This window comes from Paenibacillus aurantiacus (genome assembly GCF_042431225.1).
Taxonomy (GTDB): domain Bacteria; phylum Bacillota; class Bacilli; order Paenibacillales; family Paenibacillaceae; genus Paenibacillus_Z; species Paenibacillus_Z aurantiacus.
The window spans coordinates 1-104,173 of sequence record NZ_JBHMDO010000002.1; the positions used below are offsets into that span (position 1 = coordinate 1).

Sequence of the window (104,173 nt, forward strand, 5' to 3'; positions counted from 1 at the left end):
CGTTCGTCCTGAGCCAGGATCAAACTCTCCATAAAAGACAAATTGGTTTGCCGTAACCGGGGGTTACGAGCAGCATTTTGTCGAGAAGTGCTTGTTTAGCTCATTACTTCACTAGCTTTGACATATCGCTCATTGTTCAGTTTTCAAGGAACAAGTTGTTTCTTTTGCTTGTCCGTCGCTCTCGCGGCCGGAATTAGAATATAACACATTGTCGTATTCCGTTGCAAGCTTTTTTTTTAAATCTTTTTGTTTCTCGTTCTCGCGTTTGTTTCGTTCGCTGAGGACTTTTACATCTTACACGCCCATACGACAAAATGCAAGTCTGTTTTTAAAGTTTTTTTAAAGGGCACTATCTAGGAGAAATATCCAAGGAAAAAGCCGCTCCCACGAACGTGAGAACAGCCTTCCTTTAACGCGTGATGTTTTTGCCGTAGAAAATCTCGTCCATCTCGTGGCGGAGCTGCTCGGTGATGACCTTCTGTTCTGCAGGCGAGAGCTTCTCCTTGGTGTATCCAAACAGATAGTTGTTCAGATCGAATTCGCGCAGCTTGCACTTCGTATGGAAGATGTTCTCCTGATACACGTTGACGTCGATCATGTCGTATTGGTCGATAATCTCGTCGGGAATGTAGTTTTGGATGGAGCTGATGTCGTGATCGATGAATAACTTGTGTCCCGTGATGTCCCGCGTAAATCCGCGCACCCGATAATCGATCGTCATAATGTCGGTGTCGAAAGAATGGATGAGATAGTTGAGCGCCTTCAGAGGCGATATTTCACCACACGTAGAAACGTCGATATCCGCGCGGAAGGTGCTGATTCCCTCGTCCGGATGATACTCGGGATACGTATGTACGGTAATGTGGCTTTTGTCGAGCGCGGCGACGACCGTATCCGGAAGCGGACCAGGCGATTCTTCGAACGACTCGGTCGGCGCGGTCTCCACCGGTCCTTCCGAAACCAGGATCGTGACGCTGGCCCCTTGCGGCTCGTAATCCTGACGGGCGATATTAAGCACATGGGCGCCGATGATGTCGGTAACGTGCTTGAGGATTTTGGTCAGCCGCTCGGAATTGTACTGTTCGTCGATATAGGCAAGATAAGCTTCCCGCTCCTCTTTGGTCTTCGTATAGCAAATGTCGTACATATTGAACGCGAGCGATTTGGTCAGATTGTTGAAGCCGTGCAGCGTGATGCGTTGTTCGGGCGTCAGTGACATGAAGGAATCCCCCGTTTCGTTAAAAGTTCCCGTCTAATGTTCCCTCGATCGGAGTCCCCTATTCCGGCCGCTTCCATGGTTCGGGGCAACAGCTTTTATTACCCGCTTGTCCGGAGTTCTATCAACGCCATGAAATGACGAGCTTCATCGCACCTTAAGCGAAGAGCGCTGTTCCAAGCGAAACTTGACGGACGCCTCTGCCAAATAGGAGGACTCTTCCCGCGAGCACGAGGTTTGAGCGCCGGCGTATGACCGTGAGCGAGCACCGACATACCGGAAGGCTGGCGGTTCAGAAAAGGCGGTCGCCCCGCCGGCGGCCTTCATACGCTCACCGCAATGTTTAATGACGGCATCACGCCAACCGCGTAGGACGCTTGCAGTTCGAGAGATGTTGGTACCGGCGAGTCACTACGCGCTGAAAAGCCTCGCCATGGTTGGCGAGGCTTGGTTGGCAGCTAGCGCGGCCGTTATTTTTTCTCCACGTGCAGCAAAGTGACCGTCTTGGATTGAAAAGTGCCTTGCAGGTGCTCGTCCTTAAGGACGCCCAGCTTGAGCAGACTGGCGATTTTGGAGGTGTGGGGCCTCGCCAGCAACCGCCATAACTGGGGATCGGGGAGTGCTGCATAGAGCTTCTCCTCGTCGTATTCCTTTCGCTCCTGCAGCACTAATTTGGCGCGGTAGCCGCCCGCTTCGAGTCCTGCCTCCCCCTGCTCCGCACAGTAGCCGGTAATCTCCGCGCGCAGCTCGGCGAGCTCCTGCTCGATTTCCTTATGCTTGTTCTTGAGTTGGTAATACCGCTTCAACTGTTGATCCACGTCCCCATCACGCTCCTTGATTCATCTGTATGCGGGAGGGACGGTTTTTAGGCTGGCTGGTTAACGGGTGGTGAGGCGCGGTGCGACTGGATAGAGACTAGAAATGTAGGTTGTGATGGCTGGGCTGTACTAGCTCACGCCGTTCGTATGCCGTCAGTTGATCGTTGCTGTAGGTAAAATGGTGCTCGGCGGGAGTCTGATGCTCCAGCATGTAAGGCAGAAAATGCGGTGCGTTGCTCACGACGCCGTAGTTGCGCGGGTGACACAGCCACTCGGGGCTTTTCCAATCGAGGATGCCTTCCCGCGTGCCTACTGGTCCTTCGAAGACATCCGCGTCCAAGGGCAATTCCGCGACAAATGCATACATGCCACCGCTCCCCTCCTCGCTCGTCCAGGTGACGATACCGGCGAATCGAAGCTGGCTCGCCTCTATGCTCAGTCCCGTCTCCTCCTCGATCTCCCGCACAATGTTCACAAGCGGCGTCTCCCCCTGCTCGAGCTTGCCGCCGACGCCGTTCCACAGTCCCATATTGGGCGCCGCGTTCCGGTTCAGCATCAGCACATCGTTCCCCCGCCGGATAAACGCGATCGTATATCGAAACATTTGGCCTCGCTCCCCCTTGCCTGCTAATTTAAAAAGTAGGTATGAAAAAAGACGGATGACTCCGTCTTGAGATTCGAGTGATTACGCCTCTGTTTACGGCTGTGCGCCTTCGAAGGCAAGAATCCGCTCGCGCGCGGCGTCGGAAATCGGCGTGCTCTTCCCCGTCTTCGTATCGATGAGCACGATCGCGCCGCGTCCGCCGGCCTTCAACTGATCGTTCACCACTAGCGCGTATTCAATGTCGATGGATGAGCGCCCGACATGTGCGGCTCTTATGTATAGCTTAATGGGGTCTTTCAGGTATAGCTGCGCCAGGTACTGGCACTCGAGATCGGCGACGACGGACACTTTCTCATCGGAGAACAGCTCGCCGGTCAGCTCCAAATTCTCGAAATATTCGATGCGCCCCTGCTCGAAATACATAAAATAGCTGACGTTATTCACGTGGCCGAGCAGATCCGTCTCGCAATACCGTACTTTGATCGGCGTGTAAAAACGAAATTTGTCCAGCCAGGCGTTGGGATCGGGCTGGATAAAGGATTCTTTTCTCATGACGAAGCTCCCTTCGAGTTGCACGATACAACATTCATTGTAGCAGGCCGCGGGCGCGAACCACAATATGGCTGTCGGACCGAGGCGCTTCGTTGAATGCGCGGCGTGGCGGACCTCAGCGGCTGGTCTTCGATAGGGGTTCGATTCCCCGTTCGATTTGAATACTGACGTCGGGATTAGTTGAGTTCATGTTCAATTGCTGATGCTTGATGGTTAATGATCGTGATCTAATGTTCATTAGCAAATGGTCGAGGGCTAGTCTTCGATGGCTAATTTTGAGAGTTAATCTTTGAGAGTTAATTTCGAGAGCTAATCTTCGAGAGCTAATCTTCGATAACGACTTTCGTGCCGGACGGGATCGCGTCGTACAGCCATTCTACGTCTTTCTGGAGCATGCGGATACAGCCGGCGCTCACGTATTGGCCGATCGACGACGGTACGTTGGTGCCGTGGATGCCGTATTTGGTGCCGTTCGTGTTCGGGACGTCAAGTCCCATCCAGCGGGTGCCGAGGGGATTCGCGGGATCGCCGCCGGGGATATTTTTGCCCGAGTAATACGGGTTCTTGATCTTCGTAATGATGGCGAACGTACCGGTCGGTGTCAGCCCCTTCTTCTTGCCGCTGGCGATCGCGAACGTCTTCGTCACCTTCGTGCCGGATAGGACGAACAGCTGGTTCGCGGATAAGTCGATCCGGATGCTGAGCGTCTGCTTGGACGGAGAAGGCTTCGCGGTCTGCGCGGTCGCGGAGTCTGGCTGAGTCAGTTGGGCCGGTTGGGTCGGGTGCGGCTTAGTCGCTGTTGTCTGTTGTGTCGTCGCAGTTCCGATTGCGGACGGGGTCTCGGTCTGTCCAGCGGATGAAGCTGGCGGCTTCGACTGCCCGGATACGGACCGACTTGGGGATGGGTCGGCGGCGGAAGCAGACTGCGTCGCATTGGATGTTGCGCCGGACTGGATGCTCGAGTATGCGTAGTACGGGTTGGGCACGGCGAGCTTTTGACCAGTCAGGAGCTTAGATGCTGCCGGATCGAGTCCGTTGAAGGTCGCCAGAAATTGCAAATACGCGGCAGGCTTGAAGTATCTCACGGATAGACTGTAAAGCGTATCGCCCAGCTGCACGGTATGTTTCACGTTCCCCGTCGGCTGCGGGATGACGAGATCGGCATTGGCCTCGAGTCCTCGGGCCGGGTCCAAAATGCCATTGTACTGCATGATGCTCCGGATGTAACCGTTACGCGTGAACAGACGGCCGGCGATCGCGTAAAGCGTGTCGCCCCGCTGAACCTCGTACGTGCCTACAATAATCGGATTCGGGAGGATGAGGGTGGCTCCCGCCTTAAGTTCCGCCGCGTTCGCGAGACCGTTGTACGCTGCGATCCGCGCGTAGCCGTCGCCGCTCAAATAGAATTGGCGCGCCACGCCAAATAGCGTATCGCCCGGTTGTACCGTGTACGCTACGCTGATGTACCTTCCCGCGGACGAATCGCCTTCCGCCCCTGCCGCCGTCCACATGAATTGTCCGACCGTCATGAGCATGACGATGATGCTCGCGGTCCATTTTACCCACTGTCTCACTGTTGATCACACCTTAGATGAATTCGCTTCGGCGCTGAGGTTTCGTCAAGATTCTTGTATTTTCCTGCTTGTTCGTGAGATGACGAGCGAAAACGAATCTTTGGTCCGGGGCGGCACAGTGTGACGGATTGTGGCAATGGGTCTTGGGGCGGTGAGGATGGCGGGACTTAGGTAGAGCGTGGTGGGATGATGCGTGTGGGATTTTGGGCGGGGACGAGGGGGTGGCCCGGGGTTGGGGATCAGCGAGAAGTGTGCGTGATCGAGTTGGTGCGGAGGATGACCGAGACGTGCTCGGTGAACATGCTGACGCGGGGGAAGTCGAGACGTGCACGGTGATCACGCTGGCACGAGAGAAGGCGAGACGTGCACGGTGAACATGCTGACGCGGGGGAAGTCGAGACGCGCACGGTGAACATGCTGATGCTGGGGAAGTCGAGACGTGCTCGGTGAACATGCTGACGCGGGGGAAGTCGAGACGTGCACGGTGATCACGCTGGTGCGAGAGAAGGCGAGACGTGCACGGTGGACATGCTGATGCGGGGGAAGCCGAGACGTGCACGGTGATCACGCTGGCGCGGGGGAAGTCGAGACGTGCACGGTGATCACGCTGGCGCGGGGGGAAGTCGAGACGTGCACGGTGATCACGCTGGCGCGGGGTGCACGGTGAATGTGATGGCGGGATGTCCTTCCCCTATCGCTGCTCGCTTAAGCGGTAGCGGTGTAGTAAGATGAGTGGATAAGAACGTGAGGACATGAGGTGCTGAGATGGGCATTAGTTTTACCCGCTCCTTGATCGATCGGCTGACGCGCGAGATCGCGGAGCTTGAGACGACAATCCGGGGACATCAACAGAAGCGCAAGAAGACGCTGGGTAAGATCAACCAGCTGCAGCGCGATCAGAAGCTGAGCCAGTCGGCGAGCGACTTGAGCAGCAAGATTACGCGGGAGAATAAGCAGCGCAAAGAGATCGAGCAGCTCGATATGGAACTTGCGCAGATGGCGAAAGCGCTGAAGGAGAAGCAGGCACTGCTTGCGGCGCAGCGAGGAAAGAACAGCGAGGAATAGGAACGAGACGATGAAACCGGGACGCTTAGGCGCCCGGTTTTGTTGTTTGGTGTAGATGGGCACTTATCGGGCAAGTGGGCGAAGGTGACGGTTGTTCAACCGGAAACACAGCGTCCCGATAAAGAAGTACGTTTCCTACGTAGCCAGCAGCGGCAATTGGGGCAAGATGTTCTTCGGTTTGAAGACTTGTAGTCCTCTTGCGTCAAAACGATCAAGCCGCAAGCAACGACCACCATATTCGATTCGTCCCCGGGAGCTAATGCTGTAGCTGAGGTCTCTCTTAATTGTGGTGCTAATACAGCGTTAGGCACTGGACTGGCAACGTGCATCTGGTGGACCTATACGCCTAGTAAAAACGGAGGTCGCCGCTGCTTGCCGACGCCCTCCGTCAATCGTTTAGTTCATAATAATTCGCTGCTGGTCGTCCATCTGGACCGTTCCGCGTTCCAGCGCGCATTCGATTCCCGTTCTCACGGCCTTATCCAAGGCGGCTCCACTGCGCGCATAGCCCAGTGCTTTCACCACCTGCTTGATCAGCTCTTCTTGCGGCAAACTGATCTGGGAGGCAAGCACGTATTCCACCGCTGCGGCAATCTCCTCCGGGGGGAGTTCGTCGGCGGCACGACGCAGCGACTCTTCCTCCGCGACTCGAAAATGCGCGTAGTGGTGCGGATCGACGCCCTCCGGCCAGAAGTATATCGCGTCCTCACGCTCGGTTCGCGTGCCGCTCAACTGTTCCAGCAGTTCCGTTAACCGCTGATCGAGCTTAGCGCCTAGTCGCGAAATGCCCCATGCCTGCAGGATGCGCTTAGCTAGGAGCCCACGGCTGATCGGCCCCTCCTCTTGGATGACCTGCCGGATTTGCTTCAGAATGAAGTCAGAGTTGGACGAGGCGTAGAACGAATCTGTCCCCCAATCGACTTTCTCCAGCGCGGCAGGGCGATAGACTTGCTTGCTCTCGGTCGACTGCGCCGATTGCGCGACAGCGGCGGGGTCCGACGAGGCGGTTGCCGCTGCTGTCGGTGGCGTTGATGTTGATTGCGTTGATGTCGGTAGCGTTGATGTCGGCGGTGTGAATGTTGGCGTCTCTGATACTGGCGGCGCTGCTGTTGCTGCAGATGGCCAATTCAGAACAGCCGCCTTCGGCGATTCGAGCGGGCCTTTCGTCGCTTCTTCTCGTTCTGTGGCCGATTGCTGTATCGCCGCCACGATCCCCTCCACGACTTTATCCGCATTCTCCCACCAATCCGGCGTCCACAGCCGATAGAGCTTCCATCCGAGTTGGCGCAGCACCTGCTCGCGCAAAATATCTCGATCGCGCGCCGTATCGGCATTCCGGTACATCGGTCCATCCATTAGAAGGCCAAGTGCGTATTGCCCGCTCTGCTCGGGGTGACGCACGCCGATGTCGATCCGGTAGCCGGACGTGCCGACGTAGAGATCCGTCTCGTAGCCGCGCTGCCGCAGTTTGTCCGCGACGGCGCGATGGACGTGGGAGACAAGCGGAATCTGCTTTGCCAGTTCCCCGGCCGGCAGCGCGTGTTTGCCTTTCTCCGCATACTCTAAGAACGATCTCAGCCCGAGCACCCCTTGCGCGCTAATCCGGCTGGCCTGCAAATGATGAGCGCGAAGCGTGGAGAAGACAAGCATCTCTTCTCGAGCACGGGAGACCGCGACGTTCAATCGGCGCCACCCGCCTTCGCGATTAAGCGGCCCGAAATTGAGGTTCACTTTGCCGCTCGCATCGGGTCCATAGCCGACGGAGAACAAAATGACGTCCCGCTCGTCCCCTTGGACGTTCTCCAGATTCTTGATGAAAATCGGCTCCGGCAGCTCGGCCGCCAACCGCTCCAGCTCCGGTTCGCGCGCGAACGCCGCGTCTAGCATATCTTCGATTAACGTCTGCTGAATCGAGCTGAAGGTGACAACGCCGAGGCTTTGGCGCTTCTCGGGATGCTTCAGCCGGCGCGCGATCTCCGCGATGACCGCTTCGCCTTCCGCGCGGTTCTGCTTCGTGCGTCCGCGATCATAGAACCCTTCGATCGGGAACCACGTGACGCTGGATACCGGCTCGTCGGGAGAAGGGAAGGTCATCAGCTTGTTGTCGTAATAATGGGCGTTGCTGAACGCGATCAAGCTTTCGTGACGGCTGCGGTAATGCCACGTCAAGTGCCGCTGCGGCATGCCGAGCGACAGGCAATCCTCGAGAATGCTCTCCATATCCTGCAGCACTTCTTCCTCGTCCTCCGCGTCGCCGCTGGATTTGGAGAAGAAACTCGTCGGCGGCAGCTGCTTCGGATCGCCCACGATGACCGCTTGAGCACCCCGCGCCAACGCTCCGACTGCCTGAGCGGTAGGTACCTGGGAAGCTTCGTCGAAAATGACCAAGTCGAACTTCGCATGCTTCGGATCTAAATACTGTGCGACCGAAATGGGACTCATCAGCATGCAGGGCGTCAATCGGGACAGCAAATTCGGAATGCCTTCGAACAGCTTCCGAATCGACATCGAACGGCCGCCGCTGCGGATGGCCCGCTGCAAAATACCCGCTTCCGAGCTTTGCGCCGCTTCCTTCGTGATTTGCGGGACACGGGCAGATAGCCGCGAGGCGATTTCTTGACGGGTCAATTCCGCGAATCGCTGATCCGCTTCCTTGAACCGTTTGATCGCCTCCTCGAACAGTTGGCCCGAGAAGGCGCCCAGCTGCTCGTTGCGCGCAATGATGAAGTTGGCGCAGGCGCGGTACAAACCGCGATCGAACGCGCCTTCGATCTCGCCCGTCGTGATTCGGCCTTCCTCGTAGCTGGCGATGAGCGGCTGCAATCCAGCCTCCATCGCTTGTTCGCGAATGCGGCGCCAAGCGCTCCAATCGCGAAGCTGATCCAAATGGGAGGACCATTGTTGTGCCTTGCCTTGCATGAAGCGGTACCAGTGTTCGTTCGCGGCAGCTGTTGTTAGTGCAGACCAGTCCGCTTGGAGCAATCGTCCGATTGCTTCTTCCGCTGCGGCGATCTCCTGCCCGGCGCGTACCGCGCGAAGGAGCTGGTCCTGATGCGCCGGCATGCCGCTTCGGCCACTCGCGAGAAGTTCTGCTAGGCGGGTCTTCGTCTGGGTAGCGCCGACGACGCCGAAAGCTTCAAGCAGCGTCCGATCCAACTCCAGCAGCCATGCGCAAGCCGCATCGGCCGCATCCCAGTCGCCTTGTTCTTCGCTGCGGATCGATTGTCCCATCAGCGGGAGGATCGCAGTCCCTCTCTCGCGGAACGTCCGCTCCTCCTCCTGCAGGGAGATGATCGAAGACAGATGGCCCTTCACCTCGGCCTTCGCGATCGTCACGCCAGACGCCGCCATGCCTTGGAGCAGCTTCACGATCCGGTTCTGGCCTACCCATCTTGGCAGCAGCCATTTCAGCTCGGTCTTCGTCCACTCTGAATTCGTCAGTTGTGCGTCGAACTTTAATGCCTCCGGCATGAACGCCGCCAACACTTGCGCCTTCAATCGATCCCGCTGGCGTCCTTGTGCCGTCGCCGCTTGTACCAGCGCCACCGTCTCCGCGACATTAGGCGCTTGCAAGAAGGCTGGCTTAATATCCGGAGTGCGGCTGAGCAGCTCGCACAGTCGGGCAAAAAGGACCGTCTGCTGCCGTGACATCGCCGCGACAGAGGAGATGCCGAGTAGATCAGCGGCTTGGGCATAAGCGGCTTCTCCTTCGGATAGATGCGCTGCGTACCGATGTAGCAGATTCTCCGCTTCCGCTTTCACCGGCTGCGTGTAATTCTTCAGTTGCACATCCGCGAGCGGATGACCGTGCGGATTGCCGCATTGGCTGCCTGCGGTGACCATCTGGGATACGAGGTCGCGCCAAGTCGTCCACCGCTCCGGCTGCAGCGCCTCGATCGAAGCCGCGTCGAATTGAACGCAGTCCGGTCCTTGCCCTGCCTGCTCATAACCGGAAATGGCTTCGAACAGCGAGATCCCGAAATGCTGCTTGCGATGCAGCGCTTCGACATAACCGTTCAGTTCGTCGCGAAGCCCGGCCAGACGATCGGACTGCGCATTCCACCCCTCCGGCGGCAGAATGCGGGCGGTCTCCAGCACCGCGTTCAGCTGATCGAGCACTGCTTTCTTCGTGCTCTTATTCGAGTGCAGCTCCAGGCAAAACGGACCTAGCCCGATCTGCTCCAATCGGCGCTGCACGACGGATAAGGCCGCCATTTTCTCCGCGACGAACAGCACTTTCTTGCCGCTTGCCAGTGCGCTTGCGATCATGTTCGTAATCGTCTGGGACTTGCCGGTGCCCGGCGGGCCATGCAGAACGAAGCTCTCTCCGCTTCCCGCCGCCTGGATTGCAGCCAACTGGGAAGAGTCCGCGCTGATGGGGACGGCCAGACTGGAAGGTGATGTGTTGTCTAGTGCCACCGCGTCGTCCGCCGCTCCTTGCCACTGCAGCTTGCCAGCCATGAGACTGGCCACGATGCGGTTCTCCGCCAGCTCCTCCGACCGCGAACGGATGTCGTTCCACATGACGAACTGGCCGAACGAGAACAACCCCAAGCACGCGCTCTCCTCCACGTCCCAGCGGGGGACTTGAATGAGGGCATGACGGAAGACGTTGAACACCTGCTTGAGCGCGATGCCTTTCTCGTCCCGCGGGAGCGGATCCAAGCCGCCGATGCCGATGCCGAAGTCCTGCTTGATCATCTCCAGCAGCGTTACGTTAATCTGCGGCTCTTCGTCGCGCGCCCGGATGACGTAGCCTTGGCGGGAAGATCGGCGAATGATGTCGACGGGCAGCAGCACGATCGGCGCGTAACGCGGCGCTTCGCTGACGGGGGATTCGTACCATTTCAACAAGCCGAGCGCCAGGAAGAGCGTATTCGCCCCATTTTCTTCAAGTGAGGTTCGGGCAGAGCGATAGAGATGGATGAGCCGCCGGTCTAACTCCGAAGATTGAAGGTCGGCGCGCAGACGCTTGCGATTGAACTCCTCCCGCAGCAGCAGCGCCAGCGGATGATTGCTGTTCACATTCTGGTACAAGCCCGCGCTGCGCGCGTTGTCCTGCCAGTCGCTCGGCTTGGCCAGCAGCTGGAACTCCTCCCGCTCCGCCAGCGCATCCTCCAGATCGCTCAATTGCGCGGTGATGATCGGCACGCTGGATTTGGTCAGACGGAAATTGAGCAGTCCGTTGCGCAGCGTCATATCGAGCAGGCGGCGTTCCCACTGCTTCTGCTTCGTGCCCGGTTGGAGGGTATCGACCTCGATCGGCTTGCCGAGCTCCTCCAGCTGCTCGGGTGCAGCGGATGGGCTTGCGCTCGAAGATGCCGGTGTGGATTCAATGACCCAACCGTTCCCGCTGGCCGTCCGGATCGGAAGCGGTCGTATCGCCGCCGCGCGCGCTCTGCGGATGTCCACGAGGCAATCGAATTGATCCGGATTGTGCAAATGCGCGATCGCTAGATTAACCGCTTCGTCGAAGCTGGCGGCCGATCCTTCCACGAAAGCGGTCGCTTCCATGACGCACATCTCGTTCACGCCCGGCGCAAGCCGCTTGGTCAGCAGCGAAATATCGTCCTGCACGCTCTCGGCGAACGTTTCCTCCACCAGCCATACGCCTGTGAACGCATGACCGGTCGTGAACACGAGGAGCGGATGCAAGCCGACGGCCTCTAAGCACGCGGCATAGAGAAGGGAGAGATCTAAGCAATTGCCCATGCGATGCGCGACAATCGTCTCCGGTAGCCGGACACGCTGTCCGATCTGCTCGAAGCTCGGCGGCGCGACGCAGTATGCGATTTTACGGTTATGGAGGGCAGCGTAAATCGCGGCGGCTTGGATGCGCGCTTGATTCGCGCTTTTGCTCTGGTAGGCGGTGAATGATGGGCTCCCCGTCCACTTGGCCAGGATATCCGCCGCTTCGCGCACGATGCTCGCGATATGCTGGTGATTCGGCGTGACGAAGGCGGCCGTCATTTCGGGTAGGACCGCGAGTCCGCTCCACTCGTCAAAGGCGAGGATCGTGATGGTGCCGCGCTCCTCGTGGACGAGTTGATTGTCGGATCGGACGGTGATGGTGAGCGTCCCCGTGATGCGTTCCGTCAGCTCCGCGAGGAATTGCGCCGACATTTGGAGATTCACGATGCCCAGATCGATCGCCTGCCCCGCTGGCAGTACGTCGACAGACTTACTCCATTCGTAGGCGAATGCGGGCTCCGCCGTGATGGTGACCGTTAGATTACGAAGGTCCGCCTCTGTTCGATTGGCGAGCACGATCTGCCGCACGACGGGGACGTGATTTTGCTGCATGGCGTAGTTGACGGTCTCGCTATAGTGCCATTGAACTTGTAAGGCGTGTTCCAACCGTAAAGCCTCCTTCCTGTGTAGAATAGATGCTTCTATCATAGCACTATCCTATGTTGGCGCGCGCGGGGATAGGAGGAATATTGGGAATTTTGTAGGATTTTGAGGGGTGGTGGTTGGGATGGGAATGAGGGGATCGATGGAATGCAGAAAAAGCGATGGCGCTTCAAGGTGCCACCGCTTTATCCTTTATTTTCTTACGTAGTAGCTCTCCCAGTCGCGTAGGGCTTCGGCTAGTTCTCGTTCTCGGTGAGTATTTCTTTCTGCGAAAGTTGAGTAACTATAAAAAAAGCCAAAGGGGCACATCCGTCCCTCTTTGATCTACCACTTATACATGTTTGTTGACCAGATATAAAAAATAGTTATCAAGATCTGATAGCGTACCTATCTCATCCACGATCAAGTCTAATCCTTGCTCAATATACCTTACTAAATAGTCATCAAAGCCATTTGCATCTAATGGCTCCCCAATCTTTTCCATCATAATATGCTTGTAGAGGATATAATCTTCGCCCTTAGCAACGACCCCGTTGCCCACAACGTGTTCAGCTCTTTTTCCTTCACGTTTTTCTGGAATTATATCGGAGGTAAGTCCTTTTGCAAATGCAAGTTTTAATGCCTCGGGGCGCTTTTCCGTCCAGTTCAGCTCGCTCATAAATTTAAAGAGCTTCTCTTCCCCTTCAACCGTTAATGAAAATCGTCCATGTGCCATTGCGAGCGCCCCTATTCAAAAAAATAACCTTCAACGATCTCTGTTGACTTGATTTCATCGTTATACTCCAACAAGTACGACTTTTGCACAAACGGTGTTATTTCTTCAAAGAAATCTTTAGTAATCTCCGTATCCGTGGACAGTATAATAACCTGGTCGCTAAGGTTCGTGAAGAATCGATTAACGAGATTCGATTTATGATCACTATCCAGCCGTGCAAGCGGGGTGTCTATAACGAACGGAAAATTAGTACCCGCTACTTTGGTGAGCGCCCAAATCATCGCCAAGGCAATTAATTGCTTTTCTCCTTCAGAGCGAGAGGATAGATTAATTTCAACGTCCGCGTCATCGTAAATACGAAGCACAAATTCTTCAGGGCTAAACTCGACGCGATGTAAATCTTTTTTCCGGAACAGTTGAATTATGATGTTCTCAATTTCCACCTTAAGACGTTCTGCTTTTAGCACCGTAACACGATTAATAAATTCCCTAGTTGCCCCAATGAGTTTAGTCATAAGGTTAATTTTATCTTCCACAGGTCCGAGATTTTGTCTTTTTTGCCGGCTCTCCGTGAGTACGCGTGACAATCGGACATGTTGATCTTGCAGCTTACGCAGCGTTTCATTTCGTGACTTTCGTGTAGTATAAAGGGCACCTAGCTCTTCAGAAATTTTTGCAATCTGTTCATCTTCTTCATGAGTATCAATAACTTCTGGAGCATCATTAATTTGTTCATGCAGTGTCTTCAGTTCTGCTTCCACACGAGCACGTTTAGTGATCAGGTCCGCAATATTGAAGTTATTGTTGGGGCTCCAATTCAATATTCCTTGTAATTCATTATGTGACAAATCGTTAACGTGAAGCACATTCATCGGTTCTACTTTGATCTCTTGTACTTTGTTTATTCGTGACCAGGTCTCACGCCCAGATTCCGTTAGCTGATTTTTTTGTTCAAGGCTTAAAGGTGGATTCACCTGTTTGCTAAGCATATCCGTGATAAATTTATCAAATGGAGCGAACAACGCCTGGCTGCGATTAAGATTAGAAAGATAAGTCTGCTCCTTCCTAATCGCTTTCTGAAGCTCCATAACCAACGGCTTTAAGATGAGCTTCGGGAGTGCTTTGTCGAAGCTTTCAATTGCTTTATTGAGTTTATCTAGTTCGTTTTCCAATTCACCAACACGACGATGAATTTGCCCCTTTGTGACAGAAGAATTCGCAAGTTTTCTGCGCCTCTCCTGATTAAGTCTATTTTTCTCTTCGTTTAAATACTCAATTTTGAGATCATCAGGTCTCTCTTTGGCTTTTAGCGACTCCAATTCATTTGCACACGCCTCAAGTTCGGCAATAAGTTTTTCCAAATCCTTATCTTTAACCGATTTAGACAAGTTTAGTTCAGTTGTGTACTTGATTTGCGATAGATCGCTATGTAACTGATTATACAATTCGAGTGAAACGATTTTTTGGATGGCTTCAACCGTTTTTGACGAATCATGTTCACCTACAAGATCCTTGATTTTCTCCGCGTCGAAAATAAAAAATGGAGCGACGTCTATCGGTATTCGTTGGTCAATAAAAGCATTAAATTCTTCATCCGATGTCGTTGCTTCACGTAGGAGATCTCCAGCCACAACAAAAATACGCCGAATTTCCTGCACTTCGCCTTTGTCATTTTCTCTAAAAGTTATCTCTATGACGTATTGCCCAGTCCTGTCAGAAAACGAAAGCTCGATACTGCTTTCACGACCGCCCTCTCGATAAAAATTGCGGTTGATTGCGTCACTTTTGAACTGATCATACTCCTCTTTAGAGAACATCCTTCGACCATATAAACAAATGAATACGGCATTAATAAGCGATGTTTTTCCGTGACCATTCTTACCGCCAACAAGAGTAATATTAGCCTTAAATGGACCGGGAGATTGTTTTTCAGTGTTAAAATTAATCTCCTGGGTTCCATAATAAGGGCGGTAGTTTTTAAACTGGATGTAGTTAAAAATCATAGAACGTTGATCCCCGCTTCCTCTTCTTCCACCCAGGTTTCAATACACTCCGTAATGCGTTCGTAGATGCCTCTTCTTCTTGCCATATTTTTATCCGCATATTCCTTTTCAATCATAAAAAGCTCTCTGAGGTACTGCGGATCTACGCCATGTTTATTGCAGATTTCAACTAAGAGATCATCTTCATCTTGAATAATAGTCGTCACGCTATCGTCACCTTCACTTTTCTTCTCGAGTAACTAGATGTCTGTCGGAAGCTTTAGACATAGTGTATAATCTACATTATAGTAATTTAGTACCTTTTTTACTAGGAGGAAATACTTTGGAGATTCTTTGCTCTCCCCACACAGAAGATATCGAAAGCTACTTGAGAACAAAGGACATCATACACCAACGTTATCTCCACTTGACCCCCACTTTAATCTTGTTCCGGCGTCGTGTTCAGTTTTACCTGGAAACAAAGGAACTCAAGCACGCCATAAAAAACAACCCCGCAATCAATCAAGACATGAAGTCTGAAGATAAAGTCCACCAATACGTACATGTTTTTGAAATCAATCATTTTGTTAAAACACTGCTCAAAAAAGTAACTGAGCGCGTCTTAAACAAAGCTGAAGCAACCGTAGTGCTTGAGCGCATCATCACCACGCATCCTGCCACCAACAATCCAAGTTGGTTTTCCGTAACTTTTGACCTATACGATCTTTTTTCGGAGTTCAGCCAGAGTGGCCTATCGACCTCAACTCTTCGCGGACTTGATCAGAGCGCTAAGTGGCAACTTGTTCTAACCATCTATGAGACATACTTGGCAGAACTTGAGGCGCTTAATGTTTCGGATAGATCGCTTACTTGCAGGCGACAATTGGAATCTCTCGATATATCTGACTATGCTGAACTTGTTTTAGACGGCGCTTTTTTGCCGATAACGCCGGTTCTGCAAGTCATCATTGATAAATTTCACGCCCAGGGTAAGCCCATTATTACACTACTTCCATTTGACTTGGACCAACCAGAGCACCCGGCACTTAAAGCTATCACTAGGGTGTACGAAAACTTTAAATCCAAAACAGACTGGATCTCTATTCAGTCAAAGCACGCGGAGTCTCCTTACATCAGACGATTACCAAAACTTGTATTCCAAAACGGAAATTCCACAAATTTAGATACTTCTCTTCAGATTCTACGTTTTCAAACCGGTGAAGAAGAGCTGCACTACATCATGCAATCAATCTATGTACTACTAAAACATAAGGGAGTTCTACCTAAACAAGTCGTACTCGTTACACCCGGTGTCATGGAAATTCGCCCTTTAATCCGAGAAATTTCTGAACAGTATAATCTCCGTGTACACTTGCCCAAACGACCGTTACTTCATTTAAACCAAGGACGTGCCATCAAGCATCTCTTTGATATTCGTGTGGATATGCGAAAAGAGAAAAACACCTACATGACTACTAAGATCATAAAGGTGTTTTTGAATGACTCTATTTTAAAAAACAGTCCAAAGCTGCTTGATGCTTTTGAAAAAGTTGAAGGCTTCTTCGAAGATTGCATCTCTATAGAGGATTTTACGACCAAATTAAATGACCTTGTGCAGGCGAAGGGACTTTTGGAAGAGAGACATGAGCAACATCCACTCAATAGCGTTACATTTGATCAACTCAATGAGCTGAATATGATTGTTCAGTTCCTGGGCGAGGTAAGTCTGTCCTTGGTTTCAGCACCAATCGCACGTGTAAGTGAACATGTCCAACAGCTCATTACACGTCTTCAAACGGACGAACATTTTCGAGAACTCGATCCCGACATTTGGGATCGCATTGAATCCATTAGTACATCTGCAAGTGGGCAACGAAACCTGCCTATTACAGGTATTGAATTCGGAACAAGAGTGTCTGCACTCTTTAACGAAAGCGAAGAATTTGAACCAGGTGAACAGCCAATCGAGGACGAGACAGATATTGATTTAAAACGCGAGATCCTAGTTACTGGTCCTAACAACGTTGAATTCCAGCGTTACGATTACGTGTTCCTTTGCCGCTTTACACAAGACATTTATCCAGAGCCAAAAAGATACACGTGGTTAAAAACAAAACAAGTCGAACAGCTCCTGCTCCAGTATACGACCGCTTTTAAGCTTCCTGATACGAAGTCGTTGGATTTGTTCTACTTAGATCGGTCAATATATCACATTTATCTTGCCCTGTCTGCGCCGCGGATACAACTTACGATCTCTTACGCTAAAATGGACAATGGTCAACCTTTAACGCCAGCGCATTACTTGCACGATATTGCCCGAACGTTTCGCATTGAGGAAGGCAACCGACTAATTAATAAGAAAGAAAAAACGCTTGAACAACTTTTGGAGGAAAACCGCATACTAAAATCACCATCTAAATATTCTCCGGCTAAAATGTTAAGTGAAGGAAAACCTATCCCTTGGAACCTGATAGGACGTTCCTTCACAGCTGAGGATGTAGCGGTATTTCATTATTGTCCAAGGCGCTTTTATTATCAAAGCCAATATACGCAGGAACATGTCTACAATCAAATGTTTCATCTTCAATCTTACGCAACGTCGTGTCTTTACGAAAAGACCGTTGAACTATTTGTTCAAAAAGAGTCATTTCCTATCACAGAATCGATTGATACAAAAAAACAACTAACCAGACTGAATGCTGTCATTCTCGAGCGACGTGCTGAAGCCGAGCAAATGGTACGTCCATTGTTTCCACTTAGCAACCGCCTTTGGCACAATATACGTGTTCAAACGGACTTTTTTTTAAGATCGCTTTTACATTCTATATTTGATGGTAATTTCATTCGCGAACTTCATCAGCGCGGGAACTCCATCATTAAAGTTCAAATGACCATTGCCAATCAAGATGACATCATTCAGGTTGACGATTTTAGCTTCTCGTCAATTCGAGAGCTTGAGGTTCAGTATCTTGGATTGGAAACACATCGATATTCCATATCTAATCGAAAAGATATCCTCTCGTTCTCCTCATCTGATCATGATGAGAAAGAAACAATGGAAGAGATGAAGCGCTGGTATACCGCATTTAAGCGTGAATTCAAGAAGCGAACTCCGAGTGTTATAAAAGCACTTGAGCAAGTGGTAAATGGAATCACTACAGGTTCTTTCCCTAAACAAACGGGCGGACACTGTATGTACTGTTCGTTTAACAAAATTTGTCGTGAGCGAGAGGTTGATTCATGCTAACCACTGAACAACAAGCAGCCGTGAACTCCACTCAGAAATTCATTTTGGTGAAAGCTGGAGCAGGAACTGGTAAAACGGAAGTTCTTAGCCAAAGGATTCTGCGTCTGCTTCAAGAACATAACGAGCTTAGCATTTCCGATATGGCAGTTATTACCTTTACGAACAAAGCAACTGAGAACCTGCTTGCTCGTTTGAAGTTATATCTATATCATCATTGGAAAGAGACAACTAACCCCGATACCAAAATGCGTTTTCGATATGAACTCGAAAACTTGAATGCAGTTCAAATCTCGACCATCCATAAGTTCTGCAAGTCAATCTTAGATCAGGCTGGACCTCTCCATTATCCGGACTTTAATTATGCACCGAATTATTCGGTAACAGAGGCGTCAACGCGCCAAGCAATGGATCGGGCATTTGAAGAATGGTATCTTGAAAAAAATAAGCGAAATGAAAAAATTCAGCATGAGAATGTCATGCCGTATCATCGCTTTCGAAACGTATTTGAAAAACTATACCACATGCTAAGATCACAAGGAATTTCGATTACCGATGCTCTAAAGAAAACCAAAGCAGAACTTTCGCTTGATACAGGAGCTATTCGCGCTTATAAAAAGGAACTTGTGGAGCTGCTGGAGCTTGTCGTTGATTATCATCAACAGCTTCGATATCAAACACTCGATCCTGATAACTTACTTGAATATTGTTATAAGCTTTTGAGTAGGGACGCTGATTCAGTGAGCCATGTAAAGTCTGCATACAAGTACATTTTTGTAGACGAGTTCCAAGATACTTCCCTATACCAAACGGGTATTATTAAGAAGATTTGCGATGGGACCCCTGAGAGTCCTTCGCTCTTTGTTGTTGGTGATAGCAAACAGTCCATCTATCAATTCCGCGGCGCGGACTTGTCCTCATATCAACAAGTGGAGAAATGGATTAAACGTTCAGGAGAAATACTTTCTCTTTCTACCAATTTCCGATCCACTACAGAACTAGTTTACCTTGTTAACACACTATTTGAGCGCATTAAAGGAGCCAATCCACAATATTCATTCCAACCGGAACCGTTGAAACCCAAGGAAGTGCCAACGTTACCTGTCAATACTGCAGAAGCATATGAGTGGATTATGTCTAATGAGAAAGAAGGGAGAACACAACCTGAACTTGTTGCCCATTATATACAAGAGCAGCTTGAAGCAGGTAAATCTCCAGGCGAGTTTGCCATTTTGTTTCGAAAAAATTATCAGATGATGGATTTCTTTAATGCCCTGTCGGCATTAAAGATCCCTTGTCAGCTAATTGGTGCTGGGAATTTTTATAATCAACGCGAAATAGTCGATACCTACAAAATCCTAAATTACATCCTCTCCCCAACGAATACCGTCTACGCGGAAGAGGCACTTGAAACAATTTATATCCAAAATGATAAGGAGCAATTAAAACTAATTACTGAGCATGTTGTCCCAATTACTCAAAAACGGACACCTGCTCAGCTGCTTGATCGCCTATATCAAGTGACAAACGTACGCGAACGGCTTGTAACCGATTTGCCGAAAGCTGTGGCAAATCTAAATAAACTAAAAGAATTGACCCGACAACTAAGCATCGGTGAAAACATACAGCTTCAAGAATATACGAACTGGCTACATTTAATGATTGCCTCCCATAAAGAAGAGCAGGAATCGGATACTGCTGACGGAGAGAATGTTGATGCAGTAACCTTAATTACAATCCATAAAGCTAAAGGGCTTGAATATCCAATTGTCATACTGCCTCGACTTGAAGAGGCAGTAAGTCAAACGGTTCTTGCCCCACCTATAATTTATTCACACACAACAGGGCTTGAGTTTAGCTATGCACCGTATTTTGGCGACCGGAGTGTACGAATTAATAGTAATGGCTACAATACACTGATCCAACCATACCAAGACGAGCTTCACTCTGAAGAACTACGTGTTTTTTACGTTGCTCTAACCCGCGCAGAAAAAAAAATAGTGTTCGTCGGAGACGAACACTGTCCAAAAAAATCAATTTGTTTTCAAAATTGGCTCAAACTACTCTAAACATGAACTGGTAAACCAAACACGTCCAGAAGCCTCTCTAAGCAACTCGCTAAGAGAGGCTTCTTTCTTTTCATCCATTCCTGTAGGTTTCAGATCCATTACAAATGTATAAGTATGCCGGTCAGGCGTTAAGTAATCATTCAGTGCGCCGATTCGAACGCCATTAACCCCCATATCGGCAAGGATGTGCTCTACATCAAACAAAATCGAATTTCTCTTAAGATGACGATTTTCTTGTACAAAAATGGAAATAGATGCATCCGACACACCTTTGGCACGCAAGTGACGAATTTCTGTCGCAATAAACAAAACTTCATCAACCACACTTGCAAACGTCAAGATATTCGATTGGAACGTTCGAAACCACGCTTTACGAATCTCCTCATATTCAGGCACACTTAGGCTAGGATGAAGAAACTGCACCAGTTCATTTGTTAGTCCGGTAGAAACCTCATTTATCTTAAACTTAGACGCCAGGATTCCATAAAGCACGTCTTCAATTACATGGGGCTGTTCGAATCGATCCTTGGTTAACAAGAGCTTATCCGGGATGACTTTTGAAATTCCCATCACTCCAATATCATGCTCTGTGATGTTTACTAACCAACATGCGCACATTATAGGAAACATAACCTTCCCTTGATAAATGCCTTCTCTAACGCAAAACCCGTTACGCTTTTCAAGCTGTTTAGCGAGCTTGTGCTTGTAGTGCCGTACTTGTTCATATGGGGACAGTATCGACTTTGTCTGCCCTTCAACTGAAAGCTCCCAATAGTTTGGAGAGAGCCTTTTTATTGTTTGTGTTGCGTAATCCTTTACCTCGATAATTAATGCTCCTGCATATGGTGAGAATACTACGATGTCCGGTGTTACATCGTCGACATGTGGCTCATAAAACAAATGCCAAGCGTTCGAAAGGGAGTTTTTTAAGAAGGTAAAAACCTGCTTCTCCCCACGAGTTTGGAAGGTCGGGGAAGCAGGATAAGTTATTGCCACTTCCATAATCTCCTTATCATATTAAGTTTAGCAAGCGACTACTTTTACTCCGCCGCAATCACATTTAAACATTGGGTCCGCCTTCATTAATTATTATTTTGCTGTCAGGAAAGCGCAAAAGGAATCAATTTCTTCAATCGTATTCATATGTGACAATGAAATTCTTACAGAAGAACGTATTTCGTTTAGAGTTAGTCCTATGCTGTGGAGAACATGGGAAGGCTTACTCGAACTACATGCTGATCCAGTAGATAAGGCGTACCTATCTGACAACTTTTTGATCAAAAGTTCGTTGTTAGTCCCACGAAATTGAACATTTACGATCCCCGGTATTTTATTCGTCACATCGCCATTAAACCGAACGATATCTGGGAACAACTCTACAAGTTTATGCCTAAGATGTTCCTCCAGCTCTTGAAGTCTAATTGTGATTTCTTCTTGCCTGAGTAGGGCAAGTTCTGCAGCTTTCCCAAAGCCAACAATATTATGAACACTAAGTGTACCACTTCGATAATTATATTCTTGTCCACCGCCATGAATAAGCGGGGCAAGTTTAGTTTTTATACCAAGCTCATCCTTTCTGATAATAGCAGCTCCGATGCCTTTCGGACCATGTAGCTTATGAGCCGAAAGTGAAAGAAACCGAACTGAACGTTCCAGCGGCGATGTCTCGAGTTTTCCGACCACTTGCGTCGCGTCTGTATGAAAGAGAATACCTCGCTCTTCACAACGCTTTGCCATACTACGTATATCGTTTAAGACTCCCGTCTCATTGTTACCCCACTGCACGCTTACTAATACCGGTTCAATATCTAAGGTAGCTGCCAAAGCAGTTTCATCCACACGCCCGTATGAATCAACGTTTATATACATGACTTCCATTCCACGCTGTTCCATGTAGCCTGCGACTTCAAGGATGGAAGAATGCTCAACTTTGCTCACTGCAAGAGAATGCTTCTTCCCTCCGTAAGTTTCCATGACCCCTTTTAATATCAAATTGTTACTTTCCGTAGCACCGGAAGTGAATATAACTTCATCAGAATCGCAACCAAATAATTTAGCCACCTGAGCGCGAGAAGCTTCGACAGCGTCTTTTGCATGCATTGCCAGCGAATAATATTTGCTTGAGGGGTTTCCGTACTCTTCATACAGATAGGGAAGCATCGCATCAACCACACGAGGATCTATCTTGGTTGTTGCACTATTGTCAAAATAGATCATTCAACCCACTCCCGGTAATTTGGTCAGTAAATTAACAATCATCTTTTCTTGATTGCCGGCGTAGTCATACTCGTTTTCGAGCATTGTAATGCCACGCTCTAGATGAGCATTAAATAGATCCGGAAAATACTCTTCGTCGGTGATTTGCCTTTCAAGGCGCTGAGCGATCAACGCCTTAAAAACAAAGTCATATGTTCCTGTGAGGGTATTTCTATTGAACTCTAGTCCAGATGTATCTTTAACAAAATTGACGACCGGTTCCGGGTTTCTAAGCGAAAGAATGACGGCGTATCGGCAAAGAATATTTGGTGTCAGTCTAATTTTATCTTGGAGCTCTTTTAGTTTGTCGCCTGTTTTTTTTGATGTCCTAAGTCTGAAGTTCATGCGACAGCTCCTCCTGTTTCATTGACATATGAAAATAATCGGTATTCCATTTGACTGTTGATCTCTCAGTATCATAGTCAATTGTATAAGTTTTAGCTAGAATCGGTTCAATTAATGAGAAGTTCTCTTCATTTATCTCTGAGTCGGTGGAGAGAATAATTACTTGTTCACCGCACCGAGGAATAAATGCTTCGATGATACTCTTTTTATGTGTTTGATCCAGTCTTCCAAGTAGTGTATCAAACACAAATGGCAGCCGGCGATTCGAGCACATCGCCATTGCCCAAACCGTCGAAAGAAGCAATATTTGCTTTTCACCTGCGGACAGACTTTCAATATTGATCTCATCTTGAGCATTGTTGAAGATCCGAAGTTGAAATGTCTCAGGATGTATCTTCACACGCGTAACAAAGAGCTCTTTCCGAAAAATCATCTGCAGCATGTGTGCAGCTTGTTGTTCCACTTGTTGTAATTTTTTGCGAATTTGTTTAGTCCGAAAACTTCTGCTGACGTCCAATACACGAGTGGTGATTTCAAAAATGTTGCCAGCTTTTTTTGTGTCAATTACTTTTTCTTTTTGAGTCTCATATGCTTTCGATTTATCTTCCAGTTGTGCTTGAACGAGGATAACAACTTCTTGAAGTTGTTTTTTCTTCATTGCGAGCATCTTAACTTCGTTTTCAGTATCCCGAATGTTTTCGATTAATTCTTTTAATTCACTCGAAGAATCATTTTTATCAATTTGCTTTTTTAGTTTTTGGACCTTCTTTAGCAGTTCTGAATTGACTTTAAAATCATTAAGCATTTCATCTGGGTTAAATGAAGCTAGCTGATTAAAAAACGCTTCAATTTCCGCACGTTGGAGACTTGAAGCATTATGAATAACTCGATCGTCTTCATTGGAAATGAGATTTAACAAGCCCATCAAGATTTTATTCGATGTGTCCACTGACACATCATTCAAGCCCATATTAGCCCTCAATACAGCTTGCATATCAGAGCTTTTCACTATGGACATCACATTGTTTTTCACTTCGTTTTTAGACTCTCGTTGCATCTGTTCCAAAGTTGCGGCGACAAGATCTTTAACTAGAACGAATGGGAGAAGTGACTGCACCATTTCTCGGTTTTTTTCCATTTTAAGATATCGTTGATTTTCAATGGTGTTTATTTCGTTAATAAGGGTATCTCTACGTTCTTTAACCAGTCCACCATGAACGTTAAAAAGCCTATTATGATCTTCTAGTTGAGCATTTGTATCTTCGATTTTTATTTCAATTTCATTTATTTCCCGTAGATGTTGCTCATACTGACTCTCAATATTATTTCTTTCATTTTCAAGATCCAATAGCTTTTTCTCTTCATCCGATAAGGTTCCCATTATATCATCTTGCTTTAAATAGCTATTTAAATCCGATTCCAGACTCTCAAAAAGATCCAAATTAAACATTACTTTTGCAGTTTGTTGAAGGTAATCCGATAAGGTTTCTTTTGAAACCACCTGTGAAATCTTTTCACCATCGAACAAACAAAACTCCAGAAGCTGAGGTGGCGTTTCTTCCCGTAGCCTGGAAAAGAACAAATCGATCTCTGATTCGTCATCTATTATGAAACCATCTCGATATAATTTTAAATCTTCTTTTAATGATGTCTTAGTCCGTGACCACGCACGGGATATTGTATACTCGTATTTTTTCCAGTCCTCTACTATTTCCACATCAATGTTAATAGAATAATGTCGCAGATTCGATTTCAGGGCATGTGTGTTGAGGCGAGCTTCGATCTTTTCAAAATAAGCAGGTGATTCATTTTTTAGTCCAAACGCAAAAGTGCCATAGAGGGCAAGTCGGATAGCCTCCAAAATTGTGGTTTTACCCGAACCATTTTTGCCGCCAAATAAAACAACATTTTTTGATTTACCAGGTGTTCTAAGGTCAAAGTTATATCCCCTGCCCCAGAAAGCTCCAATATTCTCTAGTTGTAGTCGATTAATCTTCATTCCTTGTAACCTTCAACCTTTCCGTAATGTAACCAGTCCTGTTTGAGGATCTTATCAAACTCTTGGAATAAACCCCGCCGAACACGATAGCCGCTGTAGTTTTTCTCGACGTTAACAAGCTTTTTCATAAGTTGCATGCTGACCCCATGCTCATTGCACAGAAATTCGAGTTCGGTAATTTGGTCATCTTCAAAAAGAGGACGCTCATTATATTCCCAATCTAAATCTGTACCTACTATTTCTTGATATATTTTTGGTAAACTGTCGTTCCAATCGCCTTCTTCAATCCAGAGCTTCCTGATATGTTTTAACTCTTCAACTGTAATAAGTTCATAGGACGGATCGTAGGGGTTCTGTACTTTTATCTGGGTCTTTAACAACTCACGTAAAATAGTTTTGCGTGCTTCGAGTGTAAATGGTCCCAAACCAAGCTCACGTTCTTCTCCACGTCCCACAAAATAAATACTACCGTTCATTCTTCTTTTTTCGCGCATATCACGGTCTTCCCGAATTTCGGATAACCACTTACGATATTTAGCAAGCGGCCTCAGCCATTCTTCACCGGATTCAATAAATCCGTTCAGCGCTTTATCCTCAGCAACCACAGTACATGTCCAGCAGCCAAAACGGCTATTGCCACATGATCCCGCAGATTCTTTAATGTCTTTATCTACAATTAGCGGACACTCACCACCACTTGAATTCTGATAAAGCGCATGAAGTTCATGATTGTCATTGCCCCAAGGCGACTCTTCAGTCAACAGATAGTTCCAAACATCATCTAATTCGAAATGGCGTATTGGCGCATAGACATAGGCGTTAGAAAGCGTTGAATGGCGCATAAGCACCTTACCTTCAATTGTATGATTCTCCATTACCTGCGCACGCGTAGCGCTCTCCGAGTCACGTACTCCAAGAACCATAATAACCTCACCGAATTGATCTACTTTATCCTTAATAAATTTGTTCGCAGGATCAATTTTCATACGGTCAGTACACCAACGAAACTTTTGCCGAGGCGAAGGATAGCCTTTTCCAATAATTGAAGACCAGAAGCTTTTTTCAATCTCTGGACGAACTTTATGTGTTTCAATGGGTAGGTCTAATTCAAGCGCTTTTGTTTGAATGCGCATAAGCGTTTTGTTTATTGAAGCAATAATCAATGGCGTTTCCACTAATGTATCAGAGGAAATGATGTAAACTTTTTTGTGTCTCTTTTCTTCCGGAAGCTTCTGAATAGCTTGAAAAACAAGTTGCACAAGAACTGTCGAGTCTTTTCCGCCACTGTATCCTACAACCCACGGCAATGAGTCCATAAGATATACCTTTTGAATGTTTTGAATCGTTTCGTCTGTTTTGTCAAATACTAAAAACATAGTCACGCTTCACCCGCTTTCAATTTGTTCTCCACTTGCTGCTCGTGCTTGGTTAGCGGCAACCCGAGTTTATGCTTTATAAGGTTAGCTGTAAGCTGGATCGCATCTCCGCTTTTGCTAATTCTCCCAGTATGTCCATACGCACGTCCAAGCCACTCTGAGTTTGTTCTGCTCCAATCCAGTTCCCCTAAGCGTTCAATGTAACTTTCCCAATCGTCCGGATGATTCGTCATCAAATGATTTCCCACCAAACCGACGGCTTCAAGGAACGTACCATGCGCATTGATATAATTAGCCCGGAATTCAGTCGGACTCAACTTTTTCTCTAAAACTAAGTTCCATTCATTAATGGCTTGGCAAAGCTTGTCCCAAAATTGAAATAAAAAGGCGCTTTCCTGATTTGTAATCAGTTCGCCTTTTCGTTTATTTATCAATTTGCTGTTTGTATTATAAATGTTACTAAGCACAAAGAGTTTCGGTGTGAATTTCGAAAGAGACTGCCTCTCTTTGTCCGTGTATCTCTCCAATACTTTGACTTGCCCTACAATTTCTTTCGTAATATTTGCTAGCTGATCTCGATGTTCATACAGTATTCCAAGTGATGACGTTGTATTTACGGCATGTCGGTTTAAATCTGCAAATATTTGCTGACTTTTCCGTAATCCATCATCCTTAAAGAATACAACCGAAATATTCTCTTGTCCTAATTCAGGCGTAATTTTGAGTGCTTCTTCAATAGCTGCGCGTCGATGTTGACCATCGTTAATAAGAAAACGTGCATCAAGTGAAATAAAGAGTCGACCTAAATTCTGAAAATCCGGGTCGTCAGTGTATGGTTTAAACTTCATTTGTCCATCTACCGAAGCAGTCAAAGAACTGAATACATAGTCTGTTGGGTTGTCCAATATATAACTCGATATTTCAGGTATACGCGACCTGTTTATTGTCCTCTGCGCTCGGAACTCAGGCGGTATCTCTTCTTCATCAAATAGAAAGATTTTTGGAATCAACTTCAACGGACACATTACAACATAAAATTCGCCAGCTGCCTGTATCCCACGAAGCGCTGGAAAACTGTAGCTAAACGTTGCGTCCATCTGTAAAACCACCTTATTACGTACGTATAGTTTGACTTCTATGTTACCGAAAGTGATTAATATGGTCAACAGTTTACAGGAATTCGTAACATTTTAAAGCTATAAGGCAGGATTTTATCAAGGTTATCGAAGAATACTGAGGATTTAACAGACTATCTACGATTTCAATATGCTTCTACATTGGGGCCATTAAAAAAGGTGAATCTATTCAAAGCAGTCTCTGGGCAAGTAGGCAATAAAGAATATTCGGATAAAAAGATAATCTATCAACAATCAGGTTTGTAATATCCTGCATATGTCGCCAGTAATACAAAAATCTGGGGCTTCGGATCAATTAGCGCTAGACAAAGTGCTATGGCAATGGATGCATTACGCGTCTGGCAATATAACTAAGATACTGCGGTTCCATATAAGTTGAGAAAGTAAACTGCTCATTCGCTGATCAGTAGGAAGTTGGAAGGGCACTGTTTGTATACGGGAACATCACTCAAACTCCCCTTCGGTTTCGTATATAAAACTACCAAAAGCCGCTAGCCGATAGGTGATTTTCATACCTTAAACGTTTTTGCATATTTCTGGAACAAGGGAGGCTACCGTACTTCTAAAACGGTGATAACGGCGACCAGCCAATATTGGAGGTACTGAAATGGATAAACCAAATCTGGATAAACCCATGACCGTCTCAGAATTCCTGCGTCAAAATGCCGAATTTCGCAGACAATCATCAAAAGCGCTCCATGATCGAGCATCAATGTTAGAAGGCGCTAGAGCGGAAGGTAAATTGGAAATCGCGCAAAAGATGTTGAATCGAGGCATGAGCAAAGCTGAGATTCTGGATCTCACGGGACTCTCGGAGAAAGACTTGGCACATTTAAATACCCATGCAAATAAGGCTGAGTAGGAGTGATATCTCCTGCACAGCCTTGTTTTGGTGCAACTAACCATACTGCCCCCGATAAGACCAAGCTGGCCCGGGGCGGACAGCGGGGACCTTTGCGAACGACGATCGTCTCTTTTCGTCATGGGTCAAAAAAGCCTCCCCTTTGCTGAATGACTCGCTGTACCTCCATTCTTACAAGGAAAAGCTTCTTTTTGTTTGTCATCAGGGCTTATCCCTAAGCCCCCTGACCACTCTTAAACTTAATCAACGGCGCAATTTCATAGAATTGCGTGTACCGCTCGTCTCGCTTCATAATCGCCATCTGCCCTTTGAGCAGGTTCAGCTTTCGCTCGCCAAGGACCTGCTGCGCGAGCAGACAGCGCTGCCCCCACTTCCTTCGCTTGATCGCGTAAAGCCATTCGGGCCCGTTGAATAGGATGACCCACCCCGGAGGCAATTGGGCGATGTGCGATTCGGTGTCGGCCGCAAGGTGCGGATCGACGAGGAGCACCGCTTCCGTTGCTTGATTGGGCCTCATCTGCTCCACAGCGTTGAACAGCGACCCGATAATTTTCGTTTTCTTCGCGTTCAAGCGGAGATAGACCGCAAGATTAAAGCCGAACACGACGGTTAAGCCGACGATCCATAATATACTCACCCTTCTTGTCCCCCAACCCCGACCAATTGCGTCGATTTGATGTTCTCCAACAGAAAAGCCGCGTTCACGATGACCAGGATGGAGAGGGTCAAGGATGACCCGGACGCGGAGGCGTGCGGAAGCAGGAGATGAATGAACATCAGCGCGACGATCACCGCATTACGCTGCACCGGGAACCGGCTTAACGGATGGTTAGCCCCGAAGCAGCTGCATGTGTTGCTCTTGAGCCCGTTCTTCATGACCGTGGCCCCCGTTAGAACCACGATGAACGCGATCCCTGCGCCATGTTTCCAACCGGTGAAGCCATCCTCCCATAAGAAGAGTCCGGCCAGCACCATTTCGAAGAGCAGAACCAACCAAGCCAAGACGAACGTCCACCGGTAGGGGATTCGATAAACGCTAAGCTCCATGCGGAAATCCAGGACATTCATCAGCTTCGAAAGGGACGAGGAAAAAAATACAAAGGCAATCACGGTTCCAAGCCATACGGCCATCTAAGATCCCCCTAGCGGTCTAGCCCGCTTTCACATGAATCGGGTACCAGTTTTTCTTCTCTTGGTTGATGTAGCATTCAAGGAAGATATTCCCTTCGTCTTCGACCAATACTTTTAGGTCAAAGTTCTGGTCGACGCCGGGCACGGCCTGCGCGTCTCGGTAATTGCGATGGACGAAGGTGCCCGGCGAACCCAGCACGCGCCCTTCGGCGTCCACCACGCGGAATTCGGTCAGAATGTCCTCCCCCTCGGGGATCTCGTAGATTTTCAGCAGCAAGGAAAATTGGATCATATAGGGAAACACCGGCACGCTCACCGAATTGATGACTTTCCCCAAAATATGACGTTTCTGTTCGACCCGTATCTGATCGCAAATCAGGATCTGACAATGCATGGACAAGCCCTCCTATGGTTGGTTATGACGTTAAAGCGAGCGGCGTCCGCTCTTCCTCGTACCACTCTTTTTGCGTGTTCCACATTTCGTAATAGGCCTGCTTACGCTGAAGCAGCTCCTCGTGCGTCCCGAACTCGACGATTTCGCCCTGCTGCATGACGCAGATTTTATCGGCCTTCCTTCCGATGCCGACGCGATGGGAGATGACGATGGTCGTGGTATCGCGGCAGTAATCCAGCACTTCGTGAATGACCTTCAATTCGGCCAAGGGATCCAAGGCGGACGTCGGTTCGTCGAAAATGACCAGCTCCGGCTTCTCTTTCATGAACACGCGCGATAAGGCGAGCTTCTGCCACTGTCCGCCCGATAGGTTGATCGAAGCCAGATCGATAAACCCAAGCGGCGTTTCGAGCCCTTGAGGCAAAGCTTTATCGAAATTCACTTTCCTCAAGAGGCCCTCTAACTTCGCATCATCCTGGACGGACGCAAGGTCTCCGATCGCCACGTTCTCCCGGATATTCGTTTGATACTTGATGAAGTCTTGAAATACGGCGCTCGTGCTCGCATGCAGGCTATGGTCATCAAACTGATTGATCGGCATCTCGTCGAACGTAATGGCCCGATGATCCTCGACTTTATAGAGTCCGAGCAGCAATTTCACCAAGGTCGTCTTCCCCGATCCATTCTCGCCCAGCAGCGCGATCGTCTCGCCTTTATGGATGGTCATAGTGATATTCTTCAAGGTGGCGGTCTGGCTATTGGGGTACTTAAAATAGAGATTAGAAACCGTTATTTTCTGGTCCAACCGGAAGGGAACGGTCGCCCCGGATGGTTTCGAAACGCTTTTATTCGCAATGCTGGTTCGCATGTCATTTGCTTTGTCCACGTACTTCAAATTCTCGAATAGTCCGCTGTAATCTTGAATAATCACCGAGATGACGTTGACGATCATGGCGACGGCCATCGTCACCGCAATGTAGTGCCCTACCGATAACTGCTGGTTCGCGATCAAGATGACGAGCAGCATGATAACAAATACCGAACCGACGATGGTCAACAATTCTTTGTACAAAAAGTTGCGTTTGTCCATTTTATCGAGCGCGATCTTCTTCGCGTCGATCCGATCCCGTTCGGCGATCCATTTTTGTTTGAAATAAGAGGTGGCGCCATATAAGGTCAGTTCTTTTTGACTGTCCACGCCCGTGAGCAAGTTGTAGTAGTACATCGGTCTAATTAAACTGGATTCGATCTCCGTATTCAGGGACACTCTCTTCTTGACGGTCACGAGGTCGACCACCCCTTTGAGGATGCCAACCGCCACGGCCAGCAGGCTGAACACGTAATACGTGCCGGTCAGAAACTGAAGGATGGAGGCGAACACGATCAACTGCGCCATTAACTGAAGCACCTTCAGATAGTTTTCGTAAATTTTGTTGTCCGCGAATTTCAAGTAGGAGAAATCCCCTTGGAAGGAAGGCGATTCTTTGGCGAGCAGCTCCAGCTTGGCGTTGTGCTCGATCAAGGCCTCATCGCTCTTGCCGGAGAAAGCGATGCTTAACTTGACGGTCTGCATGGAGGATATGGCTTCCAAAATCAATTTCAACAATTGAAAGCCGGTCAGCAGACTTAGACTCCATAGAATGGCGGACTGCTTCATGTCGACGATCGAATCAAGCAGCACCTTCGATAGATACACGCTGGCATAAGAATAGCAGGCGCTTACGATCGTAACGAACACCATGAGCGATACGGTGAACGGACGGAGTTGATAGATGGCGATAAAGGAGTCCGCCGCCATGCGCATTACGCGGCCGAAACTTTTCATTGTTTGATTTTCCCTGCCGCTCGAATGAGGGGCATCATCAAGTCTTCAATCATGGGTAACGTATTGATAATTCCGGCAGCGATCACCTGTCCGACTTGGTTCAGCACCAGCTGATAAGGCAGCATGTTCAAGTTCATGTTCTTGACGAGCAAGTCAATCTGAAACGAATGGTGCGCAACATGACGGCTTTCCAGGAAAGCCGATGGAATCGGATTGCGGGAACCTTCATAGAAGACGATATACGAAAATTCGGGATAAGTCTGAATCGCCTCTCGTACGGCCTCCGCATTGCAGGCTTCGCAAGAGGAACTAATGAAGAACAGAACGCTCCCATTCCCGGTTTTCGCGACGGAGGTCAGATCAATCGGGTCCTCGTTCTGACGCAGCGTGACGCGCTCGGGAAGGAACGTCCCCAGTTCGTATTCCGTCGTCGACGATTTCAGGAACCTCCGATGCAGCATTTCTTTCTCGGCCATGGTTTTCTCCCCCCAAACAAAATTGAAAAAATAATTCGGCTATGTTAAACTCAAGCAAGAAAAGTAAGATTAAGGATGGAGAAGAGCCCTCACTCTTCCCCATCGATGGATATACACGTAAACGCCTAATACCGATCTTACGCGCAGCAGCCTGCGTCCACCGTGCATGTGGATGTCGAGCTGCTTCCGTTCTTCGTGCAGGTTTTGTTCTTCGTTGCCTTCAAAATTTTGGAGTAGTTGTTACTCCCCCACGTGCAGCCTCCGTATACGCAAGCGGTCGACAAATCGGAAAGCGTCATATCGTACGTCGAATCCGGGCAAGAGCAAGCCATGTTTCATGTCTCCTTTAAGGTTCGTTTTTTTTTGGATTGGTTTGGCGCGTCGAGCTTACGCGCAGCAGCCTGCGTCCACCGTGCATGTGGATGTCGAGCTGGATCCGTTCTTCGTGCAGGTTTTGTTCTTCGTTGCCTTCAAAATCTTGGAGTAGTTGTTACTCCCCCACGTGCAGCCTCCGTATACACAAGCGGTCGACAAATCGGAAAGCGTCATATCGTACGTCGAATCCGGGCAAGAGCAAGCCATGTTTCATGTCTCCTTTAAGGTTCGTTTTTTTGGATTGGTTTGGCGCGTCGAGCTTACGAGCAGCATCCTGCATCCACCGTGCATGTGGATGTCGAGCTGCTTCCGTTTTTCGTGCAGGTTTTATTCTTTGTCGCCTTCAAAATCTTGGAGTAGTTGTTACTCCCCCACGTGCAACCTCCGTATACGCAAGCGGTCGACAAATCGGAAAGCGTCATATCGTACGTCGAATCCAGGCAACTGCAAGCCATGTTTCTCACCTCCTCTCCTGTCATTCTCTCGGTGCTACGGTAACACTTTATGGGTAAGCTTGAAGAAGTCGTCCTTGTTGTACACCACGCCGGTCAGCTGGACGACGCCGTCCCGAAGCAGCACCATCGCCGGCAGCATGGTGATGCCAAATTGGTTCTCCATCTCTTCTTGGCTCGCGCTAATGACCGAGAAGTCCCAATCGAAGTAGCCCGCCATCTCCTGGTTATCCTCTCGCTCGCCCGTCGAGAATACCGTGAAGCCCGCATCCGGAACCGCACGCGCGATTTCCGAGATTTCCGGCGTCAAGTCGATGCAGTGCATGCAATGCAAGGAGATAAAGAACAGGATTCGCACCCCCTCATCCGGTATGTTGACGATGTCGGACTTGTGATCCGTGTACGCCTGCATCTTCACCATGCTGCCCGCCGCCAGCCCTTGCTGCGTTATGGAAGCCGTGCTCATTGTCGTTCCTCCTCCGTTTCGTTCGTCCCCTCGGTTGCCGCGCTCGATCGTTCCGCTTGATAGATCAGTTGGCCTCGCGCTTCGATTTCTTTCAGACTCGCTTCCGCGCTCTTGTTATTCGCGGCAGCCTCCGTAAGAACGGTATCCATCATCCCATCGAATTGATCGACGAAAGCGGATGACACATGTCGCCCAAGATAGGGTCTGTCGTCGATGGTTTGCTGCCAGAATGCCGAGAGATCCACGGAACCATACTGTTGATTCATACGGTTCATCAGGGTGGAGACCGCCCCCGTATTGCTGTTGCGCTGCAAATAGGCAACGGCGTCATCGCTCATGATATATTGCAGGATTTCCCAAGCGATTTCCTTGTTCACGGCTTCCTTCGGAATGCCGATAATATCGTTGAAGAAAATGTCGTTGATGTAATCTCTCGCGTTACCGTCCACCGGCGTCGTGACAACCCCCCAATTGAACGCTTGCTGCTCAAGCTTGGGAATCATGTGCAGCATGCCAACATACATGGCTGATTTCCCCTGCAGGAAGAGTTCTTCCGAGCCTTTCTGAACCTGATCCGGTTTCAGCTCGAGAACCGTGCGCAGCGCCGCAGTCCAATCCGTTTGGTTAAATTGCAAGGTATCATTTTGCTTGTCGATAATGGTTAAGCCTTTCGCTTTCACGATGTCCCTTAAGACGCCGGTCGGACTACGTCCCATCAAACCCGTCGCGCCTGAGCCCGAGAACCGCTTCGCAAGCTGCAGGATTTCTTCCCAGGACATGCGATCGGAGGGATAGGCGATATGCTTGGCGTCAAAGAGGCTTTTGTTGTAAAAGACCCCGTACACATTGACCAAAGGCGACAGGCCGATTAATTGGTTATCTTCGTTTTTGAGCCCGCGAATCATCTCCGGATAGTAATCCTCTTCCTTCAAGGTGCCCGACTTCATGAAAGGCGTCAGATCGGAGAGCATTCCCTGCTTCGATAGTTCTTGAAAATTCGATTTCCACGTCATAACGAGATCTGGCTTGTAGGTCATCACATCTTTGGCTGCTTCTTCCGGCGTTGCGGCCTGCGACTGAATCAGGTTAAAGCTAACGTTGGGAAACTGCTGCAGAATCAAATTCCCGTAATATCTGTAAAAGACCTGGTCCTCGAACTGGGAGTATACGGTCAGCACGGTTTCGGGCATATCGACGTTCTCCACAGCGGAATCGGTTTCCGCGCTAATACATCCTGCCAGAGGCATGATGCATAGCATGAATAGCATCCCGACGGTCCATAACTTAGCGTGTTTGTTGCAGCGTCGTTTGAATCGCATTCGTCACGTCCTCCTGAAGTTTCCGGCGAATCTCTTTGACCGAGATTTGACCGCTTATCGCTTGATTGAGAATTTGATTGATGGCATTATGGGCGGCAACTTCCACGGGTCTCGGAATCGCCGTGGCATACTGCGGAAATACGGGTTTTAAGGTAGAAAAGGCTTTGACATTCCGGTTATCCGGATCGGCCATTAACGCGTCTCTCACCGGTACGATAAACAACGTCGTCGGCGCATTGTTTTTGATTTTGGCCGCGCTCGCGCTGTTGATATACGACCATACGTCCAGACTTTCTTCCATCTCGCCCGATGCGGCGTTGATCCCATTCAGATACTGGAACGACATCGTCTTTCTGCTGAGTTGATCATTCGGATTCACCGGTTCGGTGACGATTCCCCAGTTCGACTTCTGCGAACTGCCGTTCAATTCTTTCATGAACGCGTAGGTATTAAGCGTCATCGCGATTTTGCCATCCCGAAAAGCTTGGCTCAGGTCGCCGCTGAACGTTTGCTTCGCATTGCTGCCATAGAGACCGACGACTTTCTCGATAATGGCTTCCCACGCGGGACTCTCGAATAGGGCCTGTCGATGAACCGCGTCGTACCACTTCAAATCCTCCGTCTTCCCGATGGAAAGCAGGAGATCGGCCGCGTCATAGTAGGGCAGGTACAAGCCTGTTACGCCCTCCCGCGAAGGAAAACGGCTGGCCAAATCCAACAGGTTCTCCCAAGACATATAGTCGGTCGGTTCCGTAACGCCCAGTTGTTTAAAGACGTCCTTGTTATAAAACAGCGCCTGCGAGGTGATTCCGTCCGACATCGCGTACAAGCCGCCGTCGCCCATCGCTTTGATCGATTGGACAATATCCGGATTAATGCCGCTAAGACGTTCTTGATCCGCATAAGGCGACAGATCCACCAGCATATTCTCGTTCAGAAGGCTTGTATAAATGGCCGAAGGGAAAAATAGAATATCCGGCTTCGTTTTTTTAACGAGCTCCATATAACGTTCGGCGTCCCAATCCTTATCTGCCGAGTTGACAAAACTCATGGCATTCCAGATCCCGTTGCCGATCTCCGGCGCAAATTCAATGACGTTGATATTTTTGTACTTGTCTAGCACAAATCCATAGTCTTTCTGGAAGTCCGCCATCGAACTATAGAGTACGGTAACCGGCTTCTCTTCTGCCGACGAATCGTTGGATTGACAGCCTGACAAGATGAACGCGAAGCTGCATAGCAGCAGAATTAATTTTTTCATGTTTACACTCCCGATTGCTTGAGAACGCTACGAAATCAAGCTTCTTAGTTTTCGTAATGCTCTGAAATGAAGCATTTTGACGGAACCTTCGGACCTATTCAATAAGGCCGCCGTATCTTTAATGCTAAAATCATACTTAAACCGGTACAGGATCACTTTTTTCTCATTGCATTTCAGATCGTCCATCAACCTGGAAACTTCTAATTTATCCATGCAATGATCGACGAAATCGGCTGTTCGATTATCGAATGCATCCCAACCCCGATCCCGTCTGGCCTTACGGCGGCAATCCACGTACACATTTCTGGCGATCCGTTTGAACAATGGAATAATCCAATTATGTTGCAGCGTATTCTCTTGAAGTTCCAGGAATACGAATCCTTTCAAAAACGTTTCTTGCAGAATATCTTCCGCATCACACCGGTTACCTGACAGCCTCAGAATATAAGCCAGCAACTCTCCGCTATGCTGCTCCCAAAGTTGCGGCCAATCAAACTTCGCGGTACAAATCGTCTCTCTCCCCTTCCGCATCAGGTGCGTCTCTTTAGGGGGAAATCACTATTGTAAACAGGTCCCTTGGATTCCATATGTATACAATAATTCTTTTCCCACTATCTTGGCATAGGGCAGGTGCCCTACTACAACAATCCTTTTAATTTCAAATGCAACGACGACTTCGAGTTCACGCCAAGCTTGGGATACATATTCTCGATATGCCTTCTTACGGTATTGACCGAAATATCGAGCACACGGCTTATTTGCTTATAGTCGTAGTCCAGCAGCCAGTAGTTCGCCACTTCCTTCTCTCTTGGGGTAAGCGGGAGCTCCTCCAACGCCAGTTGAAGCTGCTCTTCTTCGTCGGCCGCCTCATGCACGAGGTCCCCTATACTGGCAAGCTCGCGCTCGATAACGGCTCGGACGGCTTGAACGAGCGGAGCCATGGCCGCGATGCCCACGTCCGCGGAACAGGTTAAGCACATCCAGCCTTCCGGCTCTCCGCCCTGAACGCCCAAAGGAACCGCGCACGATGCGCTCTCATGAAAGACGGTCTTGTAATGCTCCGTCCCGTTCAAGTAGACCGGCCGCCTCAAGTCCAGCGCGGCTGTCAGCGCGTGCGTGCCTATGGTATCCAGGCGAAGACAAGAGCCGTCGCGAATACCGCGCTCATGAAGACACGACAGCAAATCCGCGCTTCCCCGCATATGGAGCAGGCATCCGTCCTGATCCGTCAGCCATACGAAATGACGGTAAGGAAATGAACCTGCCCACAAGCCGTCTTGACGGGCTGCGATTTGAATCAGACGCTGCTTCCGGTCTAATCGCTCGGCGGTTTCGGACTCGGATAACCGGGCTTGCACGTGAAGATCGTCATCCGACAGCCCCGCGCAGCCGGAGTTGCGGTGGAACTGTTGAATTTGGTTTCTGGTTAGAAGAAAGGGATGAAAAGGCTCATCGTTGCCGGACCATGCTGTCATGAAATTCACTCTATTCACTACATTCACGCTCATTCACCTCATTTCATTCGGAATTTTGGCATCTTGCCAATCTCTGTTTCCATTGTAATCCATATTTAACCATATCCGCACCGAATATGGTTTTGCGGGTTCCCGCATTTTTATTGCGTCGAATTTCGTCGTTGACGCAAAAGAGGAGCAGTCCCCGCAAGTCATCATGAAGATGACGTTGGGATGCCCCTTTTTCTACCAATATTCTGGGTTGCCATACCCGCTGCGCGGTCGCATGCAGGCAGATGAAGCCGGCCTCAATCCTTATAAGGGTCAAACTCATCCGCCCCCGCCATACATACCCCGATCGGCTTCAGCACATGCATCACCTCGATCGTCTCCGCATGCGCGCCCAGCACCTCCTGCAAGCGCCGGTACACGAACGGACTCTCATCCGTCCCCGCTCCTCTCAGCTCCACCCCGAACGCCTGAACCGCATCTTGCATCTGCCGCAAACTAATCTGCCCGCCGCTGCGCGTTCGCGTCTTCCAGTTCATCTTGCCCGCGGCTTGGGTGCGGCTCATGATGCGGCCGGCGCCGTGGACGGTGCTGTAGCAGGCTGCGCGATTCTCGTCGGTGTCCTTGCCGCGAACGATGACCGAGATATCCCCCATACTGCCCCCGATGAAGCCGACTTGGCCCGGTGCAGACGGCGTGGCGCCCTTGCGGACGACAATCGTCTCCTTGCCGTCATGGGTCTCCTTCCACGCGTAGTTGTGGTGGTTGTGCACCTCGAAGTCCTCCTCTGTGCCGAGGATCGCGAGCACCTGGTCCATGACGTAGTCGCGGCCCGCATACGCGTAGCGGCCGGCTAGCTTCATGGCGCGATAATACATGTCGCCGAGCTCGCTCGATAGGTCGAACAGCACGGGGGCCTGGTCCATCGACTCGCCCGGGGCCTTGCCGAGGAATTCGCGCCCCGCCGCGAGGTTCAGGAAGCCGCTCGCCGTCTTATGCCCGAACCCCCGGCTGCCGAAATGGTTCCCGATCCACACCCGCCCCGTCTCCTGCTCGACGAAGATATCGACGAAGTGATTCCCGCTGCCGACGGTGCCGAGCTGCTCGCGGGCGAGCGCCTTCAGCTTGTCGTGCTCCTGCTTGCCGACCGCCTTGTACACGTCCCAATCCGGATCGTCGAACAGGTCGTGGTCGACCCGCTCGTCGTTGACGCGCCCGACGCCGAAGGAAATTCGGCGCGCGATCTCATTCATAATGCGCCCGATCCGCGGCTTCACGTCATTCACATGCAGCAGCGTCCGCACCGCTTTGTTCCCGCAGCCGATGTCATAGCCGACGCCGGAAGGCGAGATCTGCCCGTCGTACGCGACGACGCCGCCGATCGGCTGGCTGTAGCCTTTGTGATGATCTGCCATAAGCAGCGTCCGCACGACGTTGCCGGTCGCGGCGCACGTCTTCGCTTGCGAGACGGCGCTCTCGTCGGGTTGGCCCCAGACGAGGACGCCGTCGATATTTTGATAAGCCATGTCTATCCTCTCCGTTCCATCAGCGTTGCCTTGCTATTATATCCCTTTGACTTCTCTTAATTTACCGATTGCATCTTGCAGCATGACATCGGGCTCCAATCCCGATAATTGTGTCAGCACCCTCGAGATCTCCGGGCCCCACGATCTCAAATCCCACTCTTCCAAAACGCGGATGGCCATGCTGCGGTTGCGAACCACCGGACTCATGAGAGCAGCCGCCAACAGTTTCAATCCCACACCTTCAAAAGCACCCAAACTCTGCACGATCATATCCAGGCACATGTGCGGCTTGACGCCGGGCCCGAAACCCATCTCATTTGCCGGACCCGCCGCGATCTCCCGCAGCGGCAGATGCGCCTCGGCAAAATCCACGACGCGCCGTACCCGATCGCCATCATCCGTACGCATGAGGTCGTAGTAGAGCGACGAGTCCAGCGGCTCGGCTGCCAGCTGGCCGAAGAGCTGCTCCCAGACGTCGAGCCCCAGCTTACGTGCACAGGCCACGCCGTAGAAATGCTCGACGCGCGCGCTTCCTTTACGCGAATCCGACTGGTCAACTGAACCCGAACCCGGCGGACTGACCGCCTCCATCACGACACGGGTCCATTTCGGCTCGGCGAGCAGCGCCTCACACGCCTGTATACACGCCGCTCTCCCCGCTTCCGTCCAACCGCTCGCCAAACGCGCCTCCCATTTCTCATCCGCCGGATCGAGAAATGTCCGAATGTCCAGCACGACGGACAGCTGCATCGCCGACGCGCACATCGTGCCTGCGTGTCTCAGGTAGTCCGTGATCACCTGTGGCGCATGGTCGTAGCCTTCAATATCCTCGGCGGGACCGCCGCTGAGCAGCGCCTGCACGATCACGCTTGCCCCTTCGAAAAGCTCGCCGTCCACCGTACCCGCCGCAAGCGCCAGATGCAGCTCGCCCTTCACGGCGCATACATGCGCCAAGTATTCGTTCATGATGCTGTTCGCGCACCCTTCGCGCAGCAGCCAATCCCGCATCTTCGGCGTGCTCGGCGCAAGCCGCTCGACGAGGTGGATTTTGCCCCAGCCGTTCACGCGCCTCGCCAGCTGGAACAACGCCTCGTTGCCATCGTCCGCCCCGTTCTGGAGCGCAACCGCGGCATACAAGGTGAACTCGTCGTGACTGCCCAGCGTCAGCAGCAGGTCGCGCACGTTCTCGTTCCGGTACAAGCCGAGCAGCGCGATGCCGAATTTCACGACGTTCCGGTCTGCCGCGTGCTCCGCGAACCATTGCGCTTCCTCGAACAACGGTCCCGCGAGGATGCCCGGATGCTTCACCACTTCTTCCAGCACATCGTCCATGACGCCGCCGAGGTTTGTCTCAAGCAGCTTCCGGTAGGTTGTTCGGCGCATGGCAGCGGTCGGCCGCCGTGTCTGCTTGGCGAGCAGTCCCACCAGCTCGCGCATCTCATCCGTCAGCTCGCCCGGCGCCGCATGATGCCCCATCGCGCCATCCAGCCCGCCCGCGACCCAGCGGAGCTGGCCTTCGCCCCAGAATTGTTCGTCGTCCGGCAGCGCGCCGTCGATCGGCATCCCCTGCTCCGCGATTTGGCGCTGAATATGCGCGTAGATCGGCTTTCGCCCCACCCACGGCGCACGGCGCGCTTGATCGAAAAATAGTACCATTCCTCATCACCTGTTCTCTCTCGTACCCTCGGTCATCCCGTGTGACCATATTTTCTGCTTCTATCATCGCCGATCCGGCGGCGGGCGAACATGGCGAAAGTATTACGAAGCTGGCAGCGTTCGCCGATTTTCACCAGCGCCGTGCCGGGGGTATACTAGAAATAACAAGGAACGACATATTCTAACGGTAAGCAGTTCCTTGTGCGGGGAGGCGAATCCTATGGAGACCAGCATCACGATCAATCGCACGGTCCTCACCGTGGTCCGGGGCGATATTACGACGATTGCCGCAGACGTCATCGTCAACGCGGCCAATACGAGCTTGCTCGGGGGCGGCGGCGTGGACGGCGCCATTCACCGAGCCGGCGGACCGGAGATCCTCGACGCTTGCAGGCGCATCCGCGCCAAACAAGGCGGATGTCCGGTCGGGGAAGCGGTCATCACGACGGCCGGGAAGCTGCCCGCGAGCTATGTCGTGCATACGGTCGGCCCCGTCTGGAACGGCGGCGATCAGGACGAAGAGGAGCTGCTCCGCGACTGTTACCGCAGCTCGCTGGCGCTTGCGATCCAGCACGGCGCCAATAGCATTGCATTCCCGAACATCAGCACCGGCATCTACCAGTTCCCGAAAGCGCTCGCGGCCGAGATCGCGCTGGAGGCGGTAGCCGAATATTTGTGCGAGCTGCCGGACGAGACCCACGCGCCGAAGCGAATCCTGTTCGTCTGCCACGACGCGGAGAACGAGCAAATTTACCGGGAGCGGCTGGGGGATTGCTTGTAGATGACCATACGGCGATACACCATTGCATGGCTGTTAGCGACTGGGCGATTGCCTGTAGGCGACAGTCGGCGGCGCTCCGGCCATCGCTGTTCTTAGACGGGCCGCCGGCGATTCGCCGGACATTTGCTCGGCGGCTCGGGGATTGCTCTTAATCGACCATTTGGCGTCACACCGGGCATTACTGTTCTTAAGCGTCCAGCCGACGACTCGCCAGACATTTGCTCCTAGACCGTTATTAGCGGGCAGGGCGCCAAAATGCCATTGTCGCCGAAGGCAACCGCTCCATTAGCCCCCCCGTACTGGTCTATGCTCGAACTCCTGCGCTACATCCAATGGCTGTCTTCCGCCGGATCTCTCGCTAACGGAGCTATGCCATACCAGGCTCAACCGTCCATTTTCTCCATCTATCATGTCAAAAGCCAGGCCGCCCTCCAAGGCGACCTGGCTTTCTTGCTCCCGTACTATTGCCCCTTTTGTACTCCCCGAATAGCGCCAATCCGCATTTCTCTCTCTACAAAACATCTATACCGCGTAACCCAGTGTATGCAGCAGCCGCATAAAGACCGCCACCACTTGATTCGTCGTCATGCCTGCCTGCGGCGCGAGGTTCGAATCAGAGACGCCAGGGAGCACCGTGCCCCAAGGCGAGGTCAACTCAGCCCCTCACAGGCGAAGACAGTCCCGTTCAATATTCCTCTAGGTTCTGGCGCAGCGCTTCCATCATGTCTCCGATCTCTTCCATCCTCTGCTCGTGAGAAAGCTCTCGCCGCTGAATAAAGCTGGAGCGAAGCCCGTTCGCGCGAACGGCATCCATCCACTGCAATACATCTTGGCGGGCATAGCCTTTCTCGATCAACGCATAGAAGACGAACGCGAATTCATTGTTGATATTCGTATTGAATACGATCGGATCGTCCGTGTTAATCGATACCATAACGCCAGTCTCGCAATCGCCATCGCGGAAGACGAAACGCTGGTTCAACTGCTGGATATAATGCTCGAAGATGTGCTCCACTTCCGTGATCGCCGTGTTGGAGGACGGATTCGTCTCAACGACGATGCCCCGGTTGCTGATTTTTCGGACGACAATCTGCTGCAGCTCCTCCAGCAATGCCACTTGCTCTTGCTTGACCGCTACCTGGATCGGCTCCAGCATCCGGTCTAGATAACATTTGCAATGCTGCGCGTGCATCAACTTGTCTTCGTTCCATACTTCGCCGTCCAGCGGGTGAACGAATTTGCAGAACAATCGGTTCTCCCGACCCGCTTCCGCCGCCGTCCGCTGATGCCGTCCGAATGATGCGCGCTCCATGATCCGCTTGAATTTGCTCTCATAAGCAAGCCAGAGCTGGTACACGGTTATTCCGTCCATGACGACGTAGATATCCTTGGCCAAATCCAAGATCTCCTGCTCCAGATGGGAATAATCCAAGCTGATCCGGGCGTTAGAGCCGCTCTTGTACAAGCCCCAAATCCACAGCAAGTTCTCCAGATGCTCGATTCGCGGCAGGATCACGACCTGGTTGCGCACGCGCCACTGCGACGGCTTGATGCCGAGGACGGCGCCATGGCCGATGCGGTCGCCGGAGCGGAACCGGAACCGTTCCACCACTTCGTCCACATGGCGAAGCCCGGTGAGAAAATGGCGGAAGTCTTCGCCGACATGGTACGTGTAGCCGAGATGCTGTGTACGCCGCTCCCGCTCCCCCTGGAGATAGAGCATGCGATGATCGGCGCTGTCCCTGGCGACGGCGAAGAGCGGGGCAAACACCCAAGGCTCGGTATTCTTCTCCACGCTGGCTGCATCGATGCCGACAATATAGTAGGAGAGCGCCGGAATCTTCTCGCGCAGGTCCCGAATGGCCTCCATCTGCATGAAGTACCGGTTCTGCAGCCGCTTGAAATACAAGCTCGCATCTTCGCCGAATTCGCTGTAAGCCAACCAGCATTTGTCGCTGCCCTGTTCGTCTTTACGCTTGAGAAAATGATAGACGATGCCAATGTCAGCCACCGGTTCGCCGCGAGCGTGAAGCTCCTCCGCTATATCCCGGTATGCGGCGAAAAAGTCGAGGAGCCCGGAGGTCAACCCTTTCGTCAACTCCTCCGAAGAGCCGGCATCCAGCGGCGGTGCTACGCGAACCTCGAGTTTGCGCAAATAACGATTGTCCAACTGCGCTTGCAGCACGTATTTGATCTCGTGGTACGCGCTGCCGGCCAAGCGCAATTTGGTCGCCCGCTTATAGAACGGTTGAAAATAATCGAGTCCGCGGATGTAGTTACCCTGCACCTGCAGCCGGAACACCGCATTTTTCACCCGGATATACTGCCAGAATACCGCGGAGAAAAGTCTGTCTTCCGGGTACTGCTTCATGTAGCCAAGACATCGGAAGAGCAGAAGGTCTTCGATGCTGTGTGACTCCGGGAGCAGCCGGGACAGCGGATCGCGCCTGACTTGCGCCGCCAGCTCCTCTCCATCTTCGACGCGAGGACCCAGCCCGAACCGATTCAACAGATCCTTGAAGAACGTATACCCCTTCTGCGCCTCGTGGGTCGACTGCCCGTCCGCCAGCTGATGGAGAAAGCGCCGGCAGCGGTCTTGCTCTTTGTTCCCCGATTGATAGAAGGCATCGATATCCGACATCCGCCGCTCACCCGCGCCATGCACCAAATAATAGCCCAGCAGCAGACGAGCCGACGCCATCGACAATACGAATTTGCCCTCTACGCGCTGAGCGAGAATTGGATTCGACAGTTCCGCCAGATTGGCCGACGACGGATTCATGAGCGCCTGCCAGTTCATCGCGAAGCTGCGGGCGGCGTTCAAGTGCATATGCGTCTCCGCCACGCCTTCTGCCAGCACCTGATCCAGCTGCGCATCCTCCATATGGATGATGGAATGGAAGCCGCGCAGATAGCGCTCATCTTCCATCCCGTTATCTAACAGATGCATGTACGCGAGCAAGTCCGTCGTAAACACCCGATTGAGCGAATGCCACAGCGCAGCCTTGTTGATGCCCTTGTAAGGCCCCAGCAGCTTGGCGTCATAGCCGTTCTCCCAGTACTTGAACGTAATCTTGCCGTCCCGGTGGGTGATGAACATGCGGCTCAACTGGCTCAAATACGCCAAGTAGAGCCCGGACACATCGTCGTAACGCTTCATCGCTTCCCGCGGAAAATAACTGCCGATGAGCAGCTCGATCTCATCCAGCTGATGGATCTGGTGTACCTTGTTCAAAGCGGGGAACAGCACATGACGCTTGAAGCTGTCGAAAGCCGCTGCGTACCGCTCCGGGTCGTGCGCCGCTTGCAGCAGCTCCCGGAACGCATCCTTCCCGTACAACGCCATGTCGTTGAACGGGAAGACAAGGAGCAGCACCCGCAGGTCCATTGGTTCTCTAAACATTCAGCTCACCGGACGCCGCTTTGATTTTGCGGCCCAGATAGACGGTGAAGGAGTCTTTGGCAAAACGGTTCTGTTGGTAGTAAGCGTTGAAGCGGTCCGTATACTCCCGCATTTGGCGGCGGACCGGGTCAGCGTCTGCCGATAACATTTCAATGAGCATGCGCAGGTTGATGTATTCGGGAATGATGGCCAATAAGACAGCTTGAGCAGCCTGGCTGAACAACTGCTCTTCCTGATAAGAACGCGAACGTTCAGCCTCCTCTGTCCGAATGAACAAGGCGGACAGGAACTGCTGCGCCTGATTTTTCCGCTCCTGGTCCATCCCCGCACTAGCCTCTAAGACATGCCGCAGCTTATTAATTCGGCGTCTAAAGAAGCGGACAGGCGAATTATTGCTTTGAAGCAATTGTTCAATAAGCGCAACCGCCTCCAGCTCCAGCTCGTGCTCCATAAGCGCTTCTAGACGATGAATCTCAAACGCGGAAAGCTTCACCCGAGCTTCATCATATTGGACGCGTTCAAGCTGTTCGTCGATGAGGTTGTCATACACGTGCAGCATTTGACGGTACCATGGCAGGAGGAATAACTGCTTGCCTTTAAACAACTGCACGTAATGGTAATCCAGTATGCGCGATGTCTGATCTTGGACTTCCTGAATGTAATACTCCTCCAGCAGCAAGATCGCAGTGCCAATCGATCGTTTGGCGTAGCCCTCGCCCATATCCAGCTGTTGAATCACGGTAAGAACTTGTTCCAGACCACTGCCTCGCAGCAGACTCGGCGCTTCCTTCAGCATATTTTTGTTGATTTCGTTCCACCATTTCTCTGCTTCGGCGAGCTGCGTCTGCGTCCGCCACAGCTCGATTTTGGATTCCTCCAACTGCTTCAAGCGCGCCTCCAAGTCGAGTGGAAGAAGTTGTTTCAACAACGCGATCTCTTCCAATACTTGATGGTAATTCGATATTAAGTTGAAGGCGCTCTGATCCAAGTCGTTGGCAAAGAAATAAGTCGTGCTTTTGACGATCATTCTTCCCACTTTAGGTGCATACTGTCTTATTATCGGATTAGGGTTGAAGTCAATCTCGTAGCGACTTCCCGTATAGGTCTCGACTCGACCCTTCATCAGTTCATCCCACTCCGACTTACGCGTGTCGATGTACGATTGAAGCTGCCCCATCCGGGCAAGCATCTCCTTTCGCCGCTTGATCGTTTCCGCGCGGCTATCTTCCGTCCCCTCGATCTCTTTCTCGATAAAGTCAATGGACTGTTCCAGCCGCTGGGCGCTATTCTCCAGTTCGCGTTGACGCTCGAGCTCCGCTTCCCGCTCTCGAAGCTGCATGACGAACGCGACCAACCGATCCGCGTTCTGACTGCGCTTTTGCATATGCTGCCCATTAATGGATCGCGCGGACACTTGTATGGCCTGCCCGATTCTCTTATTCACCTCGCTTTCGAGTTGTTTCTTGGCATCTGTATAATCATTCGTCACCAAGCCTTTACTAAGACACTTGTTTAACGACTCGCTCACATCCATATAGAGCGGAACCGAATTCATTCCCGTCATCTTGTCGGTTCTAAAATTCTCTGTGACTCTCCGGAAAATTTCAGGAACGCTCTCGCTATTCTTAAAAATCAGGTCCAGGTGCTGCATCACCCATTGCGCATCATCCGTGAATATCGATTTCAACATATCGCTCAGCTCATCTAATTCCTGGTCGCTGTAGAGCGCAATCAAGGCGTCGTAGTATATTTGTTCGTCCGGCCCAATGCTGCCGTTCTCGAACAGTGTGCTCATTCGCTTAATACCGAGACGTCTCGACAACTCTTCATACACGTCCAATAAGTAGTATTTCTCTTCATTCACGAGCGGGAACAACAGCTGATTGGGGTTCAACCGATTCAAATATCGGAGCAACTGGATCTTGACAGGCTTCTCGATTTCCCATTCCAAGGCAAGCTCGAAGATCGATGAGAACAAGTCGGCCAGGATCATGATCTTCAAATAATCCTGCCAAATCTTCGGATAGTGCTCGTTATATGCAGGGCTGCCTTCTCCGTATGCTTCTACAATTGCGGCAACTCTTGTTGATATCTCATTCTCGATCACATCATAGCGGATATGCGATGCGTCCATATTTAACGCCCTCTCTCCACCAGAGAGCGCATAAATACGAAATGCCTCTTGTATCAAACTCTCATGCGGACGCAATTCCCGGGATGACTTCACGATAACATCCAGAAACTGCTTGACGTCATCGCAAAGCCATTCCCGCTCCTGACGGCTCTCCAGAAATTTGTATACATTAATGCAGCCGCGCGGCGTCGTGTCCAATAGTTCCGCATAAATGTAATCCTCCCGCTCGGACTGCATCAGCGGCCGATGTCCGCCTGCGATCTGTATAGCGCCCAGCAGTCGGCCTAATGTTTTCCCTTCCTGGTTGTAGCCTTTGAAAACCCATCTCTCCGTCGGATTCAACCTCGCCATCGTATGGCGGTAAGCCGGCGGAACGCCTTCTTCAGAAACTCCTCGCTTCTCTCCTGTCGCAGGCGGAGGGTCGTATTCTCCGATGGTGTGCCTAAATGCGCCGGCAGAATCGTTTCGTGCAAGTAGGCCGGATCGCCCACCTTCTCCTTCTGCAGCAAGTGCAGCGTCATCGCTTCGGCGAATACTTTGTAGTAACCGGTAATGAACGTTACGATATTCGGATGCGTCAGGAAATTAATGATCGTCTCCAGCACTTCCCCCGCCCGTTCGGCGCTGATATCTACGTCGTCGAAGAAGATGAATACGAGCGGCGTGTCACTATCTTTCTGAAGTTTATCCCCGTAAAGCTTGCTCTTAGCCTCAACCAGTGCGTCGATCAGGTCATGAAAGCTGTCGATCAGTTCCAGATCGGCGTTGATGATTTTCTCGTTGTCCGTGACATAGCTGGCTGCGCCTTCATCTCGTCTGGCGACGAAACGGGCGAACTGCTCGGTACGCAAATGATACTGTCGCACAGCCTTCTTGTAGGCCACTCGCAAGGGTGTCTCTTCGTCGCTTCGTATGCAAGCGTCCATCGCCCTGCTATCCCTGTCCCATCCCCGTCGGTCACGATTATCCTGCGAACGCCGAAGCCATTCGTAATAATCTTGGTTAATGCTCTCGACCTCTGTGCGCAGCGAGCTCAGAATCCAGCCCAGAATCGTGCTTGCGGGACTCATCTGCTCCGGTACGATGAACGGCGTCAGCGTGTCGTACGGCTGAATGCCTTCGATCTCGTTCTTTTTCAAGCTGTGCAGCACCGTCGTTTTGCCTGTCCCCCGGTCTCCAAGCACCGCAATCGTATTGTTAAACTCCGGCCTTTCCCGACGATGCGGCGTCTCCTCCCGATGATAGTCTGACGCTCTTCTCTGCTCCTGGTATGCCGCTGCAACCTCTCGAAACGAGTCGATCTGACCGACCAGCTGGTCAATGGAGGGAAGCATAAGTTTAACTACTTCTTTGGGCAGCCATCTGGCGCCAATGCCGCGCTCGATCCGCTCCGATTGTTCTTCATGCTTGGATCTTCGTTCATCTTTCATTCGTCTATCTCTCCTCTGCGGCCGCGCCTGGTGTGACAGCGGCTGGTTCTGGGCTGGTAAAATGCGTATGTAAAACCATCAGGGACTCGCTCCCGATGAGACGATGATAGTCTCGGAATGCACTATAGCTAATTCGCAAGCCTACTATAGAAACCGCTATAAGCACGGCAAAGGTCACCCAGTGCATCTTGACCGGGACATAGTACGAACATCCCATTTGCATAAGCTGGAACACCGCCGAACCTACAATCAGCAGCAGGAATACGGCCGTTAGAGAACGGTACATATTGCAGCGGTATACATAATGCTCCAGCATCGGCTTCCAGCCCCGAAATGACGACAGATGGGACGCCCAGCGATAATACGGTCTCCAGCCCATTCGCGGTTTGATTTGATGCACGTCTACCTTCAACTGGCTTCTCATCAGCCGATGGACTTCATCGAGCAGGTCGTCGTGTTCGGGAAAGTACAAGTGAAGCTTCCGCTTGAACGGCCATTTGCCCATAAGCCAGTGGGACAGACCGGACAAGAAGAGACCCGTTAAATAACAAAGAACGATGGCGAAAACAAGGCCGGCCCATAGCAGTGATTTATTGAAAATCCCGTTATCTCCAGCCCTATCGAAAAGCTGCTGAATGACGCTCTCATCGCCTTGCGCGAAGGACGCCATCTTCTGATGCGCCTTCCAGCTGATAAGCAGGGAATAGCTGCCGATCAGCGAACCCCACAGCACGAGGCCGGGGAAGAACATGCCAATCAGATCGAATAAATAGGACTCTAATTTCTGCATGACGATACTCCCGGATTTTGAATTGGAATTATGAAACCTAAGTTCCATCCATTATTTTACTCCATGCGACTTTTGTCGTAAATAAGCGAAAAAAGACGATTGATAGGATCGATCTTCTCGAACGCCATGTGGGCGCTGTAGCCTGGTCGAAATCCGTAATTGGAGGTCACCGAGACATAAAAAAAAAACGGCCTTCGTCCGATCGAATCTGGACCAAGGCCGCTTTTGCCATTTTTTTATCCCGGCTCGCTTATTACGCGACGCCGTTCATCTTGCCGAATTATTTCGTAACCGTAACGTAATCGAAATCAGGCAGCAGCGATCCCGCGACGTCATTCAATTGCGCGCTGTCATCGCCGTTTGTCTTCACATACTTGATTTGGATCGATGCGCCTGCTTCTACGGCCTGTTTGAAATGAGCCGAATAGGTGTCGTTCAAATCAATGAGCAGCTTATTCGAGTAACCGTTATTCTCATAATACGGCCGTGCAATGAAGCCGCGAAGCGCGTACTCCACGCCGTCTACCTGAAGGACCAAGCCAGCGGCGCTGCTGCTGTAGTTAAATTGGAACCCCGGCGCGAACGAGAGCGTGATCTGACCATTTGCGTAAGCAGCCGTCGGCGTGCCCGGCAGCGGGAATGCCGCGACATTAGCGAAACTGAGTTCATCCGGATAGAGATCGAGCGCCCAGTTCTTGATTCCGGCCGTGCGCATCGTTACGCTTGCTTTGCCCGCAGGAAGCGGTTCGGCGAACTTCAACGTATAGCTGAGCTCCGTTGGGCTGTAACTATAGGCAGCCGAGACTGGCGTATATTCGCCGCCGCCTTCGATGGTCACTTTAAAGAGCGTTGGATCATAGCTTTTGACCGCGCGGTTATCTTTCTCGAACCAGCCTGGCGTAATGTCGAGAATCATCGATTTGCGGTCCCCGCTGATCGTCGCGCGTTCGATTTTCTCTTGTGCCTCGTATACTTTACGCTCAACGAACGTTGCCGCTTTGTTATGAGCATCCGTCTGATCTTGCACCGCATTGCCGCTGTAGGACAAGCGCAGATCGGCTTTATCTCCGGCTTGTATACCGCTTACCGACAGCTTCGCATAGGACAGATACATGCCATACTGATCTTCATAATTGTACAGCTCCACCCTGTCGACCTGTCCATGATTCAGACGGTAATCGGTCGCCTGAGGCAGACTGTTCGTATCCAGATGTTCGCTGTAATACAAGTAGATTGTCGATGAAGCATCATTAATGAATGCGCTGTATGTGGTCGGCGGATATTCATCCAGCGCGCCCACGACATCTTTGTCAAACAGAATGGTCGTCACTTGGCTCGACGTATAATTCTTGCTGGTATCGCGAATGACGAATTCCAACCGCGCATCCGTATTATGCAGCGTGGCCTGTGTATCGAATTCCTTGACGACGCCGACATCTTCCGCTCCGATTTTAAAATACGGCCAATTGTCAGCCCAAACGATAAACCCTTCTCCTGCATGACCTTCCAAAACGGCTTTGACGTCAGACTCGATATGGCCGTTAATCGCGTTGACCACCATATACAGCTCCGCCGGCGCATTCAGTTTATACCGCACGTGAATCGTGCCGTCTTTCACGAATGCTTGCGGATAACCTGGCGCGAAGTAGGAATCAATGTAGTCGCCTTGTTCGACTTGGTCCGTGCCGTTGGCGCGCACAATAAGCTCGAAATTCTTGGAGCCCGTCATCGTACCGCCAAGAGTTGCCGTCAGCTTAACGATGCGATCGTTCTTCTCGTCTCTCGTCACCGTGCCGTTATTCGCAATCGCGGCCGTGTTGTCCGATTGCCAAGCGATCGTAACGCCCGGGAATGCGCTCAGCGTCGTCATCAGGCTCAGATTCGAGACGACATTCGAGCTGTCGGCGTTCTGACCCAAATATGCGCTCTCGATCGCGGCAAACACGGCGTCAGCCGTCGCTTCGCCTTGGGCCGCGACCGTGACTATAATCTCGGCCGTCTTGCCGCCGTCTTTGGAGACAGCCTTGACGGTCTTCGTGCCTGCGCTCACCGCGGTCAGAAGTCCACTCTGGCTTACGGTCACCACGTCGGCGCTGTTGTCGACCACTTCCCAGGTGACTTCCTTGTTGGTTGCATTCTCAGGCTGGAAGGCAACCGTCAGCTGCTTCGTGCCGCCTGCGGCAAGGGTGACGTCCTTCTCGTTGATCGAGATGCCCGTTACCGCGACCGTAGCCGTTCCGCCGCCGCTGGACGAACCGCCGCCATTGGACGATCCACCGCCGCTGGACGACCCGCCACCGCTGGAAGTACCGCCGCTATTGGACGCCCCTCCGCTCGTCGAGCCAGCGCCAGTCGAGGATTGAACCGGCTTATCATTGACGGAGGCGCTTACGCCTTCATCCGATTTCACGGTGTCGACCACGACATCGCCTTTGATTTTCGTATCCACGGCCGCTACCAGCTCTTTAATCTTGCCGTTCGCCGTCAGCACGGCCGAATCCGACTGATTCGTCACTTTATTGAAATTGCCGTCCAGCACAATCTCTTGTCCTGCCGCGACTTCTGCCGTAATTTCGATGCTTTCGAATCCGCCGCCGGTCAGTTCTTTGGTCACGACCAAGGCGCCGCTCTCCAGCTTGGTGACCGAGACGGACGTGCTGCCTGTCGCAAGAATGCGGATTTTACCGTTGTTCTTGTTGACGACGAGCGCGCCCTTCACGTCCACGCTATTGAAAATAATCGAGTGCTCGCCGCCGCCACGCACGACAACGGAGCCGCCGATTTGTACGTTATTCAGCGTCACTTCGCCTTCGCCGACGCCTTGGGTGATATAGAGGTTCCCGGCAATCTTCATGTCCTTCAGCACAACGCCCGGTGTGTTCACGACCAGGTTACCTTGTACATCTTGAGCATATTCTCCAGGCTTCGCGATAAGCTCCTGCATGAAATTGTTCAGGAACGTAACTGCCTCTGCCCGGGTCAGTTCCGCTTGCGGCTTGAAGCCGCCATCCGGCGTGCCGCTTACGATATGATGAGCCGCCAGCGCTTGCACGGCATCTTTCGCCCAGCCGGCAATATCCGCCTCATCCTTAAATGCGACCGAAGCTGCCCCGCTGCTAATACTGAACGCTTGTGCCAGCATGACCGCTGCTTCTTGGCGCGTAATTTCGCGCTCGGGCATCGCTTTGCCTTCCGTGCCGTTCATGACACCAGCCTTGCTCAGCTTCAGCATGGCCGGCGTATACCATTTTGCCGAAGGCAGATCCGCGAAAGCATTGTCCCCCGCTTCGACGTAACGGATCACATTGTCCAGCATGATCGCGAATTCCGCCCGTGTCACCGCGTCATTCGGACGGAATGCGCCTTCATAGCCGGTGACGATGCCCCTCTCGCTCCACTTGTCGATCGCGCTCTTCGCCCAATGTGCTTGCACATCCTTGAAGGCGGCAGCCGATGCCAGCTTAGCCGCCGATTCCGGCGCGGCCCCCGCTACGGACGCCGTCGCCGAGGTCAACAGGAGTAATGCCCCCATCGTTATCGAAGACCATTTCTTGAATGAATGCCGCATGCTTGTCTGACTCCCTCTCTGTCTGAAAATAAAAGATTGCACTCGACAGCTTTTTACAACAGCTTTCATTATATGACAATACTCCTAGAATTCAATCCAATTACTGGTAGGAAAGCATCTTTAAGAAAACTTTAACTAGACTTAAGTCCGAAATCAGGCAGAAAGACGCAGATCCAATCGCCTATCTCTTCGGTTCGGCGCCTGTACGATCCATCTCATAATCCAACGCAAAAACACCTGTCTCCGAAATCAGAAACAGGTGTTTCGTTATGCCGTTAATGAATTACTTCGAACCGAGCGAACTCCATACGCCCTGCAGCCACGCGTCGAACTCGTCGCCTTTGTCGCCTTCGTACGTATCATAGATGTCCTCGCGCATCCGCTTCAGCTTGTCCTTGAATTCCTCATACGAATGGCCGGCAGGCAGGCTCTTCTTGACGCGAAGAAGGACTTTGTTCACGCCCTTGAACAGCTCGCCCTTGCGGCGCGCCGGCTTCTGCGGCGATTCGCCAAGCAGCTGCAGCTGGCGGTAAGCCGCCTCCTGCACCGCGTAGACGAGGTCGTTGTTCATCCGGTGGTTCAAAATATCCATGATCTTCGCGTGTTCCCACTTGCCCAGCTCTTCCACCGCCGACAGGCGCTCGCGCCAGTTGGACGACCGGTTCGAGGACGTCTTCAGCTGCTCGTAGTTCTCCGGCAGCCCGATTGTAATGTCTACTTGGCTCATTGTTTTCTTCCCATCCTATCTATCGATTAAAATAAAGGTTATCCGTCGTTCCGGTCTCGCGTGGACATCGGCTTAGCCGCCGCACCGCGCGCTTCCAGCGATCTGCGATTGCTGCCATGCGCGGGTGATGACGCTTCCGCCGCTGGCTTCTCTTTCTTCACGCCTGCCGTCTTCACCGCTCCGGCTGATCTCTTCACGCCTGCGCCTGGCGCCGTCTTCTTGGCGCCCCCGGCTGCCGCTGCTCCCGCCGAATCGGCGCTTCCCGGCTTCGTGCCTTTGCTCTTGTAGGGCTTGGGCGCATTCGCTGCCTTGTTCGCGCTCTTCTGCCAACGGTTCCAGCCTTTCTTGCCGGTTCCTTGTCCCGTGCCTTTTGCTTTGCTCAACTCATCACTCCGTTATGAACTTCCTTATTACACGCCGCTTAGGGCCATTCCCTACTTTACCACAGGAATCCGCTCTCGCAAGCCCGGTTGGCCGCATTATTCTCCATTATAACACGACGAGCGGGATTTTAACGGCGATCGACGGACAATCGGATTTAGACGCCCACCGCAAGGCTGGCCGGTACCGCGTAACTGGGGACAATGATCGGAATGCTGTCTGGTTAAGAGGGGGCATTCGGATGAAAAATCCTCGGTTCTGCGGTTGGTGTGGGCGACCGTTGGCGCTGTTCCATCTCCACGCCAACGCTCCGACCGCTCTTCCCCCTCCGTCCCGACGCGCTTAACCTGACAGCATTGACCGTGATCGGCACCCGCAAGCGGCGCCAACGACGAGAAGCCCCCGCTCTCCCGGCAGGGGCTTCCGAACGCTCGCGGGTCGCAAGCGCTAGTTATTCAAATCATCGTACATCGAGCCGACCACGTTGACCTTGATCTCGTCGAGCGGCTTAATGCCGACCAGCTTACCCAAGCCCTTGTAAGCATGCGGCTGCTGGGATAACTCGACGTCGCCAATCCACGCCTTGACGTAATACTCGCCGTCCGGCATGCTCACGTTCGTGTACACCCGCAGGTTCTGCGGATTGATCGCGATCGTGACGGTGGTCTTCTCCGTGATTTTGTACATGTGCTGGCCGTTCTTCACGAACTCCTGGTACTTGAAGTACTTGTCGCTGCCAGAGGTCTCGGATTCGCCATACCCTTCGAGAATGTTCTTCCAGAACGGATGCGTGTCGCCTTGGCTTGTCTCGGCATGCTGCAGCTCGACGACTTCCTTCGTGTAGCGGGAGGCATCCGTGCCGCGATCGCGAACGGTCAGCAGCGTCATCGCATCGACGCCCTTCGGCGCGGCAGCCGTCAGCGTCGCCACCTGTCTGCCGAGCTTCTGGCCTCGAACCGGCAGCGCCTCGTTCGCGAGGTTTACGGCCTGCTTCTTGCTGTTGACGAACATGAGGTCCGTCTCGTAGCGGAAGGAGTCGATGACCGCGTCCACGAGATCTTTATGATCCCGCGTGTCGTCCCGTGTCGTCTTGTACGTGACGGTCTCGACCGTGAACGTATACTCGCCGCCCGGGTTGAAGTAGTACCCCGCCTTGACCGGGTACGCGTGCCTCTGCAGCTCGCGATCCGTCGCGAAGACGGCCCGATCGTACTGCGCCTTCACGTTCTGCTTCTTCGCGGCTGCCGCGCGCGACGCTTCGTACGCCTTCGCCTGCGGCACCGTCTTCGTCCACTTGATGTCCCCGGTCGCCTGCTGCGTGAACGTCCGCTGGAATTGTCCCGGCACGGCCGTCCAGTTCGTGAGCGAGCCGTCCGTCTTCTGATGCGCCATCCAGCGGATGACGTCGAATTTGTACGGCTCGCTCGTCCACCACAGCTTGCGGGTCAGCGACGTGATGGCGTTCGTGTCGATCTGGTCCTTATAGTCCTTGGCCGGCACCGTCGTGCGGCCGTTGTAGACGTAGACGTTGATCTTCCGCTCGTCTTCGCCCGGCGTGAACGGCGCGTCCGTCGAGCCGTGCTCCTGCTTCGTTTCGCAGGTACGGTGAGACACGCCATCCGAGTCCGTCGTGGACGAGCATTCTTCGTACTCGTGAATATAGTTCCGGCTGACGGTGCCGCTGAACGACACCGTGCCGCTCTTCGAACGCGGAGCGGTCGGCGACGAATTGTTCAACCACCCGTGCTGCAGGGGGTTATCGCCGAAATCGACCCTTCGCAAGGTAGAGCTAATAATCGGATTGCGGGTAATCGTCGCACTGGCTTCGTTCACCGCCGCATTATTGCCTACCTGAAAATTGCGGAACAGGCTTGGCGCCTGGCTCGAGACGTCTAACGAGCCTGTTGCGTTCCCATCCCAATAGGAGCTCGGCGGGAGGGTCAACTGTGCTACGATGTCGGCCCCGTTCGCTAGCGGGTACTGCACATCCCGGCTGAGCACGTTATAATCTAGGTCGAACTCGCCGACCGTCTTCGGCATCGCCGTCACCAGCCGAACCGCTGACGTGCCGGAGTCGACCTTGTTATTGTCGTAATACGCTTCCTTCGGCGAATCATTATTCGCGTTCACCGCGAACTTGATGGCGACGTTGCTTGGAGGCATGGAGAAGGTCACGTAGAAAATTTTCTGACCGCCGGCCGACAACGTGACCTCCCCGCTCTTCGCGGAACCGCCATTGCCGTCGAACACGGCCGCCATCTCGCGCCCGTCCGCTCTCGTGATGCTCCAGGCGAAATCGGTCGTCTGCGGCTCGTCGAAGGTTGATTTGACCTTGACGGCGACGCGCACCTCTTGCCCTTCGATAGCCCCCGACGGCAGCGATTCGAAATGCGCCGACAGGTCGTTCACGCGTTCCTGCAGCACGAATGGCGCGATCGGAATACCGAGATACGTGATGGGGTCGGGGGTATTGTCGATATAGATTCGTCCTATTCCCCACGAATAAAAGGTCGGCGGCTGAAGCACCTGCACGTAATCGTACCAGTTACCGCCATTCTTCGGCTTCTGATCCTTGTCATAGACGAACCAGGTGAGCATGTCTTCGTTTTTCGGCCTTTTCCCCTCATACATGAACTCGGCGTATCTTCTGCCGGCATAGCTCTCATTCAATCCGGTCAGGATCGATTTCTCGAAGGTGCCGTTTGAATTCGCTAGAAAAGGGTTGCTCGGGTCTTGGTAGCGGTCAAAGGCGCCTTTCATGATTTTGTACTTGCTTTTGACCCTCGAATCGTTCCAAGGCGCTTTGATCATGTCGAAGTTTTGAATTTTCGTCCCGCTCCAGCCCGCATGCCATGGGAAGCCCTCTGTCGATACGGACACGCCGTTCAGCGTATAACCGGAATACTCGTGCATCCACTGGTTATTGTGACGTATATAGTCGCCATGGTCGCCGCCATAAACCACTTCGAAATTCTGATCGGCTAGATGCTTGCTAAGCAGGTCCGTACGCAACGAACCGTCTGTAGATGACTTTGGAAAATGCTCCTTACTCATACCGTAAAGCTCGTTCATGTCCTTATTGATACGGGCAAGCGCCTCGTCCACCGTCTTCGGAACGCTCTCCGTCGCCTCTTCGGCATGACCGATGGGCGGCGCGGATAGTCCGGATACGCCCGTTAGCGCGACGGCAAGCAGTAGAGATAGTACTTTCTTCATGCTGCCCACCTATTTGTTCGCGATCGAAATGCCGATGTCCGCGTACGCTTGGGAGCCCACGTACACCGTATATTTCGCATCGCTAAATGTCGTGAAGTTGAGTTCCTGCTCCCGCTTGCTCTTCGTCCGAACAAACGCCATGATCTTCTCGACCGTCTTGCTCTCCAGCTTCTGCAGCAGGATTGCCTCCGCCTCGTCCATTGCTTCCGCCGGATCGGCATCTTCGTGCGTAAAGCTAATGGCGAGGTCCATGAAAATCTGGTCTTTCTCGCCCGTATTCTCATACTTCGAAATGCGCAGCTGGGCATTCGTTACATAGGTCGGATCGATGCTTTTGCCCATCTCCTGGTAATTAAACGTCGCCCCATGCACCGTCGCTTCCTTCGTATTCCCATCGCTCGGCGCCTCCTTCACCGGCGTCTTGCCGTCCGTGTTGATGTACACGGTGCGCGCGTCGGCATCCCATTGCACGACGGCCCCGAGGCCTTCGCTGACGAAACGCAGCGGCACGAACGTCCGCTGGTTGCGCGTTAGCGCGACGGTGTCCATCTGCTTGGCCGCGCCGTTCAGCGTGTAGCTGCGCTTGCCGATCGTAATAACCAGCGACGTCGTCTTCAGGCTGATCGCCGCCTTCTTGGTCGTGCCGTTCCATGCGACCTTGGCGCCGAGCGCCTCGCTGACGAAACGGATCGGGATTTGCACCCGCTGGTTCGCGTCGGCGAACGGCTGCGCATCCGGGAACTGGATCTTCGCGCCGTTCACGACGACGCGAAGCGGAAGCGGAGATGCGGCCTGCGCGGCCGGCATGCCCACGATGGTGAACATCATTGCAGCGATGATAAGTGCGAAAGAAAAGCGTTTCATTGTGTCGTATTCCTCCTAGTCTCCTCGGTTAACGAAGGGCCGCGCGCGACAGGCTGACGAGCTTGGCCTCCATTGTCCGGTATTTATCGAGCGTAAATTTCAAACCTTTGGCGTAATGCGCCATCGATTCGGCGACCCGCCGCTTCTCCGTCCGCACCGCGTCGCATAGGCTTTGCACCTGGCGAATCTGATTTTGGACGTAATATTCGTTGTAGCTTCTACCCACGCCGGACGATACGCCCGACGCGATGGACAGCGCCCGCTCGGCGAGCTCCTCGAGCCGTTCTTCCTTGCGCTGCAGCGTCCGGTGCAGGCTCTCGAGCTGATCGAGATTGGCGAGAATCCGTGCGCCTCGGGCGACACCGGCTGCCGCCGCGGCGATCTTGCCAATGGTCTTCGTGAGGCCCGATTTGGCCTTGCCGATCAGCTTGTTCTTGAACGACTTGACGCCCGCGATGAACTCGTCCTTATCCTGCTTGATCTTCGCCTTCACTTTGCCGAACACATCGCCGATCTTCCGAACGGCGGCGTCCTTCGCCCGGACGAGCGCATCCCACTTGGCTTTGACCGCGGTAATCGTATCATTGATGAACTTGGTCAGGCCGTCCTTCAGCTTGGTCATGAACCCGGTGACCGCATCCTTCACCTTCTTGGCGAAATCGACGATCTGATCGCCGATGAGATTGGCCATCTCGACCACCCTCTGCACCGTCTCCGTAATGAAATCGACCGCTTCGTTGAAGAATGTGACAGCCAGCTCCTTCAGCCGCTCGAGTCCCTTCTGGAGCATCGGGATTACGGTGTTCAGCACGAAGCCGATGACGACGAGCGCCACCACGGCGCGAACGACGCCCAGCAGCGCGGTCACGACGACTGCCGGACCGCCGGCGACAAGGCCGATGAGGGCGAGTCCGCCGATGATGAAATGCTGAATCTCGAAGCGACCGTCCCACATTTTGAACGCCTCCTGCAGCAGCAGCTCCTTCACGCGCGCCGGCACGACCTCCAGCCCTACGGTTAAGTTCTGAATGAAGCGGGGGACGAAGGCGCCGCTCTGCTTATCGGACCGCTTGAACGTCTCGCCGTCTCCGTTCATCATCAGGGAGAACATGGAGTGATGCGCGAACCCTACCCCCGTGGCCAGCGTGTCGATGTAGATGCCCGCCGACGGGTTACTGAACAAGGCCGGCACGATGTCATGGCGATTGCGGAACTCTCGGATCTGGCCGTTCTCGTTCATCTCCGCGATCTGGGAAGCATACTTATCCAGCACGCCGCGGTTGAAGCCCGGCGCGTTGAAGGTCGTGGCCGTAATAAGATGCTTGCGCAGGTCGTCCGGCAAAATAAAGGAGGAGTAGAGCGCCAAATTCCCGCCCAGGGAATGGCCGGTCAAATACAGGTCGCCGTTATAGTTGTTGAACCGCGACATGTACGCTTCCGCATCCTTCTGCTGCACGGATTCGTCGATATACGCCGTCGTGCCGTTGTTCTTCCAGTCGTTGCGATACAGTGGATCGTCAATCGGCTCGCTGCCCCGGAAGACGGCGACCTTCTCGCTCTTCGTCGTGGTGACGGTGAAGGCAACGAAGCCCGATTCCTCCTGCTTGTTCTTGGAGACAACGTCGGATATGACCCAGTTCGCGGATTCGGTGCGGTCCATCTTGTTCAGCATCTCGAGCCAGTGCTCGTACTCGTTCTTGCCGTTCAAATCGCTCGCGAACCGCTCCTTCAGCTTATCGATGCCCTGCGTCGTGTTCGCAAACTCGCCCGTGCCGGTGTAGAAATCGATCAACTGGCCGACGGTAATCTGCTTGTTCGCCGCGTATTTCCACTGAATGTCCAAAATTTCGCCATTGTGCGTGCCCTTGACGTCCAGATACACCAGCTGGGCGAGCTGCCGCAGCTCGTTCTCGCTCAGCCCGCCGCTCATTCGGACGCTCCCGTCCGCTGCGCGCCCTGCTGCCTCTCCCCTTGCCAGCGGTCGAAATCCGCTTGGAATTGCGCCTTCGTCGCATCCACCCGGCCATCCTCATAAATTTTGAACCCGGAGATTGTCAGCACGTTCAGCGTGCCGTCATTCTCCTGCTCGTCGCTCAGCAGCAGACCGACGGCCTTCGTTTCCTTAGCCAGCTCATCGAATTTCGCATACGCTTCCGGCGTTAGATAGCTAATGTAGACGCTGCTGCGGAAATAGCCCTTCTCCTTCAGCTCCTCGGCGAATTGTCCATAGCGGGCGATCTCTTCCTCCGCGTTCAGGTCGCCCTTCCCGTCGATGTACGCGCTGCCGTCGAGGTACACGCTGACGATCTGCCAGTTGTTCGGATACCGCTTAATGAAGTCCGCGTAGGACATCGACGTATCCGCCTCCTCGGGGTAGGTCAAGCCCGTGTCGTTCGCCACCTCGATGCGGCTGTCGCCCCAGATTCCCTTGGCCAATTCGCCAATCGGCTCCCGCGCCGCTCGCGCGAGCTTCTCGTTCACATACTTGTCGTACACCTGTTTCAAATCTTTCGTAATCTCCACCGATACCTTGAGGGATGGATCGCCAGCCGGATGGACAACCGCCTTAAGCGTGTTGCTATTCATCGTGCCGAAGCCGCCGCCCAAGCCTTCGACCTCGAACGCTTCGCCGTATTTGGCCTGCAGCGCCTCTTCGATTTTCTTCACGGCCTTCTCGTCCTTCGAATCGCCGCAGCCGATCAAGCCCAGCATCGATACGAGCAGCATGCCGATCACCGCCTTTTTATAGAATTGTTTCATGATAACGCCTCCTTCTGATGAACCATCTTCGCGGGTAAGCCGTACCGCCGTACGGCCGCCGATTAGCGCAGCGCCGCGAGCGACATGGATGCAAGCTTCGCCTCCATCGTCCGGTATTTGTCCAGCGTAAACTTCAAGCCCTTGGCGTAATGCGCCAGCGATTCGGATACCCGCCGCTGCTCGGTCCGTACCGCGTCGCACAGGCTTTGCACCTGCCGAAGCTGAGTCTGCACGTAATATTCGCTATAGCTTCCGCCTACGCCCGACGTGACGCCGGATGCGACGGACAGCGCGCGCCCGGCCAGCTCTGCGAGCCGTTCCTCCTTGCGCTGCAGCGTCCGGTGCAAGTCCTCCAATTGGTCGAGATGGGCCAAAATCGTCGCGCCCCGCGCCACGCCCGAGGCCGCCGCGGCGATCGTGCCGACCGTCTTCGCAAGACCCGCCTTCGCTCGGCCGACGATGCGGTCCTTGAACGACTTCACGCCCGCGACGAACGCGTCCTTCTCCTGCTTGATCGTCGCCTTCACGCTTCGGAACACGTCGCCGATCTTCCGTACCGCGTTGTCCTTGGCTTGGATGATGGCATCCCATTTGGCTTGGACGGCCGTAATCGCGTCGTCGACGAACTTGTCGAAGCTGTCCTTGAGCCTGCTCATAAAGCCGGTTACGGCCTCCTTCACCTGCTTGGCGAGCGATTCGATCTGGTTCTTGATCAGGCCTGCCGCTTCCATGACTTCCGTCGTAATGGCCTTAATCGTCTCGACGCTCTCCTTCCAGAAGGTCGCCATGATTGCCTTGACGTCCGCGATCTTGCCTTCGAGCCACGGAATGATGCCTTCGATCATAGCCCGCAGCGCCGACAACAACTCGAGCACCCGGGTAATCTGGGAGACTACGGCCACCACGGCGCCCGGACCCGGGATCATGGACAGCAGCTTGAGCACATGGCTCTCGTGGAAGCGCCCGTCCATCAGCTTGAAGATTTCTCCGCAGACATACTGCCGCACCACTTCGGGGAGATCCTCGAACTTCGCCGTCAGGTTATGGATCGCCTTTGGTACCGCCGTGCCGCTTTGCACGTCCGACTCGACGAACTCGCCCGTTGCCTCATCGAACGCCAGGTTGAACATTGAATGATGCTCAAACCCGTGCCCTGTCCCCTTCGTCTTGATGTAGACCCCTTCCGAAGGGTTATAGAACAAGGCCGGCACGATGTCCTGCACGTTGCGGATCTCGGTAATCCGGCCAGTCCGGTTCAGCTCGGCGATCCGGTCTGCGTATTCCGTCAGCACGCCGCGGTTGAAGCCCGGGGCGTTGAAGGTCGTGGCCGTAACCAACTGATCCTTCTGCCCTTCCGGCAGGATAAAGGAAGCATACAACGCTAAGTTTCCGCCCAAAGAATGACCCGTCATATAGAGCTTGCCATCGTATTCCGCAAAGTTCTCCAAATAAGCTTCCGCTTCCGCCTGTTGAATGGATTCGTCCGCATAGGAGGTGGAGAGGTTATTCTTCCAGTCGTTCCAATAGAGCGGATTCTCGATCGGCTCGCTGCCCCGGAAGACGGCGACCTTCGGGCCCGGGTCCTTGGTCGTTCCGGTTGTGACAGTCATCGCCACGAAACCGGACTCATCCACTTCGTTATGGGAGACGACGTTGGATATCTGCCACTCCCTATGCGTATCGGTATTCAGATCCTCCAGCGTATCCCTATAGCGCTTAGCCTCTTCCTCGCCAAACCGCTCCTCGAGCCGGTCGATTCCTTGTTGGTCCTTCGTATAATAATCGATAAGGTACCCCAAGCTGAGTTGTTCGTTCTTACCGAAGTACTCGCCTTGTATCTTTAATGCCGTGCCGCTCCCGGTCTCTCCCTTAATGTCCAAGTAGGCGATCTGAGAGAGCTGTCGCAGCTCGTTCTCGGTTAACGTGATCTTATCCGAGTTCTTCGTGTCCGCCGCAATCGTCATGGTCGCGCTCCTCTCGCTTTGGCGCTATTTAATCGCCTCGCGAACGTTCTTCCAAAGCTCGAACTGTTCGTCAAAAGCCGCTTTGTCTTTTGAAGGTCCGCCGTTATCGGCCAGATCGTAGGTAATGCCGGTTACCAAACTAACTTTGCCATCCTTCTCTTTTAAATCGTCGTAATAATTCAACACGCTCGTCTTAGAACGCTCCGCTTCTTCAAACAGACTATAGGCTTCCGGAGTCAAATAATACACGCCAATACTGCTTCGGAGATACTTGCTGGCCGATAATTGTCGAGCCAACCGATCGAACTTCTGAATTTCCGCTTCCTGATTCATTCGACCTTGAGCATCCATATAATCGGCGCTGTTCAGGAACACATAGACCAACTGCCAATTCTCCGGATGAAGCTTTACGAATTCCTCATAGGACATGCTCGTGTCCTTATCATCCGCATCGTTTAACCCCGCATCATTGGTAATCGAGACTTTGCCGTCCGGCCATAGCGCTTTCACGATGTGTTCAATTGGCCCTTTCGCGGCTTGAGCAACCTTGATGTTTACATAGTCGTCATAGACCTGCTTCAAATCCTTCGTAATCTGTACGTTCACTCTCGTATTCGGCGCGTTCTTCGGATAGACGACCGCCTTCAACCTGTTGTTGCTCATCGTGCTGTAGCCGCCGCCCAGCCCCTCTACCACGAACTCCTCGCCGTATTTCGCCTGCAGCGCTTCTTCGATTTTCTCGGCCGCCCGCTTGTCTGTCGACCCACCGCAGCCGAACAGGCCGAGCACGGTTAATAACATTATGATCGTTAACACCGCCTTTCTAGAATGATGGTTCATGGGCTTAATCACGCTCCGGGCTCAAAATGATATTCCTCTCGCTCGCGAGAATCGGAAATGACCGGTTCAATTCGTCTCCCGCACGTCTTTCCAGCGCGCGAATTGTTTGTCAAAAGCTTCCGTGTCCTTAGACATCGCGCCGTTTTCGTCCAGATCGAAAGATATGCCGGTCACAAAATTGACTTTGTCATCCTTCTCTTCCTCATCGTGATAAAAGTTCAGCACGCTGAGTTCCGATCTCTCGGCTTCTTCGAAGCGATTATAGGCATCCGGAGACAAGTAGAAGAAGCCAACATGGCTTCGCAGGTACTTGCTTGCCTTCAAGCGCTCCGCCAATTGGCGAAATTTGCGGATTTCCGCTTCTTGGTTCATGCCGCCTTGCTCATCCACGTAACTCACTGCAGACAAGAAGACTTGCACCAGTTGCCAATTCTCCGGATGCAGCTTCAGAAATTCCTCGTAGGACATGCTCGTGTCCGTCTCGTTCTCGTCGTTCCAGCCCGCGTCATTGCTGACCGTAATCTTAGCGTCTGGCCATATCTCTTTCACCATGGCTTCGATCGGCGGTTTGGCGGCCTCGGCGACCTTGAAATTCACGTAATCGTCGACGACCTGCTTCAAATCCTTGGTAATCTCGGCACTGATCCGCGTATTGGGGGCGCTTTTCAAATAAGCGGTTGCTTTCAGCGTACTATCGTCCGCCGTGCCGAAGCCGCCGCCCAGCCCATCTACCACGAACGCCTCGCCGTACTTCGCCTGCAGCGTGTCTTCGATCTTCTTGACCGCGCGCGCGTCTTTCGACAACCCGCAGCCCGTCAGCCCCAGCAGCGATACCATCAGAACGACGAGCAGCACCGCCTTGTTTGAACTTCGTCCCATGGACTACCCCTCTTCAAGCTCCAGATGAAAATCGAACTCCGGCGTGCGCAGATCATCGATCGCCGGCACGCTCACGTAAGCCTCCAGCTGCGCGCCCATCTCTTCTTCCAACCGATCCATGCGTTCCTCCAGCCACTCGGCGAAATGCTCCAGCGACAGCTGCAAATGGTCGACGAGATTCGTATCGTCTCCATTCGCGAGAATAAGCGCGCTAAAGACGGCCTCCACCCTGGCGTAGACCTGCTCCGTCAGCTGGGCGATCTCGTTCGCGCACGATGCGCTCGCGGCTTCGAGCCGCGCGTCCAGCTCCTCCGGCGGAACCGAACGGAACAGCGCGCCCGCTTCTTCCTTCCACACATGCACCGTACGGTAGACGAGCCGCTCGAACTGCTGCTTGACGGTCTCCAGCCCCAGCGTCGCGCTCACCATCGTGAGCCGCTCCATCATCGTTAGCAGCACGAAGCTCGGCTGATCCTCGGCTTCGCGCTCGATCCCCGCCGCTTCCGCGAAGGCGTCAATCACCAGCTCGGACGCCGGCGTGGATGCTTCGGCTTCGGTTAGCGGATGGAGCCGGCTGAGCAGCGTATAGATCGCGCTAGGCTCGCCCGTCAGAATCTGGCCGTCCGGCCCGAAGCGGAACGGCTCCCCATCTCGCGCTAGCGCTGCATTCGAACCTGATTCGTCGCCCAGGGCTGCCGCGAAACGCACCTCCCCGGCGTGCGCGCCGATCGCTGCCAGCCAGCTGTCTTGCGAGACGTAATGGACGAGCCCGCCGTTCTCGCGATGCTCATCGGTAAGCTTACTCGCAATGCCCGGCGCATCGAAAATAACGCCTTGAACCGCGACGGACGCCGCCGAACCGTTCGCCCTATTCCATTCGGCTTCCGCCGCAGAAGCCGCCGTCATGGCTTGCGCCTCCGAGGAAACCACCGTGTCCGCCGTGGTCAACGCTTGCACCGGCACGTCCGCACCCGCCTGTTCGACCGACTCGGCCGTCATCGCCGCATAAGCCGCCAGCGCCCCGCCGATTCCGCGTCCGGTGACGCGGTAGCTTCCCATGCCCCGGTTCCGACGCAAGAATGCGCTCGCCTCCGCGAGCAGCTTGCTCTCCGCGCCGTACAGCGGCGCCAGCGCTTCCGCTTCGCTGGCCGTCTTATATGTAAAGATAAAGATTCTATCCTCGTATTCATCGTGAAAGGCGTAGGCTTCCGCCGCGCCGAAGGTCATCCGGTCTGCCAAGACAAGCCGGTTCAAGCAGTCATCTGCCAGCAGCGCTTCCGCGTCCCGGTGCGCGGAACCGACATTCGTCGTCTCCGTGGGACCACCCGTCAGCCGCGCCATTATTTCCCTTATACTGCTACCATTCGCGAGACACGCCCGAAATGCGTCCGCCGCGGCGGCCAGCAGCCAATATTGTTTATCCGTCAACGCCAACATGGGTTCCCTCCACCGTTCGTTTAGATGACGATCCTATCCTGGAGTAAATCACAAGGCAGGACGAATAGCCGCCTGCCTTGTGGATGATGCTTATCGGGAGCGCAGTTTCGCTGCCATTTCCTGCTCCGCCTGCTGCTTGATGTTCGCGATTTGAGTCAGGTTCTTGCTGATGTTCTCCACGCATTGAATGAGTTCCTTGAAGCTTGGCATCAGGCCGTCGAATTGCTCGACGAACGCCGTCTGCGATTCGCCCTGCCACCAGCCGCTAACCGCATGAATTTCCTTCTGCAGTTGGTTCACCAGCGTCTGCGCGTTGTTCGCTTTGCTCGAGATGGACTTGGCTACGCCAAGCGCCTGATCCGGATTAAACGTCAAATTGTTGCCCGCCATGGATGTTCACCTCCCTTCATGGAATATGGCTTGCGCTCTCGGCTCCGCACGCAAGCGCAATGCTGTCAGGTAAAGAAGGGCTGCGCCCCTTTGACCCCACTTTTAATGCGACCTCCCCCTTCCCCCTCCGCTGAGGGGAACCAGAGGACTTTGCCCTCTGGACTCCCTATTTCGTGCTGGCACATTGTTCGCGGTCGGCGGGTTGGCAAGAGCTGGGCACGCTATTGTCCTGTCGGACAAGGCTTCAGTGGGTTTTGAATTCATTCCTAAGACATCAGCGGGCGTCTGCATGACTACTTAGGCAACGGGTGGCTTCATCGCGGACGTTTCCCCTTAACCTGACAGTATTGCCCGCAAGCGGACCGCCGCTTACCGCCGCTGCTGTTGCTGCTTCTGCTTCAGCGCTTCTTGGGCCGCGCGCTCCGCGGCGCGCTTCTTCTCGGCCCGCTCCTGCTCGGCGCGCTGCACCTCGCTCGCGACGCGCTCTACGCCGCCGGCGAGCGCCTCGATCTTGCGCGCCAGCGCCGTCAGCTCCTGATTCAGCGACTGCTGCTCGGCGCGGAACGTCTTGGCGGCCGTCCCGGTCCAGAAGCGCTCCGATTGACCGAACGCCGAGCGGATCTGATCCGCTTCCTGCCTGACCTCGGCGGCCAGGCGATCGATGGCTTGCGCGTTTCTCCGTATGTCGGAAGGACTTGCAGACATGGGATCATCCCGCCTTTCGTCGCTATATTGTCGCGCATTTCAGCCCGGTGTACCGGTTCTTGACGACCAGATAGCCGGTGCCGAAATCCGTATGCTTCTCCTGCACGCCGTACGGCACATTCACGGAGAAGAGATTCTGCTCCTTCAAGCGCCCGAGCAGCACGCCGGTCTGTTCCTCGCGGATCGCCTTGCCGAGCGAATCCCAATTCGACGCCAGATCCGACGTGTTGTCCGCCGCGATCACCGCGATCTTCATGCCGCGCTCCTGCTTGACGATGCGCTCGAGCAGCTCGTGCAAGGCGTACATGTCGTTGCCGGTCAGCTCGCTAAGCCGGTCGATGACGAATACAATCTGCTTCCAGCCGGCGACGACGTCCTCGCGGCTGCCGCCGCTCTGCTTGCAGGCAAGCAGCTCGCCGCGCCGCGTATCCAGCAGCTCCTTGATCTCGCCGGTGAAGTCGTACATATCTTCCACGGCGGTCAGGTCGCGTACGCCTGGTTGGCCGAGCAGCTCGTAGATGCCCATCGAACCGGAATCGAGCGCGTACACCGTCAGGTCCGGCTGCTGCTCCCGGAGCGTCTTGATCCAGGAGACGAGCAGCGTGCTCTTGCCGCTCATCGCGTCACCGGCCACCATGACGACCGGCGTCGCCTGCAGATCGAGCACGACCGGCTGCAGGTCGTGACTGCCGAGCGCGATCGCCAGCTCCGTGCGGCCTTGGTTCAGCTCGCGAATGTCGATGCGCGCCGGCATCATCGGAATCGGCGTCGCCCGCCGCGCGCCCGCACCCTCGAACTTGGCGATCAGTGCTTCCGTGCCCCGCTCGCCGAGCTCCGGCAGCGCGGCCTGGAATTCGAGCGGCGGCTTGCCGCGCATGAGACCGCGTCCTGGCATCTTCGCCGGTTCGAGCCCCTCGGTCCGGCCGACGATGCCGTCGTATTCGCTCTTCTCCGTCAGCTGGAACGTCAGCGCCATTTTGAAATTGACGGACAGCTTATACCGGATGAGCGTGGCGTTGGTCGCCGTGGCTACGAGATAGATGCCGTACTTCGCGCCTTCGCGGGCGAGCACGACCAGCTCCGCGTCCATGTCCTCGTACGTCTCGGACAAGGCGAAGTAGTTGTCGATGAGCAGCACGATCGCCGGCAGCTGCCGGCCGCCTTGCCGGTAATCCGCGAAGCCGTCCGCGCCCGCGTCCTCGAACAGCTGCTTGCGCTCCTCCATCGTGCGGCCCATGTAGAGCATGAACTGCGCCATCTTCTCTTCCTGCTCGAGCGTCATGACGCCGCCGACATGCGGCAGCCGCTCCAGCGACTTGAGCGCGTTGCCTCCGAAATCCATGATGTACACGTACGCGTCCTCCGGGGAATACCGGTGGGCCAGCGATAAGCAGAGCGTGCGCAGGAAGACGGTCTTGCCCGTGCCCGGACTGCCGTACACGAACAGATTCCCCTCTTGGACGAAGTCGATCTCCAGCAGCTCCTGCCGCTGTCCGCGCGGATCGTCCAGCAGGCCGACCGGCACGCTCAGCAGCTTCGGCTGCGCCGGCCATCGTCCGTCGGCATAGCCGCCGTCCGCAAGCGGCGCCAGATCGAGCGTCTCCGGCAGCGGCGGCAGCCACGGACCGGCGAGCGGTTCGATGCCCAGCTCTTCCGCCGTCTCGCGAATGTGCCGCACCATCGTATCCAGCTGGGAGGGCAGCTCGTGCTTGACGATCTTCTCCTCCGCCAGCGGGTAGATCTGCTCTTGGCGGCCGTTCCAAGCGACCTTATAGATGCGCTTGGCCCGGTTCTCGCTCTTGCGCAGCGCGCCGTCCGGATCGTAATCCGCGCCGGAGTAGGCGGACTGGAACAGCTCGAACACCTCGTCGTTGCCGACCTGCAGGTAAGCGCACCCCGGCTCCTTGATCATGGCCGCGTCGGGCCGCTTGATGACGTCCCGGCTGTCCTGCTCGTCCTGCACCTTCAAGCTAATTTTGAACTTCGAGTTACTCCAAATTTGGTCGTCGACGACGCCCGCAGGCTTCTGCGTCGCGAGCACGAGATGGACGCCGAGGCTTCGGCCTACGCGCGCGGCGCTGACGAGCTCCTTCATGAACTCCGGCTGGTCCTGCTTCAGCTCCGCGAACTCGTCGGCGATCATGATCAGGTGCGGAATCGGCACCATCGCCCGCCCGTCCTGCCGGCTGTAATACAGCTTCTGGTACTTGTCGATGTTATTCACGCCGAACTCGGAGAAGATCCGCTGGCGGCGCAGCAGCTCGCTCTTGATCGAGAGCAGCGCCCGCGTCGTCTGGTTGCCGCCCAAGTTCGTAATCGTACCCGCCAGATGCGGCAGCCCCTTGAAGGCGTCGGCCATGCCGCCGCCCTTGTAGTCGATCAGCACGAAGCTCACGTCATGCGGGTGAAAATGAACCGCTTGCGAGACGATGATGCTCTGCAGCAGCTCGCTCTTGCCCGAGCCCGTCGTTCCCGCGACCAAGCCATGCGGACCGTGGCCGGTCTCGTGCATGTCGAGGTAGACCGGCTCCCCGCCGGCTCTCGCGCCAATCGGCACGCGCATGCCCATGTATGTCTTGTTCCTGTGCCAGTTGTGCACGAGATGAACCTGCTTCGCCTCGCGCGCCTCCAGCATCTCCAGCAGCGTGACCGAGCGCGGAATCGCGAACGCGGCGGACGTGTTCTTCAGCCGCAGCGGCGCAAGCACGCGGCCCGCCTGATCCAGCTCGAGCGATTCGGCGCTATCCGGGGTGAAGACGATTTTCTCGCCCGTCGCCCGGTTCGCCAGCTCCCCGCTTCTGCCCTGCAGATGAATGACCGTCTTGCAGTTCATCGGCAGGTAAGCCGTATGAAGCGCGGTGAAAATCGTCGAGACGCCGAGCTTCGCGCAGCCATTGTATAAGTAGCGGCCGATCTGCTCGTTCTCCAGCAGCGACGGATCTTCGACGACGAACACGTAATGCGGCAGCACGCTTCCGCCGACGCTCTTCGTCTCCCGCTCCTTCAGAACCGCGTGAAGCTCGCCCAGCGTCTGGCGGGCCGTCGCCTGATTCGCGAGCAGGAAGCGAACATTATAGCCGTCATCCCACACATGCGGAATGAATTTCAGCCACTCCCACTTGCCGACCTTGTCGCCGCTGGTCAAAATAATGAGGCGAACGTCGTCGTAACCGTGGTGAGTGATCGCCTGCAGCAGCATCAGCCGCAGCAGCTCGCTCGTCTTCTCCTCTTCGCCGGCGATGCCGCAAATCTCCGCCTTCATCAGATCGACCGCGATCGGCACGTTCGGGACGCGCTCGAATTCGCGGGCGAGCCGCTGCGGCTCCATGATGAGCGGGTCCGATTCGAGTATGATCGCCTGCTTCGTATAGTTGATCCGCAGCTCCATCGGCGCGCTGCCGACCCCGACCCGCAGCGAGAGGAAGTCGCCGGCGGACGGCGTCTTCTCCCACAGCTTGCTGCTCGTTCCCGCGATGCGACGCACGCATTCGCCGGGTTCGGGATGCATCTCGTTCATCGCCTTGGCCTGCTGCTCCCGGGCGACGCTCAGCTCGCTTCGCGTATCGGTGATGAACTGGAGATACTTCTCCTCCCGCTCCTTCTTCTTGCGCTTGTATTTGCGAATCTGCGAAGCCGCCCCGGCTAGCGAGCCGATGAGGGTCATCACCGTCGTCGCGATCGAGATGAGCATGAAAATCGATTGCGAGGTCATCGCGATCAGCAGCGTAATGACCAGCATGACAGCTGGCGGCACGAGCAGACCGAACCAGGAAATCTCCGGCTTCTCGCTCATCGTCGGCGGGTTCGGCACCTCGACCTCGCCTCTCGGCAGCTCCGGCAGGAACCGGGGCTGCCGGCTAAATTCTGTTTTCATCGCTATACCTGCCTTACAACGTGATTGGCGCCGGTTCTCCGCCGTCCAAGGACAGCTTGCGCCAAGCGCCGCCGTGCATGTAGTAGATGTCGCGGTCCATGATGTGCACATAGTCCGCGCGCTCCCCGCTCATGCGGAAGCTGCTGCCCAGCACCGGATCGTACCGGTAAATATGATTGCCGCTGAGCGCGTTGACGCAGTACAGATAGCGCCCGTCCGTATTGAGGCTCGTCACCGCGATCGTGCGCTCCGCATGGGCTTCGCCATTGCTCCGATCGAGCAGCGCCAGCCTGCTGCCGTTATCCGTATCCCCGTAAGCGAGATAGTCGCCGACCGGCAGCAGGAAGGCGGCCGCCGCCTGCGCAATCAGCTCCGAGCCGGAGCCGTCCCTTGCGCACCGCTTGATGCCTTTCGGCGTCGCATACCAGATCGCGTCTTCCTCTAGGAAGAAGCTTTGCACCTGCTCCCGGATAAGCGGCTCCGCATCGCGCCCTTCGCGGTCGCAGCGGTACAGCCCTTGATCTTCTTCGTCGACGTAATAGATGCCGTCGTCCGCCAGCAGCGGCATGTAGGACGGTCGGTCCAGCAGCAGCTGCTCCCGCCGCTGCGCCAGGTCCATCCGGTACAGCCGGTTGCCGCGATGCTGATCGCTGTAGAGCAGCCGCCCCGCGTCGGCCTGCATGAACCAGAACACGCCCTCGCGCAGCTGCCGCGGCGCATCGCCGAACCGCTCGACGATATACGTGCCGCTGTAGCGTCCCGCGTCGCCGACAATTAACGCATCGCCGACGCTTGCGATTAACCCTCCGTTACTCCGATTGCCGTACATGTCCTCGCTCCTTCTCACACCACCGTTAGCAGCGCGCCGCAGGCGACGCCCTCCTGCTCCAGCGTCCGCTTGTTGTCCAGCACCCGGCCGAGCGGCTCCGCCTGCAGCTTGGCGCTCCCGTCCAGCGGCAGATCCAGCGCCTCGCCCAGCATGCCGAGCAGCTCGCCCAGCGGGACGAATGCCGGCAGCTTCAGCTCGACGCTCGCCCGGCGGCCCGGCGCCAGCGTTACCAGGATGTAATCCTCCATCCGCGCGTCCCTCCTAGTTCTTCACGGAGACCACGAAGCTCCGCTCCGCGATCAGCTTGAACCCGGCGTCCTTGTTCGCGTCCTCCGCCAATTTGAGATACTTCGTCTTGAATTTGTAATCCGACTCGACGGTGACGTCCACCTCGGTCACGGTCTGCCCGCTCGCAAGGTCCTCCTTCGCGTCGAACGCGAGCGCGACCCGAAAATCGTTATACTTGCCGTCGTCCGACCGGAAGATCATCGCGTCCCCGTCCGAGCCCGTCCGGGTCATGTTCATCGCATCCTCGAACGCGATCTCGAAATACGCCTTGAAGCGGCTCTCGTCGATCTTGGCATCCAGCCCGCGCAGCAGCTCGTATTCGAGACTTCGGTCCTTCGCCGCGCGGACCGCGTTGTTCACGGCCGTGCTGACGGTAAGCCGCTCCCGGAACACGTTCGCCAGCTCCGCCAACGGCTCGATGAGGATCGAAGCCAGTATGACCAGCAAGATGCCGATCGCCATATTTCTCACGGTGCGTTCATCCTTATTCGGTGTCGTAGTAATACTCCAAATCCTTATAGTGCTTCAGCCCCGTCGCCGTCAGCGAGAAGGTGACCGGCAGCTCGCGCTCCAGCTTCCTTCCCCACAGCGTGATCGTGAACGGATAGACCGCCTTCACCTCGACCTCTAACGTCTTGCCACGCTGCCGGTACGGCTTGTCGATCTCCGCAGCGTTCTCATAGTACGTCTCGTCGTCGCTGCCGATCGCGTCGTAGCCATCCTCGTTCTTGACGGTAATCTCGATATCCGACGCCTTATCCCGGAAGATCGGCCGCTCTTCCAGCCGCGCCATCGCGTCCTCGTAATGCGATTGCTTGAGGTAGTTGTCGCCCGCGACGACCTGGGTCACGCCGTACGTCTCGGTAATCAGCGTCAAGTACCAGGGGAAGAAGAACGCCATATTCGTCAGGAACACGATGCACACGGAGGTCAGGATCGTAATCAGCACCGCTTTAGCGATTCCCCGCATGAAGCTTCACCTGCCGCCGCTTATTTAATCGTGCTGTCGATGAGCGACATGAATTTGTCCCACACCTGATCGATCCAATCGGCCAGCAAGCCGCCTTTCAATGTCGTGACGACAAACCCGATTAGTACGATTACGGCGACGGTTACCGCGATTTGTTTGACGTTCATGCTTCATTTCCCCCTGGTAGATAATAGATGAGACTCGGATTATTGGAACATTTTCATGGAGTCTAAGATTGTAAATAAGTAGTAGATCACAATGTATACCGCGAGCACGCCGATCAACGTCAGCTGAATGCGTCCGTTGCTGCGCTGCCGCCGCTCCAGCTCCTCCTCGAGCGCCCGGATGCGGAAGCCGTCGATCTCGTTCTTCAAATACTGCATCTGCGACACGTTATCGTAGCCCTTGAGCCGCGTCTCCATAATGTCGCAGAACTTGATGATATAGTGCATCGGCACCCGCTTCTTCAGCTGCTTGAGCGCGAATGCTTCGCCGTAATCCATGTTGTCCAGCATGACGCCCAGCTCCTCCGCGATATCCGGATTGGCGTTCGGGATGTAGTCCTTGATGACGTCCGCCAGATGGATGTTGACCGACTTGGAGTATTGGTAATACACCATGCTGTAGAAGGACGGAAAATCGAGCGAAATGTTCTTGTTCTTCCGGTCGATCGACTTCTCCAGCTCATCCACCGGATACAGCCAGCCGAGCAGGATGAGCAATGCCGAGCCGCAACCGAGGATCAGGTTCACCTTCAGCATGAACAGCGTCAGCAGCAGCGCCCCGCCCGCGTACAGGAACTGCTCCGCGCGAATCTCCTCCGGCTTCTTCGCCAGATCGAGCCGCTCGACGATCTTCGTCAAGCGCATCCGCTCGGCCGGGCTGAGCAGATGCGTCACGTACCTCCGCGCGAATTCGCGCTTGATGCGTCCCCACCGCTCCCGGGCGGCCGCCTGCTTGCGTTCCTTCATATAGAGACGCGAGCGCTTCTTCTGGCTTCGGCTGACCGATTTGAAGTGCGGGTACAGGAAGACTTTCACGAGATAAATAATGGCGGCCATCGCGGCCAGCTTCGATAACGCGATCATCGTTCACCGCTCCCCAAGTTGCCCTGCAGCACCTGCGTGCGGGCGAAGCTCAGACAGACAATGCTGATCAGCACCGTGTTGACGAGCTTGCCCAAGTCGCTCTCCAGCATGAATGCCCGGAAATCCTCGACCGACAGGCCGTACAGGAAGAACAGCACGATAATGCCGGTCTTCATCATGAAGTCGCGGTTCATTTTGCGGAAAATGCGATCCTTCTTGCCGTTGATCTCCCGCAGCACGGCGTTCTCGTCGACGATGTCGAGGAAAATGTCCGCCATCCCCTTGCGCTCGTTGTACTCGAAGACGATCGCCTTCTTCGCGAAATTATCGAACTTAGGGCCGAGCTGCCGGTTCAGCAGTTGGATTGCCTGCTTGAAGGAGTAGCCGTTGTTGTCGCAGTTGTCGATGAACTGCTGGAAGTACGGCCGCAAATTCGCGTGGATGTATTCGTCGCTCTCCATCACCTTCTTGATCGCCACCAGCACGCCTTCGCGGGCGAGCGGACAGATGATGTCCTCCGCGTCCATGATTTGCTCGAGCCGTTCGGCCTTAATGAACCGGGACTGCATGACGAAGAAGGTAAGCAGGCCGACGAAGATCGAGATCGTAATGACGACCGACATCGTCACGCTCTGCATGAAGAACACGATGACGAGCGCGATGAGCACGAAGCCGATGCATAGCATCGACGTGAAGCTCTCCAGCGTGAAAGGCATGTTAAAGTCGAGGATGAGCCCCTCCACCATCCGGTTGTAGCGCGCGTAGATGTTCTCCTTCTGCTTGACGATGCGCTCCTTCTTCACCCGGTCGATGTAACGCTTCGTATTGTAGCGCCCCAGATGCTCGGCCAGCGTATCCAGCAGCTCGAGCGAGGCGCGACCGAGTCCTTGGAAGAAACGGACCTCGAACACCGTGTTGAAGACGAGGAAAGCGGCTAGGCCAAGCAGCAGGCTGAGCAGTACTTCAGTATCCATCGATCGCGTACACCTCTTCTTCGTCCTCGGCCGGGTCCTGAGTGAACAGCTCGAAGCGGCTCTTCTTGATGCCCGCCTTCAGCATGAGCTGCTGAATTTGCGGGGACAGCTTGCCGACGCGCTTGTGCTTGCCGACGATGCGCGCGACCTTGTGGGAGCCGCCCTCCTCTTCGATGACGTCTTCGACCTCGAAGGCATAGATCCGATTAATGATCGGGCTCAGCCCCTCCGAGCCGATGACTTCGGAGATCGACGTCACCTTCCGCGTGCCGTCGGCCAGCTTCTCCTGGAAAATAACGAACTTCACCGCGCTGCAAATGTTGCGAAGCGCCAGCTCCGCCGGCTCGTTCGACACCATCAGGTAGGCGGTCAGGAAGCGGAAGATCGCCTCCTTGTCTCCTTCGGCGTGAAGCGTCGAGAAGAAGTAATGCCCCGTCTGCGCGGCGCGCAGCGCGGTGGCGAATTCGCCCGGCGTCCGCAGCTCGCCCGGACCGATCCAATGCGGCGACTGCCGCATCGCGTTGATGAGCAGGTTCTCCATCGTCGCCGGCGAGGAGTCGTCCTCCTCGGACACCGACTCGTACTGCAGCACGTCGTTGCGAATGCGCCCGTGCTCGCTGCCGTCTTCCCGCTGCTGCAGCCGCATCTCGGATGGATTCTCGATCGTGATGATGCGCGAGAGCGGGTTGATCTCCTTCACCAGAATTTCGTTGAGCGTCGTCTTGCCGCTGCCGGTCGCGCCGACGGTGATCCACGACAGATCGGCCTTCGGGATGAGCGAGAGCAGCTTATACATATTGGCCGTGAACGACTCGTTCTCGACGAACATGCGCGGAGTGATCTGCTTCTTGTTGAATTTGCGGATGACGAAGGCCGGCATGCCGTACGGCGAAATCTCGGCATGGGTCGCGTTCACCCGGTAGCCTTCGATCGTGCGCGCGTTGACCATCGGAATCTTCGGCGTCAAGCGCACTTTCGATACTCCGATCAGCTTGGCGATAATGCGCTCCATATGCTCGCGGTCCGTGAAGTGCTGGTCCCACGCGAGCGACCGCCCGCCGGTCTCGACGAAGATCTGATCCGGCCCGTTCGCCCGGATCTCGTCGATCGCCGGGTCCTCCATCGCCCGCGTGATCGGCCCGTAGTGCGTAATCTCGTCGATGAGCGCGCTCTTCAACCGCATCAGGTCGAAGTACCCGTCGACCGACGGCTTCTGGGAATCGACGAATTCGTTGATGTACGCCTTGGTCATCTCGCGTTTGCGGGCCGGATCGTTCTCGCGCCGGAATGCGTGGGTGGTGACCTTCGTGATGTATTTCTGACACAGCTCGAGCGCTTCCTCGAAGCTGATGGTCGTGTATTTGCTCGTGAGGTCGTCCATATTTTCTTTGTTGATCGTGTGGTGCAGCACCTTCTGCTGCATGTCGCTAATCTTGCTGCGCGTCAGCATGACAGGTTTCAGCCCCCTAGGATTGGCCCGCGAGTTGGCCCGCCAGCCGTGATAGTTCTTTCATGAAATGCTTGTTCAGCAGCGGATTGTCTTTGACGTAGAGCTTGCCTTCGTGCGCCCGCGCGGTCGCATCCTTAACCAGCGGCAGCGCGGCGACGATATTGAAGCCCGTCTCCCGCATGACCTTGTAGTCGAACTCGATGTCCATCAGATTCATCAGGATGACGCTCATGAACTTCGCCGTGCTGATGCCGACGGAGCTGGCGTAATCGAGCAGCTTCACCATATGGTGCGTCGCTTCGATCCGCTCGGCCGCCGTGAAGAACCCGATGTGGCAGAACTTCATCGCGCCGAGGCAGAATTCCAGCGGCGGATTGTTCGGAATATCCAGCAGCACGACGTCGAACATCCCCTTCAGCGTCTGAATGACGCGCTCCAAGTGCTCGAAGTCGAAGTCGTAATACTCCTCCATCAGATCCTGCGGGCTCGGCGAGAGCAGGTACAGCTTATCGTATTTGGTCGCCTGGATCTCTTCGCGGAAGTCGACCTTGTCGCTCTTGAGCACCTTGATCAGGCCGTCGGCCTTCTTCACCGGCTTCACGTCGAGGTATTGATACAGATTCGGATAAAACACCTTCAGATCGACGATGCACGTGTTGAGGCCTTTCTGCGCCAACAGGTAGCCGAGGTTGCTGATCAGCATCGCGTTGTCGACGAAGTCGCACGCCGGCACGAACCCGACCACGCTGTAGATGAGCTCGCCGCCCTGCATCTCCGCGCCGATCCGCTCTTTGGAGGAGATTTTGCGGAAAATGTGGCCGAAGCCTACCGGTTCTCTTCTTCGATCCACGACTCCACCTCTTTCTCCAGCGTCGGCAGTTGATCCAGGATGACGTCGCTGTTCTTGCGGCTTAGGATCGTGATCAGGAAGGACTTGCCCTCCAGCCCTTTGTACCTGGCGTAATTGTTGATCTGCGCGCTCGTCCCCTCCAGCACCAGCGCCCGTGGCTGAATGTTGGCGAGGAAATCCTTGCTCTTCATCACTTCCTGCTTCTTGTCCTCGCTGAGCTTCTGCACTTCCTTGTACACTTCATAGATCGAGTGGCTGTTCGCGTTCAGCATGTCCTTGACGACGATGCTGTCGAAGAGAATCTCGGTTTTCGTTACCGTGGATGACGTGGAAAAGCTGAGGTTGGGGTTGCCGCCGCCCGCCGCTTCCTTCTCGTAGGAAACGCGGATCCGCACGCGGTCGCCCGGGACGAGGATGTCGCCGCCGACTTCAAGGAAGTTATATGGCAGCGTGAGCACTTCGTTCTTCTCGTTCACCTGGTAAAGCCATTCGTTCTTCAGCGGCTTCTCGTCGGCCAGCTGGTCTCGGTAGAGCACGCTGTTCTTGCGCAAGTAGTACTTGGTCAGCTTGCCTTTCACGTCCTCGATGTCCTCCGCGAGCACCATGTCTTCCGTGTACTCGGACTTGATCAAGTTATATCGCTCGATGCTGCCGTCCGTCAGCGGCGCATAGGCCGGCACGCCGCCGCTCGGCTTCACCCGCAGCACCGCTACGACGTCTCTGGCTTCCTTGCTCGCGTTCGTCATAACCATGTACGATACAATGATTACCGCCAAGCTGAATATGACCGCGGCGATTCTCTTGAACAGATGCCGGTTGGGCGTTGCGTTCTTCAAGCTGCTTAAATCCATGGACTTACGTGGCCCCTTCCAGTAATCGCAAAAGTATGGTGCCGTAGGCATGCTCGAAATCCCGGTTCGTATGGACCAGCGGGAGATCGGACTCGATCTGCGCGTCGAACTCCGAGAGATACGGCACATGGCCCGCGACCTTCATCTCGTACGCGAACGAATCCAGCAGGCCCGACGTCATCACGCGGGACACCTGCTCCGGCGCGAAAATTTCGCCGTGGAACCGCGAACGGTCGTTGTATTTCGTAACGACGACCTTGGACTTGGCGTTCAAGTAGCCCCGAGCCTCCGCGTCAAGCGCGACCTCCGCGTTCTTGAGCGTGCTGAGCACGGCGTGGAGATTGTTCGGCACGCACAGCGCGAAGCCGTCGACGTGAATCATCGCCTCTTGGAATCCGCCGAGGATGTCGAGCGGCAGGTCGAGCAGCACGAGATTGAACCGGTGCCGCAGCAGCGACAGCATCCCGATTAGCTTGGCGCCGGTGTAGAACTGATCGACCCGGCGGCGATCCGAGAATTCATACCCGAGGCCGGTCAGCCATAGACCCTCGCGCAGGCTGAACGCCGTCGTCATATAATCCTGCGGCTTCGCCAGCGTCCGGATGAGCGAGGCGTTCATATCCTCGTCCTTGCGCGTTCGCTCGTGGAAGCTGTTGAAATACATGTTCATGCCGCGATAATCCGCGTCCATGTCGACGATCATGACGCTTAGGCCGCGCTTGCTCGCCTCGCTGGCGACATTGACGACCGTGCTCGTCACGCCGCTTCCCCGGTGGCCGGTGACCGCGATGACCCGGCTGATGCCGCGGCTCACGTTGTCCAGCTCGCGGGTGAGCGCGTCGGTCGCCGACCGCTGCACGCCTGCCGCCGGCTGCTTGGGCTTCGACCGCAGCCGATCCAGGAAGGACGGCTTCTTCTCGGGGGCTGGCCCGTTGGATGGGGCAGACTGCGAAGGCAGCTTGGCATCCGGCTGAGCCTCGCGGCTTCTCGCGCCGAAGCCGAGGAATGATGCTGCCGGTTTGCCGCCCAACAGACGTTCGTACCCTTCCCGGTAGACGCGCTCGGGAATCCGGACGAAGCTGGTCTTCAGCACGAGCAGCTCGCTTCCGCGATCGCGCAGCCGCTCGATCGCCGCCATGCGCGCCGGGTCTCTGGTGATGACCAATACCGGGACCGGGCGGCGCTGGCGCGCGGATAACTCGTCCATGAAGCGCGCCAGCGCCTCACCCGATTCCTGGTGGCCGGGCTCGGCGAACGCTTCGTCGGTGATCAACGCCGCGTCGACGACTGCTTGGGTAGTCGTTATGTAAGATAGCGCTTCGGCAAGCCTTAGCGGATCGTCGTTGACGATGTCGGCCGGCTTGGGTTTGCACGCCCATATAAGCCGATGAAGAGCGCCGGAGACTAACAACACCTTCACATGCGTTCATCTCGCAATCTGTATAGAATCATTATGTTTTACATAAATTTACATATTTCGCCATTGGGTATGGCGTTCGAACATCCAGCATCGCATCAGTAAAGGGAAATATCCCCATCTAATTGCGTGACGGTTCCTAGTTTACAACAGCTTCCGCCGCGGGAGTCCTAAAAATCAGCTAAAGAAAGTGTGAGCTTCGGCGTGGGCTATTGTACATGCTGATTATGAAGACTCATGCAGTCATTTCATATTCATCCCAGTTATGTAACATTTTCGTAGGTGATTATATCTAGCGAGTCTCATACTTTCAACAACCATTTTCTTACATACCATGGAAGAAAAGAACGTCAACTACTGCTATTAACCCCGATTCGACATCCTGAAACAGGGGGCGGACGCAAAAAATCCCAGGCGAGATGTTCTCTGGACAATGGAACGAGCGGACATGGCTCTTTCATACGAGGGAATAATTCGGAAAGATTCGGGATCCCAGACCTATTTCACTTCGGCGCGCACTGATCCTTCACACCCTTTTGGGACATGACCATTTTACTCCGTCGAGTAATCGACCCGCCCCAAGCCTCGTTCCCCATGCCTGTTTCTCGCTCTGTTATTCACTGCCTTGCGTACCTCCCGCGGCTCATTCTCCTGCCCTATTGCCGAATGACAAGGGAAGCATTCCCGGCCAACTCAGATTCTACCATCTGTCACATCCAAAACCATAGACATGGAGAATGAAGTGTTCGACAATATTCGATATGCAAAAAGACCCATTTGTTCATTGAATCGCCTTACAAAAATAAAACTTTTGACTTACGCGAAAGAAACCGGGCCCTAGGGCCCGGCTTTCCTAATTCTCCACTCTTCATGTTCATTGCTGTAAGACATGCGCTGCTCAATAAGCCCGTAAGCGTTGCCGCCTCGCGTCCAGCCAGACAGCCCAGACGACCTATCCACCTCGTCCAACGACTGATCGAATCTCGTGCAAGTTACGTTCAATCGCTACAGCGTCATCTGCCCCCCATACCGTGCAAGGAACGCTTCCTTCACCTTGTAATCCGGCATGATGCTTCCGACCAGCCGCCAGAAGGATCGGTCGTGGTTCATATGGAACAGATGGCACAGCTCATGGACGACGACGTAATCGATCACGTCCACGGGCGCCATCGCCAGCCGGTAATTAAAAGCGAGCTTCCTGTCCGAACTGCAGCTGCCCCACTTCGTGACGGACTCCACGATGTCGAAGGACTTCGGCTTGGCCTTCATCCGTGCTTGATAGATCTTGAGCCGCTCGGCGATGACTTGTTTGCAGCTGGCGAAATAGAATTTCTTGAGCTGCAGCCGCAGCTCCTCCTCGGATCGGCCTTCTGTCTCGATCAGCTCGTGTAGCGCGTAATATTTGCCGAGATGAAGGAATTTACCCTCTTCCTCATACTCTCTGATTCTATGATCTTCCTTGGACTTCTCGATGGCCGTCAGCTGTTTGACGATCTGCTCCCCGTGCTGACGCACCGCGCTTACAATCGTCTCGTCGCTCGTACCGTTCGGCGCCTTCACAGTCAGATGGCCGCTGGCCTCGAGCTGCATCGTCAGCTTCTTTCTCGTGCCGTATTGGACATGGATCTCGATCTCATGGTCTTTCAATTGGACTCTCATGGCTAACCTTCCTATATTCATGAATTTCCGAGTATAGAGGACGCAGCAGCATGCTCCCCTCCAGCCAATTGGAATGAAAAAAGGAACTGCCGCGACCATCATCTTCGATGACGTTCAGGACAGCTCCCCGTTCCTTCTCGCTACTCTACTTCCTCCATCATACTCTGAAACGCCCTTACATGCAGCATCCTTGTTGCTAGTTGCTCTTGTGCGCCAATAACTTCAATTTGCAGCGCCAGCTTCATTTCGCGCAAATTATCGCTTAGCACCTCGAAGGCATAGCCCGACGCGTAAAAAGCCGCCCCGATCATGATAAGCATCATCGTCCTGGCGACCGGCATATGCCGCTGCTGGTAAGACAAGAACGCGACGTATACCATTGCGCCCGCCGCGAGTAGTCTGCTCCCGCGGAAGCCGGGTAGCATCCGCTGATCTCGGGGCAAAAAGAAAGACAGCCGAACCATGCGGCTGTCCCTGAATTCCCCTGTTTAGGTATGCGATTTCGGCTAGTCCCTAACCAACACGGCCACGCTCTCCACGTGCACCGTCCACGGGAACATGTCCACCGGCTGCACCTCGGTCGTCCGGTAGCCGCCGTCCTCGAGGACGCGCAGGTCGCGCGCCAGCGTCGATGGATTGCAGGAGACGTAGACGACGCGCCGCGGCTTCATCGCGAGGATCGTCTCCAGCAGCGCCGGGTCGCAGCCCTTGCGCGGCGGGTCGACGCAGATGACGTCCGGCACGATGCCTTCCTTGCGCCAGCGCGGGATGACGACCTCGGCCGCGCCCGCCTCGAAGTCGGCGTTCGCGATGCCGTTCAGCGCCGCGTTGCGCTTCGCGTCCTCGATCGCCTCCGGCACGATCTCGACGCCGTACACATGGCCAGCCTGGCGCGCCAGGAACAGCGAGATCGTCCCGATGCCGCAGTAGGCGTCGATGACGTTCTCCGTCCCCGTCAGCCCCGCGTACTCCACCGCCTTGCGGTACAGCGCGATCGTCTGCAGCGGATTGACCTGGTAGAACGAACGCGCCGAGATCGCGAAGCGGATGCCGTCCAGCTCGTCATAGATAACGTCGCTGCCCCACAGCGTCTTCGTCTCGTCGCCGAAAATAACGTTCGTCGTCCGCATGTTAATGTTCTGCACGATGCTCGTTACCTTCGGCAGCGCTTCGCGGATGCGGTCGATCCAGCGGTCCAGCTGCGGAATCCGGTAACCGTTCGTGACCAGCACGACCATGACCTCTCCGGTCACGAAGCCGACGCGCGTCATGACATGGCGCAGCAGGCCGCGTCCGGTCTCCTCGTTATATACGGTGATGCCAAGCTCGCGGCCGATCCGCTTCACCTGCGCGACGACCTCGTCATTGCGTTCATGCTGGATGAGGCATGCGTCCATGTCGATGATGCGGTGGCTGCCGCTCGCGTAGAAGCCGCCGATCAGCTGGGACGCCCCCGCCGCGCCGATCGTCTCGGCCGCGACCGGCCCCATGCCCATCGGCACCGACGCTTTGTTGCGGTAGCGCCAAGGCTCGTCCATGCCGACGGTCGGATGGACGACGATGCCTTCGCCTGTGCCCGCGCGCGCCGCGCGCTCGTCACCTTCCGTCCTCTTCGCGCTCGACGCCTCCGCGAAGCTGTCGCCGCCCGCGTCACTTGCCGCTCCTTGAGCCGGTTCACTAGTCGCGCCGCCATCCTTCGCGCCCGCTTTCGGCGCCGCCTCGCCCGCCACGGCCAGCTTCCCGATGCGCACCAGGTTGTCGACGACATGCTGCCGCTTCCAGCGCAGCTGGGCCGCGTAGTCCATATGCTGCAGCTGGCAGCCGCCGCACTGCTTGAAGATCGGGCACGGCGCGTCGACGCGATCCGGGCTTGCGATCTCATGTTCGAGCAGCTTGGCGTAGCCGTACTGCTTCTTCACCTTCAGCACCTTGGCGCGCACGCGCTCGCCGGGCAGCGCTCCTCGTATAAAAAGGGTAAAGCCTTGTTCGCGCCCTACCCCTTCGCCTTCATGCGTCAGACCGACGATATCGACCGTGACGACGTCATTCTTGTTTACCGGTATGCTCATGCCAATCTCCAGTCTCGTATTCGTTAGTCCACTCGCGCCGTACGCCAAGGCCACGCCTGGCGCTAGCCAGCTCGTTACCGCAGCTTATACGTCGATTCTCCCGCCTCGTCCACGAAAATATTCAGATGCCGCGGCAAATTCGTGAATGTACACGGCAGCGTGCCGCCGTATTCGCCATCGAGGTTCAGCTGCACGTAGTCCGGCGTCGTCACCGACAGCTCGCGCGTCTGGAAGTGAATGACGTGCGGATCGTTGAAATGCTCGCCGCGCAGCGCCATCGACGCGATCCGGATAAATTCAGGCAGATTGCACTTGCGCAGCACGACCACGTCGAACAAGCCGTCGTCGAGAATCGCTTCCTGCGCGAGCTTCTCGAAGCCGCCCACGGAGTTGCTGTTGCAGATGAGGAACATCATGAATTCTTCGTGCAGCTCGCCGATCTCCTCGGCCTTCAAAATCAGCTCGGTCGGCCGCAGACGCGTCATCTTCTCCAGCCCCTTCATATAATAGGCGAGCTGGCCGATCATTGTTTTCAGCTTGCTGGGCACCTCGTACGTCAGCTCGGTCAGCGAGCCGCCTCCCGCGATGTTGATGAAATACCGCGAGTTGGCCTGCCCGACGTCGATCGGCCGCGTGTACTGCTGCGTGATCAAGTCGCAGGCGTATTCCCAATGCTTCGGTATGCCGAGCGCCCGCGCGAAATCGTTCGTCGTTCCCAGCGGCAGAATGCCGAGCGGCGGACGGTTCTCCTTCTGCGCCAAGCCGTTGATGACCTCGTACAGCGTGCCGTCGCCGCCGGCGGCGATGATCATGTCGAAGCCGCGGTCCGCCGCTTCGGCCGCCGCGATCGTCGCGTCGCCCTCGCTCTCCGTCGCATGGCAGCTCGTCTCGATCCCGCCGCGCTCGAGCTTCTGCAGGATATCCGGCAGCCGCCGCTTCATCTCTTCCCGTCCCGAGGTCGGGTTATAAATCAATCTTGCCCGTTTAATCTCCATCCTTGGCACCTCCGGCACCCTTACCTTACAAGATAACATCCAATGTTCTCTATATTACGCTTATTCCGCGGCAGTCTCAAGCGAGGTACGTCCGCCCTCGTTATTACCCGCTTCTCTTATAAAATATGTTCGCTCGCCCCGTTCAGATACGGCTCGATCTGCGATTCCATCCAGCGCAAAATACCGGGATTCGGCAGCATCGGCCGACCGTTGTAACGGTACGACAACCCCTGCAGCCGCTCCGGAACCAACTTCCGCGTAAAGTACCCGTCGCTCAAGAAGAGCGGCACGACGATAACGGCCAGCTCCGGCCGCTCCTGCTGCATCGCCGCAAGCCTCTCCGCCGCCTGATCCGGAAGCAGCATCGCATAGGCAGCCTCGGCGAAGCCGCCGAGCGTCTTCATCTGCTCCGCCAATTGCAACAATCCGCTGCGCCAGCGGTCGTGGAAGATCGCCTCCTTGGCGCCGTGCGCCACGAGCAGCAGCGCTTCCCGCTCCGGCGTCTCGGACAGCTCGCGGATATTCGCCAGCAGCAGACCCGCGATCTCCGCCTGGCCGTCGATCGGCGTGCCGAAGCGCACGCGCGTAGAGGGATTTAAGCGGAAGCGTCCCAGCTCCCCTTCGCGCCCGGGCGAGACGGGCGGCACGCCGAAGCCTTGGGCGATATCGTCCACATGCGTGCTTCCGGACGACACAAAGAGCGGAAGGACGTAGAGTTCCGTTACGCCTTCCGCTTCTAGTCGGTCTATGCCGTCTTGGATGAGACGGCCTTCTACGATCTCCAAGAACGCCGATACGATCGGCGTCCGCTCTTGCCCCCGCTCTTCGGGAGCGGCGGCGTTCCGGTCTTCGGCGCGCGCCGCCTTATCCAGCAACGCAAGCGACAACGCGGAAGCCACGCCGGCCACCGCTTCGTCGATGAGCCTGACCCAGCTTTCGTCGCGCGAACCATGGCTAATGACGAGAATGCCCCGGTCTCCCATGATTAACGCCCCGCGCGCTCCAGCGCCATTTTGTACCCGTCGTTGCCGTAGTTCAGGCAGCGCTTCACGCGCGAGATCGTCGCCGTGCTCGCACCCGTCTCGGCTTCGATCTGGTTGTACGTGCAGCCTTTGCCCAGCATGCGCGCCACCTCGAGCCGTTGGGAGAGGGATTGAATCTCGTTCACCGTGCAAAGATCATCAAAGAAAATATAGCATTCTTCCACCGATTTGAGCGTTAAGACCGCTTCGAATAATTGGTCGATCGTTTTATCGTTCAGCTTCTTCAGCTGCATGAATGGTCACATCCCTATAAGAACTATGCAATTAATTGTATTCTCTTTCCCCACACTTTTCAAGCATTACAGTATTCACGCTTTACAGAACAGCAGAACTACAGCGCCCATTGTTTCGCGCTGCGGGCGCGTTGCATTCGCTTGCATCGGCACGCTTCAGCCTATAAGGGTATAGGCTATGCTTATGAAGATATGCCGCTCCTGCTGCGCTCGCACAAGGCAAACGCGGAAATTTCTCCGCCGCACCCGGGCATTCGTCCAGACCGGATAGACCTTTATCCCATAGACTAACAGCAAAACGTGAAAAAGGTTGTGATCCGCGTGAAATACCGTAACGACCCTTCCGTCAGCGGCTTCCAGCAACCGTTCGGCGGCCAAAGTCCCTATCCGGGCATTAGCGATCCGTTCCTTCAGGCGCCCGGACTCGGAGGTCCGCCGACGCCGTTCAGCCCGTCGCTCGAGACCAATATTCCGCCAATCGCGGTTAAGCCGGCCGATGCTGCCATTCCGGCCGAAGCCGTATCCGAAGCGCTTGAATCTGCCACGCCGGCCGCTACCAAAGCGAGCGGCTTCTCGCTCGCCAGCCTCGGCGGCAACATCAAGGATCTTCAAGGACTTGTCGACCGCATGGGCGGTCTCGACGGGATTCTGAGCACGGTACAGAAGGTGCAGAAGGTCGTCTCCAGCGTGCAGCAGATGGCGCCGCTCATTAAAGTGCTCGCCGGCTCGATCGGCAAGAAAGGCGCCGCGGCGACGACCGCCACGCTCGACGAGGAAGCCTTCGAAACTGCCACGCCGAAACGCAAGAAGTCCCGCAAGCGCGCCCGCGGCAAAAGCAAACCGCTCGCTGGCGGCGGTCCGCGCCCGCGTCCGCGCCGGTAATAGCGCCGCTTGCCGAAGGGCGCAAGCTCGCCGCGGCCCGGCGCGCCCTTCCGCTGCCGGCAGCCCCCGGACCGCACACAACGAAGACCGGAGCAGCGCCCTGCCTAGGGCGGCTCCGGTCTCTCTTTGACTCTCCCTATCATCCGCTATCTGCCAACAAAATGCAAGACGTCTCCCGATCGATTCTGTGACAATTCCGCCGCAGCCCGCCTCCCCGGCGCTTGGCGTCAAGCCCGCTGTCTACCTGGCGCGCCACCGGCGGCTGAGCGGCAGCCTCGTCTTCATCTCGATAGCCCTGGTGGCGGTATATTCCTGCTCCACCCGTCTGAAGATGCGTTCCTGCCAGCCCTGATACATATAGATCACGATCGACGTGCCGAACATGAGGGCCAATACTTGGACGTTGTTCAGCGCCACCGTGTACCGCCGCCCTAAATGAAACAGCCGCATGCATGCGATTGGCGCAACAAAAAAACGGACCGCCTGCGCGGTCCGCTCTGATCTTACATAAAGAGAGCCATGATTCTGTATATGAGCGCCGCCAAGATCGCCGTGATCGGGATCGTAATGACCCACGCGATGACGATTTTGCCTGCGAGCCCCCACTTCACAGCCGAGAAGCGCTTCGCGCTGCCCACGCCGAGAATGGCGGACGTAATGACGTGCGTCGTGCTGACCGGCAGATGCGTCAGCGTTGCCGTCATGATGACGGATGCGGACGTAATGTCGGCCGCGAAGCCGTTGATCGGCTCGATCTTGAATATCTTCGTGCCCATCGTCTTGATGATCTTCCAGCCGCCGACCGAGGTACCGAGCGCCATCGCCGTCGCCGCGGACAATTTGACCCAGAACGGAACGTCCAGGTTGTCCTGCAGGCCGGCCGCCACGAGCGCGAACGTGATAATGCCCATCGCCTTCTGCGCGTCGTTCGTGCCGTGCGTGAATGATTGGAATGCCGCCGTCAAAATCTGTCCGGTGCGGAAACCTTTGTTGATCTGATGCGGACTGGATTTGGCGAAGATCAGCTTCAATATCCACATGACGACGAAACCGATCGTAAAGGCGATAAGCGGCGACGCGATAAGTGCGATAACGATGTCTTTGAAGCCGCTGGCGTTAATGCCCCCGAACCCTTCCGCACTGACGACCGCGCCCGCCAGGGAGCCGATCAACGCATGCGAGGAAGACGACGGGATGCCGAACCACCAGGTCAGCAGATTCCACGCTATCGCGGCGATGAGCGTCGCGATGACGATTTGCACGCCGTTATTCAGCGTGGCCGGGTCGGCGACGGAGCCGCCGATCTTCTTCGCGACGCCGGTGAAGAGCATCGCCCCCGTAAAGTTCATCACAGACGCGATGATGATTGCCAGGCGCGGAGACAGCGCCCGCGTCGATACGCTGGTGGCGATCGCGTTGGCCGTATCGTGGAAGCCGTTGATGAAGTCGAACGCCAACGCCAAAAAGATAACAATGCCTACTAAAATATAAATACTATCCATGGCCGTGGTCCACCTGCTCCTTAGCTGTTACGCATAATGATTGTTTCGAGTGTGTTGGCCACGTCTTCACAGTAGTCGGTCGTTTGCTCTAGACGCTCGTAGATCTCTTTGCGCTTGATCAGCTCGATCGGATCCGTCACTTTCGCAAAGAGGCTCTTGATGGAGACGCGCAGAATGTCATCCGCTTGATTCTCCAGCTCGTTAATCGCGATCGAAGGTTCGCGGATCGCCAGCAGCTTCTTCTCGGTCAGCAGGTAGATCGCTTTCTTGATCTGCTGCGCGCTGCGGAGCAGATTATCTGCGAACAACGTGATGTACTCGTCGTGCTCGGTAATATGGTACATCTCGAAGCGCGACGCGCAAGCCTCGATGCCGTCGAGCACATCGTCGAGCGACGTCGTCAGCGCCATGATATCTTCGCGTTCGATCGGCGTGATGAATGTCTTGTTGAGCTCCGTCAAAATCGTATGTACATGACGATCGCATGCACTTTCGTATTCTTTCATCGTTTTCGCGAAATTGGTGACGTCCTTGATGTTCGAGACGTTCTTGGCGAAATATTCGACGGCTTCGAGCAGTACGTCTGCCATCGCTTCAAGCGTGATGAAAAACACGTCTTTTTTCTTAAACATGATTATCCCCTTCGCATCGTGCAGTTTACGTTGCCTGTTCTATTGCAGACCATAAGACCGACAATATCTTAACATAGTTTACTACCCATTTGTTAAGGCATTGTAAAGGAATTATGACATTTTTTAATTTCTTTCATTTTTTAAGTAACTCTTCAGCTTCACGCATCCGCTGCCGGCCGCTCCCCTATTGTTTTCCTCCCGCGCTGATTTTAACCGCGACGCGACGAAGATCGCGGCCAAACGCGGTCGGGTCCGCATAAGGAAAAGCCGATCCGCGGGACGCGGACCGGCTTGAGGCGCGCGGTTCCTCAGCTAATCGTGAAGTGCGAAGCGAAATCCGGCGAATTCGGAACGACGTGGTAGAACGTGCGGCCCGGAACAAGCGGCAGCTCGCTGCCGTCCTTCATGATCCGGATGACGCCGTCGACCCCTCGCTCCCACTGGGCATCCACGGCAAGCCCTTTCTGAATCAGCTTGGCCGGTCCGCCGGATTCCATATCCACTTCCAGACGTCCGACGTCGTCGAGTACCTTGTGGGCAGTCCCCATTAGCACGAGGTTCGTCGCCTTGAGCTGTTCCTTGGTCGTTAAATCCGTATGCGGCTTGCCATTGATCGAACGGGCATACAAGCCGGTTGCCGCGTCGTACGCGTAGGAGACCCGGTAGGATTTCAGCATGAAGGAGATGTCTACCTTCGTCGCCGCGCTTCCGCCCGTCGTGCCGCCTGCCTCCGAGAACGGATGAATCGGCGCCAGCACGTCGGTCGCATACGCCTTCTTCAGCGCGCCCGCGCGGATTTTCTCCAAATTGGAGTACAGATTATGCGGCGCCTTGCGGAAGGATTCCCGCCAGAAGTAGCTGCCCGCGTTCGTGATCTCGTCCAGATGCTCCTTATGCTGTCTCTGCAAAATCGCGTATGCGTCGGGTGAACCGCCCGCATGGACGAGCACCCCGCCGTACGATTCGCCAAGCTCGATCAAATACGGGCGGATGCTGCGAATCGGGCCAATCGGGTCCTTGAACTCGTCGCTTTGGAAGATCGCGACCAGCCGTGTTATGCCGCCTTCGGCCAGCACTTCCCAGATGACGTCGGCATGGGGCAGTCCGGACTGCGGACGGGCTTTGCCCATGTTATTGATCATAACCGCGATCGGACGCGCGGTTACCTCGCGGTCGGCAGGCAATCCGGTTAAAGGCGCGATGTAACCAGACGTCTCGGCTTCCGCCTCCGGAATCGTCGTGTCTGGCTGCGACTCGTTCCCGGCAATGTCCGACTGCGACTGCTGCTGCGGCAGCGAGTCCAATCCCTTCTCTTCGGAACAGCCGGCGATGAGGGCAAGCGCGAACGCGCCGATCGTCATCCAGCGCAGCGGATGGCGCCGCGCGCCGATTGTAAACATGTTGGACAGAAGAGATCCTCCTTCTTCGGCCTTGTTCGCCTGGCAAGATATAGAATACCCCTATTAAACCATAGGCAGACCAGGTTGTCTTCTTTTGCGGCGGATTTCTAAGAGGCAGCGGCTTTTCGCATCTCATTCGCCCCGTTAATTGTTACCGCGATTAATCGCTGCCGCCCTATACGCATACTGAACGTAACTCTCGCTTGCGAAGAAGAAAGGACGTGAACGTATGGCCGCACTCGTGGATTTCGTGACCGCGCACTGGCTTTCGGTCTCGCTGGTCGTTCTCGCCGGCCTGGCCATCGCCTTCATTGCGGTGAATCGTAAGGCGCTGTTCTATAAAGAATAGCCATCGCAGCGGAAAAACGCATCTTCCCGTGCCATGGCAGCATGCCGTATTACGCAACGCCAGAAATTGCGGATCGCCCCTAGTCGATATCCGTCATCAAGCCTGGAGCCAAGGCTAGCCCTTCGTTAGAACGCGTCCATCCTTTCTTCGGCCGGGCGCGCTTCCATGAGCGGCATCCGGAGCGTGACCGTCGTCCCCTCGCCGGGGGCGCTGGCCAGCTCGAGCACGCCGCCGTGCAGTTCGATGATCTCGTTGCAGATCGCAAGACCAAGTCCGCTGCCCGCGCGCTGGCTTTCACCTTTGTAGAACTTCTCCGTGACATGCGGCAGATCATCCGCCGAGATGCCCACCCCCGAATCTACGATCCGAATGACGGCCTGCTGCTTCTCGCGCACCACCGTTATCGAGACGGTACCCCCTTTGGAGGTGAACTTCAGCGCATTATCCAGCACGTTGATCATCACCTGCTTCAGCCGATTAGCATCCGCCAGGACCAGCAAGGGGCCGTCCGACCCGTAATCCGCCGACAGCTGAACGCTCTCCCGCTGCGCCCTCGCCACGAATTGGCGCACCGTCTCGCGCACAGGGGCCAGCATATCGAGCGGCTCGGGATGCAGCACGATGCTTTTGGCGTACAGCTTCGAGAAGTCGAGCAAATCTTCCACGAGCCCGGACAACCGCTCCGTCTCCCGGTCGATGATCGCAAGCCCCATCCGCACTTCCTCCACATCGGTCGGATCGCCGGATACGAGCGTTTCGCTCCAGCCTTTGATCGACGTGAGCGGCGTGCGCAGTTCGTGCGAGATGGATGAGATGAAATCGTTCTTCAGCTTCTCTCTTCTCGTAATCTCGGCCGCCATCGTATTGAGCGTATCGGCGAGCCGCCCGATCTCGTCCCGGTTCTGGATTTTGGCCCGCTTCGTCCAGTCTCCCTCGGCCATTTGCTCCGCGACTTTGGTCAAATTGCGAATCGGTCTTGCGATTAGATTGGCCATCAGAACGCTCATCCCGAAGAACAGCAGCACCACGACGAGCGCTCCGATAATCGTGACGAGAATCATGTTGCGGACGATGTCGTCAATCCCCTTCAGCGAAGAGGTATAGCGAAATAGCGCGACCACCCGCTGATCCCGCATGAGCGGCATCGAAACGGCGGCGACGCGTTCATTCGTCACCGGATCGCGCCCGCGCCAGACGCCGCGCTCTCCGCTAAGCGCCTGCTCGACGTCGGGGGTCGCCAGCATTTGCCCTTCACCCGGCATCCCGTCGCTGTCCACCACCAGCGCGCCTACATTGTCGAGCAGCTGCAAGCGGGACTTGCCCTCGGTCATGTTCTGCAGCATATAGCGCGCGACGACGTTCATTGGGGCCATCGCGAGATTGCGGTTATGGAGCGCCGCTTCCGTCTCCGCCCGCTGCGTGAGGGAGGACGTCGCGCTGCCGTAGTAATAGTTCCATACCAGCGCCGCGAACAAGGAGCCAAGCGTTACGACGACAAGCATGATCAGGATGCCGAAGCTCCACACCATACGCGTCCGGATGCTGTTCATGCGCCGCCCCGGTTAAAGCGGTAGCCGAAGCCCCATAGCGTCTCGATATACACCGGGTGCGACGGATTGTCCTCGATCTTCTGGCGGATGCGGCGAATGTTCACGTCTACGATCTTCAGGTCGCCGATAAAATGCCGGCCCCACACGGCGCTTAAAATATCGTCCCGGCTGAGGCCTTCCCCCTCCCGCTCCATTAGCAGCTTCATGAGCGTCCACTCGGTCGGCGTTAGCACCACTTCCTCGCCGTGCTTCCATAAGCGGCGCTGCGCGGCCGAAAGCCGGAACGGTCCGGCCATCAGCTCATGTCGTCCGTTAGCGGCGGCAGGCGCCGAATGGCTGCCGCTTGCAGCAGGCGGCGCGGCAGGTGCAGCTGAATCACTCAGCCCGGTGCCGGCACGCGAATGCCCGAATTCGGCCGCGCTCAGCCCCGCTGACGGCTCGCGCGGTATGGCGGCGGAATTCGGATCGGCTGCCCAGGCTGCGGATGCGTTGAGCGGCGAATCGCTCGCACCGCTACCTTGGCTGGCGGGGTCCATTCGCAGTCCTGGCGCCTCGCCCGTCGTACCGTATGGGGTGGGACCGCCCGCTTCCCGGATCCCGGGCTGCCCGCTCGCGCCGAACGGTGCAGACGGCTCACTTGCCGGGCCGTTCATCGTTTCGCTAGCTGCCGCCGATTCGCCGGCATCCGTCCCGCCGCTCGCCGCGCCTGTTGGACCCGGCTGCTCCGTCCACGACAAGCCGCCCGGCATCATACGGCGATGCAGCGCGCCCAGCCGCGCGATGAGCTCGCCCGGACTGAACGGCTTCTGCACATAGTCATCCGCGCCCAATTCGAGCCCCCGGATTTTATCCTCTTCCTGCGATTTGGCTGTTAGCATAATGATGCCCATCCGCGGGAACCGGCGCCGCAGCCGCTCGCACACTTCGAACCCGCTGATCGTCGGCAGCATGACGTCCAAGAGCGCCGCGTCGAACGGCGGATCCGCCGCTTCGGCCAGCGCCAGCGCCGTCTCTCCGTCTTCTGCTTCGGTCACTTCCATGCCGTTGCGTTTCAAGTTGATGCGGACGAACCCGCGAATCGCTTCCTCGTCTTCCAACAGCAATATCCGCATTGCGTCGTACCCTCCTGCTTCTGCTTTGCTTGCACGCGTCAGCCGTTTAATGATCGGGAATCAAATCGAACTGCTTCGCCAGCTCTTCCGCGCTCAGTTGCATCGCTTCGAACCGTTCCCGTGTTTCGTCCTCCCATGCTTTCGGCGCTTCCCGCTGCAAGACGGCATACACCATTCCCGCCGATTTCGTCAGCACCTCGATAGCCCCGCCCTCCGTCTTCCACTGCTGTTCCAGGGCGTCCCATTGCTTGAGCGGTACCGCGTAAAGCCAGAACATTGGCGCTCTGCGCTTCGTCTTGGCCTCGTAATATTCGAAGGCCGTTCCATCGATAACGCCGCCCGTCTCGAGCTTTTGTTCCAAGCGGCTGACCGTCACTTGACCATACCAGCTCTCCGGAAAACGCAGCGCATACCCTTGGGCATAATCCGCATACCGCCGCTGAACCACGTCAAACGTCCGGTCGCCGTCCCACTGGCGACGCTCTTCCACCCACAGCGTCTCGGCATAGGATCGGTCATCCGGCTGCCCCGGCGCTTCCACCAGCGTCTCGATGTCCAAAATGCCGTCGCCGTTCCCGTCGCCGCTGAACGTCGAAGAAGCGTTCCACTGCTCCTCCTCCCGTCCGGTCACCGGCGGATACACGCGCATCAGCCGTCCATTCGTCCATGCCAACACGTTCGTCAGCGAGGAATGGGCGCCAATGCCGCCGTCCATGATGACGCCATAGCGCCCCGCGGCGATTTGACCGACGGCCAGGTTGTAATACCCGTCGACCGTCCCGTCGATTGGCGCCGCCAGCTCGTCCTTCACTTTCCCCTCGGACACCCGGTACAGATGCAGCGATGCCGTCATCTGCTCGCGCTCATGCTGGATGACCACGAGCTCGGCCGTTCCATTACCGTCCATATCGCCCAGCTTCGCCTGCTCGTACGTCAGCTCCGCCAGCGGCACTGGCGGCGACTGCAGGAGATCCGCGTCCGCGTCAATGGTATAGATGAAGAGCCGGTGCTGCGGCTCGTCGTATTCGTTCCAGCCGACGACCATCTCGGGGCGGCCGTCGTCGTCCAGGTCGTCCACCGCAAGCCAATCGACGCCGTACCCGGTCGACTCCGCCAGCGTGAACCATTTGTGCCAGCCCTGCCTTCCGCCGCTCGTCCCCGAACGCATGACCATGACCTGCTCGACATCCAGGTCGGTCACGTACGTGACGATCGCTTCTTTGTGCCCGTCGCCGTCGACATCCGCTTTGCGTACGGCGGCCAAGCTGGTCTGATCCGGAAGCGTCAGCTTCGCCCTTGGCGGCAGCGCCACCCGGATCGCCTGAGCCAACTCGGCATTCCCGTTCTCCGTCTGCGGAACCGCCAGCAAATCCGAGGGGGCCATCGTATATTGGCAGCCCGCTGTCGTCAGCAGCGCCGACGCGGCGAGCAGTGTCAGCAATGGGCGGCGTATTTGCATAGGCGGCATATGTGGCCTCCTTTCTCCTCCTTTGATGAGGGAAAATCGCTCCCCCCACCCCCTCCGCTCAATGCTGTCAGGTTAAGAAGGGCTCCGCCCCTTTGACCCCGCTTTTGTTGCCCCTCGCCCCTTCCCCCTCCGCCGAGGGGAACCAGAGGACTTCGCCCTCTGGACTCCCTTCTTCGTGCAGCCACTATGGCTCGCGGTCGGCGGTTTGACTTGAGCAGGGCACGCTTTTGTCCTGTCGGACAAAGCTTCAGCGGGTCTTGAAGGCCATCCTAAGACATTATGGCTTCACCGGTCGTTTTTTCCTTAACCTAACAGCATTGCCCCTCCGCTGAGGGGGCTCCGAGGGCTCTACCCTCTGGACACCCGGTTTCGTGCTGGCTCGTTTGTTCGCGGTCGGCGGGTTGCTTCGAGTTGGCACGCTTTTGTCCTGGCGGACAAAGCTCATAATCGGCGTCTTTACGAGACGTTGGTTGGCGGTTATTCCTGTGCTTGATGTTCTATTAGTGGTTGGACTCGCGTTGCGACTGGGCCGCAAGGCTTACGCCTCCCTAACCTCTCAAACCGAACTTTCCAGCCCCCGCAGTTTACTTCGTCACTTCCTACTTTAACCCATTTTCTTCGAGTGCGCTTGCGCGGCTTTTTTATTTTGCGCCTTGGCGGCGAGCAACTCGTCGACCGTGACGAAGGTGTAGCCTTTCGCGCGCAAGTCTTCAATAATGAGCGGGAGCAGCTTGACCGTGTTGCGCAAATGTTTGCTGCCGAACGAATGCATCAGCACGATGCCGCCAGGGCGGGCGTTCTTGTTCACGTTGCTGCGCATGGCCGTCACGGTGGCGCCGTCCCAATCCTTCGTGTCTACCGTCCAGCCGACGAGCTCGCGCCGGTTGTCGCTCACGATCGATTTGAGCAGATCAGACACCGATCCGTACGGCGCGCGCACGAGATGCGGCACGAATCCGACCGCATGCTGGAACAAGGCATCCGTTGTTTTAATTTCCTGTATAATCTCATTCTCGTTCAGTTTGGCCAAATTGGCATGATGATACGTATGATTGCCGATACCATGCCCGTCCGCGACGATTTGTTTCACCATGTCCGGGTATTTCTTCACCTGCGTGCCAACCATGAAGAACGTCGCCTTGACGTCGCTCTCCTTCAAAACCTCCAATAGGTCAGGCGTATAGCGATGATCCGGACCATCGTCGAACGTGAGCGCGATGAGTTTATCCCCTTGCTTGGCTGCAAAATGCGCCGTGCCATCCGTCGGATTCTCCAGCTTCACGGGTGGGGTTGCCGCTGCTGCGTCGCCTGACGCCCCGCCAGAGTGCGGGGCATTCGTTGCACCGTTAGGCTCGAACGCCGCCAAGTTCGCGTCCTCCGGCCGCGCTTTGTCAGTGCTCGCGATTCCTTGCGCTGCCCCCGGCTGCCCCCCCTTTGCCGCATCGCCCAGAAGCTCTTCGCTTCTTCCTCCCGCACTGCTGCTGGCCGTTGTCGAATCTCCTTTATTTAGTAGTACCTCGAGCCCCGTCTGCGCGCTGCACCCAGCCGTCATCGCGACCGCAAGCGCCAGCGCCGCCCCTTTTGTCCATCTGCCTTTCCCGCGCCCTGCCATGCCAATCTCCCCATCTCCCACAATAGTTACTCCTATCGTAACGTAGATAGAGAAGAAAGTTGTTACAATCTAGTAACATGGCTCGAAAACCGTCGCCACCCGCAGCGCCGACAATCCCTTACAACCCTTTCCATTCAAATGTGTCGATTCTCCCCTTATTCCCCCATCCTCATCTGCTGCATAGCGCAAAAAAGCGGCCCCTTCCGGAGCCGCCGAACGACCTTACACGTATCGCAAAACTTTGCCGAGATTCCGAACAACACATTCCGAACAAGCACAAGCATTCGAGCGCGCGATCCTAGCGGTAACGCCCCCTACGCAACAGCATCGTTACCACGACCACTGCCGTCAAACCCGCTCCACGCGCATGTACATGCCATCTATGACGCCAGCCTGCTGCAGCGTCAGCTCTGGGTTGACGTCGCTCCAACTATGACCGTATTCGCTGATGGACAGACGCAAGGCCAAATCTGCCTCCACCGGCACATCGTCCCCAAGGCTCGCGACTATAGCAGGACTCAACTGATGAAGCGGCAAATCGGAGGGCAGCTCCAGATCGATCTCCCTGCCCGATGGCATTGCGATGACGGTCACAACCGTATAGTTCATGCCCAATCCCCTCCGATGTTCGAGTTCATGCCGACGTCCGGCTTTCACCATTAAACAACACCCTGCGCAATGGCGTAGTCACTTCTCTTCTACGCGTTCCTACCGTTGATCTACTGCATCGCGGCCAGGCTCACCAGGCACCCCGCATCGGCGCTATCTTATTTAACTTCTATCCCGTCGCATCAGCACAGCGTGCTATCCGAGAATGCGGCCTCGTAACTTTCATAGAACGGATTCCGAGCTGTCGTCCGCACGTCTCCAGGCAGCGCCCATGCGCCGGTCTGGTAGCGCGGCCAGCGGCTTCTTCTCCCCATCCAGCTCCACCTGCCCGATTAGCACGTCCCCCGGTCGATCGCCGGCCAGGGAGTTCGAATACACCGTCTCCTTCGCCCGTTCCATGCTCCGATGCTGCCTATAAGGCGCCATCGTCCTGGCGAAACGCTCCGCCTCCGTCAGCGTGACCTGATCGGGCGTAAAGCGTCCTGCAGGCGCGGTTATCTCCCGCTCGGACGACGACGCCGGCTTGCCGTTCATCATACGCCTTGCGACCGCGCCTCGTTCCGGCCACAAATCGATGACGAGCTTGCACGCCGAAGGCAGCAAATCTCTGCTCGGGGCCGTCATGATCACGCAGATCCCCTCTGGCGCGGAATCGGAGAGCAGCAGCTTGCCGACCTCCGGATGGGCGCTCAAGTCGCATATATTCGGGACGAGACAGACGAATGACGGCAGCGGAACGCCCCCTCTCGCACGATCGCCGCCGGCCGCTCCCCTCCGAAGGCGAAGCTCCGCCAAAAACCGATCCATCGTCTCCTGCCGATACCCTTGCGTCTGAAACAAATACCGGTACTCGCGCTCATCGTCCCAGCTATGCGGCAGCCATCTGAGCCAGCTCCAGGAATCGCTTCGCCGATCATCGAACAATGCCGCCACCTTCACTTCATCCGGCGCATGATGCGTGGCCAGCTGAACAACAAGCGCCCGCAATAAGGCCGCAGCTGCCTGTTCATCTCCGGTAATGCCGATAACCCGAAATTTCGCCACGTCCACCGCGACCGGCATATCCGTCAGTTCGCGATGCTCGGCCGCAAGAGCAGCTGCGGATGCATAGACAACGTCGCCCGCGCGTCCTTCCCGCTTGGGCAAGATGATGTTCAACCGGCTCGGTACCGAGCCAATGCCGGCTCGCAGATGAAGGAAATCCGGGTCGCCCGGTACCCGCTCCCATACGGAGGAGATCCGAATGGCCGCCCGCTCCAAGCATAAAGAAGGCTCCGGATGCGTCTCCTCCAACGCTTCCCGCTCTTCCTGCCGCATAGTCGACATCCGCTCGCGCTCGGATGCCCAGTGCGCTGCAATCTCAGCCGAGCGAACGTTCACCTCCCGCTCATAGGCCTCCAATCGGGTCCGCTGCCGGCGCCCCCCATATCCTGCGATAACGGCAATGATGACAAACGCCGCAAGCCCTACTGCCAAATAGCTGCTCGCGCGATGAGGGATCGGCCCATATAAGCAGGCTGCCAGCGCGGCCGAAGCGAAGCAGACTACCGGCAAATGTACCGTATAGTACTGCAATCTTGGCGGAGCCGACACCCCTGGCGGGCGACGCAGCTCGAAGCACGGTTCGAACGTATCCTTGCGTATTCGCGGCGTTCGCCGATAATAGAAGTAAGACAATTCCTTATTCACCAACTTAACCCAAAAATATAATACTTGTATAATAATGGCTTTTTGTTATTGTTATACTACCATACGCCCGTAGCCCGGAAAACGGACTAACTGCCCGCATTCGCTAAAGATTTATTAAGGATTTTTGGCCTCTGGCGGGATCGAGATCAGCGTGAAGAGGCATCATGTTCATCCGTCCGACGCTAAGGCGAGATCGGCGAGAAGAGAGCATCTTTGCCCTTCGACGCGAAAAAGGCGAGAACGGCCTCAGCCGATCTCGCCTTTCTATTCTTGCAGCTAAAATTGACAACCTGTTAACGCAGCGCTTTGGCCGCAATATCCGTCCGAGCGTGCATCCCTTCGAAATGAACCGCCGACACCGCTTCGTATGCGCGGGCTCTCGCTTCCGCGATATCGCGGCCGAGGCCGACGATGCCGAGCACGCGTCCGCCGCTGGTGACGATCTCGCCGTCCGTCTTCGCTGTGCCCGCATGGAACACGAGCGCGCCTTGCGCTTTCGCCGCATCCAGTCCGGTGATGACCCGGCCTTTCGGATACGACGCCGGATACCCTTCCGATGCCGCGATGACGCATACCGCCGCCTCGTCGCTCCATTCGATCTCCAGCTGATCCAGCCGTCCATTGAGGGAAGCGAGCACGATATCGAGCAGATCCGTCTTGAGGCGAGGCAGTACGACCTGCGTCTCTGGATCGCCCATACGCGCGTTGAATTCGATCGTCTTCACGCCGCTTGACGTCATCATAAGACCCGCGAACAGCACGCCGCGGAATGGACGTCCTTCGCTGACCATCGCTTTGGCCGTCGGCTTGATGATGTTCTCGATCGCGTCCTCCACGAGCGCCGGATCGATGTGCGGCAGCGGCGAGTACGTACCCATCCCGCCGGTATTTGGGCCTTTGTCGCCATCGAACACGGGCTTGTGGTCCTGGGCTGGCACCATTGCGCGCACCGTCTCCCCGTCCACGAACGCCAAGATGGACATTTCCTGACCTTGCAGGAATTCCTCGATGACGACACGGCCGCCGGATTGACCGAATACTTTGTCCACCATCATGTCTTGCAGCGCCTTCTCCGCTTCCTCGATCGAATACGCGACGGTGACGCCTTTGCCGGCCGCGAGGCCGTCGGCCTTCACGACGATTGGCGCGCTTTGCCGACGCAAATACGCCAGCGCCGTTTCGTAATCCGTGAACGTCTCGTATTTTGCCGTCGGAATGTTGTATTTGCGGAGCAGATCTTTCATGAAGATTTTGCTGCCTTCAATCTCTGCGGCGTTCTTGCGCGGTCCGTAGATCGGAATGTTATGCGCCTCGAACGCGTCGACAATGCCGTCCGCGAGCGGATCGTCCGGGCCGACGAACACAAGGTCGATCGCATTGTCCTTCGTATACGTGATCAAATCGTCGAACCGGTTCACCGGAATCGGCGCGCATTCCGCCAACTCGGCGATCCCCGCATTGCCCGGCGCACAGAAAATTCGCTTCACTTTCTCGCTCTTGCTCAGCGCCCACACGATCGCATGCTCGCGGCCGCCGCCGCCGATTACTAATACCCGCATCCGAAACCCTCCCCATTTGTGAAAAAGGAGAAGGAAGCCCGGCGCAGTACCCTCTCGTTCTGCGCCCCATGCTGCCTTCTCGAATTTGTTCGTGTCGCGTGACGGGCCGGTTGCACCCGAGTGGATGATCGGACCCGCCCACGCTTGATTGGCTTGCGCTTATCGCACCTTAACATCCATTGCCCAGCCCACTTTGACTCACCCGGCAGCATCGCCTCCGTTGAACGTATGCGAAGGCGGGAAAGACGCCGGTTGGCCCGCTTTGGTGCTAGAATGCGCTGGGCAGCCGCCTCGGTCTGGAATGGCCGCGTACGAAGCCCGTCGAACGCTCTCGCCAGGTGCTAGTGCTTGAAGTGGCGCACGCCCGTGAATACCATCGCGATGTTCGCCGCGTTCGCCGCGTCGATCGACTCTTGGTCTTTCACCGAGCCGCCCGGCTGGATGATCGCCGTGATGCCGTGTTTCGCCGCGAGCTCCACCGTGTCGCCCATCGGGAAGAACGCGTCGGAAGCAAGGATCGCGCCATTTGCTTTCTCGCCCGCTTGCTCGATGGCGATACGCGCCGCGCCGACGCGGTTCATTTGACCGGCGCCGACGCCGACCGTCATGTTGTCCGCTGCCAGCAGGATCGCGTTCGACTTGACGTGCTTCACGACTTTCCAGCCGAACAGCAGCTGCTTCAGCTCCTCTTCCGTCGGCTTGCGGTTCGTAACCACCTGCAGGTCGGCATCGGTCAAGCTGTGTACATCGGATTCTTGGACGACCATGCCGCCTTCGACGCTCGTCACGACCCAGTCCTGCTTGCGCTCGCCGGCCGCTTGGAACTCGCCGAGCTTCAGGAGACGAATGTTTTTCTTCTTCGTCAGAATCTCCAGCGCTTCCGGCGTGTAGGCCGGCGCGATGATGATCTCGAGGAAAATCTCGCTCAGCAGCTGCGCCGTATCGGCGTCGATCTCGCGGTTCGCCGCTACGATGCCGCCGAAGATCGAGGTCGGATCGGCTGCGTATGCCTTCTGGTATGCTTCGTGGATCGTTGCGCCGATGCCCACGCCGCATGGGTTCATATGCTTCACGGCCACGACCGCCGGCTCGTTGAATTCCTTCACGATCGCCAGCGCCGCGTTCGCGTCGTTGATGTTATTGTAGGAGAGCTCTTTGCCGTGCAGCTGCTCGGCTGTCGTGATGTTGCCCGCTTCGGCGATCGGCTTGCGGTAGAACGCCGCGCGCTGATGCGGATTCTCGCCATAGCGCAGATCCTGCACTTTCTCATACGTCACGGTATAGCGCTCCGGCAGCGGCTCGCCTTGGAGTTTGGAGAGGTAGTCGCCGATCAGCGCGTCGTAAGCGCCCGTGTGACGGAATACTTTGGCCGCTAGGCGTTTGCGCGTCTCGAGCGTCGTGTCGCCATCGGCTTTCACTTCGTCCAGCACTTGCTCGTAGTCCGCCGCGTCAACGACGACGGTGACGAACGCGTGGTTCTTCGCCGCGGAGCGGAGCATCGTCGGACCGCCGATATCGATGTTCTCGATCGCGTCCTCGTACGTCACGTCCGGCTTGGCGATCGTCGCCGCGAACGGATACAGGTTGACGACGACCAGGTCGATGTAGTCGAGACCGAGGTCCTTCATCGCCTGCTGATGCTCTTCGCTGTCGCGCACCGCGAGCAGCCCGCTATGGACCGCCGGATGCAGCGTCTTCACGCGGCCGTCGAGAATTTCCGGGAAGCCTGTCACGTCCGAGATGCCGATGACCGGCACGCCTTCCTTCTCAAGCAGGCTCGAAGTGCCGCCCGTCGAAATAATTTGAACGCCCAGACCGGAAAGCGCCCGCGCAAACTCCACGATGCCCGTCTTGTCCGACACACTGATCAATGCTCTACGAATTGCCAAAAGAATACCCTCCCAAAAGTTCGGTTCTTATACTCGTTCGTTCCCCCGTTGCGACGCAACTTGCACGACCTCAGGCCGGTTCCTGTGCCAATAGTGCGCTTCAACTCGCTATTGGGCCACCTTCGACCGCTCCATGCGCCAATAGTGCGTTACAACTCACTATTGGGCCACTTTCGAACGCTCAAGCGCCAATAGTGCGTTACAGCTCACTATTGAGCTACTTTTCGAACGCTCAAGCGCCAATAGTGCGTTACAGCTCACTATTGAGCTACTTTCGAACGCTCAAGCGCCAAAAGTGCGTTACAGCTCACTATTGAGCTACTTTTCGAACGCTCAAGCGCCAATAGTGCGTTACAGCTCACTATTGAGCTACTTTTCGAACGCTCAAGCGCCAATTGTGCGTTACAGCTCACTATTGAGCCACTTTCGAACGCTCAAGCGCCAATTGTGGCCTACAACTCACTATTGGGCCACTTTTCGAACGCTCAAGCGCCAATAGTGCGCTACAGCTCACTATTGAGCCACTTTCGAACGCTCAAGCGCCAATTGTGCGCTACAGCTCACTATTGAGCCACTTTTCGAACGCTCAAGCGCCAATAGTGGCCTACAGCTCACTATTGAGCCACTTTTCGAACGCTCAAGCGCCAATAGTGCGCTACAGCTCACTATTGCGCCACATTCGACCGTCCGCTCGCCAATAGTGCGCTTCAACTCACTATCGCGCCACCATCGGCCACCCGCCTTCCAACCTACAACGTCGTCACCGTCACGTGCCGGCCGTCCAGCGTCACCGCGCCTGCGGCGATTCGGCCGACCGTCCACGGGAGCACTTCCTGCTCCGCCGCATGGATGCGGACCGCGAGCGTCTCCTCGGTGTCCCCATCCAGCACTTCGACGACGCGCTGGGCGATGACCGGACCGCTGTCCAGGCCGCCATCGACGTAGTGGACCGTCACGCCGGTCACCTTGACGCCATAGTCGATCGCCTGCTTGATGCCGTTCATGCCCGGGAAAGCCGGCAGCAGCGAAGGATGGATGTTGATCATCCGCCCCGTGTATGGCTCGACCAGCACCGGCGTCAAGATACGCATGTACCCGGCCAGCACGATCAGTTCAATCCCCCCACGCTGCAGTTCGGCCAGAATCTCCCGTTCATACGCTTCCTTCGATTCGTAATCCTTGGCGCGGAACACGAACGTCTCCACGCCTGCCTTGCGCGCGCGCTCCACGACGGGCGCTTGTGGCTTATCACAAACAAGAAGCTCGAGGCTTGCGCCCTCGAGCCGGTCTTGTTGCGCCGCATCGGCGAGTGCTTGAAAATTCGTCCCCTGCCCGGAGGCAAACACGGCGATGCGAAGCTTGCTCATTACACGTCCGCTCCCGTGAAGGTAACGATGCGGCTGCCTTCCGTTACGGTACCGATACGGTAGGCATCTTCGCCGAGTTCCTTCGCGACGCGAACCGCTTCTTCCGCTTGATCCGCCGGCACGACGACGACCATGCCGACGCCCATGTTGAATGTGGTGAACATGTCGCGGTTCGTGATGCTGCCTTTCTCCTGCATGAGCTTGAAGATCGGCTGGATCGGCCACGAGCCGTATTCGATGTCGACGTTGACGCCATCCGGCAGCACGCGCGGGATGTTCTCGATGAAGCCGCCGCCCGTAATGTGCGCCATGCCCTTCACTTGCACGCGATTGATCAGCTCCAGACACGATTTCACGTAAATGCGCGTCGGCTCGATCACGACGTCGCCAAGCTTCTTGCCGTCCAGCTCAGGCAGCGCCTGATCAAGGCTGTAGCCGCTTTGCTCGAGGAGCAGGCGACGCACGAGCGAGTAGCCGTTCGAGTGAATGCCGCTTGACGCGAGACCGATGACCGCATCGCCAGGGGCAATCGTCTTGCCGTCGATGATTTTCTTCTTGTCTACGATGCCGACCGTGAAGCCGGCGATGTCGTACTCGTCCGCATCGTACATGCCCGGCATCTCCGCCGTCTCGCCGCCGATGAGCGCGCAGCCCGACTGCACGCAGCCTTCGGCGATGCCCGCGACGATCGCTTCGATTTTCTCCGGCACCACTTTGCCACAAGCGAGATAGTCGAGGAAGAACAGCGGCTCCGCGCCCTGCACGACGATATCGTTCACGCACATCGCCACCGCGTCGATGCCGATCGTGTCATGCTTGTCCATGGCGAACGCGACTTTCAGCTTCGTGCCGACGCCGTCGGTGCCCGAGACGAGCACCGGCTCCTCGTACTTGTCCTTGTTCAGCCCGAACAATCCGCCGAAACCGCCGAGATCGGTCAGCACTTCGGGACGGAACGTCTTCTTGACGTGCTTCTTCATCCGTTCGACCGCTTCGTTGCCTGCCGCGATATCGACGCCGGCTTGTTTATACGCTTCTGCCACTAACGTTCAACTCCTTAAAAAGTTCGCTTGGTTAACGATTAAAAGGGCTTCCCTTTGTTCCTCCCCCTTCCCCCTCCGCCGCAATGCTGTCAGGTTAAGGAAGTGAGTGGGGTAATAAGTAGTAAAACAGTAAAGTAGGG

84 protein-coding genes and 2 pseudogenes are annotated in these 104,173 nt (G+C 55.1%); 6 read left to right on the top strand and 80 right to left on the bottom strand.

What is annotated here, in order from left to right; all coding sequences use genetic code 11:
- Positions 1 to 409: 409 nt before the first annotated feature.
- The 5 genes from speD to ACFFSY_RS00370 all read right to left on the bottom strand — a co-directional run bounded on the left by speD (position 410) and on the right by ACFFSY_RS00370 (position 3,954).
- On the bottom strand, positions 410 to 1,219 hold the full coding sequence (gene speD / locus ACFFSY_RS00350; protein WP_377488208.1) for an adenosylmethionine decarboxylase: 810 nt from the start codon (positions 1,217 to 1,219) through the stop codon (positions 410 to 412).
- 467 nt (positions 1,220 to 1,686) lie between these two features.
- A complete protein-coding gene (locus ACFFSY_RS00355; protein WP_377488211.1) occupies positions 1,687 to 2,034 on the bottom strand; it encodes a hypothetical protein in 348 nt (115 codons plus the stop codon).
- A 97-nt stretch (positions 2,035 to 2,131) separates the two neighbouring features.
- Positions 2,132 to 2,638 (bottom strand): NUDIX hydrolase, encoded by a 507-nt coding sequence (locus tag ACFFSY_RS00360; RefSeq protein ID WP_377488214.1) that lies wholly within the window; start codon positions 2,636 to 2,638, stop codon positions 2,132 to 2,134.
- A gap of 93 nt (positions 2,639 to 2,731) precedes the next feature.
- Entirely contained in the window at positions 2,732 to 3,190 is a 459-nt protein-coding gene (locus ACFFSY_RS00365; protein ID WP_377488216.1) for an acyl-CoA thioesterase, read from the bottom strand.
- A 323-nt stretch (positions 3,191 to 3,513) separates the two neighbouring features.
- Positions 3,514 to 3,954: a L,D-transpeptidase gene (locus ACFFSY_RS00370; RefSeq protein WP_377488445.1), complete on the bottom strand. Its 441-nt coding sequence runs from the start codon at positions 3,952 to 3,954 to the stop codon at positions 3,514 to 3,516.
- A gap of 1,575 nt (positions 3,955 to 5,529) precedes the next feature.
- On the opposite strand from ACFFSY_RS00370, the gene ACFFSY_RS00380 reads away from it, so the two are divergent.
- Positions 5,530 to 5,829 carry a hypothetical protein gene (locus ACFFSY_RS00380; protein ID WP_377488219.1) on the top strand — a complete coding sequence of 100 codons (300 nt, stop codon included), beginning with the start codon at positions 5,530 to 5,532 and terminating at the stop codon, positions 5,827 to 5,829.
- A gap of 396 nt (positions 5,830 to 6,225) precedes the next feature.
- Here ACFFSY_RS00380 and proA read toward each other — a convergent pair whose 3' ends face one another.
- From proA to ACFFSY_RS00400, 4 genes are all read right to left on the bottom strand, one after another.
- Entirely contained in the window at positions 6,226 to 12,186 is a 5,961-nt protein-coding gene (gene proA, locus ACFFSY_RS00385; RefSeq protein ID WP_377488221.1) for an anti-phage protein ProA, read from the bottom strand.
- A 328-nt stretch (positions 12,187 to 12,514) separates the two neighbouring features.
- A complete protein-coding gene (locus ACFFSY_RS00390) occupies positions 12,515 to 12,898 on the bottom strand; it encodes a hypothetical protein (RefSeq protein WP_377488224.1) in 384 nt (127 codons plus the stop codon).
- A gap of 11 nt (positions 12,899 to 12,909) precedes the next feature.
- On the bottom strand, positions 12,910 to 14,901 hold the full coding sequence (dndD, locus tag ACFFSY_RS00395) for a DNA sulfur modification protein DndD (protein WP_377488227.1): 1,992 nt from the start codon (positions 14,899 to 14,901) through the stop codon (positions 12,910 to 12,912).
- Positions 14,898 to 15,107, bottom strand: coding sequence for a DNA modification system-associated small protein (locus tag ACFFSY_RS00400; RefSeq protein ID WP_377488230.1), 210 nt, complete (start codon positions 15,105 to 15,107; stop codon positions 14,898 to 14,900). Before ACFFSY_RS00400 ends, dndD (ACFFSY_RS00395) begins: the two co-directional genes overlap by 4 nt.
- Positions 15,108 to 15,223: 116 nt before the next feature.
- On the opposite strand from ACFFSY_RS00400, the gene ACFFSY_RS00405 reads away from it, so the two are divergent.
- On the top strand, positions 15,224 to 18,127 hold the full coding sequence (locus ACFFSY_RS00405) for a PD-(D/E)XK nuclease family protein (RefSeq protein ID WP_377488233.1): 2,904 nt from the start codon (positions 15,224 to 15,226) through the stop codon (positions 18,125 to 18,127).
- Positions 18,121 to 20,193 (top strand): UvrD-helicase domain-containing protein, encoded by a 2,073-nt coding sequence (locus ACFFSY_RS00410; protein ID WP_377488236.1) that lies wholly within the window; start codon positions 18,121 to 18,123, stop codon positions 20,191 to 20,193. Before ACFFSY_RS00405 ends, ACFFSY_RS00410 begins: the two co-directional genes overlap by 7 nt.
- Here the strand turns inward: ACFFSY_RS00410 and ACFFSY_RS00415 are convergent.
- From ACFFSY_RS00415 to dndB, 6 genes are all read right to left on the bottom strand, one after another.
- A complete protein-coding gene (locus ACFFSY_RS00415; RefSeq protein WP_377488239.1) occupies positions 20,185 to 21,189 on the bottom strand; it encodes a nuclease-related domain-containing protein in 1,005 nt (334 codons plus the stop codon). The two genes, ACFFSY_RS00410 and ACFFSY_RS00415, sit on opposite strands and share 9 nt — an antisense overlap.
- Before the next feature lie 93 nt (positions 21,190 to 21,282).
- Entirely contained in the window at positions 21,283 to 22,410 is a 1,128-nt protein-coding gene (locus ACFFSY_RS00420; RefSeq protein WP_377488242.1) for a cysteine desulfurase family protein, read from the bottom strand.
- Complete coding sequence (gene dndE / locus ACFFSY_RS00425) at positions 22,411 to 22,794, bottom strand: DNA sulfur modification protein DndE (protein ID WP_377488246.1); 384 nt, start codon at positions 22,792 to 22,794, stop codon at positions 22,411 to 22,413.
- Positions 22,778 to 24,793 (bottom strand): DNA sulfur modification protein DndD, encoded by a 2,016-nt coding sequence (dndD, locus tag ACFFSY_RS00430; protein ID WP_377488249.1) that lies wholly within the window; start codon positions 24,791 to 24,793, stop codon positions 22,778 to 22,780. The genes dndE and dndD (ACFFSY_RS00430) overlap by 17 nt, the downstream gene beginning before the upstream one ends.
- Complete coding sequence (gene dndC, locus ACFFSY_RS00435; protein ID WP_377488252.1) at positions 24,790 to 26,169, bottom strand: DNA phosphorothioation system sulfurtransferase DndC; 1,380 nt, start codon at positions 26,167 to 26,169, stop codon at positions 24,790 to 24,792. The genes dndD (ACFFSY_RS00430) and dndC overlap by 4 nt, the downstream gene beginning before the upstream one ends.
- Before the next feature lie 2 nt (positions 26,170 to 26,171).
- Positions 26,172 to 27,266 carry a DNA sulfur modification protein DndB gene (dndB, locus tag ACFFSY_RS00440; RefSeq protein WP_377488255.1) on the bottom strand — a complete coding sequence of 365 codons (1,095 nt, stop codon included), beginning with the start codon at positions 27,264 to 27,266 and terminating at the stop codon, positions 26,172 to 26,174.
- A 646-nt stretch (positions 27,267 to 27,912) separates the two neighbouring features.
- Here dndB and ACFFSY_RS00445 point away from each other — a divergent pair.
- Positions 27,913 to 28,167, top strand: a complete 255-nt coding sequence (locus tag ACFFSY_RS00445) for an Rpn/YhgA-type helix-turn-helix domain-containing protein (RefSeq protein WP_377488258.1) — start codon at positions 27,913 to 27,915, stop codon at positions 28,165 to 28,167.
- A gap of 214 nt (positions 28,168 to 28,381) precedes the next feature.
- On the opposite strand, the gene ACFFSY_RS00450 is transcribed toward ACFFSY_RS00445, so the two are convergent.
- The 14 genes from ACFFSY_RS00450 to ACFFSY_RS00515 form a co-directional block, all read right to left on the bottom strand.
- Positions 28,382 to 28,804 (bottom strand): hypothetical protein, encoded by a 423-nt coding sequence (locus ACFFSY_RS00450; protein ID WP_377488261.1) that lies wholly within the window; start codon positions 28,802 to 28,804, stop codon positions 28,382 to 28,384.
- Entirely contained in the window at positions 28,801 to 29,298 is a 498-nt protein-coding gene (locus ACFFSY_RS00455) for a MauE/DoxX family redox-associated membrane protein (protein WP_377488264.1), read from the bottom strand. Before ACFFSY_RS00455 ends, ACFFSY_RS00450 begins: the two co-directional genes overlap by 4 nt.
- Before the next feature lie 19 nt (positions 29,299 to 29,317).
- Positions 29,318 to 29,692 (bottom strand): hypothetical protein, encoded by a 375-nt coding sequence (locus ACFFSY_RS00460; RefSeq protein ID WP_377488267.1) that lies wholly within the window; start codon positions 29,690 to 29,692, stop codon positions 29,318 to 29,320.
- Positions 29,693 to 29,714: 22 nt separating this feature from the next.
- Positions 29,715 to 31,517, bottom strand: a complete 1,803-nt coding sequence (locus tag ACFFSY_RS00465; RefSeq protein WP_377488270.1) for an ABC transporter ATP-binding protein — start codon at positions 31,515 to 31,517, stop codon at positions 29,715 to 29,717.
- The gene (locus tag ACFFSY_RS00470) at positions 31,514 to 31,993 is read right to left on the bottom strand and encodes a hypothetical protein (RefSeq protein ID WP_377488273.1); all 480 of its coding nucleotides are present in this window, start codon (positions 31,991 to 31,993) and stop codon (positions 31,514 to 31,516) included. Before ACFFSY_RS00470 ends, ACFFSY_RS00465 begins: the two co-directional genes overlap by 4 nt.
- 137 nt (positions 31,994 to 32,130) lie before the next feature.
- Positions 32,131 to 32,325, bottom strand: a complete 195-nt coding sequence (locus tag ACFFSY_RS00475; RefSeq protein ID WP_377488276.1) for a hypothetical protein — start codon at positions 32,323 to 32,325, stop codon at positions 32,131 to 32,133.
- 55 nt (positions 32,326 to 32,380) lie between these two features.
- Positions 32,381 to 32,575, bottom strand: a complete 195-nt coding sequence (locus ACFFSY_RS00480; protein ID WP_377488276.1) for a hypothetical protein — start codon at positions 32,573 to 32,575, stop codon at positions 32,381 to 32,383.
- Between the two features lie 282 nt (positions 32,576 to 32,857).
- On the bottom strand, positions 32,858 to 33,286 hold the full coding sequence (locus ACFFSY_RS00485; RefSeq protein ID WP_377488279.1) for a TlpA family protein disulfide reductase: 429 nt from the start codon (positions 33,284 to 33,286) through the stop codon (positions 32,858 to 32,860).
- Positions 33,283 to 34,476: an ABC transporter substrate-binding protein gene (locus ACFFSY_RS00490; protein WP_377488282.1), complete on the bottom strand. Its 1,194-nt coding sequence runs from the start codon at positions 34,474 to 34,476 to the stop codon at positions 33,283 to 33,285. Before ACFFSY_RS00490 ends, ACFFSY_RS00485 begins: the two co-directional genes overlap by 4 nt.
- Positions 34,477 to 34,570: 94 nt before the next feature.
- Positions 34,571 to 35,866, bottom strand: coding sequence for an ABC transporter substrate-binding protein (locus ACFFSY_RS00495; protein ID WP_377488285.1), 1,296 nt, complete (start codon positions 35,864 to 35,866; stop codon positions 34,571 to 34,573).
- Between the two features lie 27 nt (positions 35,867 to 35,893).
- Positions 35,894 to 36,397, bottom strand: coding sequence for an RNA polymerase sigma factor (locus ACFFSY_RS00500; RefSeq protein WP_377488288.1), 504 nt, complete (start codon positions 36,395 to 36,397; stop codon positions 35,894 to 35,896).
- A gap of 107 nt (positions 36,398 to 36,504) precedes the next feature.
- On the bottom strand, positions 36,505 to 37,341 hold the full coding sequence (locus tag ACFFSY_RS00505) for a LuxR family transcriptional regulator (RefSeq protein WP_377488291.1): 837 nt from the start codon (positions 37,339 to 37,341) through the stop codon (positions 36,505 to 36,507).
- Between the two features lie 287 nt (positions 37,342 to 37,628).
- A complete protein-coding gene (locus ACFFSY_RS00510) occupies positions 37,629 to 38,855 on the bottom strand; it encodes an RtcB family protein (RefSeq protein WP_377488294.1) in 1,227 nt (408 codons plus the stop codon).
- Positions 38,856 to 38,891: 36 nt separating this feature from the next.
- Positions 38,892 to 40,511, bottom strand: coding sequence for a limonene hydroxylase (locus tag ACFFSY_RS00515; protein ID WP_377488297.1), 1,620 nt, complete (start codon positions 40,509 to 40,511; stop codon positions 38,892 to 38,894).
- Between the two features lie 220 nt (positions 40,512 to 40,731).
- Here ACFFSY_RS00515 and ACFFSY_RS00520 point away from each other — a divergent pair, with 220 nt between their 5' ends.
- A complete protein-coding gene (locus ACFFSY_RS00520) occupies positions 40,732 to 41,292 on the top strand; it encodes an O-acetyl-ADP-ribose deacetylase (protein ID WP_377488300.1) in 561 nt (186 codons plus the stop codon).
- Between the two features lie 522 nt (positions 41,293 to 41,814).
- Here the strand turns inward: ACFFSY_RS00520 and ACFFSY_RS00525 are convergent.
- The 36 genes and pseudogenes from ACFFSY_RS00525 to ACFFSY_RS00700 form a co-directional block, all read right to left on the bottom strand.
- Positions 41,815 to 41,946 (bottom strand): hypothetical protein, encoded by a 132-nt coding sequence (locus tag ACFFSY_RS00525; protein WP_377488303.1) that lies wholly within the window; start codon positions 41,944 to 41,946, stop codon positions 41,815 to 41,817.
- 31 nt (positions 41,947 to 41,977) lie between these two features.
- Complete coding sequence (locus ACFFSY_RS00530; protein ID WP_377488306.1) at positions 41,978 to 44,695, bottom strand: hypothetical protein; 2,718 nt, start codon at positions 44,693 to 44,695, stop codon at positions 41,978 to 41,980.
- Positions 44,688 to 47,171: a response regulator transcription factor gene (locus tag ACFFSY_RS00535; protein WP_377488309.1), complete on the bottom strand. Its 2,484-nt coding sequence runs from the start codon at positions 47,169 to 47,171 to the stop codon at positions 44,688 to 44,690. Before ACFFSY_RS00535 ends, ACFFSY_RS00530 begins: the two co-directional genes overlap by 8 nt.
- The gene (locus ACFFSY_RS00540) at positions 47,168 to 48,259 is read right to left on the bottom strand and encodes a hypothetical protein (protein ID WP_377488312.1); all 1,092 of its coding nucleotides are present in this window, start codon (positions 48,257 to 48,259) and stop codon (positions 47,168 to 47,170) included. Before ACFFSY_RS00540 ends, ACFFSY_RS00535 begins: the two co-directional genes overlap by 4 nt.
- Positions 48,260 to 48,263: 4 nt before the next feature.
- Complete coding sequence (locus tag ACFFSY_RS00545; RefSeq protein WP_377488315.1) at positions 48,264 to 49,049, bottom strand: hypothetical protein; 786 nt, start codon at positions 49,047 to 49,049, stop codon at positions 48,264 to 48,266.
- A gap of 280 nt (positions 49,050 to 49,329) precedes the next feature.
- Entirely contained in the window at positions 49,330 to 52,617 is a 3,288-nt protein-coding gene (locus ACFFSY_RS00550) for an S-layer homology domain-containing protein (protein WP_377488317.1), read from the bottom strand.
- 283 nt (positions 52,618 to 52,900) lie between these two features.
- Positions 52,901 to 53,344 (bottom strand): HEAT repeat domain-containing protein, encoded by a 444-nt coding sequence (locus tag ACFFSY_RS00555; protein WP_377488320.1) that lies wholly within the window; start codon positions 53,342 to 53,344, stop codon positions 52,901 to 52,903.
- Positions 53,345 to 53,610: 266 nt separating this feature from the next.
- Positions 53,611 to 53,727, bottom strand: a pseudogene (locus ACFFSY_RS00560) (DUF3934 family protein); the annotation flags it as partial.
- Between the two features lie 445 nt (positions 53,728 to 54,172).
- Positions 54,173 to 56,941, bottom strand: a complete 2,769-nt coding sequence (locus tag ACFFSY_RS00565; protein ID WP_377488323.1) for a hypothetical protein — start codon at positions 56,939 to 56,941, stop codon at positions 54,173 to 54,175.
- A gap of 9 nt (positions 56,942 to 56,950) precedes the next feature.
- Positions 56,951 to 57,805 (bottom strand): copper amine oxidase N-terminal domain-containing protein, encoded by an 855-nt coding sequence (locus tag ACFFSY_RS00570; RefSeq protein WP_377488327.1) that lies wholly within the window; start codon positions 57,803 to 57,805, stop codon positions 56,951 to 56,953.
- 28 nt (positions 57,806 to 57,833) lie between these two features.
- Entirely contained in the window at positions 57,834 to 59,735 is a 1,902-nt protein-coding gene (locus ACFFSY_RS00575; RefSeq protein ID WP_377488330.1) for an Mbeg1-like protein, read from the bottom strand.
- Positions 59,732 to 60,565 (bottom strand): hypothetical protein, encoded by an 834-nt coding sequence (locus ACFFSY_RS00580; RefSeq protein ID WP_377488333.1) that lies wholly within the window; start codon positions 60,563 to 60,565, stop codon positions 59,732 to 59,734. Before ACFFSY_RS00580 ends, ACFFSY_RS00575 begins: the two co-directional genes overlap by 4 nt.
- Before the next feature lie 62 nt (positions 60,566 to 60,627).
- A complete protein-coding gene (locus tag ACFFSY_RS00585) occupies positions 60,628 to 62,529 on the bottom strand; it encodes an Mbeg1-like protein (protein ID WP_377488336.1) in 1,902 nt (633 codons plus the stop codon).
- A 24-nt stretch (positions 62,530 to 62,553) separates the two neighbouring features.
- Positions 62,554 to 63,330 (bottom strand): hypothetical protein, encoded by a 777-nt coding sequence (locus tag ACFFSY_RS00590; protein ID WP_377488339.1) that lies wholly within the window; start codon positions 63,328 to 63,330, stop codon positions 62,554 to 62,556.
- 105 nt (positions 63,331 to 63,435) lie between these two features.
- The gene (locus tag ACFFSY_RS00595) at positions 63,436 to 64,248 is read right to left on the bottom strand and encodes a hypothetical protein (protein WP_377488342.1); all 813 of its coding nucleotides are present in this window, start codon (positions 64,246 to 64,248) and stop codon (positions 63,436 to 63,438) included.
- Positions 64,249 to 64,251: 3 nt separating this feature from the next.
- Positions 64,252 to 65,685: a hypothetical protein gene (locus ACFFSY_RS00600; protein ID WP_377488344.1), complete on the bottom strand. Its 1,434-nt coding sequence runs from the start codon at positions 65,683 to 65,685 to the stop codon at positions 64,252 to 64,254.
- A 90-nt stretch (positions 65,686 to 65,775) separates the two neighbouring features.
- Positions 65,776 to 66,075: a WXG100 family type VII secretion target gene (locus tag ACFFSY_RS00605; RefSeq protein ID WP_377488347.1), complete on the bottom strand. Its 300-nt coding sequence runs from the start codon at positions 66,073 to 66,075 to the stop codon at positions 65,776 to 65,778.
- 369 nt (positions 66,076 to 66,444) lie between these two features.
- On the bottom strand, positions 66,445 to 66,780 hold the full coding sequence (locus ACFFSY_RS00610; RefSeq protein WP_377488350.1) for a WXG100 family type VII secretion target: 336 nt from the start codon (positions 66,778 to 66,780) through the stop codon (positions 66,445 to 66,447).
- 22 nt (positions 66,781 to 66,802) lie between these two features.
- On the bottom strand, positions 66,803 to 70,654 hold the full coding sequence (essC, locus tag ACFFSY_RS00615; RefSeq protein WP_377488353.1) for a type VII secretion protein EssC: 3,852 nt from the start codon (positions 70,652 to 70,654) through the stop codon (positions 66,803 to 66,805).
- A 13-nt stretch (positions 70,655 to 70,667) separates the two neighbouring features.
- The gene (locus tag ACFFSY_RS00620) at positions 70,668 to 71,483 is read right to left on the bottom strand and encodes a DUF5050 domain-containing protein (protein WP_377488355.1); all 816 of its coding nucleotides are present in this window, start codon (positions 71,481 to 71,483) and stop codon (positions 70,668 to 70,670) included.
- Between the two features lie 14 nt (positions 71,484 to 71,497).
- Positions 71,498 to 71,731 carry an EsaB/YukD family protein gene (locus ACFFSY_RS00625; protein WP_377488358.1) on the bottom strand — a complete coding sequence of 78 codons (234 nt, stop codon included), beginning with the start codon at positions 71,729 to 71,731 and terminating at the stop codon, positions 71,498 to 71,500.
- Between the two features lie 13 nt (positions 71,732 to 71,744).
- Entirely contained in the window at positions 71,745 to 72,242 is a 498-nt protein-coding gene (locus ACFFSY_RS00630; RefSeq protein WP_377488361.1) for a hypothetical protein, read from the bottom strand.
- A gap of 13 nt (positions 72,243 to 72,255) precedes the next feature.
- Positions 72,256 to 72,741, bottom strand: a complete 486-nt coding sequence (locus ACFFSY_RS00635) for a hypothetical protein (protein ID WP_377488364.1) — start codon at positions 72,739 to 72,741, stop codon at positions 72,256 to 72,258.
- A gap of 20 nt (positions 72,742 to 72,761) precedes the next feature.
- Entirely contained in the window at positions 72,762 to 72,908 is a 147-nt protein-coding gene (locus tag ACFFSY_RS00640) for a hypothetical protein (protein ID WP_377488367.1), read from the bottom strand.
- 39 nt (positions 72,909 to 72,947) lie between these two features.
- Complete coding sequence (locus tag ACFFSY_RS00645; RefSeq protein WP_377488370.1) at positions 72,948 to 73,829, bottom strand: hypothetical protein; 882 nt, start codon at positions 73,827 to 73,829, stop codon at positions 72,948 to 72,950.
- Positions 73,826 to 74,803, bottom strand: a complete 978-nt coding sequence (locus tag ACFFSY_RS00650) for a hypothetical protein (protein ID WP_377488373.1) — start codon at positions 74,801 to 74,803, stop codon at positions 73,826 to 73,828. Before ACFFSY_RS00650 ends, ACFFSY_RS00645 begins: the two co-directional genes overlap by 4 nt.
- Positions 74,793 to 76,253: an ATPase, T2SS/T4P/T4SS family gene (locus tag ACFFSY_RS00655; protein ID WP_377488376.1), complete on the bottom strand. Its 1,461-nt coding sequence runs from the start codon at positions 76,251 to 76,253 to the stop codon at positions 74,793 to 74,795. The genes ACFFSY_RS00650 and ACFFSY_RS00655 overlap by 11 nt, the downstream gene beginning before the upstream one ends.
- A gap of 16 nt (positions 76,254 to 76,269) precedes the next feature.
- Positions 76,270 to 77,103, bottom strand: a complete 834-nt coding sequence (locus ACFFSY_RS00660; RefSeq protein WP_377488379.1) for a CpaE/TadZ family protein — start codon at positions 77,101 to 77,103, stop codon at positions 76,270 to 76,272.
- Positions 77,079 to 77,954, bottom strand: a complete 876-nt coding sequence (locus ACFFSY_RS00665; RefSeq protein ID WP_377488382.1) for a CpaB family protein — start codon at positions 77,952 to 77,954, stop codon at positions 77,079 to 77,081. The genes ACFFSY_RS00660 and ACFFSY_RS00665 overlap by 25 nt, the downstream gene beginning before the upstream one ends.
- Positions 77,955 to 77,958: 4 nt before the next feature.
- Complete coding sequence (locus ACFFSY_RS00670; RefSeq protein WP_377488385.1) at positions 77,959 to 79,374, bottom strand: cellulose synthase operon protein YhjQ/BcsQ; 1,416 nt, start codon at positions 79,372 to 79,374, stop codon at positions 77,959 to 77,961.
- A 1,002-nt stretch (positions 79,375 to 80,376) separates the two neighbouring features.
- Complete coding sequence (locus ACFFSY_RS00675; RefSeq protein ID WP_377488388.1) at positions 80,377 to 81,030, bottom strand: M48 family metallopeptidase; 654 nt, start codon at positions 81,028 to 81,030, stop codon at positions 80,377 to 80,379.
- Between the two features lie 140 nt (positions 81,031 to 81,170).
- The gene (locus ACFFSY_RS00680; protein WP_377488391.1) at positions 81,171 to 81,455 is read right to left on the bottom strand and encodes a histidine kinase N-terminal 7TM domain-containing protein; all 285 of its coding nucleotides are present in this window, start codon (positions 81,453 to 81,455) and stop codon (positions 81,171 to 81,173) included.
- An 81-nt stretch (positions 81,456 to 81,536) separates the two neighbouring features.
- Positions 81,537 to 83,099, bottom strand: coding sequence for a 23S rRNA (uracil(1939)-C(5))-methyltransferase RlmD (gene rlmD, locus ACFFSY_RS00685; RefSeq protein ID WP_377488394.1), 1,563 nt, complete (start codon positions 83,097 to 83,099; stop codon positions 81,537 to 81,539).
- 74 nt (positions 83,100 to 83,173) lie between these two features.
- Positions 83,174 to 84,094, bottom strand: coding sequence for a diacylglycerol kinase (locus tag ACFFSY_RS00690; RefSeq protein WP_377488397.1), 921 nt, complete (start codon positions 84,092 to 84,094; stop codon positions 83,174 to 83,176).
- Between the two features lie 116 nt (positions 84,095 to 84,210).
- Positions 84,211 to 85,077, bottom strand: coding sequence for a sirohydrochlorin chelatase (locus ACFFSY_RS00695; RefSeq protein WP_377488400.1), 867 nt, complete (start codon positions 85,075 to 85,077; stop codon positions 84,211 to 84,213).
- Positions 85,078 to 85,079: 2 nt separating this feature from the next.
- Entirely contained in the window at positions 85,080 to 85,370 is a 291-nt protein-coding gene (locus tag ACFFSY_RS00700; RefSeq protein ID WP_148932995.1) for a YerC/YecD family TrpR-related protein, read from the bottom strand.
- Positions 85,371 to 85,691: 321 nt separating this feature from the next.
- On the opposite strand from ACFFSY_RS00700, the gene ACFFSY_RS00705 reads away from it, so the two are divergent.
- Positions 85,692 to 86,252, top strand: coding sequence for a hypothetical protein (locus ACFFSY_RS00705; RefSeq protein ID WP_377488403.1), 561 nt, complete (start codon positions 85,692 to 85,694; stop codon positions 86,250 to 86,252).
- A 240-nt stretch (positions 86,253 to 86,492) separates the two neighbouring features.
- On the opposite strand, the gene ACFFSY_RS00710 is transcribed toward ACFFSY_RS00705, so the two are convergent.
- The 15 genes and pseudogenes from ACFFSY_RS00710 to purM all read right to left on the bottom strand — a co-directional run bounded on the left by ACFFSY_RS00710 (position 86,493) and on the right by purM (position 104,033).
- The gene (locus tag ACFFSY_RS00710) at positions 86,493 to 86,669 is read right to left on the bottom strand and encodes a hypothetical protein (protein ID WP_377488406.1); all 177 of its coding nucleotides are present in this window, start codon (positions 86,667 to 86,669) and stop codon (positions 86,493 to 86,495) included.
- 86 nt (positions 86,670 to 86,755) lie between these two features.
- Positions 86,756 to 87,754 carry an inorganic phosphate transporter gene (locus ACFFSY_RS00715; protein WP_377488409.1) on the bottom strand — a complete coding sequence of 333 codons (999 nt, stop codon included), beginning with the start codon at positions 87,752 to 87,754 and terminating at the stop codon, positions 86,756 to 86,758.
- Positions 87,755 to 87,774: 20 nt separating this feature from the next.
- Positions 87,775 to 88,386, bottom strand: coding sequence for a DUF47 domain-containing protein (locus ACFFSY_RS00720; protein ID WP_377488412.1), 612 nt, complete (start codon positions 88,384 to 88,386; stop codon positions 87,775 to 87,777).
- A gap of 308 nt (positions 88,387 to 88,694) precedes the next feature.
- Positions 88,695 to 89,786, bottom strand: coding sequence for a DUF3048 domain-containing protein (locus tag ACFFSY_RS00725; RefSeq protein ID WP_377488415.1), 1,092 nt, complete (start codon positions 89,784 to 89,786; stop codon positions 88,695 to 88,697).
- Between the two features lie 474 nt (positions 89,787 to 90,260).
- Positions 90,261 to 91,685, bottom strand: coding sequence for a sensor histidine kinase (locus ACFFSY_RS00730; RefSeq protein WP_377488418.1), 1,425 nt, complete (start codon positions 91,683 to 91,685; stop codon positions 90,261 to 90,263).
- On the bottom strand, positions 91,682 to 92,437 hold the full coding sequence (locus ACFFSY_RS00735) for a winged helix-turn-helix domain-containing protein (RefSeq protein ID WP_377488448.1): 756 nt from the start codon (positions 92,435 to 92,437) through the stop codon (positions 91,682 to 91,684). The genes ACFFSY_RS00730 and ACFFSY_RS00735 overlap by 4 nt, the downstream gene beginning before the upstream one ends.
- Positions 92,429 to 92,797: pseudogene (locus ACFFSY_RS00740) on the bottom strand (response regulator transcription factor); the annotation flags it as partial. The gene ACFFSY_RS00735 and the pseudogene ACFFSY_RS00740, both read right to left, overlap by 9 nt.
- A gap of 46 nt (positions 92,798 to 92,843) precedes the next feature.
- Positions 92,844 to 94,265: an FG-GAP repeat domain-containing protein gene (locus ACFFSY_RS00745; protein ID WP_377488421.1), complete on the bottom strand. Its 1,422-nt coding sequence runs from the start codon at positions 94,263 to 94,265 to the stop codon at positions 92,844 to 92,846.
- A gap of 604 nt (positions 94,266 to 94,869) precedes the next feature.
- On the bottom strand, positions 94,870 to 95,898 hold the full coding sequence (locus tag ACFFSY_RS00750) for a polysaccharide deacetylase family protein (protein WP_377488424.1): 1,029 nt from the start codon (positions 95,896 to 95,898) through the stop codon (positions 94,870 to 94,872).
- A gap of 327 nt (positions 95,899 to 96,225) precedes the next feature.
- Entirely contained in the window at positions 96,226 to 96,486 is a 261-nt protein-coding gene (locus ACFFSY_RS00755; RefSeq protein WP_377488427.1) for an EsaB/YukD family protein, read from the bottom strand.
- Between the two features lie 222 nt (positions 96,487 to 96,708).
- Complete coding sequence (locus ACFFSY_RS00760) at positions 96,709 to 98,175, bottom strand: type VII secretion EssC family protein (RefSeq protein WP_377488430.1); 1,467 nt, start codon at positions 98,173 to 98,175, stop codon at positions 96,709 to 96,711.
- A gap of 293 nt (positions 98,176 to 98,468) precedes the next feature.
- Entirely contained in the window at positions 98,469 to 99,734 is a 1,266-nt protein-coding gene (gene purD, locus ACFFSY_RS00765; protein ID WP_377488433.1) for a phosphoribosylamine--glycine ligase, read from the bottom strand.
- 341 nt (positions 99,735 to 100,075) lie between these two features.
- Positions 100,076 to 101,623 carry a bifunctional phosphoribosylaminoimidazolecarboxamide formyltransferase/IMP cyclohydrolase gene (gene purH, locus ACFFSY_RS00770; RefSeq protein ID WP_377488436.1) on the bottom strand — a complete coding sequence of 516 codons (1,548 nt, stop codon included), beginning with the start codon at positions 101,621 to 101,623 and terminating at the stop codon, positions 100,076 to 100,078.
- A 749-nt stretch (positions 101,624 to 102,372) separates the two neighbouring features.
- On the bottom strand, positions 102,373 to 102,990 hold the full coding sequence (purN, locus tag ACFFSY_RS00775; RefSeq protein ID WP_377488439.1) for a phosphoribosylglycinamide formyltransferase: 618 nt from the start codon (positions 102,988 to 102,990) through the stop codon (positions 102,373 to 102,375).
- Positions 102,990 to 104,033, bottom strand: a complete 1,044-nt coding sequence (purM, locus tag ACFFSY_RS00780) for a phosphoribosylformylglycinamidine cyclo-ligase (RefSeq protein WP_377488442.1) — start codon at positions 104,031 to 104,033, stop codon at positions 102,990 to 102,992. Before purM ends, purN begins: the two co-directional genes overlap by 1 nt.
- Positions 104,034 to 104,173: the final 140 nt, after the last annotated feature.

Excerpts from the sequence above, each read along its gene's own strand:
- ACFFSY_RS00575 (WP_377488330.1), bottom strand. The coding sequence starts at position 59,735 with ATGAGCGGCGGGCTGAGCGAGAACGAGCTGCGGCAGCTCGCCCAGCTG.
- dndD (WP_377488249.1), bottom strand. The coding sequence starts at position 24,793 with ATGAAGATTAATCGACTACAACTAGAGAATATTGGAGCTTTCTGGGGC.
- dndE (WP_377488246.1), bottom strand. The coding sequence starts at position 22,794 with ATGAACTTCAGACTTAGGACATCAAAAAAAACAGGCGACAAACTAAAA.
- ACFFSY_RS00380 (WP_377488219.1), top strand. The coding sequence starts at position 5,530 with ATGGGCATTAGTTTTACCCGCTCCTTGATCGATCGGCTGACGCGCGAG.
- ACFFSY_RS00580 (WP_377488333.1), bottom strand. The coding sequence starts at position 60,565 with ATGAAACAATTCTATAAAAAGGCGGTGATCGGCATGCTGCTCGTATCG.
- ACFFSY_RS00445 (WP_377488258.1), top strand. The coding sequence starts at position 27,913 with ATGGATAAACCAAATCTGGATAAACCCATGACCGTCTCAGAATTCCTG.
- ACFFSY_RS00360 (WP_377488214.1), bottom strand. The coding sequence starts at position 2,638 with ATGTTTCGATATACGATCGCGTTTATCCGGCGGGGGAACGATGTGCTG.
- dndD (WP_377488227.1), bottom strand. The coding sequence starts at position 14,901 with ATGATTTTTAACTACATCCAGTTTAAAAACTACCGCCCTTATTATGGA.
- ACFFSY_RS00715 (WP_377488409.1), bottom strand. The coding sequence starts at position 87,754 with ATGGATAGTATTTATATTTTAGTAGGCATTGTTATCTTTTTGGCGTTG.
- ACFFSY_RS00730 (WP_377488418.1), bottom strand. The coding sequence starts at position 91,685 with ATGAACAGCATCCGGACGCGTATGGTGTGGAGCTTCGGCATCCTGATC.
- ACFFSY_RS00655 (WP_377488376.1), bottom strand. The coding sequence starts at position 76,253 with ATGCTGACGCGCAGCAAGATTAGCGACATGCAGCAGAAGGTGCTGCAC.
- ACFFSY_RS00690 (WP_377488397.1), bottom strand. The coding sequence starts at position 84,094 with ATGGAGATTAAACGGGCAAGATTGATTTATAACCCGACCTCGGGACGG.
- ACFFSY_RS00735 (WP_377488448.1), bottom strand. The coding sequence starts at position 92,437 with ATGATGCCGGGCGGCTTGTCGTGGACGGAGCAGCCGGGTCCAACAGGC.
- ACFFSY_RS00755 (WP_377488427.1), bottom strand. The coding sequence starts at position 96,486 with ATGAACTATACGGTTGTGACCGTCATCGCAATGCCATCGGGCAGGGAG.
- ACFFSY_RS00680 (WP_377488391.1), bottom strand. The coding sequence starts at position 81,455 with ATGCTACCCGGCTTCCGCGGGAGCAGACTACTCGCGGCGGGCGCAATG.
- ACFFSY_RS00665 (WP_377488382.1), bottom strand. The coding sequence starts at position 77,954 with ATGGATTTAAGCAGCTTGAAGAACGCAACGCCCAACCGGCATCTGTTC.
- ACFFSY_RS00600 (WP_377488344.1), bottom strand. The coding sequence starts at position 65,685 with ATGTTGGCGTTGACGGATAAACAATATTGGCTGCTGGCCGCCGCGGCG.
- ACFFSY_RS00540 (WP_377488312.1), bottom strand. The coding sequence starts at position 48,259 with ATGAAAGATGAACGAAGATCCAAGCATGAAGAACAATCGGAGCGGATC.
- ACFFSY_RS00480 (WP_377488276.1), bottom strand. The coding sequence starts at position 32,575 with ATGGCTTGCTCTTGCCCGGATTCGACGTACGATATGACGCTTTCCGAT.
- ACFFSY_RS00545 (WP_377488315.1), bottom strand. The coding sequence starts at position 49,049 with ATGCAGAAATTAGAGTCCTATTTATTCGATCTGATTGGCATGTTCTTC.
- ACFFSY_RS00695 (WP_377488400.1), bottom strand. The coding sequence starts at position 85,077 with ATGGGAGACCGGGGCATTCTCGTCATTAGCCATGGTTCGCGCGACGAA.
- ACFFSY_RS00620 (WP_377488355.1), bottom strand. The coding sequence starts at position 71,483 with ATGTACGGCAATCGGAGTAACGGAGGGTTAATCGCAAGCGTCGGCGAT.
- ACFFSY_RS00595 (WP_377488342.1), bottom strand. The coding sequence starts at position 64,248 with ATGGGACGAAGTTCAAACAAGGCGGTGCTGCTCGTCGTTCTGATGGTA.
- ACFFSY_RS00455 (WP_377488264.1), bottom strand. The coding sequence starts at position 29,298 with ATGGCCGTATGGCTTGGAACCGTGATTGCCTTTGTATTTTTTTCCTCG.
- ACFFSY_RS00585 (WP_377488336.1), bottom strand. The coding sequence starts at position 62,529 with ATGACGATTGCGGCGGACACGAAGAACTCGGATAAGATCACGTTAACC.
- ACFFSY_RS00485 (WP_377488279.1), bottom strand. The coding sequence starts at position 33,286 with ATGAGCACGGCTTCCATAACGCAGCAAGGGCTGGCGGCGGGCAGCATG.
- ACFFSY_RS00475 (WP_377488276.1), bottom strand. The coding sequence starts at position 32,325 with ATGGCTTGCTCTTGCCCGGATTCGACGTACGATATGACGCTTTCCGAT.
- ACFFSY_RS00390 (WP_377488224.1), bottom strand. The coding sequence starts at position 12,898 with ATGGCACATGGACGATTTTCATTAACGGTTGAAGGGGAAGAGAAGCTC.
- ACFFSY_RS00465 (WP_377488270.1), bottom strand. The coding sequence starts at position 31,517 with ATGAAAAGTTTCGGCCGCGTAATGCGCATGGCGGCGGACTCCTTTATC.
- ACFFSY_RS00410 (WP_377488236.1), top strand. The coding sequence starts at position 18,121 with ATGCTAACCACTGAACAACAAGCAGCCGTGAACTCCACTCAGAAATTC.
- rlmD (WP_377488394.1), bottom strand. The coding sequence starts at position 83,099 with ATGAGCATACCGGTAAACAAGAATGACGTCGTCACGGTCGATATCGTC.
- ACFFSY_RS00470 (WP_377488273.1), bottom strand. The coding sequence starts at position 31,993 with ATGGCCGAGAAAGAAATGCTGCATCGGAGGTTCCTGAAATCGTCGACG.
- ACFFSY_RS00490 (WP_377488282.1), bottom strand. The coding sequence starts at position 34,476 with ATGCCCGAAACCGTGCTGACCGTATACTCCCAGTTCGAGGACCAGGTC.
- dndB (WP_377488255.1), bottom strand. The coding sequence starts at position 27,266 with ATGGACGCAACGTTTAGCTACAGTTTTCCAGCGCTTCGTGGGATACAG.
- purN (WP_377488439.1), bottom strand. The coding sequence starts at position 102,990 with ATGAGCAAGCTTCGCATCGCCGTGTTTGCCTCCGGGCAGGGGACGAAT.
- ACFFSY_RS00555 (WP_377488320.1), bottom strand. The coding sequence starts at position 53,344 with ATGAGCCAAGTAGACATTACAATCGGGCTGCCGGAGAACTACGAGCAG.
- essC (WP_377488353.1), bottom strand. The coding sequence starts at position 70,654 with ATGAAAACAGAATTTAGCCGGCAGCCCCGGTTCCTGCCGGAGCTGCCG.
- ACFFSY_RS00590 (WP_377488339.1), bottom strand. The coding sequence starts at position 63,330 with ATGTTATTAACCGTGCTCGGCCTGTTCGGCTGCGGTGGGTCGACAGAC.
- ACFFSY_RS00530 (WP_377488306.1), bottom strand. The coding sequence starts at position 44,695 with ATGTTTAGAGAACCAATGGACCTGCGGGTGCTGCTCCTTGTCTTCCCG.
- ACFFSY_RS00550 (WP_377488317.1), bottom strand. The coding sequence starts at position 52,617 with ATGCGGCATTCATTCAAGAAATGGTCTTCGATAACGATGGGGGCATTA.
- ACFFSY_RS00500 (WP_377488288.1), bottom strand. The coding sequence starts at position 36,397 with ATGCGGAAGGGGAGAGAGACGATTTGTACCGCGAAGTTTGATTGGCCG.
- ACFFSY_RS00610 (WP_377488350.1), bottom strand. The coding sequence starts at position 66,780 with ATGTCTGCAAGTCCTTCCGACATACGGAGAAACGCGCAAGCCATCGAT.
- ACFFSY_RS00720 (WP_377488412.1), bottom strand. The coding sequence starts at position 88,386 with ATGTTTAAGAAAAAAGACGTGTTTTTCATCACGCTTGAAGCGATGGCA.
- ACFFSY_RS00675 (WP_377488388.1), bottom strand. The coding sequence starts at position 81,030 with ATGAGAGTCCAATTGAAAGACCATGAGATCGAGATCCATGTCCAATAC.
- ACFFSY_RS00650 (WP_377488373.1), bottom strand. The coding sequence starts at position 74,803 with ATGGATACTGAAGTACTGCTCAGCCTGCTGCTTGGCCTAGCCGCTTTC.
- ACFFSY_RS00725 (WP_377488415.1), bottom strand. The coding sequence starts at position 89,786 with ATGTTTACAATCGGCGCGCGGCGCCATCCGCTGCGCTGGATGACGATC.
- ACFFSY_RS00515 (WP_377488297.1), bottom strand. The coding sequence starts at position 40,511 with ATGGTACTATTTTTCGATCAAGCGCGCCGTGCGCCGTGGGTGGGGCGA.
- ACFFSY_RS00640 (WP_377488367.1), bottom strand. The coding sequence starts at position 72,908 with ATGAACGTCAAACAAATCGCGGTAACCGTCGCCGTAATCGTACTAATC.
- ACFFSY_RS00565 (WP_377488323.1), bottom strand. The coding sequence starts at position 56,941 with ATGAAGAAAGTACTATCTCTACTGCTTGCCGTCGCGCTAACGGGCGTA.
- purD (WP_377488433.1), bottom strand. The coding sequence starts at position 99,734 with ATGCGGGTATTAGTAATCGGCGGCGGCGGCCGCGAGCATGCGATCGTG.
- ACFFSY_RS00700 (WP_148932995.1), bottom strand. The coding sequence starts at position 85,370 with ATGCAGCTGAAGAAGCTGAACGATAAAACGATCGACCAATTATTCGAA.
- ACFFSY_RS00495 (WP_377488285.1), bottom strand. The coding sequence starts at position 35,866 with ATGAAAAAATTAATTCTGCTGCTATGCAGCTTCGCGTTCATCTTGTCA.
- ACFFSY_RS00570 (WP_377488327.1), bottom strand. The coding sequence starts at position 57,805 with ATGAAACGCTTTTCTTTCGCACTTATCATCGCTGCAATGATGTTCACC.
- speD (WP_377488208.1), bottom strand. The coding sequence starts at position 1,219 with ATGTCACTGACGCCCGAACAACGCATCACGCTGCACGGCTTCAACAAT.
- ACFFSY_RS00510 (WP_377488294.1), bottom strand. The coding sequence starts at position 38,855 with ATGGCTTATCAAAATATCGACGGCGTCCTCGTCTGGGGCCAACCCGAC.
- ACFFSY_RS00365 (WP_377488216.1), bottom strand. The coding sequence starts at position 3,190 with ATGAGAAAAGAATCCTTTATCCAGCCCGATCCCAACGCCTGGCTGGAC.
- ACFFSY_RS00625 (WP_377488358.1), bottom strand. The coding sequence starts at position 71,731 with ATGGAGGATTACATCCTGGTAACGCTGGCGCCGGGCCGCCGGGCGAGC.
- ACFFSY_RS00460 (WP_377488267.1), bottom strand. The coding sequence starts at position 29,692 with ATGCATTGTCAGATCCTGATTTGCGATCAGATACGGGTCGAACAGAAA.
- ACFFSY_RS00635 (WP_377488364.1), bottom strand. The coding sequence starts at position 72,741 with ATGCGGGGAATCGCTAAAGCGGTGCTGATTACGATCCTGACCTCCGTG.
- ACFFSY_RS00605 (WP_377488347.1), bottom strand. The coding sequence starts at position 66,075 with ATGGCGGGCAACAATTTGACGTTTAATCCGGATCAGGCGCTTGGCGTA.
- dndC (WP_377488252.1), bottom strand. The coding sequence starts at position 26,169 with ATGTTTTTAGTATTTGACAAAACAGACGAAACGATTCAAAACATTCAA.
- ACFFSY_RS00420 (WP_377488242.1), bottom strand. The coding sequence starts at position 22,410 with ATGATCTATTTTGACAATAGTGCAACAACCAAGATAGATCCTCGTGTG.
- ACFFSY_RS00520 (WP_377488300.1), top strand. The coding sequence starts at position 40,732 with ATGGAGACCAGCATCACGATCAATCGCACGGTCCTCACCGTGGTCCGG.
- ACFFSY_RS00745 (WP_377488421.1), bottom strand. The coding sequence starts at position 94,265 with ATGCCGCCTATGCAAATACGCCGCCCATTGCTGACACTGCTCGCCGCG.
- ACFFSY_RS00505 (WP_377488291.1), bottom strand. The coding sequence starts at position 37,341 with ATGACAGCATGGTCCGGCAACGATGAGCCTTTTCATCCCTTTCTTCTA.
- ACFFSY_RS00645 (WP_377488370.1), bottom strand. The coding sequence starts at position 73,829 with ATGATCGCGTTATCGAAGCTGGCCGCGATGGCCGCCATTATTTATCTC.